Origin of the sequence: Petrimonas sp. (genome assembly GCF_963921705.1) — a bacterium.
GTDB classification, from domain to species: domain Bacteria; phylum Bacteroidota; class Bacteroidia; order Bacteroidales; family Dysgonomonadaceae; genus Petrimonas; species Petrimonas sulfuriphila.
In genome coordinates, this window is the sequence record NZ_OY997410.1 from 2,710,346 (window position 1) to 2,825,688 (window position 115,343).

Annotated in this window: 107 protein-coding genes and 2 pseudogenes (2 of these 109 running past the window's edge); 63 read left to right on the plus strand and 46 right to left on the minus strand. The window is 42.9% G+C overall.

The genetic code is table 11. The annotated features are described in order from the left end of the window. From AACM02_RS11335 to AACM02_RS11430, 20 genes are all read left to right on the plus strand, one after another. Window positions 1–500, plus strand: the final stretch of a protein-coding gene (locus AACM02_RS11335; RefSeq protein ID WP_339117043.1) for an ATP-binding protein. It extends 1,627 nt beyond the left edge of the window; the window shows 500 of its 2,127 coding nt (coding positions 1,628–2,127); the start codon falls outside the window, past its left edge; the stop codon is at window positions 498–500. Window positions 501–928: 428 nt separating this feature from the next. Further along, on the plus strand, window positions 929–3,376 hold the full coding sequence (locus AACM02_RS11340) for a class I SAM-dependent DNA methyltransferase (protein WP_339117044.1): 2,448 nt from the start codon (window positions 929–931) through the stop codon (window positions 3,374–3,376). Beyond that, window positions 3,367–4,230 carry an ORF6N domain-containing protein gene (locus AACM02_RS11345; RefSeq protein ID WP_339117045.1) on the plus strand — a complete coding sequence of 288 codons (864 nt, stop codon included), beginning with the start codon at window positions 3,367–3,369 and terminating at the stop codon, window positions 4,228–4,230. The genes AACM02_RS11340 and AACM02_RS11345 overlap by 10 nt, the downstream gene beginning before the upstream one ends. After that, on the plus strand, window positions 4,227–4,790 hold the full coding sequence (locus AACM02_RS11350; protein ID WP_339117046.1) for a restriction endonuclease subunit S: 564 nt from the start codon (window positions 4,227–4,229) through the stop codon (window positions 4,788–4,790). The genes AACM02_RS11345 and AACM02_RS11350 overlap by 4 nt, the downstream gene beginning before the upstream one ends. 6 nt (window positions 4,791–4,796) lie before the next feature. Next, a complete protein-coding gene (locus tag AACM02_RS11355; RefSeq protein ID WP_339117047.1) occupies window positions 4,797–5,348 on the plus strand; it encodes a restriction endonuclease subunit S in 552 nt (183 codons plus the stop codon). Next, window positions 5,345–7,198, plus strand: a complete 1,854-nt coding sequence (locus AACM02_RS11360; protein ID WP_339117048.1) for a DUF262 domain-containing protein — start codon at window positions 5,345–5,347, stop codon at window positions 7,196–7,198. Before AACM02_RS11355 ends, AACM02_RS11360 begins: the two co-directional genes overlap by 4 nt. Beyond that, entirely contained in the window at window positions 7,185–9,659 is a 2,475-nt protein-coding gene (locus AACM02_RS11365) for a DUF262 domain-containing protein (protein WP_339117049.1), read from the plus strand. The genes AACM02_RS11360 and AACM02_RS11365 overlap by 14 nt, the downstream gene beginning before the upstream one ends. Next, complete coding sequence (locus tag AACM02_RS11370) at window positions 9,656–12,781, plus strand: HsdR family type I site-specific deoxyribonuclease (RefSeq protein WP_339117050.1); 3,126 nt, start codon at window positions 9,656–9,658, stop codon at window positions 12,779–12,781. Before AACM02_RS11365 ends, AACM02_RS11370 begins: the two co-directional genes overlap by 4 nt. 1 nt (window position 12,782) lies before the next feature. Then, a complete protein-coding gene (locus tag AACM02_RS11375; protein ID WP_339117051.1) occupies window positions 12,783–13,511 on the plus strand; it encodes a SprT family zinc-dependent metalloprotease in 729 nt (242 codons plus the stop codon). A 399-nt stretch (window positions 13,512–13,910) separates the two neighbouring features. Continuing rightward, window positions 13,911–14,801: a hypothetical protein gene (locus tag AACM02_RS11380; RefSeq protein WP_339117052.1), complete on the plus strand. Its 891-nt coding sequence runs from the start codon at window positions 13,911–13,913 to the stop codon at window positions 14,799–14,801. A 4-nt stretch (window positions 14,802–14,805) separates the two neighbouring features. Continuing rightward, window positions 14,806–15,267: a phage tail protein gene (locus AACM02_RS11385; RefSeq protein WP_339117053.1), complete on the plus strand. Its 462-nt coding sequence runs from the start codon at window positions 14,806–14,808 to the stop codon at window positions 15,265–15,267. A gap of 88 nt (window positions 15,268–15,355) precedes the next feature. Next, on the plus strand, window positions 15,356–15,859 hold the full coding sequence (locus AACM02_RS11390) for a serine hydrolase domain-containing protein (protein WP_339117054.1): 504 nt from the start codon (window positions 15,356–15,358) through the stop codon (window positions 15,857–15,859). A gap of 157 nt (window positions 15,860–16,016) precedes the next feature. Further along, complete coding sequence (locus AACM02_RS11395; RefSeq protein ID WP_339117055.1) at window positions 16,017–16,268, plus strand: hypothetical protein; 252 nt, start codon at window positions 16,017–16,019, stop codon at window positions 16,266–16,268. An 80-nt stretch (window positions 16,269–16,348) separates the two neighbouring features. After that, window positions 16,349–17,314, plus strand: a complete 966-nt coding sequence (locus AACM02_RS11400; protein ID WP_339117056.1) for an NAD(P)-dependent alcohol dehydrogenase — start codon at window positions 16,349–16,351, stop codon at window positions 17,312–17,314. A 74-nt stretch (window positions 17,315–17,388) separates the two neighbouring features. Next, window positions 17,389–18,531, plus strand: coding sequence for a subclass B1 metallo-beta-lactamase (bla, locus tag AACM02_RS11405; RefSeq protein ID WP_339117057.1), 1,143 nt, complete (start codon window positions 17,389–17,391; stop codon window positions 18,529–18,531). Window positions 18,532–18,649: 118 nt separating this feature from the next. Continuing rightward, window positions 18,650–19,342, plus strand: coding sequence for a DUF4386 family protein (locus tag AACM02_RS11410; protein ID WP_339117058.1), 693 nt, complete (start codon window positions 18,650–18,652; stop codon window positions 19,340–19,342). A 43-nt stretch (window positions 19,343–19,385) separates the two neighbouring features. After that, the gene (locus AACM02_RS11415; RefSeq protein ID WP_339117059.1) at window positions 19,386–19,631 is read left to right on the plus strand and encodes a hypothetical protein; all 246 of its coding nucleotides are present in this window, start codon (window positions 19,386–19,388) and stop codon (window positions 19,629–19,631) included. Between the two features lie 14 nt (window positions 19,632–19,645). After that, complete coding sequence (locus AACM02_RS11420) at window positions 19,646–21,184, plus strand: helicase HerA-like domain-containing protein (RefSeq protein ID WP_339117060.1); 1,539 nt, start codon at window positions 19,646–19,648, stop codon at window positions 21,182–21,184. Between the two features lie 20 nt (window positions 21,185–21,204). Next, window positions 21,205–22,686 carry a DUF5687 family protein gene (locus tag AACM02_RS11425; RefSeq protein WP_339117061.1) on the plus strand — a complete coding sequence of 494 codons (1,482 nt, stop codon included), beginning with the start codon at window positions 21,205–21,207 and terminating at the stop codon, window positions 22,684–22,686. A 33-nt stretch (window positions 22,687–22,719) separates the two neighbouring features. Next, window positions 22,720–23,493, plus strand: coding sequence for an ABC transporter ATP-binding protein (locus tag AACM02_RS11430; protein WP_339117062.1), 774 nt, complete (start codon window positions 22,720–22,722; stop codon window positions 23,491–23,493). 5 nt (window positions 23,494–23,498) lie between these two features. On the opposite strand, the gene AACM02_RS11435 is transcribed toward AACM02_RS11430, so the two are convergent. The 7 genes from AACM02_RS11435 to AACM02_RS11465 all read right to left on the minus strand — a co-directional run bounded on the left by AACM02_RS11435 (window position 23,499) and on the right by AACM02_RS11465 (window position 30,601). Continuing rightward, window positions 23,499–24,371, minus strand: a complete 873-nt coding sequence (locus AACM02_RS11435) for a neutral zinc metallopeptidase (RefSeq protein ID WP_332455718.1) — start codon at window positions 24,369–24,371, stop codon at window positions 23,499–23,501. A 108-nt stretch (window positions 24,372–24,479) separates the two neighbouring features. After that, window positions 24,480–25,214, minus strand: a complete 735-nt coding sequence (locus AACM02_RS11440; protein WP_339117063.1) for a DUF1080 domain-containing protein — start codon at window positions 25,212–25,214, stop codon at window positions 24,480–24,482. Window positions 25,215–25,233: 19 nt separating this feature from the next. Next, the gene (locus AACM02_RS11445; RefSeq protein ID WP_339117064.1) at window positions 25,234–26,259 is read right to left on the minus strand and encodes a hypothetical protein; all 1,026 of its coding nucleotides are present in this window, start codon (window positions 26,257–26,259) and stop codon (window positions 25,234–25,236) included. A 98-nt stretch (window positions 26,260–26,357) separates the two neighbouring features. Then, entirely contained in the window at window positions 26,358–26,864 is a 507-nt protein-coding gene (locus AACM02_RS11450; RefSeq protein WP_339117065.1) for a DUF4625 domain-containing protein, read from the minus strand. A 12-nt stretch (window positions 26,865–26,876) separates the two neighbouring features. After that, window positions 26,877–29,252 carry a TonB-dependent receptor gene (locus AACM02_RS11455; RefSeq protein WP_339117066.1) on the minus strand — a complete coding sequence of 792 codons (2,376 nt, stop codon included), beginning with the start codon at window positions 29,250–29,252 and terminating at the stop codon, window positions 26,877–26,879. Window positions 29,253–29,271: 19 nt separating this feature from the next. Then, window positions 29,272–29,673: a transcriptional repressor gene (locus tag AACM02_RS11460; RefSeq protein ID WP_339117067.1), complete on the minus strand. Its 402-nt coding sequence runs from the start codon at window positions 29,671–29,673 to the stop codon at window positions 29,272–29,274. Window positions 29,674–29,770: 97 nt separating this feature from the next. Beyond that, window positions 29,771–30,601, minus strand: a complete 831-nt coding sequence (locus tag AACM02_RS11465; RefSeq protein ID WP_339117068.1) for a tetratricopeptide repeat protein — start codon at window positions 30,599–30,601, stop codon at window positions 29,771–29,773. A gap of 83 nt (window positions 30,602–30,684) precedes the next feature. On the opposite strand from AACM02_RS11465, the gene AACM02_RS11470 reads away from it, so the two are divergent. Both AACM02_RS11470 and AACM02_RS11475 read left to right on the plus strand, forming a co-directional pair. Beyond that, window positions 30,685–31,593 carry a mechanosensitive ion channel domain-containing protein gene (locus tag AACM02_RS11470; RefSeq protein WP_339117069.1) on the plus strand — a complete coding sequence of 303 codons (909 nt, stop codon included), beginning with the start codon at window positions 30,685–30,687 and terminating at the stop codon, window positions 31,591–31,593. Beyond that, the gene (locus AACM02_RS11475) at window positions 31,593–33,392 is read left to right on the plus strand and encodes a MutS-related protein (RefSeq protein WP_339117070.1); all 1,800 of its coding nucleotides are present in this window, start codon (window positions 31,593–31,595) and stop codon (window positions 33,390–33,392) included. Before AACM02_RS11470 ends, AACM02_RS11475 begins: the two co-directional genes overlap by 1 nt. A 23-nt stretch (window positions 33,393–33,415) precedes the next feature. Here AACM02_RS11475 and AACM02_RS11480 read toward each other — a convergent pair whose 3' ends face one another. Together AACM02_RS11480 and rfbD are read right to left on the minus strand one after the other, a co-directional pair. After that, window positions 33,416–34,990 (minus strand): peptide chain release factor 3, encoded by a 1,575-nt coding sequence (locus AACM02_RS11480; protein ID WP_339117071.1) that lies wholly within the window; start codon window positions 34,988–34,990, stop codon window positions 33,416–33,418. Continuing rightward, on the minus strand, window positions 34,987–35,925 hold the full coding sequence (gene rfbD / locus AACM02_RS11485) for a dTDP-4-dehydrorhamnose reductase (RefSeq protein WP_339117072.1): 939 nt from the start codon (window positions 35,923–35,925) through the stop codon (window positions 34,987–34,989). Before rfbD ends, AACM02_RS11480 begins: the two co-directional genes overlap by 4 nt. Before the next feature lie 40 nt (window positions 35,926–35,965). Here rfbD and AACM02_RS11490 point away from each other — a divergent pair, with 40 nt between their 5' ends. After that, window positions 35,966–36,775, plus strand: coding sequence for an MBL fold metallo-hydrolase (locus AACM02_RS11490; RefSeq protein WP_339117073.1), 810 nt, complete (start codon window positions 35,966–35,968; stop codon window positions 36,773–36,775). Here the strand turns inward: AACM02_RS11490 and AACM02_RS11495 are convergent. Next, window positions 36,705–37,568, minus strand: coding sequence for an alpha/beta hydrolase family protein (locus tag AACM02_RS11495; RefSeq protein WP_339117074.1), 864 nt, complete (start codon window positions 37,566–37,568; stop codon window positions 36,705–36,707). The two genes, AACM02_RS11490 and AACM02_RS11495, sit on opposite strands and share 71 nt — an antisense overlap. Before the next feature lie 113 nt (window positions 37,569–37,681). On the opposite strand from AACM02_RS11495, the gene AACM02_RS11500 reads away from it, so the two are divergent. Genes AACM02_RS11500 through AACM02_RS11510 form a run of 3 tightly spaced genes read left to right on the plus strand, consistent with a single transcriptional unit; the run spans window position 37,682 to window position 39,280 of the window. After that, window positions 37,682–38,020, plus strand: a complete 339-nt coding sequence (locus tag AACM02_RS11500; protein WP_339117075.1) for a GNAT family N-acetyltransferase — start codon at window positions 37,682–37,684, stop codon at window positions 38,018–38,020. Between the two features lie 57 nt (window positions 38,021–38,077). Then, window positions 38,078–38,674 (plus strand): DUF4126 domain-containing protein, encoded by a 597-nt coding sequence (locus AACM02_RS11505; protein ID WP_214063278.1) that lies wholly within the window; start codon window positions 38,078–38,080, stop codon window positions 38,672–38,674. Between the two features lie 45 nt (window positions 38,675–38,719). Next, window positions 38,720–39,280 carry a hypothetical protein gene (locus AACM02_RS11510; protein WP_214063277.1) on the plus strand — a complete coding sequence of 187 codons (561 nt, stop codon included), beginning with the start codon at window positions 38,720–38,722 and terminating at the stop codon, window positions 39,278–39,280. A 16-nt stretch (window positions 39,281–39,296) separates the two neighbouring features. On the opposite strand, the gene AACM02_RS11515 is transcribed toward AACM02_RS11510, so the two are convergent. The 5 genes from AACM02_RS11515 to AACM02_RS11535 all read right to left on the minus strand — a co-directional run bounded on the left by AACM02_RS11515 (window position 39,297) and on the right by AACM02_RS11535 (window position 44,433). Beyond that, on the minus strand, window positions 39,297–40,442 hold the full coding sequence (locus AACM02_RS11515) for an alkaline phosphatase (RefSeq protein WP_214063276.1): 1,146 nt from the start codon (window positions 40,440–40,442) through the stop codon (window positions 39,297–39,299). A gap of 11 nt (window positions 40,443–40,453) precedes the next feature. After that, window positions 40,454–41,263: a glucosamine-6-phosphate deaminase gene (gene nagB, locus AACM02_RS11520; RefSeq protein ID WP_214063275.1), complete on the minus strand. Its 810-nt coding sequence runs from the start codon at window positions 41,261–41,263 to the stop codon at window positions 40,454–40,456. A gap of 44 nt (window positions 41,264–41,307) precedes the next feature. Beyond that, window positions 41,308–42,540, minus strand: a complete 1,233-nt coding sequence (locus AACM02_RS11525) for an FprA family A-type flavoprotein (RefSeq protein ID WP_214063274.1) — start codon at window positions 42,538–42,540, stop codon at window positions 41,308–41,310. 65 nt (window positions 42,541–42,605) lie between these two features. Next, window positions 42,606–43,505: a prolipoprotein diacylglyceryl transferase gene (gene lgt, locus AACM02_RS11530; RefSeq protein WP_214063273.1), complete on the minus strand. Its 900-nt coding sequence runs from the start codon at window positions 43,503–43,505 to the stop codon at window positions 42,606–42,608. A 31-nt stretch (window positions 43,506–43,536) separates the two neighbouring features. After that, entirely contained in the window at window positions 43,537–44,433 is an 897-nt protein-coding gene (locus tag AACM02_RS11535; RefSeq protein WP_339117076.1) for a diaminopimelate dehydrogenase, read from the minus strand. A gap of 254 nt (window positions 44,434–44,687) precedes the next feature. Between AACM02_RS11535 and AACM02_RS11540 the strand changes: the two genes are divergently transcribed. Further along, the gene (locus AACM02_RS11540) at window positions 44,688–45,689 is read left to right on the plus strand and encodes a nucleoside hydrolase (RefSeq protein WP_332455734.1); all 1,002 of its coding nucleotides are present in this window, start codon (window positions 44,688–44,690) and stop codon (window positions 45,687–45,689) included. Window positions 45,690–45,696: 7 nt separating this feature from the next. On the opposite strand, the gene AACM02_RS11545 is transcribed toward AACM02_RS11540, so the two are convergent. Further along, window positions 45,697–46,365 (minus strand): rhomboid family intramembrane serine protease, encoded by a 669-nt coding sequence (locus tag AACM02_RS11545; protein WP_332455735.1) that lies wholly within the window; start codon window positions 46,363–46,365, stop codon window positions 45,697–45,699. Window positions 46,366–46,531: 166 nt separating this feature from the next. Between AACM02_RS11545 and AACM02_RS11550 the strand changes: the two genes are divergently transcribed. From AACM02_RS11550 to AACM02_RS11585, 8 genes are all read left to right on the plus strand, one after another. Continuing rightward, a complete protein-coding gene (locus tag AACM02_RS11550) occupies window positions 46,532–48,472 on the plus strand; it encodes a glycogen debranching enzyme N-terminal domain-containing protein (protein WP_332455736.1) in 1,941 nt (646 codons plus the stop codon). Between the two features lie 69 nt (window positions 48,473–48,541). Next, window positions 48,542–49,798, plus strand: coding sequence for a glycosyltransferase (locus AACM02_RS11555; RefSeq protein WP_214063447.1), 1,257 nt, complete (start codon window positions 48,542–48,544; stop codon window positions 49,796–49,798). A gap of 39 nt (window positions 49,799–49,837) precedes the next feature. Next, on the plus strand, window positions 49,838–51,166 hold the full coding sequence (locus AACM02_RS11560) for a glycoside hydrolase family 57 protein (RefSeq protein WP_332455737.1): 1,329 nt from the start codon (window positions 49,838–49,840) through the stop codon (window positions 51,164–51,166). 134 nt (window positions 51,167–51,300) lie between these two features. Then, window positions 51,301–52,731, plus strand: coding sequence for a sodium:proton antiporter NhaD (gene nhaD / locus AACM02_RS11565; protein WP_339117077.1), 1,431 nt, complete (start codon window positions 51,301–51,303; stop codon window positions 52,729–52,731). A gap of 156 nt (window positions 52,732–52,887) precedes the next feature. After that, window positions 52,888–53,319 (plus strand): Rrf2 family transcriptional regulator, encoded by a 432-nt coding sequence (locus tag AACM02_RS11570; RefSeq protein ID WP_332455739.1) that lies wholly within the window; start codon window positions 52,888–52,890, stop codon window positions 53,317–53,319. A 266-nt stretch (window positions 53,320–53,585) separates the two neighbouring features. Continuing rightward, a complete protein-coding gene (locus AACM02_RS11575; protein WP_339117078.1) occupies window positions 53,586–54,176 on the plus strand; it encodes a YceI family protein in 591 nt (196 codons plus the stop codon). A gap of 50 nt (window positions 54,177–54,226) precedes the next feature. Then, on the plus strand, window positions 54,227–55,567 hold the full coding sequence (locus tag AACM02_RS11580; RefSeq protein ID WP_332455741.1) for a hypothetical protein: 1,341 nt from the start codon (window positions 54,227–54,229) through the stop codon (window positions 55,565–55,567). 62 nt (window positions 55,568–55,629) lie between these two features. Next, complete coding sequence (locus AACM02_RS11585; RefSeq protein ID WP_339117079.1) at window positions 55,630–56,268, plus strand: YceI family protein; 639 nt, start codon at window positions 55,630–55,632, stop codon at window positions 56,266–56,268. A 9-nt stretch (window positions 56,269–56,277) separates the two neighbouring features. On the opposite strand, the gene AACM02_RS11590 is transcribed toward AACM02_RS11585, so the two are convergent. From AACM02_RS11590 to AACM02_RS11600, 3 genes and pseudogenes are all read right to left on the minus strand, one after another. Then, the gene (locus tag AACM02_RS11590) at window positions 56,278–56,742 is read right to left on the minus strand and encodes a gliding motility lipoprotein GldH (RefSeq protein ID WP_332455743.1); all 465 of its coding nucleotides are present in this window, start codon (window positions 56,740–56,742) and stop codon (window positions 56,278–56,280) included. 91 nt (window positions 56,743–56,833) lie between these two features. Then, window positions 56,834–57,886 (minus strand): annotated as a pseudogene (gene ricT / locus AACM02_RS11595) (regulatory iron-sulfur-containing complex subunit RicT); the annotation flags it as partial. 156 nt (window positions 57,887–58,042) lie between these two features. After that, window positions 58,043–59,155 (minus strand): DNA polymerase III subunit, encoded by a 1,113-nt coding sequence (locus AACM02_RS11600; RefSeq protein ID WP_332455744.1) that lies wholly within the window; start codon window positions 59,153–59,155, stop codon window positions 58,043–58,045. Between the two features lie 397 nt (window positions 59,156–59,552). Between AACM02_RS11600 and AACM02_RS11605 the strand changes: the two genes are divergently transcribed. Both AACM02_RS11605 and AACM02_RS11610 read left to right on the plus strand, forming a co-directional pair. Further along, window positions 59,553–60,200 carry a DUF47 domain-containing protein gene (locus AACM02_RS11605; protein ID WP_286846888.1) on the plus strand — a complete coding sequence of 216 codons (648 nt, stop codon included), beginning with the start codon at window positions 59,553–59,555 and terminating at the stop codon, window positions 60,198–60,200. Window positions 60,201–60,257: 57 nt separating this feature from the next. Continuing rightward, window positions 60,258–61,289, plus strand: coding sequence for an inorganic phosphate transporter (locus tag AACM02_RS11610; protein WP_332455745.1), 1,032 nt, complete (start codon window positions 60,258–60,260; stop codon window positions 61,287–61,289). Window positions 61,290–61,293: 4 nt separating this feature from the next. Here the strand turns inward: AACM02_RS11610 and AACM02_RS11615 are convergent, their stop codons facing one another. The 6 genes from AACM02_RS11615 to AACM02_RS11640 all read right to left on the minus strand — a co-directional run bounded on the left by AACM02_RS11615 (window position 61,294) and on the right by AACM02_RS11640 (window position 67,111). Further along, entirely contained in the window at window positions 61,294–62,244 is a 951-nt protein-coding gene (locus AACM02_RS11615; RefSeq protein ID WP_339117080.1) for a methylenetetrahydrofolate reductase, read from the minus strand. Between the two features lie 70 nt (window positions 62,245–62,314). After that, a complete protein-coding gene (gene rseP / locus AACM02_RS11620; RefSeq protein ID WP_214062599.1) occupies window positions 62,315–63,637 on the minus strand; it encodes an RIP metalloprotease RseP in 1,323 nt (440 codons plus the stop codon). A gap of 47 nt (window positions 63,638–63,684) precedes the next feature. Further along, complete coding sequence (locus AACM02_RS11625; protein WP_339117081.1) at window positions 63,685–64,875, minus strand: 1-deoxy-D-xylulose-5-phosphate reductoisomerase; 1,191 nt, start codon at window positions 64,873–64,875, stop codon at window positions 63,685–63,687. Between the two features lie 70 nt (window positions 64,876–64,945). Beyond that, window positions 64,946–65,479 (minus strand): ribosome maturation factor RimM, encoded by a 534-nt coding sequence (rimM, locus tag AACM02_RS11630; RefSeq protein WP_339117082.1) that lies wholly within the window; start codon window positions 65,477–65,479, stop codon window positions 64,946–64,948. Window positions 65,480–65,482: 3 nt separating this feature from the next. Further along, a complete protein-coding gene (locus AACM02_RS11635; protein WP_332455749.1) occupies window positions 65,483–66,076 on the minus strand; it encodes a DUF4290 domain-containing protein in 594 nt (197 codons plus the stop codon). A 72-nt stretch (window positions 66,077–66,148) separates the two neighbouring features. Then, the gene (locus tag AACM02_RS11640) at window positions 66,149–67,111 is read right to left on the minus strand and encodes a glucosaminidase domain-containing protein (protein WP_332455750.1); all 963 of its coding nucleotides are present in this window, start codon (window positions 67,109–67,111) and stop codon (window positions 66,149–66,151) included. Window positions 67,112–67,127: 16 nt separating this feature from the next. Between AACM02_RS11640 and cdd the strand changes: the two genes are divergently transcribed. After that, window positions 67,128–67,607, plus strand: a complete 480-nt coding sequence (gene cdd / locus AACM02_RS11645) for a cytidine deaminase (protein ID WP_339117083.1) — start codon at window positions 67,128–67,130, stop codon at window positions 67,605–67,607. An 18-nt stretch (window positions 67,608–67,625) separates the two neighbouring features. On the opposite strand, the gene AACM02_RS11650 is transcribed toward cdd, so the two are convergent. The 4 genes from AACM02_RS11650 to prmA all read right to left on the minus strand — a co-directional run bounded on the left by AACM02_RS11650 (window position 67,626) and on the right by prmA (window position 73,647). Continuing rightward, window positions 67,626–68,096, minus strand: coding sequence for a DUF4348 domain-containing protein (locus AACM02_RS11650; protein WP_339117084.1), 471 nt, complete (start codon window positions 68,094–68,096; stop codon window positions 67,626–67,628). A gap of 77 nt (window positions 68,097–68,173) precedes the next feature. After that, on the minus strand, window positions 68,174–70,840 hold the full coding sequence (locus tag AACM02_RS11655) for a 4-alpha-glucanotransferase (RefSeq protein WP_339117085.1): 2,667 nt from the start codon (window positions 70,838–70,840) through the stop codon (window positions 68,174–68,176). Between the two features lie 202 nt (window positions 70,841–71,042). Then, a complete protein-coding gene (locus AACM02_RS11660; protein WP_332455754.1) occupies window positions 71,043–72,713 on the minus strand; it encodes a putative transporter in 1,671 nt (556 codons plus the stop codon). A 97-nt stretch (window positions 72,714–72,810) separates the two neighbouring features. Beyond that, entirely contained in the window at window positions 72,811–73,647 is an 837-nt protein-coding gene (gene prmA / locus AACM02_RS11665; protein ID WP_332455755.1) for a 50S ribosomal protein L11 methyltransferase, read from the minus strand. A gap of 336 nt (window positions 73,648–73,983) precedes the next feature. On the opposite strand from prmA, the gene AACM02_RS11670 reads away from it, so the two are divergent. From AACM02_RS11670 to AACM02_RS11685, 4 genes are all read left to right on the plus strand, one after another. After that, a complete protein-coding gene (locus tag AACM02_RS11670; protein WP_339117086.1) occupies window positions 73,984–75,072 on the plus strand; it encodes a tetratricopeptide repeat protein in 1,089 nt (362 codons plus the stop codon). A gap of 39 nt (window positions 75,073–75,111) precedes the next feature. Continuing rightward, the gene (locus AACM02_RS11675) at window positions 75,112–75,663 is read left to right on the plus strand and encodes an RNA polymerase sigma factor (RefSeq protein WP_332455757.1); all 552 of its coding nucleotides are present in this window, start codon (window positions 75,112–75,114) and stop codon (window positions 75,661–75,663) included. Window positions 75,664–75,718: 55 nt separating this feature from the next. Then, entirely contained in the window at window positions 75,719–76,102 is a 384-nt protein-coding gene (locus tag AACM02_RS11680; protein ID WP_339117087.1) for a hypothetical protein, read from the plus strand. 72 nt (window positions 76,103–76,174) lie between these two features. Continuing rightward, on the plus strand, window positions 76,175–76,621 hold the full coding sequence (locus AACM02_RS11685; protein WP_332455759.1) for a hypothetical protein: 447 nt from the start codon (window positions 76,175–76,177) through the stop codon (window positions 76,619–76,621). Window positions 76,622–76,672: 51 nt separating this feature from the next. On the opposite strand, the gene AACM02_RS11690 is transcribed toward AACM02_RS11685, so the two are convergent. After that, the gene (locus AACM02_RS11690; protein ID WP_332455760.1) at window positions 76,673–76,810 is read right to left on the minus strand and encodes a 5-keto-4-deoxyuronate isomerase; all 138 of its coding nucleotides are present in this window, start codon (window positions 76,808–76,810) and stop codon (window positions 76,673–76,675) included. A 289-nt stretch (window positions 76,811–77,099) separates the two neighbouring features. On the opposite strand from AACM02_RS11690, the gene AACM02_RS11695 reads away from it, so the two are divergent. Both AACM02_RS11695 and AACM02_RS11700 read left to right on the plus strand, forming a co-directional pair. Continuing rightward, window positions 77,100–78,296, plus strand: a complete 1,197-nt coding sequence (locus AACM02_RS11695; protein WP_214062461.1) for a pyridoxal phosphate-dependent aminotransferase — start codon at window positions 77,100–77,102, stop codon at window positions 78,294–78,296. 22 nt (window positions 78,297–78,318) lie between these two features. Beyond that, entirely contained in the window at window positions 78,319–79,566 is a 1,248-nt protein-coding gene (locus AACM02_RS11700; RefSeq protein WP_339117088.1) for an FtsX-like permease family protein, read from the plus strand. Between the two features lie 1,152 nt (window positions 79,567–80,718). On the opposite strand, the gene AACM02_RS11705 is transcribed toward AACM02_RS11700, so the two are convergent. The 5 genes from AACM02_RS11705 to AACM02_RS11725 all read right to left on the minus strand — a co-directional run bounded on the left by AACM02_RS11705 (window position 80,719) and on the right by AACM02_RS11725 (window position 85,360). After that, the gene (locus tag AACM02_RS11705) at window positions 80,719–81,312 is read right to left on the minus strand and encodes a sigma-70 family RNA polymerase sigma factor (RefSeq protein WP_214062459.1); all 594 of its coding nucleotides are present in this window, start codon (window positions 81,310–81,312) and stop codon (window positions 80,719–80,721) included. A 197-nt stretch (window positions 81,313–81,509) separates the two neighbouring features. Continuing rightward, the gene (locus AACM02_RS11710) at window positions 81,510–83,228 is read right to left on the minus strand and encodes an acyl-CoA dehydrogenase family protein (RefSeq protein WP_332455762.1); all 1,719 of its coding nucleotides are present in this window, start codon (window positions 83,226–83,228) and stop codon (window positions 81,510–81,512) included. Between the two features lie 6 nt (window positions 83,229–83,234). After that, on the minus strand, window positions 83,235–84,254 hold the full coding sequence (locus tag AACM02_RS11715; RefSeq protein WP_214063053.1) for an electron transfer flavoprotein subunit alpha/FixB family protein: 1,020 nt from the start codon (window positions 84,252–84,254) through the stop codon (window positions 83,235–83,237). 4 nt (window positions 84,255–84,258) lie between these two features. Then, window positions 84,259–85,131, minus strand: a complete 873-nt coding sequence (locus AACM02_RS11720) for an electron transfer flavoprotein subunit beta/FixA family protein (RefSeq protein WP_339117089.1) — start codon at window positions 85,129–85,131, stop codon at window positions 84,259–84,261. Window positions 85,132–85,171: 40 nt separating this feature from the next. Further along, on the minus strand, window positions 85,172–85,360 hold the full coding sequence (locus AACM02_RS11725; RefSeq protein ID WP_332455764.1) for a hypothetical protein: 189 nt from the start codon (window positions 85,358–85,360) through the stop codon (window positions 85,172–85,174). 206 nt (window positions 85,361–85,566) lie between these two features. On the opposite strand from AACM02_RS11725, the gene AACM02_RS11730 reads away from it, so the two are divergent. From AACM02_RS11730 to AACM02_RS11780, 11 genes are all read left to right on the plus strand, one after another. Then, window positions 85,567–86,616 (plus strand): DUF6340 family protein, encoded by a 1,050-nt coding sequence (locus tag AACM02_RS11730; RefSeq protein ID WP_214063056.1) that lies wholly within the window; start codon window positions 85,567–85,569, stop codon window positions 86,614–86,616. 277 nt (window positions 86,617–86,893) lie between these two features. After that, window positions 86,894–88,876 (plus strand): transcription termination factor Rho, encoded by a 1,983-nt coding sequence (gene rho / locus AACM02_RS11735; RefSeq protein ID WP_332456036.1) that lies wholly within the window; start codon window positions 86,894–86,896, stop codon window positions 88,874–88,876. Between the two features lie 169 nt (window positions 88,877–89,045). Continuing rightward, on the plus strand, window positions 89,046–89,627 hold the full coding sequence (locus tag AACM02_RS11740; protein ID WP_214063057.1) for a metalloprotease family protein: 582 nt from the start codon (window positions 89,046–89,048) through the stop codon (window positions 89,625–89,627). A gap of 69 nt (window positions 89,628–89,696) precedes the next feature. Then, window positions 89,697–90,731 carry a hypothetical protein gene (locus AACM02_RS11745; RefSeq protein ID WP_214063058.1) on the plus strand — a complete coding sequence of 345 codons (1,035 nt, stop codon included), beginning with the start codon at window positions 89,697–89,699 and terminating at the stop codon, window positions 90,729–90,731. A gap of 107 nt (window positions 90,732–90,838) precedes the next feature. Beyond that, complete coding sequence (locus AACM02_RS11750; protein ID WP_332456037.1) at window positions 90,839–91,753, plus strand: glutaminase; 915 nt, start codon at window positions 90,839–90,841, stop codon at window positions 91,751–91,753. A 232-nt stretch (window positions 91,754–91,985) separates the two neighbouring features. Beyond that, window positions 91,986–92,876, plus strand: a complete 891-nt coding sequence (locus AACM02_RS11755; RefSeq protein WP_332456038.1) for a hypothetical protein — start codon at window positions 91,986–91,988, stop codon at window positions 92,874–92,876. A 197-nt stretch (window positions 92,877–93,073) separates the two neighbouring features. Next, the gene (locus tag AACM02_RS11760) at window positions 93,074–93,634 is read left to right on the plus strand and encodes a hypothetical protein (RefSeq protein WP_339117090.1); all 561 of its coding nucleotides are present in this window, start codon (window positions 93,074–93,076) and stop codon (window positions 93,632–93,634) included. Window positions 93,635–93,746: 112 nt separating this feature from the next. Next, window positions 93,747–95,153, plus strand: a complete 1,407-nt coding sequence (gene uxaC, locus AACM02_RS11765; protein ID WP_339117091.1) for a glucuronate isomerase — start codon at window positions 93,747–93,749, stop codon at window positions 95,151–95,153. Window positions 95,154–95,176: 23 nt separating this feature from the next. Further along, window positions 95,177–96,424, plus strand: a complete 1,248-nt coding sequence (locus AACM02_RS11770; protein WP_214062588.1) for a tagaturonate epimerase family protein — start codon at window positions 95,177–95,179, stop codon at window positions 96,422–96,424. A gap of 65 nt (window positions 96,425–96,489) precedes the next feature. Further along, window positions 96,490–96,684, plus strand: coding sequence for a hypothetical protein (locus AACM02_RS11775; protein ID WP_214062589.1), 195 nt, complete (start codon window positions 96,490–96,492; stop codon window positions 96,682–96,684). Window positions 96,685–96,715: 31 nt separating this feature from the next. Beyond that, window positions 96,716–98,173 carry an MFS transporter gene (locus AACM02_RS11780; RefSeq protein ID WP_339117092.1) on the plus strand — a complete coding sequence of 486 codons (1,458 nt, stop codon included), beginning with the start codon at window positions 96,716–96,718 and terminating at the stop codon, window positions 98,171–98,173. A 9-nt stretch (window positions 98,174–98,182) separates the two neighbouring features. On the opposite strand, the gene AACM02_RS11785 is transcribed toward AACM02_RS11780, so the two are convergent. The 3 genes from AACM02_RS11785 to AACM02_RS11795 form a co-directional block, all read right to left on the minus strand. Next, window positions 98,183–99,562, minus strand: coding sequence for an MFS transporter (locus AACM02_RS11785; protein WP_339117093.1), 1,380 nt, complete (start codon window positions 99,560–99,562; stop codon window positions 98,183–98,185). A 4-nt stretch (window positions 99,563–99,566) separates the two neighbouring features. Next, the gene (locus AACM02_RS11790) at window positions 99,567–100,085 is read right to left on the minus strand and encodes a gamma carbonic anhydrase family protein (protein ID WP_214062592.1); all 519 of its coding nucleotides are present in this window, start codon (window positions 100,083–100,085) and stop codon (window positions 99,567–99,569) included. A 63-nt stretch (window positions 100,086–100,148) separates the two neighbouring features. Beyond that, window positions 100,149–101,939: an aminopeptidase P family protein gene (locus AACM02_RS11795; protein WP_339117456.1), complete on the minus strand. Its 1,791-nt coding sequence runs from the start codon at window positions 101,937–101,939 to the stop codon at window positions 100,149–100,151. Window positions 101,940–102,021: 82 nt separating this feature from the next. On the opposite strand from AACM02_RS11795, the gene folB reads away from it, so the two are divergent. From folB to def, 4 genes are all read left to right on the plus strand, one after another. Further along, complete coding sequence (gene folB / locus AACM02_RS11800) at window positions 102,022–102,381, plus strand: dihydroneopterin aldolase (RefSeq protein ID WP_214063784.1); 360 nt, start codon at window positions 102,022–102,024, stop codon at window positions 102,379–102,381. Window positions 102,382–102,469: 88 nt separating this feature from the next. Beyond that, window positions 102,470–103,258 carry an LPS export ABC transporter ATP-binding protein gene (gene lptB, locus AACM02_RS11805; RefSeq protein WP_214063785.1) on the plus strand — a complete coding sequence of 263 codons (789 nt, stop codon included), beginning with the start codon at window positions 102,470–102,472 and terminating at the stop codon, window positions 103,256–103,258. After that, window positions 103,255–103,689, plus strand: a complete 435-nt coding sequence (gene ruvX / locus AACM02_RS11810) for a Holliday junction resolvase RuvX (RefSeq protein WP_214063786.1) — start codon at window positions 103,255–103,257, stop codon at window positions 103,687–103,689. The genes lptB and ruvX overlap by 4 nt, the downstream gene beginning before the upstream one ends. A gap of 16 nt (window positions 103,690–103,705) precedes the next feature. After that, complete coding sequence (gene def, locus AACM02_RS11815) at window positions 103,706–104,263, plus strand: peptide deformylase (protein ID WP_214063787.1); 558 nt, start codon at window positions 103,706–103,708, stop codon at window positions 104,261–104,263. 5 nt (window positions 104,264–104,268) lie between these two features. Here def and pgl read toward each other — a convergent pair whose 3' ends face one another. The 4 genes from pgl to AACM02_RS11835 form a co-directional block, all read right to left on the minus strand. After that, complete coding sequence (gene pgl, locus AACM02_RS11820) at window positions 104,269–104,988, minus strand: 6-phosphogluconolactonase (protein WP_339117094.1); 720 nt, start codon at window positions 104,986–104,988, stop codon at window positions 104,269–104,271. A gap of 29 nt (window positions 104,989–105,017) precedes the next feature. Further along, window positions 105,018–106,535: a glucose-6-phosphate dehydrogenase gene (zwf, locus tag AACM02_RS11825; protein WP_332456192.1), complete on the minus strand. Its 1,518-nt coding sequence runs from the start codon at window positions 106,533–106,535 to the stop codon at window positions 105,018–105,020. 82 nt (window positions 106,536–106,617) lie between these two features. Beyond that, on the minus strand, window positions 106,618–107,391 hold the full coding sequence (locus AACM02_RS11830) for a prolyl oligopeptidase family serine peptidase (RefSeq protein WP_339117095.1): 774 nt from the start codon (window positions 107,389–107,391) through the stop codon (window positions 106,618–106,620). A gap of 17 nt (window positions 107,392–107,408) precedes the next feature. Continuing rightward, the gene (locus tag AACM02_RS11835; RefSeq protein ID WP_332456045.1) at window positions 107,409–108,023 is read right to left on the minus strand and encodes a Crp/Fnr family transcriptional regulator; all 615 of its coding nucleotides are present in this window, start codon (window positions 108,021–108,023) and stop codon (window positions 107,409–107,411) included. 193 nt (window positions 108,024–108,216) lie between these two features. On the opposite strand from AACM02_RS11835, the gene nrfH reads away from it, so the two are divergent. Genes nrfH through ccsA form a run of 4 tightly spaced genes read left to right on the plus strand, consistent with a single transcriptional unit; the run spans window position 108,217 to window position 112,444 of the window. Beyond that, the gene (gene nrfH / locus AACM02_RS11840) at window positions 108,217–108,822 is read left to right on the plus strand and encodes a cytochrome c nitrite reductase small subunit (protein WP_286848712.1); all 606 of its coding nucleotides are present in this window, start codon (window positions 108,217–108,219) and stop codon (window positions 108,820–108,822) included. 26 nt (window positions 108,823–108,848) lie between these two features. Beyond that, on the plus strand, window positions 108,849–110,345 hold the full coding sequence (nrfA, locus tag AACM02_RS11845; protein ID WP_286848709.1) for an ammonia-forming cytochrome c nitrite reductase: 1,497 nt from the start codon (window positions 108,849–108,851) through the stop codon (window positions 110,343–110,345). Between the two features lie 22 nt (window positions 110,346–110,367). Continuing rightward, window positions 110,368–111,642 (plus strand): cytochrome c biogenesis protein ResB, encoded by a 1,275-nt coding sequence (locus AACM02_RS11850; RefSeq protein ID WP_286848707.1) that lies wholly within the window; start codon window positions 110,368–110,370, stop codon window positions 111,640–111,642. Window positions 111,643–111,649: 7 nt separating this feature from the next. Further along, a complete protein-coding gene (ccsA, locus tag AACM02_RS11855; protein ID WP_339117096.1) occupies window positions 111,650–112,444 on the plus strand; it encodes a cytochrome c biogenesis protein CcsA in 795 nt (264 codons plus the stop codon). Between the two features lie 7 nt (window positions 112,445–112,451). On the opposite strand, the gene AACM02_RS11860 is transcribed toward ccsA, so the two are convergent. The 4 genes and pseudogenes from AACM02_RS11860 to AACM02_RS11875 all read right to left on the minus strand — a co-directional run. After that, entirely contained in the window at window positions 112,452–113,048 is a 597-nt protein-coding gene (locus AACM02_RS11860) for a rhodanese-related sulfurtransferase (protein WP_339117097.1), read from the minus strand. 294 nt (window positions 113,049–113,342) lie between these two features. Beyond that, a complete protein-coding gene (locus tag AACM02_RS11865) occupies window positions 113,343–114,236 on the minus strand; it encodes an IS3 family transposase (protein ID WP_339116238.1) in 894 nt (297 codons plus the stop codon). Then, window positions 114,233–114,532, minus strand: coding sequence for a transposase (locus AACM02_RS11870; RefSeq protein ID WP_071135911.1), 300 nt, complete (start codon window positions 114,530–114,532; stop codon window positions 114,233–114,235). Before AACM02_RS11870 ends, AACM02_RS11865 begins: the two co-directional genes overlap by 4 nt. Window positions 114,533–114,579: 47 nt before the next feature. Further along, window positions 114,580–115,343: pseudogene (locus AACM02_RS11875) on the minus strand (M12 family metallopeptidase); it runs 46 nt beyond the window's last position.

Below are 115,343 nucleotides of genomic sequence, written 5' to 3' on the forward strand. Positions count from 1 at the left end.
TGGAATACACAAAATACTTTTTCAAATTACTATTTCATATCGCGAAAAAGGACAAGTCATTTGGCAATAGAGTTTGCTTAGTTCTTGAAGAAGCACATACAGTCATTCCCGAATGGAACTTTGCAGGTATAGCAGACAAAGCATCACAATCTCTTCTGAACACAATTGCACAAATCGCATTGCAAGGAAGAAAATTTAATGTTGGACTTCTGGTTATTGCGCAACGGACAGCGAATGTTTCTAAAACAGTCTTAACCCAATGTAATACAATTATTTCTTTTCAAGAGTTTGATAAAACAAGTAGCGATTTTCTGGCAAACTATTTTGGACAAGGCATAGCAGACACCTTGCCAAATTTGAAATTTAGACAGGCAATTGCGGCAGGGAAAGGACTTAAATCAAATGTGCCTATGATTTTTGAAGTACCTCACATAGATGAACCAGAACCTGTGATAGCAGAAGTAGTCGAAGAAGTAATTGATGAAACGGAAGACAAATGAAAAAAACGCCCTATAACAATTTGTATATGGCAGGCGGGGGTTTTAGCGGTCTGACAAGTCAGACCTTGCGCCCACTTTCCTGCGGGTCTAACAGGATTTCTCTTCGAAATCCCGCCCGACCACATACAAGTGACCGTTGGCAACAAGTGTAAAAAGACAGACGAGCAGACAGATACAACAGTGACAAAATTAAAATAAGAAAGGATTTAGCTTTTTGATAGGACAGTGCAAATTTGATGGAAATTTATTTTGTTTTTTTCTCCTCCCCGCAAAAGAAGAAGGAAACCCGACCCACATTGCACACATTGCCAAAGCCCCACGAGCCAACGCTGAAACCAAAGCTTTGTCAAAGAGTGCAATCTTGCCGACACACCCGTGCAAATTTGTTACATTTGAGCTTTAAATTAAAATGGATTGGAAATTAAAATATGGCAATTAAGAAATCAGAATTATACAGCTCCATTTGGGCAAGTTGCGACGAGCTAAGAGGCGGAATGGATGCCAGTCAGTACAAGGATTATGTATTGACTTTGTTGTTTGTAAAATACGTTTCAGACAAATACGAGAACGACCCCGATGGTTTAATTGATATCCCCGAAGGCGGCAGTTTCAAAGATATGATTGCTTTGAAACACAATAAAGAGATTGGCGACAAAATGAACACCATTATAGGGGCATTGGCAAAAGCCAACGACCTTGTGGGGGTGATTGATGTAGCCGACTTCAACGATGATGAAAAACTTGGAAAAGGTCAGGAAATGGTTGATCGCCTGACCAAGCTGATTGCCATTTTTGAAAAGCCAGCTCTTGATTTTAGTAAAAACCGTGCCGGTGGCGATGATATTCTGGGCGATGCCTTTGAATACCTTATGAAGAACTTTGCCACCGAAAGCGGTAAGAGCAAAGGACAATTCTATACTCCAAGTGAAGTAAGCCGTGTATTGGCAAAAGTTCTGGGAATTACCGACCCGAAAAACTCCACTACCTTTTATGACCCCACTTGTGGTTCGGGTTCACTGCTTTTAAAAGTGATTGACGAAGCTGATGGCAAAGGTTCTATTTACGGACAGGAAAAAGATGTGGCAACCGCCGCATTGGCTCGTATGAACATGATTCTGCACGGTATTGAGGGACACGAAATACACCGTGGACAAAGTACCCTTTCAGACCCATTCTTCAAAAACAAAGACGGTTATCTCAGAACCTTTGACTATGTGGTAGCCAATCCGCCTTTTTCATCAAAAAACTGGATAAATGGTTTCGACCCGCAGAATGATATATACGGACGCTTTGAAAAAGACGAAGAAGAAAGTGCAAAAACAGGTAAAACCATTTATAAAACGCCGCCCGAAAAAAACGGTGATTATGCTTTTTTACTGCATATACTTAAATCGCTTAAAAGCACAGGCAAAGGGGCTTGTATTTTGCCTCATGGCGTTTTGTTCAGGGGCAATGCCGAAGCCGAAATCCGTAAAAGCTTAATTCAGCGTGGATATATCAAAGGAATTATCGGACTCCCTGCAAACCTCTTTTTCGGCACGGGTATTCCTGCCTGTGTGATTGTGCTCGACAAGGAAGGTGCCGATGAACGTAAACACATATTCATGGTTGATGCCAGCAAAGGTTTTATAAAAGACGGCAATAAAAACCGCTTGCGTGAGCAGGACATCCATAAAATTGTAGATGTTTTCACCAAACAAACCGATGTACCCAAATACAGCCGTTTGGTAAGCATTGAAGAAATAAGCGACCCAAAAAACGATTACAACCTGAACATTCCCCGATATATTGACAGTCAGGAAACCGAAGATATTCAGGATATTGAAGCCCATTTATTGGGTGGAATACCAAACGCCGACATTGATGCCTTAAATGAATATTGGGAAGTGTATCCTTCGCTGAAAGCGGAACTTTTTAAAGCAAACTGTCGTGAGAAATACAGCGATTTAAAAATAGATAAAGAATTGGTGAAACAAACCATTTTCAACCATCCCGAATTTACTACTTTCTCTAAAGAAATGGACGAAGTGTTTGAAGCATGGAAAACCAAAAATACCCAGATTCTCAAAGCCCTCGTAAAAGGCTTTAAACCAAAAGAACTTGTTTTTAGAATTTCGGAAGATATTCTGGCAACCTACACAGGCAAAGCCCTGATGAACAAATACGATGTGTACCAGCACCTGATGAACTACTGGAACGACATCATGCAGGACGATTGCTACTACCTTTCGGTTGAAGGCTGGAAAGCAGAACTGACCATTACCAAGCAAACCAAATCGGTAACCGAATGGGATTGCGACCTGGTGCCAAAATCGTTGGTAATTGACCGCTATTTCGGCGTAGAGGCGCAATACATTGCGACTCTCGAAGCCGAAAAAGAAACCATTGCAGCTGAAATTTCCGAACTGGAAGAAGAACATAATACCGAAGAAGGTTTACTTGCCGATGTTCCCGATAAGGTAAATAAAGGAAACGTTCAAAAGCGATTGAAAGCAATTGATACTCCCAAATTGAAAACTGAAAATGCCGAAGAAATTAAAGTATTGAAAGCATATTTAAAACTGATTGATGATCAAAGCGCTATTAACAAAAAAATAAAAGAAGCCCTTGCCGAACTCGATAAAAAGGTAATTGAACGCTATAAGACCCTAACCGAGGACGAAATAAAGCAACTGGTGGTAGACGACAAATGGATGACCGTTTTGGAGCGTGATGTAAAAACCGAAATGGAACGCATTAGCCAACGCCTTACCCAACGCATAAAAGAACTGGCCGAACGCTACGAAACAACGTTGCCACAGCAAACCACAGAAGTTGCCGAACTAGAAAGCAAAGTGAATACTCACCTACAAAAAATGGGGTTTGTATGGAAATAGTTAAGCAGCAGCATATTGAGTCAAAAATAGTGATGCTACGTGATGTGCAGGTAATATTGGACAAAGATTTAGCTTCATTTTATGAAGTAAAACCTATAAGGCTAAGGGAGCAAGTTAAAAGAAACCCAAATCGATTTCCTCCAGATTTTGTATTTCAATTAACGGAAAACGAGGTTGATAGTTTGGTATCGCAAAATGCGATACCTTCTAAACAAAGCCTGGGCGGACATCTTCCGTATGTATTTACCGAACAGGGGGTAGCTGCTGTTGCCGGTGTGCTTAAAAGCGAAAAAGCAGCAGAGGTGAGTATTACCATTGCAAGGGCTTTTGTGGCCATGCGTAAGTTTTTATTTCAAAATGCTTCTGTATTTCAACGACTTGACCGCATTGAATTGAAACAAATTCAAACGGATGAGAAATTTGAAAGAATATTCAAAGCACTGGAAAGCGGACAAGCCACGCCTGATATGGGAATTTTCTTCGACGGGCAGGTGTTTGATGCCTATACCTTTGCTGTCAACTTGATAAAATCAGCAACCCAAAGCATTGTTCTTATTGATAATTACATTGATGAATCGGTTCTTACGCTGTTGAGCAAGCGAAATATAGGAGTATCTGCAAGCATTTATACAAAAGAGATTAATAAAGCATTGCAATTGGATGTAAAAAAGCACAATGCACAGTATCCAAGCATTGAGATTAAGACATTCGCCAATAGCCACGACAGGTTTTTAATTATCGACCACAAGGAACTCTACCATATAGGCGCCTCGCTCAAAGATTTGGGCAAAAAATGGTTTGCCTTTTCGCGAATGGATTCTTTGGTTAATGAACTTTTAAAAAGGATTAAATGATGGATAATGAACAATTGCCAAAGGGCTATAAAAATACGGAGGTGGGTTTAATTCCTGAGGATTGGGAGGTTAAACCAATTGGAACATTTACCGCAATATCTGTTGGTAGAGATTTGAAAGAATCAAATTTTTCGACATATCAGGATTCAAAGTATCAATATCCTGTATTCTCAAACACTGTTTCTGACTTTGGTTTATATGGTTATTATGATGTTGCTGAATATTTTGGTGAAAGTTTAACAATAGTAGGAAGAGGTGTTGGATTAGGTACTGCATTTGCTCGTAAAGGAGGATTCGGGGCAATTGGAAGGTTATTAGTATTATTTCCTGAAAACAATATTGATGTAAATTTTCTAACTGAATATATCAATCACAGAGTTAAAATATTTTCTGAAAGTGGAGGAATCCCTCAATTAACAGGTGTTTCGATTTCAAAATATAGAATTCCCCTTCCCCCCACCAAAGCCGAACAAACCGCCATAGCCACCGCCCTAAGCGATGCCGATGCCCTGATAAACAGCCTCTCAACACTCATTGCCAAAAAACGCAACATCAAATAAGGGGCAATGCAGCAATTGCTGAAACCGAAAGAGGGTTGGGAAGTGAAAAAGTTGGGGGAGATTTGTGATATTAAAAAAGGTGAACAATTAAATCGTTCTACATTAAATGAAAATGACCATTATCCAGTATTTAATGGTGGCGTTTTACCTTCAGGATATACAGGTGAATGGAATCAAAATGAGAACACTATCATTATAAGTGAAGGTGGTAATTCTTGTGGTTTTGTAAATTTTATAAAAACGAAATTTTGGCAAGGTGGCCATTGTTATTCCTTAAATACAAAATTGGACAAAGAATATTTTTATCAAATGCTAAAAGCAAGAGAAAAAGAAATAATGGCATTGAGAGTTGGTTCTGGTTTACCAAATATTCAGAGGAATAGACTTTTTGATTTCTTGATAATTATGCCAGGTGAAGAAGAGCAAAACGAAATAGCCACCATCCTTTCAGATATGGATGCAGAAATACAGGCCTTGGAAACCAAACTGGAGAAATACCGCAAAATAAAACTGGGTATGATGCAAAATTTATTAACTGGTAAAATAAGGTTGATATGAACGAGAACGAATTAGTTTTAAAATCGATAAACCAGTTAATGGATTACAGCTTTTTTATTCCCTCGTACCAGCGTGGTTACCGATGGACTGAAAAACAGGTAGAAGAATTATTGGAAGATATTTGGGCATTTGCTATCAATCCGCCAAAGCAGGAAGAAGGCAAAATGCGTCCGTTTTATTGCTTGCAGCCCATCGTGGTAAAACAGAAAAACGGCAAAGCAGATGAGTGGGAAGTAATTGACGGTCAGCAACGCTTAACAACCGTTTTCCTGATATTGAAAAATCTTGAATCACAGATTGAAAAAGACCAGAAGAACATAAATCGTGTATTTTATGAAACAAGGGAAGAAAGCGAAAAATTCTTAACTGAAATTAAAGAAGATGATTCTGAAAAAAACATTGATTTTTACCACATTTCACAGGCAAATAAAGCCATTCAGCAATGGTTTAAGAACAAAGCCAATAATACAGAGTTTGCCACGCCAAAAGCCAAGTTTGCCACGACTTTCCTAACCGATACAAAAGTTATCTGGTATGTGATAAACGATGGCTCCGATTCCTATGATATTTTCACCCGCTTAAACATCGGCAAGATTCAGTTAACCAATGCTGAGCTGATAAAAGCCCTGTTCCTGAAAAAATGGAACAATGCCGAAGCGGTGGATAAGCTCAGGTTAAAACAACTGCAAATAGCTACCGAATGGGATAGGATTGAAAATACCCTGCAAGACAATTCATTTTGGTATTTTATTTACAACAAGCCCGATTCGAAAAATCCCAAATACGCCAATCGCATTGAATACATTTTCGACCTGATGAAAAACAAACCCGATGGCGAAGATGAAAAATATACCTTTTACAAGTTTTACGAAGATTTTGAAATAAGCAAAAACAAGAACAAATACAAAATTCCCGACACCGATACCCTTTGGCTAAGCGTAAAAAAGTACTTCTTAACCTTCGAAGAATGGTACAAAGACAGGGAACTGTATCATTTAATCGGTTTTCTGATATCGATAAACTACAGGTTGCAGGATATACTTGAGCCAAAAAAGAACAATGTAAAAATCACTATCACATCCAAAACCGATTTCAAAGCATTTTTAAAAGATGAAATCAGGCAAAAGGTGAAATTCGATATCAGCAACCTGAATTATGGCGATGATAGAATTAAAACCGTTCTGTTGCTTTTTAATATACAAACCATTCTTTCCAACGATAAATCGAATATGCGATTCCCTTTCAATCTATACAAGAATGAAGATTGGGATATAGAACATGTGCGTTCGCAAACCGATAAAAACATAACAGGCACCGACCGTAAAGAATGGGCAAAAGATATGCTCGAATATTTTACAGGTTTTGCTGAAGAATCGGAACAAAAACAATACATCGATACTATTGAAAATAACGACATTGAAGTTTTTAGAACCATATCAGAAAAAGAGCAAAGCAAAAATACTTTGACAGACCTGTATCATGTTGCCTATGCCGATAAAATTGACGATGCCCGATTTAGCTCCGTTTACAATACAATAAGAATCGAGTTTAAAGAAGATAACGAACCAAGCAAATGTGCCATATCAAACTTAGCCCTATTGGATTCTGCCACCAACAGAAGTTATAAAAACGCATTCTTTCCAATAAAACGGAAAATAATTTTACAGAACGATAAGCGGGGAACTTTTATACCTATCTGCACAAAAAATGTGTTTATGAAAGCCTACAGTAAAAAGTTTGATGAAGTAATGTATTGGAATAAACACGATGCAGATTTTTACTTAAAAGCTATTGAGGGAACACTCGTTGATTATTTACCCCAAAAACAAGTGAGCAATGACAATGAATAGTAACGAACATATTTCGGGTAAACGATTAACTTTTTTCCAGTTAATACAGGAATATCATATCCAGATTCCAATAATCCAAAGAGATTACGCTCAAGGGAGAATTACAGCCCACGAAATTCGTGATTCCTTTTTAGATGCCCTATTGGCATACCTTGAAGAGAACAAAAAGCACAGGGATTTGGATTTTGTGTATGGAAACCAGTCGAATGAAGCCATTGACGACGAAACAAAGTTCATCCCTTTAGACGGACAGCAACGATTAACAACTTTGTTTTTGTTGCATTGGTATCTTGCCATAAAAAATGGTACTGCCGCAATTAATGAACTCAGAAAGCATTTGGTGTTTAGCAAGCAGGGAGAAAGCCAAAAATCAAAGTTTTCTTATGAAACGCGCACCAGTTCAAGGGAATTTTGCGATTCATTGCTATTAGCGGATGTGGATTTACAAAAGCTTTTAGAACCCGATAAAGACAAAAGCAACAGCCTATCAAAAACCATTAAAGACAGCAGTTGGTATTTTCTATCTTGGGAAACCGACCCCACAATTCAATCCATGCTGATAATGCTCGATGATATTCACGCTAAGTTCAAAAATACAGATGGATACTTTCAAAGACTGATAAGTCTCGACAATCCGGTTATTACCTTTCAGTTTCTTGATTTGAAGGAATTTAATCTTACCGATGATTTGTATATAAAAATGAATGCAAGGGGCATTCCGCTTTCTCCTTACGAAAACTTTAAAGCAAAATTTGAACAACACTTAAGAAAATCCGACTTTAATGCAAAACACACTTACACACTAACCTTTGACGGTAAACCGAATCGGGTTGATGTCAAAACTTATTTTTCTCATAAAATTGATACAGATTGGGCAAACTTGTTTTGGAACCATACCCTGGCAGACAAAAAGAAATTTGATAAACTGATAATGAATTTTATCAGGGCTATTGTGGTGAACAATTATGCAGCAGATTCTGGCAATGCCGAGTTTATCAAATATTTAATAGATAAACGAAACGAAGATATTTCGTTTCAGCAGTATTTAAAAAATGCTTGTTTAAACGAGAAAACGGTAATTGACCTCATAACCATTCTTGATTTAATAAAGAACGGTAACCAAAAAGTAAAGAGTTATTTGTCCGATTCATTTCATTATAATGAAGCAGAACAGTTTGATATTGTTGTTAACAATGCTTTTGTTCAGGCTGGCTATGTTGAAAGGATTAAACTTCATGCCTATTGTCAATACTTAATTCAATGGAAAACCGATAAGGGTTTTGAAGATATTGAAGGTTTGCAAAACTGGATGCGTGTTATTTACAACCTAACCGAGAATACAGCACCTTATAACAATGAAAAGGAATATTCAAATTCCATTCAAGGTATAAACCTGCTTATTCCGCAAAGTAATGACATTTTAAAAAACATTTCAACACTGGATAAAATAAGCGGTTTCGATGAAATACAATTCAAAGAAGAAAAGATAAAAGCTCATTTAATTTTAAAACAAAACAAGTGGGATGAACTGCTTTATTCTGTTGAAAAGCATGGATATTTTAAAGGTCAAATCGGGTTTATTCTGTTTTTAAGCGGTATCGAAGAATATTTCAACACAAATAGTCATTGTGATTGGAGCGAACAAGAAGATATTGACTTCAAGGAACAGTTTATAAAATACAGGGATATTGCAATTAAGTTATTCAGTGATAAAGGAATAAATCTTTTCCCTGATTTTGTTTGGGAAAGAGCCTTATTAGCAAAAGGCGATTACTTAATTACAGAAGGCAGCAACCAAAGTTTCTTAATTAATTTCGACCGTGATATTAGCTGGAAGCGATTTTTGAAAAGAGACAAAAACCACGTATTACATAGCGACATCATCAAGCAAATATTTAATCAGCTTGATGCAAACAATCTAACATCATCTCTTGAAACAATTAAAAACAGTTATACAGGCACAGACTGGCGTCACAGGTTTATTCAAACTCCACGTTTGTTTAATTATTTAGGGGCAAAACGCTATGTGAGAAAAAATTCCAATCATGGTTTTGTCTTGTTCAGCGGTGAGCGAATGAGCGGAGCGCACGCTGAATTGCATTCATATTCATTTTTTCTTGATAATTTGGAAGGAAAAGAATTTGCCCCATTTGATTCAAAAGCAAATTACTACTTTGCCGCTGGTGATGACAGAGAAGAACGCCCTTGTGCTTATATTGATAATTGGCAATTTGAAAACACTAAATATGCAATAGACATTTTATACTCCTATAATCAGAATAAATTTAAGCTTCGCTTTTTCTACAGGGATATTGGTAATTACAGAAATGATTTAGTTGCTATTTTAACAAACCAGGGTTTTTCGGCTTTAAATGAATCCTATGTGCTTTATTTAGAAGAAACCGAAGTACTGAAAACAATCAATGATTTAGGGGCATCATTAAAAGGATTACCATTATGAGCAAAGTCGGCGATAAAGAGCGAATAGCCCAAAACCGGGTGGTAAAACTGTTTCAAAACGAACTGAAATACCGCTATTTGGGAAACCTTGAAAAAGAAGAAAACAACAGCAATGTAGATGAAGCTTTGCTTACTGCTTTTCTTACCAAAAAAGGCTATACCAAAAACCAAATCAGTAAAGCCCTGTATGAGTTATACAAAGCGGTAAACATCAATACACACGACGACCTTTATCAGGCCAACAAAGAGGTGTATTCACAGCTTCGTTATGGTATAAAAGTAAAAGAAGAAGCGGGCGAAAACAAAGAAACGGTTTATTTGATTGACTGGAAGAATCCGCTTGAAAACGACTTTGCCATTGCCGAAGAAGTTACCATAAAAGGTGTTCACAACAAACGCCCCGACATTGTTATTTATGTAAACGGAATTGCTTTAGGTGCACTGGAATTAAAACGCAGCACGGTTTCAGTTTCCGAAGGGATCCGCCAAAGCAACGACAACCAAAAGCATATTTTCATCAAGCCGTTTTTCACCACCATTCAATTGGTTATGGCTGGTCAGGATGTGGAAGGTTTGCGTTATGCAGGTATCGACACATCAGAAAAGTATTATCAAAAATGGAAAGAAGTTAGCGAAGAGTTCAATCCAAACGATTCGTATTTACTCGAACTCACAAAATCTTTACGGGAACAGGCTGCCAAAGCCGAAAACCTCTTGGATAAAAACATCATTGAAATGCTCAACAAAGAGCGTTTGATTGAAATTATCCACGATTTTGTGGTCTTCGACCGGGGACAAAAGAAATTTTGCCGACCAAACCAGTATTTCGGAATTAAAGCTGCTCAGGAAACACTTCGCAACAAAGAGGGCGGTATTATCTGGCACACGCAGGGAAGCGGAAAAAGTTTAACCATGGTTTGGCTTACCAAATGGATTAAAGAATACAACCCCAATGCCCGTGTTTTAATTGTAACCGACCGTGACGAACTCGACAAACAGATTGAGAAAGTTTACAAAGGTGTAAGCGAAGATATTTACCGATGCAAACCCCGAAACGGCAAAAGCGGTGGTGCAATTCTCATCGATAAACTCAACGACACAGAACCATGGCTTTTATGTTCACTCATCCATAAATTCGGCAACAAAGAAGAAGCCGACTACGATAGTTACCTCACCGAACTAAAAAACAGCCTGCCAAAGGATTTTTCACCCAAAGGCGATTTTTATGTATTTGTAGATGAGTGCCACCGTTCTCAGAGTGGCGACTTGCACAAGGCAATGAAACAGATATTGGGCGAAAAGGCCATTTTTATCGGTTTCACAGGTACGCCTTTAATGAAAAAGGACAAGCAAAAAAGCATTGAAGTTTTCGGTAATTACATTCACACATACAAATTTGATGAAGCGGTTAAGGACGGCGTTGTACTCGATTTACGCTACGAAGCTCGGGATATTGAACAGAAAATTACATCGCTCGATAAAATTGATACATGGTTTGAAACAAAAACAAAAGGCTTAACTGACTTTGCCAAAACCGAATTAAAGCAAAAATGGGGAACCCTGAAAAAGGTATTCAGTTCGGTTGGGCGTTTACAAAAGATTGTTGCCGACATTTTACTCGATATGGAAACCCGTGAGCGTTTACAAAATGGCAGGGGAAATGCACTTTTAGTTTCGGACAGTATTTACAATGCTTGTCGTTATTACCAATTGTTTCAGGAATCGGGCTTTACCCGTTGTGCCATTGTAACATCGTTTGCCCCAACATATGCAGATATAAAAGGTGAAGGCGAAAACTATACCGAGAAAATCATGCAATACGAGATTTACCAAAAGATGCTCAATGGTAAATCACCCGAAGATTTTGAAGATGAAGTTAAGAAACGCTTCATTGACGAACCTGCACAAATGAAACTTTTGATTGTTGTAGATAAACTGCTTACAGGTTTTGATGCCCCAAGTGCAACCTATTTGTACATCGACAAAAGCATGCGCGACCACGGCTTATTTCAGGCAATTTGTCGTGTAAACCGTTTGGATGGTGAAGATAAGGAATACGGTTACATCATTGACTACAAAGACCTTTTCGGAAGCCTCGAAACAGCATATAATGACTTTACCTCAAAAGCCTTTGAAGATTACGACAAAGAAGATGTGGAAGGTTTGCTATCCGACCGTTTGAACAAAGGAAAAGAACGATTAGACGATGCACTTGAAACAATTCGGGCATTATGCGAGCCAGTTGTTCCACCAAAAGGCACAAAAGAATACATTCAGTATTTCTGTGGTAACCCTCAAATTGAAGCCGACTTAAAAGATACTGAACCTCGCAGACATGCACTTTACAAAGCAGTAATTTCTGTGATACGAGCCTACGCAAATATTGCAGACGAATTAGAAGAAGCAGGTTATAAACCAAATGAGATTGAGAAGATAAAAACGGAAATCAAGCATTACGAGAATGTCCGCAAAGAAATACAATTGGCAAGTGGCGATTATGTTGATTTGAAACAATACGAACCAGCCATGCGCCATTTAATTGATAGTTACATTGGTGCAGAGGAAAGCCAAAAGATATCAGCATTTGATGATTTTAGTCTGGTGGAACTGCTTGTAAAAGATGGTGAAGAAGCATTGGATAAAATCCCTGAGAATATTAGTAAGAATAAGGATGCAATGGCAGAAACCATCGAGAATAATATGCGAAAAGTGATTATTGAAGAAAGTCCAACCAATCCGATTTATTATGAGAAAATGAGTGTCTTGCTCGATGAACTGATAAAAATGCGTAATGAAGAAGCAGAACGCTACGAAGAATATTTAAAGAAAATTGTTGAACTGGCTGTAAAAATTAAAAAACCTGAAACGAGTAGCGAATATCCATCAAGTATAAACACTCAGGCAAAAAGGGCTTTGTATGATAATTTAGAAAAGGACGAACCTTTAACTGTTGCTTTGGATAGTGCAGTAACTTATGGCAAATACGATAATTGGGAGGGTAATTTTGCCAAAGAAAGACATCTTAAAAATAAAGTTGTAAAGCCTGTTTTAGAAGATTACAACAAAGTAAAAGTTTTAGACCCCATTTTTGAGGTTATTAAACAACAACGGGAATATAAATAACATGGAAGAAGTAAAAGTTTTACATATTACTTCAAATTTATCCATTGATGTAGTTCGAAAAGACATCAAGAATATGCATTTGGCTGTTTATCCGCCAACTGGCAGAGTTCGTATTGCAACACCTTTAAATGTAAACGACGAAGCTGTAAGACTTTTTGCTATTTCAAAAATTGCGTGGATTCGTAAACATCAGAGACATTTTAAAGCTCAGGACAGACAATCGCCCAGAGAATTTAAACAACGAGAAAGTCATTATTTTCAAGGCAAACGGTTTTTACTGAGAATAACAGAACATGAAGCCCCCGCCAGAGTTGAGATAAAAACAAAAACGTATATTGATTTATTTATCAGACCAAACAGTACCATTGAACAAAAGCAAATTGCTATCAATGAATGGTATCGTGTAGAGCTAAAAAAGCTTATTCCAGAAATCATTCAAAAGTGGGAACAGAAAATTGGTGTGCAGGTTTCTGAATGGCAAGTAAAACAAATGAAAACCAAATGGGGAACTTGCAATATTGAGAAAAAACGGATTTGGATAAACCTTGAATTAGCGAAAAAACCAATTCATTGTTTGGAATACATCATAGTTCACGAAATGATTCATTTCATTGAAAGGCATCACAACGATAGATTTATGGCTTTAATGGATAAATATATTCCGCAATGGAAATTTTTTAAAGAAGAACTAAATAGATTACCAGTAAGTCACGGAGAATGGGATTATTAGAAACATATAGCCAACCCACAGTCGTAAGCACATTTGCAAGCCCACACAAGCCAACGCTTAAACCAAAGGCTTGCAAAAGAGCTTCCGACTCTCCAGCCCGAGTAACCGCCTTTCAGGACGGTTTTAGGATTGCCCACGCTCAAAAAAACAAAATAAATTTGTGCTTCGTGGATAGGTTGGTGCAGTTTGACAATGACAAGAATATAAAAGCTAAATAAATGAATAACAGACGGATATGAATGAACACCAGTTGCCAACACGCGGTATAGTTAATTGCCGGTGCAGTGGGTATTCGAGCGGCACAGCTCGTATCAAAAGTAGTTGTAACTTGATAGGAAAGTGCTTCGAAATCGGCAACTAACCATACCGCCAAACGTTATGCCATATACGAAGAGACCAATGCTAACAGACAGATTTACCGAAAATATTGATAAACAAATAGGATTTAATCAAGGTAAAAACATTTTTCTTGATAATCTGGAGATATTTCAATTTGCCAATGAAACAGTAAAAGCTATTTCGAATATTGACAAACTAACCCCTCATTCTAAAGAGTATTTAATTGATTATGCAAAAGACAAAGCCATCGAAGAGTTTTGCAGAGTAAATCAATACTATTCGTTTGACTTAAAAGCTAAAAACAACTTAAGACAAATATATTCTAATTTATTCGAAGCCCTTCAGACAAGAGCATATTCAATTGACAACATTTCAAAAGAACATTACGAAAAGCTAAAATTCTGGCTTAAAGAAAATAATCCTTTCGCAGAAAAATTATATGAAAATGACAACGAGAATATAAGTCCAGTTGTTTGCTCTGAATATACCCCTAAATTGCAACTTAAAATTTTACAGGTTGATATTAAACATTTATTACAACCGGTTTTGGATATAGGTTGCGGAATCAATGGATATCTGGTAGATTATTTTAGAAATCAAAAAATTGAAGCTTATGGGATTGACAGATTTAAGTTTTCAACCTCAAATTTAATAACATCAGATTGGCTGGAATACGATTACGGAACAGACAAATGGGGAACCGTAGTCAGTAACCTGGGATTTTCCAATCATTTTAATCATCATAATTTGAGAGAAGACGGCAACTATATCGAATATGCCAAAACTTATATGAATATTCTGAACTCATTGAAAATCGGTGGCAGCTTTCACTATGCACCGGATTTACCGTTTATTGAGAAATATCTTGACAATAAACAGTATGACTTAAAAAAACACGAGATTGAAGGATATGATTTTAAAACGACGATAATAAAAAAATCAAATCTATAATATTATGACAGGAGAAACTCAAGATAATAATGTATGGCCATTACCCAAGTTTTACTTTACAGTTAAATTCGGTTCACAAGACAAGACAATATCGTTTCAAGAAATTTCCGGATTAGGAACAGATACACAACCCATGGAATACAGACATGGAGATGGCAAACAATTCTCAACGATTAAAATGCCTGGATTAACTAAAGGAGGAAACATTATTCTTAAGAAAGGCGTTTTAGTGAAAGACAATAATTTCTTTAATTGGTATGATGCCATTAAAATGAATACCATTAAAAGAGAAACAGTAACAATCCAGTTGTTGGATGAAGGTGGAAAACCTATTATGACTTGGAGGTTGACAAATGCTTGGCCTACTAAAATTTCAAGTCCGGATTTAAAATCGGATGCAAATGAAGTTGCAATAGAGACGTTAGAGTTAGCGCATGAAGGATTAACGACAGAGCTTGAAACTTGACAGAAATAAAATCCTTAATCAGTTACTATCCATACACTAAACGTTATTCAAAGGCGACCCGTAAACGACAACATTAACAAGACAAAAAATGACAAAAACAATCTTAACAACAGCTCTAGTTCTGACATTAGGTCAAATAGGAATTGCTCAAACCGGTTTTGACAAAACTAAATTAGATAACTATTTCAACGCACTTGAACAAAACAATAAGTTTATGGGAAGCGTCGCCGTTTCAAAAAACGGAGAAATAATTTATTCAAAAACCGTTGGTCTCGCAGACGTTGAAAACAACACCAAAGCAACTGAAAATTCTAAATACAGAATTGGCTCCATTTCTAAATCGTTCACAGCCGTTTTGGTTTTAAAAGCGGTTGAAGAAAAAAAGGTATGCCTGAACCAAACTATTGACAAATGGTTTCCAACAATCATAAATGCAGATGAAATTACCGTAAAGCATTTGCTATGTCATAGAAGCGGAATACACAATTTCACAAGCGACAAAGATTACTTGACCTGGAACACGCAACCAAAGACAGAAAAAGAAATGGTGGAAATCATTTCAAAAGGCGGTAGCGACTTCAAGCCAGACTGATGGGTTCAGTTCGGTTTACTCGCATTTTACCGACGACAAGATTTCGTACGCTTTAACTTCAAACGGAACAAACTTCAATAACAATGACATTTCTATTGCGGTTTTAAGTGCGGTTTACGACAAGCCATACGAAATTCCGGTATTCGCAACTTACAACTTGACTCCGGAAGAATTGGACGGGTATCTGGGTGTTTATGCTTCCAAGCAAATCGCTTTGAAAATTACAATTACAAAAGACGGAAATACGTTAATCGCACAAGCAACAGGACAATCAGCGTTTCCACTTGAAGCAACCGAAAAAGATAAATTTAAGTTTGACCGGGCGGGAGTTGTGTTGGAGTTCAGTCCGGCAGACAACACAATGATCCTAAAACAAGGCGGTGGACAATTTACATTCACGAGAGAATAAAAAAGGACGCACTCCGCGATCCGGCATGTTAGTGGTAAGTGTGGGACAAGACGATCAAGAATCAACAAATCAAATAGAAAATGAAAGCAATTATATACTCAAAATACGGCCCACCGGAAGTTGCCAGATTAACGGAAGTCGCCAGGCCTTCACCGAGGGACAATGAAATATTGCTTAAGGTATATTCGTCAACAGTTAACCGCACCGATTCGGGATTCCGTAGTGCTGAATATTTTATTTCAAGATTTTGGAGCGGACTATTTCGACCAAAACACAAAATACTGGGTTGTGAGTTTTCGGGTGTTGTTGAAGAAGTTGGGAAATATGTAACTGCATTCAGGAATGGAGATAAAGTTTTTGGCTTCAATGATAAAACCTTTGGTGGACACGGAGAATATCTGACAATCGCTGAAAACGATGCGGTTATAAACATGCCGGAGAATATGAGTTTTGATGAAGCGGCAGCTATTACGGAAGGATCTCATTATGCCTTAGTAAATATTCGGGCAGCAAAAGTAGAGCGTGGACAAAAAGTTCTAGTCTACGGAGCAACGGGGGCTATCGGTTCTGCAGCCGTACAATTATTAAAACACTTTGGAGCAATAGTAACTGCTGTCTGTAATACAAAAAACGTAGATCTGGTGAGATCTCTCGGTGCAGACACAGTCATTGATTATCAGACACAGGATTTTACAAAGACAGAAGATAAGTTTGCTTTCATCTTTGACGCAGTGGGAAAAAGTTCATTTGGTAAGTGCAAACCTTTATTAACTGAAAAAGGAATATACATCTCAACGGAATTTGGGAAAAACGCAGAAAATATATTATTTGCATTGACCACACCACTTTGGGGAGGTAAAAGACTTTTGTTTTCAATTCCGTCTATCACCAAGCAAGATATAATATTTTTGAAAGAGCTTGTTGAAAAAGGTGAATTCAAGCCTGTAATAGACAGATTTTATACGTTAGGCCAAATTGTGGATGCTTACAGATACGTTGAATCGGGGCAAAAAACAGGTAATGTTATTTTAAAGATACATGAATGATAAGAACACCAGCCACTAACAACCGTTACTAGTCATTGTAGGACGATTCACAAAACAGACTGACAAAAAAAATTATGAAAAAAGTAATTGCAGCAATCAATATGACGCTTGACGGGTTTTGTGACCATACCTCAGGTATCCCTGACGATGAAATACATCAGCATTACGCTGACCTCTTGAGAAGTGCTGACACAGCGTTATACGGAAGGATAACCTACCAGCTTATGGAGTTTTGGCGAACCGTGCTGGAAAAGTGCAAAATTAGCAAGTCAAGGCCTAGAGGAAGAAATATGAAAATTTTATTGATGATTTGTTGTATTGTATTTGTGACAGATGTGGTAGGACAGACAGTTGTAGTAAATCCGGACGGAACGCATTCTACTGTTCATGGCAACGTAATTGTAAATCCGGACGGGACTCACTCTACAGTTCATGGCAATGTAATTGTAAATCCAAACGGAACGCACTCTACCGTTCATGGCAACATAATTGTAAATCCGGATGGAACTCACTCTATAGCTCATGGCAATGTCAACATAGATCGAACAACGGAGAACAGGGCATACAGGTCAGCGTCTTTGATGATCAATCAGGTTTCGGAGCATGTATATCAGCATATTTCATTTCTTGATTTTGGGAACTTCGAGAAAATTTCGTGCAACGGAATGATTATTGTGAACAACAATGAAGCTGTTGTTTTCGATACACCGACAGACAATGAAACATCTCGCGAGCTGATTGACTGGTTAACACAATCGTTGAAATGCAAAATTATAGCGGTTATTCCAACGCATTATCATATCGACAACTTGGGAGGCCTGGAGGAATTTCACAGACAGGACATTATTTCTTACGCCTACAACAGAACGATACAAGTACTGAAAGAAAATGGTTCTACTATGCCGAAGCACGGGTTTGATGAACATTTTGAATTGAAAGTCGGCAACGAAGAAGTGTATGTTGATTTTCTGGGAGAAGGTCATTCCTGCGATAACATTATTGCTTATTTCCCCCTGGAAGATATTATGTTTGGGGGTTGTTTAATAAAAGAAGCAGGAGCGGGGAAAGGTAATCTTGCGGAAGCAAATGTAGAAGAGTGGCCGAATACAGTAAGAAAAGTAAAGATGAAGTATCCAGAAGTAAAAAAAATTATAGTCGGACACGGGAAATCCGGCGGAATCGAGCTTTTGGATTATACGATTAAGCTGTTTGAATGAAAAAGTTGCCGCTGATATAGCCTACACTGTTCCGCGCAAGAATAAGACGACATAAGAAACCATATGATTCTTTGGATAAATAGCGGCCTTTGTAAACGGAACAAACAAAATAACAAAAATGGAAGAAACAGAATACAAGTCCAACGAAGAGTTAAATTGGAATAATTTGTACAAGGTTGGCGGAGTCGCAGCTATAGTAATCGTTTTAATAATACCGATACAACTGGTTATATTCACCCTCTTTCCTCCCCCTGAAACCACAATGGGATTTTTTGAACTGTTCCGTAAAAATTGGCTCATTGGATTATTGAGCCTTGATCTCTTGTACTATATAAATAACGGGGTTTTAATCCTGGTGTACCTTGGATTATTTGCAGCATTAAGGAAAGTAAATTTCACCAATATGCTTATCGCCACGATAATCGGATTAACAGGAATTGCAGTTTATTATGTATCTGCCGTTGGATTTGAAATGTTATCAATCAGCAAACAATATTTCTCCGCGGAATCAATGGAGTATAAACAGCAGTTGCTGGCGGTAGGGCAAGGCTTGATAGCAAGATATAAAGGAACGGCATTTGATGTATATTATGTGTTTAATGCCATTACGCTCATTTTGATTTCCATGACAATGTATAAATCAAGGGATTTTAAAAGATCTTCAGCCACGTGGGGCCTGATTGCAGGGATTTTTATGATAATTCCTTCGACAGCAGGGACCCTGGGCTTGATTTGTTCATTACTCTCTCTTGTCCCCTGGATTGTCTTTTCTGTCTTAATAGGGAGAAGACTCATACAAATGAAAGCCTGATTCAGTATATAAAAACAGAATAACATGAAAAAGCGTACCATTAGTGAGACAATTATTGATTTGGAGAGAGCCGCTCTCGAAGCATGGCATGATGGTAATCCCTCACCCTATTTCGACCCTGCCCACGAAAAACGGATCGACCGAAACGATGGCTGTCCTGACCTATAACCTGCTCTCATATTCAGGTGAGGCAATCTGGAAAGAGAATTATCGGAAAACCGCCATTCTTCACGGAACTTCACACGTCTTTTCCAAATATTTCCTTAACTTTGTCCATTATACCTGCTAAAACTTTACAAACCTATGTTCGACAACAGCAAACGCGCTTTTATAGCCATCAACAACGAGGCTGAAGTTTGCCTTATCCCCAAAATGGCAAACCGCCACGGACTAATAACAGGTGCCACAGGAACAGGAAAAACCGTCACCTTGCAAACACTTTCTGAAACATTCAGCGAAATGGGAGTACCCGTCTTTGCCGCCGACATGAAAGGCGACCTCTCCGGCGTGGCCAAAACAGGCGGAAACAAGGAGAGCGTTTCCAAACGCGTGGACGGTTATAAGTTAGGTGAAAAAGGATTTGAGTTTAAAGGCTTCCCGGTGAGGTTCTGGGACGTTTTCGGCGAACAGGGGCATCCGGTGCGGACAACCGTTACCGAAATGGGGCCGATGTTGCTCGAACGACTGCTGCAACTGAACGAAACTCAGGGAGCGGTACTGACTATGGTTTTCAAAATTGCCGACGATAACAACCTGCTGCTCCTCGACTTGAAAGACTTGCAAAAGATGATCCAGTTCGTAGGAGACAACCGGGCAAAATACACCACCGAATACGGGAACATCTCTCCGGCAAGCATCGGCGCCATACAACGCGCGCTGCTACGCCTGGAAAGCGAAGGCGCCGACAAATTCTTCGGTGAGCCCGAACTGGTGATTACCGATTTTATGCAAACGGAGCAAGGAAGAGGAGTAATCAACATTTTGGCCGCCGACAAACTGATGAACTCCCCACGGGTGTATACCACTTTCCTACTTTGGCTGCTCGACGACCTGTTTAACAACTTGCCCGAAGTGGGCGATATGGACAAGCCTAAACTGGTTTTTTTCTTTGATGAAGCACACATGCTGTTTAACGACATGCCCAAGCCGTTGCTCGAAAAGGTGGAACAGATTGTTCGCCTCATCCGCTCCAAAGGGGTAGGTATCTATTTCTGCACGCAAAATCCCGCCGATATCCCGCCCGTAATTCTCGGACAACTCGGCAACCGTGTGCAACACGCGCTCCGAGCCTACACGCCCAACGATCAGAAAGCGGTAAAGGTGGCGGCCAACACGTTCCGGTCCAATCCGAAGTTCGACACGGAAGAGGCTATCACACAACTGAACACCGGCGAAGCGCTGGTGTCGTTCCTCGATGAAAAAGGTGCGCCCCAAATGGTGCAACGCGCCAATATCCTGCCGCCGCAGGGCCAGATCGGACCGATTACGGCAGGAGAAAGGGACCAGATAATGAAGCAATCACTCATTTATGGAGTGTATGAAAAACTGGTCGACCGGGAATCCGCTTTCGAAATTCTTTCCCAAAAACAGGAACTGCTCGCCGAAGAACGTGAGCAGGCAGAAGCCGAGAAAGAGCGTATCCGTCTGGAAAAAGAGGAACGGAGGTTACAGGCGGAAGCCGAACGTGAAAGACGCGCCGAAGCCCGCAGGAAAAAAGAAGAGCGGGGCATCGTGGGCGATTTGCTGGAGCAAGTGGGCAGAAGTGCCACACGGCAAATAAGTTCGCAACTCGGCAGAACCATCACCCGAAGCATTTTCGGCGCATTTTTCGGAAAAAAATAAAAGCATCAGACTAAAACTTCATGTATTCAACATTTTTCAAACACTATTGGCTGAAAAGTGTACGCGCACCCGGATATTATAAAAACCTGATCGTTAATATATTCGTCGGGCTGAGCGCTGTATACTTCCTGGTAATATTCGTACTTCTGGGTTTTATGATGCCGAAAATCCTGGCAGAAGCTGCTCCGAAACTCGATCCCGCACTCACGTTTAACGGTATCCTGATTTACGTAACTGTCCTGGCATTGCTTTTCCGGTTTCTGTTTCAGCCGTTGAGCACCATTAACCTGCAAAGCTATCAGGTGTTGCCGGTGAAAAGAAGCAAGCTGGTTAATTATCTATTGATCAAACCCTTGCTTAACCCGGCAAACTACCTCACACTTTGTTTTGCCATACCTTTTTCCGTCACGGGTATTCATCCGGCATACGGTTTGGGCGGAGCGTTCCGGTTTGTTCTGATCGTCATTTTCCTGATCTGGTTCAACACGCTTTTTGCTTCTTTCCTGAAACGTAAATTCGGGTCATCCATTACGGGAATCGCCTCTTTTCTCCTGATCGTCGCCGGACTGGCAGCATTGGAATATTTCAACATCTACTCCCTTTTCGCGTTATCGCAGCAGGTGTTCGGCTTCCTTATCGAAAATCCGATTGGATGGATAATTGTTTTGGTATTCAGCGGATCAGCTTTCCTGCTGAACAAAGGGTTCTTCGCTCAGAATTATTATCCCGAGAACTTCGACAGAAAAACAATCCGGAAGCAGGCCGAAACCCAAAACTTCACGTTCATGGAACGTTTCGGGAAAATAGGAGAGATCATTTCCCTGGAGATGAAACTCGTGTTAAGGCATAAACGGACCAAGAACGTGCTCTACACAGCTGTACTTTTCCTGCTCTACGGGTTGCTGTTTTACCCCAGCGACATGTACAAGGAAAACGATGCCATGCTGATGTTCGTCGCTATCTTCGTTACCGGCATAGGCATGATCCTGTTCGGACAATGGATCATCAACTGGGAAGGTTCCTATTTCGATTTCCTGATGACAAGAGACATCGATACCCAGTCGTACATCAAGGCCAATTATTTTCTACTGTTGTCGCTCAGCATCATCTCCTTCATACTTACCACGCCCTATTTCCTGTTTGGAAGGGATATTCTGATCAATCACTCGGTCGCTTTCCTGTATAACGCAGGGGTGAACATCCACGTCTACCTCTTTGGGGCCACGTTCAATACCAAACGGTTGGAACTCTCAAAAGGCTCTGCCATGAACATGCAGGGAGTGAGCTACAAAAACTTCATCATCATGATTCCCCTGCTGGTTGTTCCGATGGGATTAATCGGTATTTTCTCGTTGTTTTCCGCTAAACACATCGCACTCATCATCTTGTCCGTCCTGGGGCTGGCCGGCATTGTTTTCTGGAAACAACTGCTCGAAGTTACCGAAAAGCAGTTCTTGAGGCGGAAATACGCGCTTTGCGAAGGATTCAGAAAGAAGGAATGAACTTACTCCCAACAAATAATTAAAATTAACGATATGAACGCTGAAGAAATTCAACCAACCCTGGATACCGCAATTTCAATGCCGCCACCCGTACCCATTGCAGTAAATACTGTGATTAAAGTAACCGATCTCAAGAAAATATACAACGGCGTAGCTGTTTTAAATATTCCGGAAATAACTGTTAAGAACGGCGAAAGCTTCGGACTGGTTGGAAACAACGGCGCAGGAAAAACCACTTTTTTCCGGCTGATACTCGACCTGATTGAAGCGAGCTCGGGCGAAGTACGTATTGACGGAGAAAGAGTTGCCCGTCGCGACGACTGGAAATCGAAAGTGGGGTCGTTCCTCGACGAGAGTTTCCTGATCGACTTTCTTACTCCCGAGGAATATTTTGCTTTCACGGGAAAAGTCTACGGAAAATCGGAAGGCGATATTACCGCCTTTTTAGAGTCGATGAAGGAGTTCTTTAACGGCGAGATCTTGGGTTCGAAGAAGCTGATCCGCGACCTCTCGAAAGGGAACCAGAAAAAGACCGGGATAGCCGCCGCACTTCTCAGCGATCCGCAGATACTTGTTCTCGATGAGCCGTTCACCGCGCTCGACCCCACTTCGCAAATCCGCCTGAAACGGATGCTCAATGAACTGAAAAGTACCAGGAGCATGACGATGCTTATTTCGAGCCACGACCTCAACCACGTTACGGAAGTCTGTGACCGCATTGTTGTTCTCGAGAAAGGGCTGGTGGTGAGGGATACCCAAACCACCCAGGACACCCTGAAAGAATTGGAAAGTTATTTTGCCGTGTAACGGATCTATCTGAGGCTCGGATCGTTGAACGTGTCACCTTGCCGGATATCGCCGGTCTGGTAACCTTTGCGGAACCAGTATGTCCGTTGGGCAGCCGTTCCGTGTGTGAATGAATCAGGGACGGTGTAACCCATCGCCTCCTTTTGCAGGGTATCATCACCAACGGCGGTCGTGGCGCTGATGGCCGACTCCAAGTCTCCCGGCTCGAGTTGAATTATTCCCAGTTTGCTGGCCTGATTGGCCCACAACCCGGCGAAAAAATCGGCCTGCAGTTCCATCTTGACCATGATCTTGTTGTATTCAGCTTCACTGATACGGCCCCGGTATTGGTTTACCTGATCGACAATACCCAGCAGTTTCTGCACGTGATGCCCCACTTCATGAGCCGTAACGTAAGCCATTGCCATGTCGCCCCTAGCACCGTAATCGCGTGTCAACTGGTGAAAGAAGTTGAGGTCGATATAGACTTTTTCATCGCCGGGACAGTAAAAAGGCCCCACCTGAGCCGTTGCGCCGCCGCAGGCAGAGGTGGTCTGATCGGTAAAATTCACAAGAACCGGGTTACGGTAACTTTCACCCATCTGAGTCCTGAAAATTTCCGTCCACACATCGTTGGCGCTGTTAAAAACACCAAGCGTGAATACTTTCAGGTCTTCGTTTTCGTTCATGCGCGAAGGATCCACCACCTCTTCCGATGTTTGTCCGGGCACCACACTGTTTACCATATCGATGGCCTGAAAAGGGTTCTTCCCCAACAACAGGGCGATTATGGCAACAATGATCATCCCAACACCGCCGAATGCAGCTCCCCGCTTCACTCCTCTACCCCGACGATCTTCGTAGTTGGATTCGCTATCGTTTCTGTTTATCCATTTCATACGATAATTCTTTTTACGTGTCGGTTTGCTCCGAACGTATTTTTGGTTTTGATTATACTTTTAATTCAAACGCAAATCTACATTTTTTGTTCGGGATAAAGTACTAAATCACAACTCCCTGATTTTCACGTTACGGAACCAGATGGCATATCCGTGATCTTGCAACCCGATATAACCTTCCCGGGAAACACCTTCCTGGAATCCGGGAAAACTTTTGAACTTGCTGTTTTCCACCATTCTGTCCCAATCTTTTGTCCACAAGGTGTATTCAACTACTTTCACCCCGTTTTGCGTATGGGTAACCTTGCCGTTGTCCACCCGAATAACAATCGTGTTCCATTCCCCGTAAGGGTTCACGGTCTTTGGATCCGCAGGCAGCATATCGTAAAGCGATCCGGCGAGGTGACTGTCTATTTTGTTGTCGCTAGCATTCTCGTTATCCAGAATTTGGACTTCGGGCGCCGAGCTGTAAATGGCCCTCCCTTTTTCTTCGCGGACGTTGTAGAAAATACCGGAATTGGCTTCTTTTTCGGCTTTCCAGTCAATGGAGAGCTCAAAGTTTTTGAATTTTTTGGCGAAGAAAATCAGATCGCCCCCTACCCCTTGTCCCGGCCGTGCATTCGGGGCCGTAAACACTTTCATGGTACCGTCTTCAATGGTCCAGTTTCCGGGCACACTGTTCCCGTTGTACTGACGCCATCCGGTAAAATCTTTTCCGTTGAACAAAAGTGTCCATCCTTGTTTTTCTTCTTTGTTGGTCAATTCGTTCACTTTTGTCGGACGCGTTGCTCCGCAGGAAACAAGGAAAAGAATTGATAACAGGTAGATCCATGTAGTTTTCATTGCTTAAAATTTTTAATAATTAGTTATTCGTGTTTTTTCTGACCTTTATTTCGAAAGCTTTCACGGGATTTGTCTCCAGCAAAAGCCGCACTTCTTCACGGGTAAAACCGTTGTTCAACAAGGCAGGGACAAGTTCACGGAAAAGAGCCGTATATCCCCGGACTTCGCCACCGCCGGGCTTCGCCGGATCGTACCAGCCGGCATCGTGCGACAGAAGTACTTTATGCAACAGATTTTCATTCTTCATCCCGGTTATCATCTTGATGTAATCCGGAATGTTGTCCTCGTTCAGCCCGTCCAAGCTTATCCAGGCACCCAGACGGGCTGCTTCCGCACGTTTTACGGAATCCTTTTCCGCTTGCGCATGTACCCAAATAAAAGCATCGGGCAACACCCCTTCTTCTTGCAGAACGGAAAGTTGCTCAAATGCCAGAGACGACGGGCCCGTGTGGGATGCGATAACCAATCCGGTTTTAAGGTGGGTTTTGGCGGCAGCCGATATCAATTTGGTATTCATTCCCGATAAGTTTGTACTATTGACCCCGATTTTGATAAACCCCGGTTTAACGGTTGTGCCGCCTATTCCGTGTTCCCATTCGTTTATCCATCTTTCGGCCAACTGGCCGGCACTTTCATCGAAAGCAAACCGGGGGACGAACTTGTTGTCCACGGCTCCGTAAAATCCGGTGTTGGTAAGAATATTAACGCCCGATAATTTCGACAGTTCCTGCAACAGAAGGACATCACGCCCCAAATAATCGGGAGTGCAATCCACAAAGGTCTGGCAACCCGACTCCTTCGCTTCCAGCAAAAAAGGCAACATTTTTTGAACGACCTCTTCTCTCTTCCACCTGTCGGCGGATAGGGAGTCAGCACCGATAAAATCAACCAGAAGATGCTCGTGCGTGAGAAATACTCCCGCTGAGCCGGATGGGATTATCCCGTTCACCGTCATCACCTGCCCGCTCTCTCCTGAAAAATTGCAAGACGAAAAGAAAAACAGGACGAAAAGAATAACTGTTTCTCCCGGATTAAATTTCAACACCCTTATATGAATTTGATATTCGATGATTGATTCTACAAATATAAAACAAAAAAAGTGGGAATTGATCCCACTTCCTTACTTTTTTAAAAAACCGCTTATTAATGGTACATATGCTCTTCGGCACTGGAGGATATTTCAATTTCCCGAGCGATAAAAGACTCATTTCCTGCCTCATCCGTGCAATAGATTGTAAAATGATAATGTCCTTCCCGGATGGGCTTCCCGTCAATTTCTGCGGGGATCACCATGTGGTGGTGATGAAGCCGGGCTTCTTTTTTTCCCGCAATCGGCTCGTCTCCGAGTTGAATAAAATCGGCTTCCAGCCAGGTTTTTTCAAAAGCAACAACATCACCGGCCGCACGTGTTGCCGCACTGTGGCTGTGCCCGTCAAATGCTCCGTGTATATTGATTTTATACGACTTTAAGGCAACATTGTCCGTTAAGACCGCATCGAAGTGAATATCGGATCCGGGCTTGATGCCTTCCTCTTCTTCAGGGGCAATTAATTTAATTACAGGCCTTTCGGCGTCAATCGACTCTTTTTCACACGATAAGAAAACAAAGGCGCTTATCGCTAAAACTGTTGTAAAAAATACTTTTTTCATTGTTTGATTAATTTAAAAGGGTATTTTCAAAATAAACTGGATGTTTCGTCCCGGCTCGGGGATATTTAACTTCCGGTAATAACTCAAGTGATTATAAAAAGGGGTGTCGAAAATATTCTGCACCTGAAAATCGGTAAAAAAACGGAAATCACCCACCTTCCAGTTCATGCTGCAAAGCAAGTTGATCAACGACGTTCCCGGCGTTTTTTCCTCGTTGTTGGCAATACGGTTCTGTGCAAACACGGTTTGGTTCTCCAGGCTGGCCGAATACTGGATCAACGGGCCCTTTCCGTGATTGGAATAAATCAGTGCCAACAACATATCCACAGGTGGTGAAAAAGGCAACGGATAACCGTTGTCGATATTCCGGTTGTAAACATATTCCCAATTGGCTGACAACAAAAGGTTCTCGGTAAAACGATAGGCCGCTTCCAGCTCTCCACCTGCCAGAAACACACGGGACTGGGTATATTCGTAAATCTGTCCGGCATGTGGCAAAACCGACCATTGCCCCGTAGGGTTCAGGTAAATATAATTGGAGAAGTAGGATGCAAAATGATTGATGGAGAGGTTTAATCGCCGGTTCTTGAGGGAATAACCAAGGTCATATTGCCAACCGGTTTCGGGTTTCAAACTGTTGTTTCCTTTCTCGTGACGGAAAGCTCCGTGATGCACCCCGTTGGATGCCAACTCATTAGCAGTAGGAAAACGGAAGCTTCGTCCAATGTTTATCTTTAGTGAACTCAGTCGGTTTGGGTCATAGACCGCCCCCAGCGCCCCGGAGAACGAATGAAAATTCTTTCTTAAGGCATCGGCACGCCGGGCGTAATACCGGACATCATCAGCATCATATCCGCCAAGTTGCAGGAAATCGGCCAAAGTGTCGTCATAGAAACCGCGAATATTCAATTTCCCGGAATCGAAACGCACCCCTCCGATAAGCATCAGTTTCGGGGATACCTTATACGAGGTTGCCGCATATGCTCCGGCGGTATATCTTTCAAAGTCAGGCATCAGAAAAGAATACCCTCCCACCCTGTTTCGCTGGATTTCCACCGACATGCCTGCTGTTTTTGTCCAGAACGAATCTTTGCCGAAAGACAGCCGGGAGTTGACGGACAATGTTTGCAACGAGAAACTTAATTCCAGGTCGGGGCTGACTTGTGGGGGAGCTTGGTTGCCGTAATGCGTATGGAACTTCGACCATTCGGCACGGTTATTTTGCTGAAAACCGATATCGAAGTGTAAAGATGAATTGTCCCGGTCGATTTCTGTCCCGTTGGAGATTTTAAAATGATTGGAGGTACTGTATGGATACCCGATATTAAAAGAATTTCCGTCGGGGGTCAGCCTTTTCAGATCAGGGATACCGTGTGAACCGGGGAAAAAGCCGTTTTTGGAGAAAACATTGGAAATATGGGTCCACGAGCTGATGTTTTCCCGGCTGTAGTTGGCCGACAAAGCAGTGTTTAGTTCCCGTCCGGCGGTGTTTTTCATTCTTCGGCCATAAAGGGGCAGTTTCCACGTCAGGTAGGTAACCGTATCGGCCGGAACGCGATAATCGGCGAAGCGTTGTGCCGTCAGGCGTCCGCGAAAAAACCACCTTCCCCTTTTTACGCTTGTCATTGCCGTTACTCCCGACAGATTATTGTTCGTTTTGGCAATCAGGGACACATCCCCCCAAGCCATGTTTTCCGAAGGGAGATCCACCGGAAGGATCTCAATAACACCGCCAATGGCATCGGAACCGTAAAAAAGCGACATAGGCCCTTTGTGAATAAACACCTTATCCACGTCGTACTGGTCAATGTCAAGCCCGTGATCGGCTCCCCATTGCTGATTTTGCTGAACAACCCCCTTGTCTGCTACTGCTATGCGGTTGAAACCCAATCCGCGGATAACCGGCTTCGCCACGTTTGCCCCTATATCCATCGATGAAACGCCGGCAACTTTCGATAAGGATTTTGAAAAGCTGGCCGAATTGTTTTTCATGAAAAAGGACCTGTCAATTTCTTTTGCAGTGATGGCAGACAACAAGCGGCCATGACCGTTTTTCCCGTGCACGACTACTTCGTTCAACGAATAGGAGGTTGTTTCCAGGTGGAAGTGCAACACAGTGTCGGAAGTCAGGATGATGCTCGTCGTCAGCAACTCGTATCCGGTAAAACGAACCTCCAGGGTATGTGGGGTTTTTCCGGGCAGATCAACGGAAAAAGCCCCGTCCCTGCCGGAAACTGCGTAAATTTCATTCGGCCCCAGCACTACTATCGCTCCGGGAAGCGGCTCCTTGGACAAGGCATCGCAAACATACCCTTTCAGGGAGTAAGTCTGAGAAAACGACAACAAAAAACTTAAGGCGAAAGTCATCGCCAGAACAATTTTTTTCATTCAGGAGGAAGTTGTTACATCAGTTACAGGCAGCACAGACACCTTCTACAATCATCGAAACACGGTGTTGAACAAACCCTTGCGGCAATTCTATGTTTATTTGGCTTTTGTTTTGAATACAAAAGACCTCGTTGCAAACGCAGCAATGAAAATGGGAATGAATATCTTGTTCGTGGAAAGGTTTCTTGGAAACGGCATACCTGGTTGTGTTGTCCTGCAAAACAATCTTGTGGATAACACCGGCGTCCTCCAACGTTTTGAGCGTTCGATAAAACGTAACACGGTCAAAAAGATCGGGAAACGAAGTTTTTATTTCGTGTTCAGTCAGAGCCGTCTGGCTTCGAAGCAACTCATTGAGAATGAACTTCCGACAGGTTGTACTTTTTAAATGGTAATCGCGTAAAATATTCTCGACTGTCATAATGCTATAATCTTACAAATGCAACATTGTTGCAAATGTAACACTATTTCATTAAAATGAGGTATCCGGGTAATTTAAAAAATATTAAAATGATGGATTACCTGGCCCTCTCAATCCATTTATCGGCCAGTTCCGCATCGTATCCCAACTCTTTTGCCTTTTCGAAATCAACTCTGGCGGCAAACTTGTCAAACTGATCCAACCGAAGCCGGCCGCGTAAAACATAAAAATAGGGATTTGCCTTTTCGTCGCTTTCGACAGCGTGAAGGTCCGCGGCGGCTTTCGAGAACCGGTCGGTGTTCACGTAACATTCGGCCCTGTTAAGGTAATATGCCGAGCTGGGTTTTACAGTTGTGTTGATGATATCGGTATAAATTTTCTCGGCTTCGGTCCAGTTATCATCAAGTTTGAAGATCAACGCCTTGCTGAGCTTGGTGAACAAGCTGCCGGGGTCCGTGCTTTCACAGGTTCTGAAATCGGCTTCGGCACCTTTCCGGTCGTTCTTTTCCAGGAACAGCAATCCCCGGCGGTAATAGGCCTCCACGTCTGCCGGTTGTTTATCAATAATAGAGTTGTAATCCTCCATCGCCTCATCAAAACGGCCCAAGTCGCACAAAAGGGAAGCCCGGTTATGAAGCACCAACACCGGATCGGGGTTGTTCCCAAGGGATGCCGTGAATGAAATATAAGCGTCATCGGTCTGTCTGAGCTGACGTTGCAGGATTCCCAGATTCAACAGGAGCACAGCATTATTTTCGTTAGCCGGATCCAGCCTCATGGCTTTTTGCAAGGCAACAGCAGCACTGTCGAGCCGGTTATTTTCGATAAACTTTGCCGATTTGTCGATCCATCCGTTATAGGTATCGGTCTGGGCCGATATTGAAAAACTGCAAAACAGCAGCAAGAGAAAATTCAAAATATATTTCATTGTACTACCCGATCAAATGAACGACAAAATTAGCTCATTTTTTGTAACTTTGCGCCCTCAATTGCATTTAAAAGAAATAAACTATGTTATTAAATACTTTTGTATCTGCCGATTCCGCAGCAGTAAAAACCGGAGGAAAAGTTGCCGAGATGATCAAAGATGGCCGCTTTGAGGAGTTAGGACAACAATCCCTCACGTGGGGAATTGATTTCCTGGGCAAACTTGCGGTAGCTCTCCTCATCTTTTTTGTAGGGAAATGGATAATCGGTAAAATCCGAAAACTGGCAGACAAGATCATGTCGAGACGGCAAATGGATATCGCCCTGAAAGGTTTTCTAAAGAACCTGCTCGATATCTTTCTCTTCGTACTGCTCGTTATGTTGATCATAAACGTAGTCGGAACACAAACCGTCTCTCTGGCGGCATTGATTGCTTCGGCCGGGCTGGCGGTTGGCTTGGCTGTAAAAGACAACCTGGCCAACTTTGCCGGAGGCGTGATGTTGCTCTTCAACAAGCCTTTCAAAGGCGGCGACTACATTGAAGCGCAGAACCTGGCGGGAACCGTTCAGAGCATCGGTATTCTCTATACAACGCTAACCACAGCCGACAACAAAACCATTTACATACCCAACGGGCCGCTGTCGACCGGAAACATCATCAATTACAACACACAAACCACCCGGCGGGTAGAAATTACAGCGAGCATTGAATACGGAACCGATGTGGATATAGTAAAAAAAATGCTGCTGGATATTGCCAACAGGCATCCGTTGGTGTTGAAAGATCCCGAGCCGTTTGCCCGGATGACCAAAATGAACGAAGATTCTATCGATTTCTCCCTGAGGGCCTGGGTGAATTTAAACGACTTCTGGAATGTTACCCACGACCTGAATGAGGAGGTATACAAAGAGATCAATGCGCGCGGCCTGGTGATCCCTTTCCGTCAAATGACCGTCCATCTGGCCAACTCAACCGAACAAAACGCCAATTAATGCCTGTTACCGAAAGAATAGCCAAGTACCGGGAGCTTGCCGAAAATCAGCTCAATGCTGCTGCCAGGTACAAGAAAGAACTCAATGCGAACAGTCTTTTACGATTCTTCGTCTTTTTGACCGGTTCAGCGCTTACCTATTTTTTTCATCAAAATACTTTACTGGCTGTTCTCTTTGCCGCGGTAACCGGAGTTTGTTTCTTGGCCCTGCTGGCCAGGCATAAGAATTTACTGTTTAAAAAAGCCAAATCAGAAGCGCTGGCCCGGATAGCCGGGAACGAACTCCAGGCCTTTGTATACGATTTCTCGCCTTTCGACGGCGCACCGGAGCATGTGGATCCCGCTCACAGCTTCAGCTTTGATTTAGATATTTTTGGGGAAAGGTCTGTTTTTCAAATGCTCAACCGAACCAGCCTTGCCATGGGGAAAGAAGCTCTTGCCGGGATAGTAGGAAGTCCGCTTAAGGACAGCGAAGAAATCCGCATAAGGCAGCTTGCTGTAAAAGAGCTTTCGGAGAAAGAAGATTTCTGCCTCAGCTTCAGGACAATTGGGATGTTATCGGACGATAAATTATTCGATAATCGTTCCATCAAACAGCTTTGTAGGAAACAGGAACTGTTTCCCCGGCCTTCATTATGGAAAATTGCCACCTGGGTTGTTCCTGCTTTATACGTACTGGCCATTGCACTGGCGCTGGCCGGACTGACAAGCGGAGCGGCAATCACCTTGTTGTATTTTACAACATTGTTGGTTTCGGTTATCCCCATGAAGAAGGTGAAGCAGATCCGGTCTTTATTCGATAACAAGGCAAAAGTGCTGGAATCGTATGCCGACCTGTTAAAATTGATGGAAACGACCAGCTTCGAAAGTGTACAGTTACAGTCGCTGCAACAGTCGATAAAAAACGAACGGCAAAGTGCGTCAGCTGCCATTAAGCAACTGGCACAATACAGCCGGAACCTTGATCTGGCTTTTGCCGTACCCGTTTTTCTTCTCCTGAATCCTCTTTTTTTGTGGAATGTTGTTTACGCGCTGAAGATAGAACAATGGATGCAACGCCATGCTGTGGAAATCGAAAAATGGTTCTCTACACTGGCACAGGTTGATGCGCTGGTATCCATGGGCACGTTTGCCGCAAACAACCCCGATTATGTGTTTCCCACGTTTGAGGAATCACTCCCTTTCCGGGCAAGAAAAATGGGGCATCCGCTCCTTCCGCGCCGTAAATGCGTAAAGAACGATATCAACGTTTTCCGGAAACCGTTTTTCATGATTGTTACCGGAGCCAATATGGCCGGGAAAAGTACTTATTTGCGTACTGTCGGTGTAAATTACATGCTGGCAGGGGCCGGCCTGCCCGTTTGTGCCGAATCCATGAGTTATCGTCCGGGCCAGTTATTGACAAACCTGCGCACAGCCGATTCTCTGGTAAACAACGAATCCTATTTTTTCGCCGAGCTCAAACGGCTGAAAATGATTATCGAACGGTTGGAGTCGGGAGAACACGACCTGTTCATTATCCTGGACGAGATACTGAAAGGCACGAACTCTCACGACAAGCAAAAGGGTTCTTCCCAACTCATGAAACGGCTGGTGAAGTTAGGCGGAAACGGCATCATTGCCACACACGATTTAACGTTGGGAGAACTGGAGAATGAATACCCGCAAGAGATCGCAAACTTTCACTTCGACGCAAAAATTGAAAACGACCTCCTCTCTTTCGATTACAAGCTTCAGCAGGGAATTGCCCGGACCATGAATGCCTCTTTTCTGATGAAAAGCATGGGCATTACGGAATAGCGGATGAATCCTGGAAATGTTCGTCAGAACTCGGAATTGAAATGGAAGGCAATGTTTTTAAAGTCTTGCTGCGCCATCATTAACAGATAGTTTGATTCGGCCAGAAACACATCCCTACCCTCTTTATCTTTAGCCATGTACTGATATTTACGCTTTTTGAAATCTTCCAGTTGCGCCGCATCGTCACTTTCTATCCAGCACGCTTTATAAAGGTTAATGGGTTCCCAACGGCATTGCGCACCGTATTCGTGCAAAAGGCGGTATTGGATTACTTCAAACTGAAGCTGTCCGACGGTTCCGATGATTTTGCGGCCGTTAAACTGGTTGGTGAAAAGCTGTGCCACCCCTTCGTCCATCAGTTGCTCCACCCCTTTCTGCAGTTGTTTCGACTTCATCGGGTCGGCATTTTCGATGTACTTGAACATCTCCGGCGAGAAGCTGGGTAATCCCTTAAAATGAAGGTCCTCTCCAGCAGTGAGGGTGTCGCCAATTTTAAAGTTTCCGTTGTCGGGCAAGCCCACGATATCTCCTGCAAAAGCTTCGTCCAGAATCTCTTTTTTCTGAGCCATGAAGGCCGTGGGCGAAGAAAACTTCATTAACCGGCTATACCGCACATGCTTGTAATTGACGTTGCGTTCGAACCTGCCCGAACAGACCTTCACAAAAGCTATGCACGACCGGTGATTGGGATCCATATTGGCATGTATCTTAAAGACAAATCCGGAAAAGGACTCTTCGTAGGGGTCCACCACACGCTCTTCGGTCTGTACGGCCCGCGGTGACGGAGCAATCTCCACAAAACAATCGAGCAACTCTTTTACCCCGAAATTGTTGAGTGCCGAACCAAAGAAGACAGGTGCCAGTTTCCCGGCAAGGTACTCTTCCCGGTTAAATCCGGGATACACTTCCGAAATAAGTTCCACATCGTTTCGCAACTTCTCCGACAGCTTTTTCCCTATACGCTTCTCTACTTCAGGCGATTGAATATCCAGGTGCACCGATTCCGTAACAATTTGCTTACTCGGCTGATACAAATCGAGGCTGTTCCGGTAGAGGTTATACACTCCTTTGAAACGTTCACCCATATCGATCGGCCAGCTCAATGGCCGTACCGCCACCTGGAGCTCTTCTTCCAGTTCATCCAGGATCTCGAACGGATCTTTTCCCTCACGGTCAAGCTTGTTCACAAAGATCATCACCGGCGTATGACGCATACGGCACACCTCCATCAGCTTGCGGGTTTGTGTTTCCACGCCCTTGGCAATATCTACCACCACAATTACGCTGTCCACAGCCGTCAGTGTACGATAGGTGTCTTCTGCGAAATCCTGGTGCCCGGGTGTGTCGAGAATATTGATTTTATAATTGCCGTACTCAAACCCCATCACGGAAGTGGCCACGGAAATCCCGCGTTGCCTTTCGATCTCCATCCAGTCGGATGTGGCGGTTTTTTTTATCTTGTTTGATTTCACGGCTCCCGCCACGTGTATGGCCCCGCCAAAAAGCAACAGTTTCTCCGTTAATGTGGTTTTTCCCGCGTCGGGATGGCTGATGATGGCAAACGTTCGCCGGCGTTGAATCTCTTGTTCTAATGTCATCTGTTTGTAAGCTTTTCAATGCATCTCTCCAGCCCGTTCTCCCATTGCGGAATGACGACACGGAAAGCCGATTGAATTTTTGATTTATCCAATACGCTGTACATTGGCCGTACAGCGGCTGTTTTGTATTCGCGGGCAGGAACGGGATTTAACCGGCAACGGCCTACGGCAGCCAACTCTTTTATTTTTTCTGCAAATTTGAACCAGGTGGTTTCCCCCAGGTTGGAAAAATGATAAACGCCCGATTTCCACTCCTCACATTCCAGGATGACCAGAATCATCTCTGCCAGGTCGGCGGCGTAGGTAGGTGTTCCGTATTGGTCGGCAACGACGTTTAGCTTATCGCGCTCATTCATGAGGCGGAGCATTGTCTTCACGAAATTGTTTCCAAATTCGGAATAGAGCCACGAAGTACGGATAATTATCCACTCTTCGGCAAACTCCCGAATCGCCTCTTCGCCCTTCAGTTTCGATTTTCCGTAAACCGACAACGGATTCGTGGAGGCATCCTCTTTATAGGGAGTACTGGCCGTGCCGTCGAACACATAATCAGTAGAGATATGAATTATTTTTGCACCCGACCTGGCCAGGTTTTCCGCACCGGTGCAATTGATCCTGTACGCCACTTCCTCATCGGCTTCAGCCTTATCCACAGCCGTATAGGCTGCACAGTTAATGACGTACTCAATGGAGTATTCCGATACAAAGTGCTGTACTTGCCCCGCATCGGTAATATCCAGCACATCTGCGTCGGTATAGATAAACCGGAAGGGGGAATTTGTTTTTTCCGCCAGTTGTTTCAGTTCTTGTCCCAGTTGTCCGTTTGCTCCGGTGACCAAAACGTTTTTTTGAACCAGTCCGTAAAAAACGGTCTGTTTCCGGGTGACGGTTTCCGTTCCCCCAAGATGTTTATTTGATCCTGTGTAGATAGCCATTACACTTTTCTTTTTACTTTTGCACAAAAGTACTACGAAAATGGCAAATTTCCACATAATTGAGACAGGTTATTTCTGGGCAGATGGCGGAGCCATGTTTGGGCCCATACCCAAAAAATACTGGCACAAACGGTATCCAAGCAACCACAACAACATGTGCCTGATGGCAATGCGATGCCTCTTCATTGAAACCGACCGACATAAAATACTGGTAGATTGTGGGGCGGGCGACAAGCAATTGAATAAGCTGAAGTTCTACCAGCCGCACAATTTGAAAGACCTGAGGGCCGAAATCGGAAAAATCGGCTATTCGCCTGACGAAGTAACCGATGTTATACTTACCCACCTCCACTTTGATCACTGTGGCGGAGGAACGGTTTTTAACGGGAAACAGGAGGTTGTCCCTGCTTTTCCCCGGGCCACTTACTGGCTGAGTCGGGCGCAATGGGATAATTACAGAAAACCGATGCTTTACGAAGCGGCTTCGTTTTTCCAGGAAAACATTGAACCTGTCTTCGAGGCAGGACAACTCCGGCTGATAGAATCGGAACAACCGCTCTGTGAAAACGTAACCCTCAAGCTCTACGATGGACATACACCCGGACAGATAGTCCTCTTTTTCGAAAATGAGGGAGAAAAAATCGTTTTCCCCGCAGATGTTGTCCCTACTTCGGCACATCTGCCGCTCGGCTGGTTATCGGCCTACGACAATAACGCCGCACTGGCCATGGAAGAGAAAAAACGTTTTCTGGACGAGGCCAAGACGCAAAATGCGACGCTCATCTTCTTCCACGATGCGTATTCGCAGATGGAGAAGATGATGCCTTCCCCGCATCAAAATAATCGTTGAAAAACAACGCCTGGTATTTAATGGCGTTTGCCCAATATTCCCAGTTGTGCACACCGGGGCGCGAGATAAAATCGTGGGGTATATTCCGGTAAAGAAGTTCCTGATGTAACCTGACGTTTACTTCGTAAAAGAAATCACCGGAACCGCAATCGATTATTATTCTAGTGGAGTTGGGCGTAAGCAAATGCAACTGATTCATTACAGTGTTCTTCTCCCAGTTATCGGGGTTTTCACGTTGCGTGCCCAACCGTTTTGCCAGATCCCAGTTGTTGGGAAAAGGACGAATATCTACTCCACCACTCATACTTCCGCAAGCACCGTAGACATCCTGATGGCGAAATCCCAGGTACAATCCGCCGTGGCCACCCATGCTTAATCCGGTAATGGCGCGTCCTTCGCGTTTTCGGACGGTCTTGTAGTTCTTGTCCACCCAATCCACCAATTCTTTCGATACAAAAGTTTCAAACTTAAATGCAGGATCCACGGGACTGTCGAAATACCAGCTCCCGTAAGCTCCATCGGGACAAACGATAATCATATTGTGCCAATCGGCCAACTCTTTCACCGCAGGCACTTTGTTAACCCACCCACCGTAATTGTCACTGTAACCGTGTAACAAATAAAGAACCGGAAATTCCGTTTCTTGCAAATAAGCATCGGGAATGATTACCACCGTTTTGATTTCTTTTTGCATAGAGGGGCTGAAGACATTGACCGTATCTACTTTTGAAGCGTAAAGCACTGCTGATAACCCTATTAAAAACAGGCTGCTGAATGAAAGACGTTTTATCATGATCGTGTGTGAATAAATTTTTTCCAAAGATAACCATTTGACCGCAATTGACATGAATTTTTTGAACCCATTGACGAAGCAATTGTTATACCTGAAATTAATGATTTAAAGAAATGGATATACAATTTAAAAGCAACAGCAACGGCACAGGAAGCTTTTTCATCGAGAAAGAAGGCAGGCAGGTTGCCGAACTCGATTTTGAAGTGAAAAACAATCTTTTAAACGCTTATCACACCGGCGTCCGTCCCGAACTGGAAGGGCAGGGAATTGCCGGCAAATTGTTTGATGAGCTGGTAAAGTATGCCCGCAAAAACGGATATAAAGTCATTCCGTCGTGTTCGTATATCCTGGCAAAATTCCGGCGAAACCCCGAAGGGTTCAAGGATATCTGGCACCGCACAGATGATGAGCCCACGGGAGACGCATGTGGTGTTAAACCAAAAGGTTTTTAGTAAGTCAAAAAAACGTTTTAAGCATACGGAAAACTTTTAAAAACACCTCCTTTAACTATGGAATTAAACGTAGAAACCATCAGTGCCGTGGCGCTCGGCATCGGATTGAGTGCCAGTACCGGGTTCCGGGTGTTCATACCGCTTCTGGTTGCCGGATTGGCTTCGCATTTTGGGATTTTGCCGTTGGGTGAGAGCTTTTCGTGGATGAGTTCTGTTCCGGCATTGTTAAGCTTTGGCGTTGCGGCTGTCGTTGAAGTATTGGCGTATTATATTCCTTTTGTTGACAACTTGCTGGACAGTATAGCCACGCCTTTATCAGTGGCAGCAGGCACGCTGTTGATGACATCGGTTTTCCCTTCCGACAGTGAGTGGATGAAATGGATAGTAGGGTTTGTCGTGGGCGGGGGAGCAGCTGCCACCATTCAAAGCGGAAGTGCCGTAACCCGCCTTCTATCGACTAAATTCACTGCCGGGGCAGGAAATCCCGTCGTTTCAACCGGAGAAGGCGTCGCCGCCACCGGTTTTTCAATCCTGTCGCTGTTCACGCCCATCCTGGTTGCCGTTATCCTGGTCATTTTTGTGGTGGTTGTATTGCGGCTGGTATATAAAAATTTGCTCAAAAAAAGAAAATTAACATCACATCAGGGAGACTGAGTTTCTTGTGTCCCGGATGACATACAATTACAACATCAGAACCGCATGAAAATATCATTTAAACTACTGATTATACTATTATTGCCGTTATTCTGCGCTCAAGCAAATGCACAACAGACAGCATACACCCGGGACGGCACTAAAGTATTTCTATACGACGACGGGACATGGGAATATGCCCACCAAACTGAAAATCCCGCGGATATAGAAATTAATGAATCCGGAAGCGGAATGTCGGCTGAAATAATCATCAACGATGATTTACTGTTCAGCATACATAACGGCATGTTGGATAATTTCGAGGTCTTGAGAAGAAATGGAGTCCGACTGTATGACAATATGAGTGGAAAGTTAAGAAAGATAGGTCCTTATGACCTGGAATACGAGTTTTCCACGGATAGGTTGAAACAGGTGGGACCGCACAGGATTGAATATGATTTCAGTTCAGGAAGAATTATCCGGATCGGGAATTACCGCATAGAATATGACTTCCGTACAAACAAAATATCACGCGTAGGAGACACCTTGTTTGAATACAGTTTCTTTAACGGTAAACTTACCGATATAAAGGGGCATACCCCTGGTGTAAGGATAACTATTTTCTGAAATTATCCCGAAGCTTTTATTTCAACAAAAAATTCCGGATTTTGGCATGAATATCGGTATTTTCCATAATTCCGATAAACTCCGATGCTCCCGGGCCGTAAGCAAAGATGGGAACCATGACTCCCGTATGTCCGCCCGTTGCATAGCCACCCTTTACCATTCCCGTTTCAACGGAACCATCAAGAATAGCCATCCCTCCGGTCTCGTGGTCAGCAGTAACGATAACTAACGTTTCCCCGTTACCGGCAGCAAATTCAAGCGCTTTACCTACGGCCTGGTCAAAGTCCAACACCTCTTCAACCACTTGAACGGTGTTATTTCCGTGGCCGCCAGAATCGATAAATGAACCTTCCACCATCAGAAAAAAACCTTTTTCATTCTGCTGCAAAACACGAATAGCTGTTTGTGTGGAAACCGGGAGCATATTCCCGCGTTCCGATACGCGCGGATTCCCTTTTGGCGCCGTTAGGCCGGCTAATTTTTTCCCTTTGAAATTTTCAATTCCGCTTAACTCCCTTTCTACGGCATAGCCTTTACGGACAAGGTCATGCAACAGGTTACGCCCGTCCGCTCTGTTAGCGAAGAAATCATACCCTCCACCGATAAAAACATCAATATCGGTTTTGAGAAAGTCGGTAGCAATATCTTCCTCCTGGCTTCTGCTCGGCTGATGTGCTATGAAGGATGCCGGTGTTGCGTGGGTAATGGAAGAGGTGGATACCAGTCCGGTCGCTTTTCCCTGTTCCGACGCTTCTTCAAGAATTGTTTTTATCGGGTTCTTATCGGGCCCCACACCTATAGCTCCATTGTAGGTTTTGGTTCCCGTGGAAATGGCAGTGGCTCCTGCTGCCGAGTCGGTTACGTACCGGTCGGCCGACGAAGTTTTTGAGAACCCGATATATTTACAATTTTCGATAAACAAACTTCCCCTATTTGCGGTGAGCCCCGCAAAAAGTTGCGAAACTCCCATCCCATCCCCAATAAAAAGAATAACGTTCTTCGGTGTTTTGTTTACGAATGACGAGGGGAAGGATTTAACGGCATACGCTTCCCCACCCTGATACAACGTAACGTCTTTGGTTTTTTCCTGTGCAAAAGAGCTGAAGCTGCAAAGCAACATCACTCCCGCAGCCAATGCGATTGTTACCTGTCGTTGTTTCATAATCTACTTTGTTATAACAATGATTCGGGATCTAAATTGTCGTGTTCAATATCCAGAAAATACTTATAAGTGCCTACTCTCAGTTCGGCACAGGCATCGTAATCGCAGACGATAATCCCTTTTTGATGCAACTGCAGCGCGCTGATCGTCCACATCTGGTTGATGGGGCCCTCAACAGCATGATACAGTGCACGCGCTTTGTGATGGCCGTTCACCAGAATCAACACCTCTTTAGCATCGAGAACCGTCCCCACTCCCACTGTGAGAGCCGTCTTAGGCACCTTGTTCACATCGTTATCGAAAAAGCGTGAATTGGCGATGACGGTATCGGTTGTGAGCGTTTTGATTCGTGTACGTGAGGAAAGTGACGACCCCGGCTCATTAAAGGCGATGTGTCCGTCGGGGCCTATCCCACCGAGGAACAAGTCTACGCCACCGGCATCTTTCATGGCATCTTCGTACGCCCTGCATTCGGCTTCCGGATCCTCCGCCATACCGTTGAGGATATGCACATTTTCCTTCTTGATATCGATATGGTTGAAAAAGTTTTGCCACATGAACGTGTAATAGCTCTGCGGATGGTCTTTGGGTAAACCTATGTATTCATCCATATTGAAAGTTATCACGTTCTCAAACGACACCACGCCTGACTCGTACAGCTTAATCAACGCTTTGTATGTCAAAAGCGGTGAAGAACCGGTAGGAAGCCCCAATACAAAGGGTTTTTCCGAAGTTGGATTCGCCTTGTTAATTTTTGCAGCGATGTAGTTTGCTGCCCACTGTGCCATTTGGTTGGCATCGGATTGAATAATTAGTCGCATATATTTTTAAAAAATAATAAGTTATAATTGCAAATCGTTAATGGTCAATGACAGGTAGTCTTATGCGGTATGACGGCATCGCCCGAATGAAGCCTCTCAGCCATAGCCTTACCTAACGCATACGCATTTTCCATCACGTTTCTGTTCAGTGACTGCTTCATCTCCACCGACTCACAAATCGTTTCGAACTCCATGCCTTCAGCAAATGCTTTCAACTCTCTTTTGGCTCCATCTGCCCAGGTATGTCCACTGAAAAAACTGAAAAATTTATTTTTCACGTTCCGGTTTTGTAAAGCCGACAACAAGCTTTCCACAGCCGGGTAAAGTTTATTGTTGTACGTGGGTGAGCCGATTATGAGCCCTCGATATTTAAAGATATCCCTCAACACTTCCGACTCGTGGCTCTTGGAAACGTTGTGCATAATGATGTTCCTGGCGCCGTTTTCGGCTGCCGCTGCGGCAATGATTTCTGCCAATTGTTCCGTGTTTCCGTACATGCTTCCGTATGCAATGACCAATCCGTTTTCAGACTCGTACCGGCTTAACCGGTCGTAAAGCGACACCACTTTCCCAAGGGTATCGGGTTGCGTCCATACGGGGCCGTGAGTAGAACAAATTGTCTCGATCCCCATCCCGCTCAGTTTTTTCAGAGCAGCCTGTACAGGAGATCCGAATTTCCCTACGATGTTGGAATAATACCGGATCATTTCATCCCAGTATCGCTCCGGATTGAGTTGTATATCCGTTACCCCTCCGTCTAGAGTGCCAAATGTACCGAAAGCATCTGCAGAGAACAATGTTTTTGATTCTTTTACGTAAGTCATCATTGTCTCCGGCCAATGGACCATGGGGGTCAGGTAAAACTGAAGGTTGTTTTTTCCCAGGTTCAGTTCTTCTTTATCTTCTATGACAACTACATTATCAGTAATACCGTAATACCCTTTCAGCATTTCCGCTGTACGGCTGTTTCCCACTATTTTTATCTGGGGATAACGGGTCTTAAGCAGTTCCACGGAACCGGAATGATCAGGCTCCATATGATTGACGATAAGATAATCGATTTGCTTGTCCCCTAAAACGGAACGGATTTTATTGAAAAAAACATCTGCATAACAGATATCCACGGTATCTATCAACGCAATTTTTTCGTCGTTAATGATGTACGAATTATAAGATACTCCTTTTGGTAAGGGCCAAAGATTTTCGAAAAGATGTTTTGTCCGATCGTTTACTCCGACGTAAAACAGGTTCTCTTTGATTTCAAATGGTTTGTACATTACAGTCTAAAGTATAAAGTTTACAGTTTAAAAGTTTAACGTCTTCATTTCCTTCGCTCTTAACCCTATTTCTTCGGTTTAACGTTTTGGCTGTAATCTGCATTGATCTTCTCTTTCTGAACCGGAAGTTCAGCTTTCCTTTTCATTGACCGCCAAATCAGCCACAATCCCCAGATAATAAACGGTATGCTGAGCCATTGCCCGAGGATTAATCCTGTATTTTCACGCATGGCAATTTCGGAATCCACTTGTACATTTTTAACAAATTCAATAAAAAACCTGGCTATAAAAATCAATGCAATGCCTACACCAAGAATCAATCCCTGTCGATTTTTGGCGTTCGTTTTCCAGTACATATACATGGTAATTCCGAAAACGAGAAGGTATATCAAGGCTTCGTAAATTTGCGTTGGATGAGAAGGTTCTGTATAGACCGGTTCTGCGCCGCGCATCCATAATCCCACATTATCAATAAAACGGAATCCCCAGGGCAGATCGGTGGGGCCGCCGTAAATTTCGTGATTCATCAGGTTCCCAAAACGAATCATCGCAGCGGTGAACCCTGTGGGGACCATTACCCGGTCGAAAGTCCAAAGCATGCTCTTTTTGGTGACCCTTTTTGAATACAGCCAAACGGCAATAATAATGCCGATGACCCCTCCGTGACTTGCCAACCCTCCTTCCCAGATTTTCAACATCTCCACGGGGTTTGCCAGGTAATATTCCGGTTCGTAAAACAAACAGTGTCCCAACCGGGCACCAAGAATGATCCCAAGCATCATGTAGACAAAAAGTGAATCGAACCACTTTTCGGGAAGTTTTTCACTCTTGTAGATTCTCTGTACAATGTACACGGCCACAATTAACCCGATAACCCAAAGTAATCCGTACCAACGGATTTCACGGCTTAAAACAGTAAAAATTGTAGGATCTACATTCCATGTTACGGTTAATAATGTATTCATCTGTGTTGAATTTGGAGCAAAGATAAGAAAATTAAACCAATTTCTTAATCCATTTTTCCCTGTCGCCTGGAAGAAGGTCTACAACAGGTATTTCTATTAATGTATAGGCACCCGGCTTTTGTTTTACAGCAGCCCTGGCACACCCGACCATTACCTGTGCGGTCAACGCGGGGTTGTTTATGCGCATATCGAACCTGAAAAGCTGGTTCTGTGTATTTCCGGATACCCCTTTACGTTCCATCAACACGCCGTGTCCCATATCTTTTAATGCTTCCACGTTCTCTACCCGAAAAACGTGTGTTTCATCGTGTGCGAAGTAATCATCGGATTGAATGGCTTTAGCTACCTGGTCAAAATCATAACCATCATTCAGCTCGATGTAAACCATCCGGCGATGAACTCCCGTTCCGGTTGGGATAGTCATTGAAAGTGCCGCTTTAACACCCTCAATCGCTTTTACAGCTACCGTATGTCCCATGCTCATTCCCGGGCCGAAATTGGTATAAGTTATTCCCTTGGGCGCCATGGCCTCCATCAACGTGCGGACAACGGAATCGCTTCCAGGATCCCATCCGGCGGAAACGATAGAAACGGCATTGTGTTGTTTCGCAACGTCGTTTAACGAATGGCGTAAATCTACAATGCCTCCGTGAATATCATAACTGTCCACCGTGTTAATTCCCAACGCCAGACATTCTTTGGCAAATTTCTCCACGCTTCGCGTAGGGGTACAGAGTAACGCAACATCCGTATTTTTCAATTGCGATATCGAGTTTACGACTTCAAATCCTTTCAACTCGGCAGGCACATTCGTTGCATCACGACGCACAATTCCCGTAATTTCAAAATCCGGGGCATCGATCAACGATTCCATTACGTATTTCCCAATATTGCCGTAACCGATAACGGCAGCTCTGATTTTTTTCATTTTCTTATAATTTTGATGCACAAAAATAGTAAAAAATGCGGATTCTTGCCGGCTCATAATCCCGGATATTTCTGCTCAATCACAAATCAGTATGTAAAAGTCTACAGTGTTGCATTTTTTTCTGTACTTTTACTTTTCGAAATACGGACAACCTTTGTGTCTTCTATTCTCACTAAATATAAAGTGTTTTATTTCCGGGGAGGTTTTTCTCGAAAGGAAAGTGGTATTGAATCTAACTTTTAAATGATAATAATATGAAAGCATTACTTGTTTATCTACTGATACCCTTGTTGGTTTTCTTTTCCTGCAATTCAAATCCCCAAGAAGGAGCTGTTGCCTCACCTGAAAAAATAATTTTCGATACGGACATGGGGCCCGATTATGATGATGTGGGAGCAATAGCCATCCTGCATGCCTTGGCAGATTTGGGGGAATGCGAAATTTTAGCCACACTGGCAAGTGACGGTCATCCCAGTATAGCACCTACCATCGAAATGTTTAACCGTTACTACGGAAAAGGGGGCATTCCTGTTGGAATTCCCGATAACGGTGTAGCAAATTTCACGGCATCCAACAATTGGAACGACTCCCTGCTGGTAAGATTTGCTCCCGATTTAAAATCTAAAACGGATTATCCGAAAGCGAGCGAGATTTATAGGAAGGTACTGGCTTCACAGCCGGATAAAAGCGTGACCATCGTAACCGTTGGATTTACAACCAACCTGGCAGAATTACTAAAAACCGGGAATGATGATTATTCTCCGTTATCGGGTGTAGAACTGGTTAAAAAGAAAGTAAAAAAATGGGTTGCCATGGCCGGACGGTTTCCCGAGGGCCGGGAATTCAATGTATTTATAGATTCGGTCTCTTCTTCTTATGTATTGGAGCGCTGGCCAACACCCATTCTTTTCAGCGGTTTTGAAATAGGAGAGCGTATTTTTACCGGAAGCAAGGTGGCAGAAAAAAATGATCAAAACAATCCGGTTTCCTGGGCGTACAAGTATAATTTAGCCACATACGAAAATAAACCCGTAAAAAACAGGATGTCCTGGGACCAGACAGCAGTTCTTTGCGCCATTCGCGACCCCGAAAGATATTTTTATGTATGTGGCCCCGGAAAAATTATCGTCAATCCCTCCGGGTATAACAACTGGGATCCGGACTCAACTAAGGATCACTATTTTTTAGTCCACAAATATCCTTATCAGGACATCTCCGATACGTTAGAGGGGTTAATGATGTACCAGCCTAAATGATATAAAATCACCCTGTTATCACTGTCTCATCATTATCATCTTCACCGTCTTCTTCCCAAAGGACTTCCGGTTTTTGCGGGCCCCTGCTTCTGAAAACAAAAGCAACGATGAGCCCTGCTGCCGCCCCCGACAAATGGGCTTCCCACGAAAGGTTTACATCGATATATTCGGTAATCGGGAAAATACTCCAGACGGTACTTCCATAAACAAAAGCCACCACCATGGATACGGCAACAAGCGGAATATATTTTCGGAACAACCCGCTGAAGAACAAAAAGAAAACCAGTGCAAAGATTAAACCGCTTGCGCCCACGTGGTATGAGTTCCGACCTATCAGCCACGTAAAAAAGCCGCTCAATAGCCAAAGTAAAGTGAGTGACTTAAAGGCTATCTGATTGTAAAAATAGAATAACAACGAAAACAAAACCAGCATCGGAAATGTATTTGAGACAAGGTGTGAAAGCGATCCATGTATAAAAGGCGAGAAAACTATACCGGCCAAACCGTTCAGTTGACGGGGGTAAATTCCCAGAAGTGAGAAATTAAAACGAAAAATGCGGGCATAATCAATCAGAAAAGTCAACCAGACCAGCACACATATTACCAGTGCGGGAATCGTTGCCAGACGAATCCTTTTTTTCTGCCACCTTTCTGTATGTATTGTTGCATTATCCATAGGTGCAAAACTAAATAAAAAGAACCGTTTTTCGCCGGAAATTACCCAAAAAACAAAAAAGAAGCAGGAAGAAAAAAAAGAGTTTATTATTTGCCGAATCAACGGCAATTAACTATCTTTCGAACATCAAAACTAAAGTGGTATATTTCTAATTCCTCTATCAACTATGAGTTATCTTAAATTCGATAAGGACCTGATGATTAACCTGGAGTACTCCCTGTATCGCAACATACTGAGGACTAACAGAAAAGGGGCTTATCAAAACACATCGATCTCGGGTTGCAATACATCGAAATATCAGGGACTTCTGGTGATGCCGGTACCCTTTCTGGACGACGACAATCACCTGATCCTCTCTTCTATTGATGAAACCGTTATACAGCACGGTGCACAATTCAATTTAGGAATCCACAAATACAACGACGACAACTACAGCCCGAAAGGGCACAAATACATCCGTGAATATAATATCGATAGTGTTCCAAAAACTATTTACCGTGTAGGAGGCGTTATTCTTTCTAAAGAGATTATGTTTTCATCGAAAGAAAACCGGCTCATGATCCGGTACAAGTTGATGGATGCCCATTCGCCGACCACCATGCGGTTCAAACCCTGTATGGCATTTCGGAACATTTCACAGTTAACCAGGCAAAACGATCAGGTGGACCGTTCATACCGCGAAGTGGAGAATGGAATCAGCACCAGTATGTATTATGGTTATCCCGAATTTTTCATGCAATTCAACAAGAGAGTCGACTTTATGTACCAACCCTACTGGAATCAGGGCGTGGAGTACATTCAAGATATGCAAAACGGAGATACGTTCAAGGAGGACCTGTATGTTCCCGGGTATTTTGAGATGCCAATTGCAAAAGGCGAGGAGGTAATTTTTTCTGCTGGTGACATTCTGGTAAACACCTCTGCCCTTACCGATGAATTTAACGCTGAACTTAAAAAACGCACGCCAAGGTCTAGTTTTTACAATTGCCTGAAAAACTCCGCCCATCAGTTTTATTACATTCCCAAAACGGATGAGATGTACCTGCTGGCCGGCTATCCCTGGTTCAAGGTACGCGCCCGGGATCAGTTTGTGTCGTTGCCCGGTTGCACCCTGTCGGTGGGCAGGCCCGATGACTTTACAAAAATCATGGATTCGGCCATACCCCATATTCAGGATTTTTTGAACGACAAACCGCGGAAAAACATTATAAAACAGATAGACGACCCTGATGTCTTGTTGTGGGTAACCTGGGCACTGCAACAATACTGGAAAGAAAACAAGCCCGTTTTTAAAGAAAAATATGTCGACTTTCTTTTTTCCATAATCAATTTTATTTTGTCAAACAAGCATCCCAACTTAACTGTTGACCCTGAGAACGGATTAGTCTCAACGTACGGACGTGATGTTGCCGTGAGCTGGATGAATGCGGTGCAAAACGGCAAGCCTGTCACTCCAAGATCGGGATACCTGGTTGAATTCAATGCTTTGTGGCACAATGCACTTAAATTTGCGGAAGAGGTGGCCGCTGCGACAAATAAAGAAGTTCTGGCTACAACATACGAAGAGAAAGCCTTGAAGGCGCAACAGTCGTTTATCGAAACATTTCTCAACGATGCCGGCTATTTATATGATTATGTGGATGGCACTTATGCAGACAGGAATGTTCGTCCCAATATGATTTTTGCTGTTTCTATGGACTATTCGCCGCTGGACAGGCGTCAGAAAAAATTGGTGATCGATTTCGTCACCAAAGAGTTGCTTACCCCGGTGGGCATACGTTCTTTAAGCCCGAAAGGCTATAACTACCGCCCTCGTTATGCAGGAACATCTGAAGAAAAAGAATATGCCTATTTCAACGGGTGTGCTTTTCCCTGGCTTATAGGAGCTTACATTGAAGCGTACCTGAAAGTGTTCAGCATGAGCGGACTCTCCCTGGCAGACCGGGTAATGATTGAGCTGGAAGATCAGATGCAAAACGATTGCATTGGAACCTTGTCTGAATTTTACGATTCCAGCCCCCCGTTTTATGCCCACGGAGGATATTCTTTTGCCATGAGTGTTTCAGAAACTTTACGTGCAAAGAGACTCATCAGATCATTTGGGTAAACCTTGCGGAAAACGATGAATCGTAAATGAAGAACTATTGAACTACAAAAGAATATAAAACACGATAGAATGAAAGCGTTGATGTTAGGGTGGGAATTTCCGCCTCATATACTGGGTGGGCTTGGAACCGCAAGTTATGGATTAACCAAGGGTATGGCTAAGCAGGAAGATATGGAAATCCTGTTTGTCATTCCCAAGCCCTGGGGTGACGAAGACCAAAGTTTTCTGAAAATAATTGGCTGTAACAATACTCCCGTCGTATGGCGCGACGTGAGCTGGGAAACTGCCAAGGCCAGGCTCGAGAAATATATGAACCCCGAGGAATATTTTTGGATGCGTGATAACATTTACGCTAACTTCAACTATATGAACACCAACGACCTGGGATGTCTGGAATTCTCAGGAAGGTACCCAAACAATATCCTGGAGGAGACCAACAATTACTCCATCGTTACGGGTGTTATTGCCCGGACGTATGAATACGACATTATCCATGCGCACGATTGGCTCACCTATTCCTCAGGCCTCCACGCAAAAAGCGTAAGTGGAAAACCGCTGGTCATTCATGTGCACGCAACGGAGTTCGACCGCAGCCGCGGCAAGCCTAATCCTACTGTTTACGGAATCGAGAAGAACGGAATGGATCACTGCGACCACATTATCTGTGTAAGCAACCTTACCCGCAAAACCGTCATTGAGAACTATCATCAACCCGAATGGAAAGTATCCACCGTCCACAACGCCGTTGAGCCGTTGAGCCCGGAGATTGAAGCGATCGAACGGATATCGGGAGTGAAGGAAAAAGTCATTACCTTCCTGGGACGGATTACCATGCAAAAAGGCCCGGAGTTTTTTGTAGACGCGGCCACTCAGGTACTAAGAAGGACCAAGCACATCCGGTTCGTGATGGCGGGGAGCGGCGACATGATGAACCAGATGATACGTTTGGTTGCCGATCGGGGAATTGCTGACAGATTCCACTTTACCGGGTTCCTTCGAGGCGAACAGGTCTATGAAATGCTGAAATCGAGCGATGTATATGTTATGCCTTCGGTATCAGAACCTTTTGGTATTTCACCGCTTGAAGCTATGCAGTGCGGTGTGCCAAGTATAATCTCCTACCAGTCGGGTTGTGCAGAGATACTGAATAACGTCATTAAAACCGACTACTGGGATGTTGACGCCATGGCGGACGCCATGTATTCGATTTGTACGTACCCGGGTATGGCGGAATTTCTCAAAGAGGAGGGAAAACGAGAGGTGGACAGTATCGTTTGGGAGGATGCCGGGAAAAAAATCCGGGCCATCTACGACAGCCTGGTGTGAAGACAAGAAGACAGTAAAAATCTAACAGTCTAAAAAAATATGAAAACAATTTGCTTTTATTTTCAAATCCATCAACCGTACCGGTTAAAAAGATACCGTTTCTTCAATATCGGAAGGGACCACTATTATTACGATGATTATTCAAACGAAGACATCATGCAGCAGATAGCTGCCCGGTCTTTCATCCCGGCAAACCGCATGCTGCTCGATTTAATAAACACCTATAAGGGGAAGTTTAAATTTGCCATATCGGTTTCAGGAGTAGCTCTTGACCAGATGGAAGTGTATGCTCCGGAAGTAATCGACGGACTGAAGGAATTAAGCAGAACCGGCGCTGTTGAGTTTTTAGCCGAAACATACTCACACTCCCTTTCAAGCCTGATCGATCCTGTAGAATTTCAAAGCCAGGTGCAGCAACAAACGCAGAAGATCAAATTACTTTTCGATCAGAAACCAAAAGTTCTGCGAAATACGGAAATGATCTTTTCAGACGATATCGCTGAAATGGCTTACAACATGGGCTACACTAAAATGGTTTCTGAAGGAGCTAAACTCATCCTCTCCTGGAGAAGCCCCAACTATGTGTACAAATCCGAAAATCAACCCAACATGAAACTATTGCTGCGCAACTCACAGTTCAGCGACGACATTTCGCTCCGATTTTCAGATTATACGTGGAAAGAATATCCGTTAACGGCGGAAAAATACATATCGTGGATTGCTGCAACTTCACCGCAGGAAGAGGTATTCAATATTTTCATGAATTATGAAACGTTCGGGAACCTCCAACCGGCTCATTCGGGAATATTTGAATTTATGAAAGCACTGCCTAAATTTGCTTTCGACAAAGGCATTGAGTTTTCCACTCCCAGTCAAATTATGGACACCCATAAACCGGTGGGTACCGTATCGGTTCCCCTGGCTATTTCCTGGTCGGACGAAGAACGCGATTTAAGCCGGTGGCTGGGAAACAAGCTTCAAAAAAGTGCATTCAACACCCTCTACGAGATCAGTGAAAGAATTCGCTTGGCCAACGACAGGCGCTTGAAGAAAGACTGGCAATACCTGCAATCGAGCGATCATTTTTATTACATGTCTACCAAGCATTTTTACGACGGTTCAATGCACAGTAAATTCAGCCCTTACCAATCGCCCTACGACGCGTTTAACAATTACATGAATGTCTTAAGCGATTTTATTGACCGGGTCAAAGCACAATTCCCGGATTCGGTAGACAATGAAGAATTAAATTCGCTTCTCACCACTATTCACAACCAGGAGCGTGAAATTAAGAAACTCCAATCCGAACTGAAGAAAGTACTGACAGAGAATGAAGAAAAATTAGTGGAAAAAACTCCGGTAAAATAAATCGGACCAGGCTATTCTCTACCGGATAAAGCACAAAGTTAAGGTTTAAAGATTAGAAACCGTTTTGAATTTTATATTTCTATTTTTTTCGATTTAATAGTTAACTTTGCACGATTTTTTTAAAAGACTGCAACATGATTTATGCAATGATCCTCCTTTTCATCGCAGGTTATTTTTTTATCGCGATGGAACATACCATAAAGGTTAACAAAGCCAGCGTTGCTTTACTAATCGGTACGCTTTTATGGGTAATTTACGTGTATCTGGCACCAAGCACAGTCCTCAGTGTCTCTCCCGATGCTTTCAACCATTATATCCATTCGCATCCTGAACTCCAACACCACGCTTTTGGAATTCAGGTACGCCACTTTGTAATTGATCATCAGATTCTGGAAAGTATTGGGGACATCAGTGAAATGTTATTCTTTTTGCTTGCCGCTATGACCATTGTGGAGCTCATTGACGTTCACGGCGGATTCACGTATATTACTGAAAAAATTACGACACGAAAAAAACGTCGGTTACTCTGGTTAATCAGCTTTATCACGTTTTTTATGTCTGCCGTTCTCGACAACCTGACTACAACCATTGTAATGATTATGCTTACCCGTCGTATTATCCGTGAACCCCGTGAACGATGGCTTTTCGGCAGTATCATTGTTATTGCGGCTAACAGCGGCGGGGCCTGGTCTCCGATCGGTGACGTTACGACCATCATGTTATGGGTTAAGGGAAACATCACTGCATCCATTATACCTCAGTTGTTCTTTCCAAGCCTTGTATCCATGATAGCCCCGGTTTTTGTAGCACAGTTTTTATTAAAAGGCAATATCCAGGAAGAAGAAATTTCCCAAACAGAAGAAAAAGAAAACTCCGAATTATTGCTTCATATGCAAAAAAAAGACCGGCTGGGGATACTGATTTTCGGGGTTTCCATCCTTGTTTTATCTCCCGTGTTCAAGGGAGTTACCCACCTGCCGCCTTTCATAGGTTTATTACTGGGTGTAAGCTTATTATGGATTTATACCGAGATTCTGTACAACCAAAAAAACCAGCTCAACGAAAACCTGAAGCTTCGTGTTTCAAAAGTATTGGGACGAATCGATTTTTCTACCTTAATGTTTTTTCTGGGAATATTGCTGGCTGTTGACGCCCTTCAAAGCGCAGGAATTCTTCAGCAATCATCTGCCTTTATGGCGCAACATCTTCCCAACGTGTATGCTCAGGCCTATGCCATTGGATTATTGTCTGCCATTGTTGATAACGTCCCTTTGGTTGCAGCAGCTATCGGTATGTACCCGGTGCTGGATCCGGCCGCTTTAAGTACGATGGCCGATCCGGTGTTTATGCAAAATTTCGTGGAAGACGGTGTTTTTTGGCATTTTCTCGCCTATTGCGCAGGGGTTGGCGGAAGCATCCTTATCATTGGTTCTGCGGCAGGTGTGGTTTTTATGGGACTGGAAAAAGTACCGTTTGGCTGGTACCTGAAACGTATTTCACTCATCGCACTTATCGGATACACGTTCGGGGCAGGGGCTTATATTTTGCAACAGGCCATATTCTGAAAATGGACCTGAGTAACAGTTACATTCGTGTTAGCAGTCATCTTTTCAACTGTTGGATGAGGCAACCACACGAGGAAAACAAATTTTTCTAAAAATCCCCGGGAAAACACTCCAGTACAATAAATTGCATTATATTTGTACAGTTTTTCATAGAGAATGAAAATCAATTCAAAAATACGGTACGGACTTAGAACAATGATCGAAATTGCCTGTTGTAAAGAACCAACAGGCATATTGCAAAAAGATATTGCCAAAAATCAAAATATTTCTGTGAAATATTTGGATTACATCATAAGTGCACTCAAACTGAAAGGATTGATTTCAAATACAAAAGGACGAGGAAGTGGTTATATGCTGGCCCGGCCAGCCGATAAAATAACAATGTTGGACATTTACACGGCTTTTGAGCAAATAGTGATAATAGAATGTGTGAAAAACAGGAGTTTTTGCGAAAGAGCCACACACCAATGTACAGCCAATAATTACTGGAAACAATTTCATCATCAGATAATTGAAATTCTTTCAGCTAAAACACTTGAGCAGATTATAAAAGAAACTAAATACGATTGTCCTGAAATTTGTGAATAATTTTTTAAAAATGAATCCCACTAAACCTATAGGATAGATTGATATTGCATTTTTTTCACGCATTATCCTACTAATCCTATAGGATTAGTTTATCCAAACAAGAAAGAGTAAGTAAACAGGCTTGTCTTAAAAAATTCGGACCGACTTCTCAGCTATTTAAAGTTAAATGTCTGAATGAGATGAATTGATAAATGCATTCCTACTAAAACTATAGTATAACTAAACATTAACGATTTACAAACTTTTTAATAATAAATACAGAAACAATGAAGAGTAATTTTTTATTCAAATTTCCAACTGTGTTGATCGCATTTATTTTTGTTTTAACAGGAACAACGGTTAAAGCTCAAACATTGAAAATCAAATCATCAACTATTACTATTTCCGGAACAACAAATGTTCACCCTTACACAACCACGTCGACTCAGGCATCGGGGGAATTAACTGTTTCAAACAACAAAGCCACAGTTCTTAACGTGAATGTTCCCGTAAAGTCAATAATCAACGGGGAGAAATTGATGGACAAAAAAACGCATGAAACATTTAACGAACCCAAAAACCCATTTATCAACTTTAAAATGTCTGAAGTAAAATCCATTACAACAAACGGGTCTGACATTAGTGTGGTTATAGGTGGAACGCTTGCAATGGCCGGCACATCTAAAACAGTTACTCTTGAGGCTAATGGCAAAGAAATAAAACCGGGAACGTATACTTTTGAAGGTAGTTTGCCCCTTAAAATGAGCGACTACAATATGAAAGCTCCAACGGCAATGTTAGGAGTGATGAAAGTCGGTGATCAGGTTACGGTCAAATACAACGTAACTTTTGAAGGGCCTGCCGTTCAATTCAACTAAAACAAACCAAATTATTTACTTACTATTTAAACTAACGAAAACTAATGAAAATGAAACAGAGAGGTTTACTTCTGGCAGCTACCTTGTTAGCTTCGGGCATGATGTTCGCTCAATTGCGTCCTACAAACAAAGACGGAATCAACGTTTTTGAAACACCAAAAACCGAAACCGAATTTGAAGGTTTCAATGTACAATTAGGCGGTGCTTTGACACTTCCGTTCTCCATGCTCGACCACAGCAATACTGTGACAAGAGAAAGTGGCTATAGTTACGATTACGCAAACCCGGCAGCTAACTCTCTGGTTCCCTTGACCAGTGGCTTTGGCTTACCTCAGGCCAATCTTTACATCAAGTCAAATTTATCCGATGGCATTTACTTGAATTTTGAACTCTATCTGGCTTCAAGGCATCACAACGAAACGTGGGTAAAGGGAGGTTTTCTTCAATTTGAAAAAATGGAGTTCCTACCTTGGGATTTTGTGGATGAAATCATGAAATACACCACCATTAAAGTGGGTCAATTTGATGTAAACTACGGTGACGCCCACTTTCGTCGTTCTGATGGCGGGTTGACATTTTACAACCCCTTTATGGAAAACCACATCATGGATGAATTTGCCACCGAAATTGGCGCTGAGGTTGATGTTCACGTCGGAGATTTTATCCTTGTAGGAGCTGTAACCAACGGCAAACTCAACAACGATCTGACAAAAATTGACACTACGCGTGCTCAAACCAAATATTCAAACGGTGTACATAATCCTGCCTGGATTGGAAAACTGGCTTACGACAAACAAATCAACAGCCAGTTCAGGCTACGCGCCAGCGCATCGGGATATTACACGGCCGGATCCGTAAGAAACACGTTGTTTGGAGGTGATCGTACGGGTTCAAACTACTACGGAGTAATGTACAATGCCCCTATATCCAACGCCAATTTTACAAACGGACGTTTCAACCCCGGTTTTGGGGACAAGGTAGCTGCTGTAATGGGTAACTTGTTTTTGAAGTTTTCTCCTGTTCAGGGATTTTCACTCGAATCATTTACAACACTGGAGAATGCAGGCGGGAGAGGTGCTAACGAGCCTGATGTGAGAAAGTCCAATCAATTTGTTACAGACTTAGTGGTTCGCTTCGGAGCTGATGAAGATTTTTATGTAGGTGCCCGTTATAACACAATGAAAGCCGACATGGGAGCTGCACAGGGTGAACCCAATCATTACGAAGTGGATATAAATCGCGTAGCCATTGCAGCCGGTTGGTATATGACAAAAAACGTTATGGCTAAAATTGAATATGTAAACCAAAAATACAACGGATTTCCAGCCAGATCCATACAAGATGGTGCAGAGTTCAACGGATTGACTTTGCAGGGATCCATAGCATTTTAAGAACAATAAAAACCAAGCCGGTAAATTGATACCGGTTTGGTTCTTTCTTTAAAAAATTGACAATGAAAGCTTTATTTGCCCTCTTACTTATAGGTATCCTGACTACAGGAGCTGTTGTCGCGCAAACATCTTCAGCTGTAGTTGCTGTAGACGTGAATAAAAACAGCAGTTTATCGATAAACGGCAGCTCGAATATTGTTAATTTCACACTTACCCAAAGCAGTGAAAACTTCATACAAAGGAACATGATCATCACTGCATCACAAAACGATAAAAAACTTTACCTGAGCGAAAACCGGCTTATTGTACCGGTGAAAAGATTTACTTCAAGCAATAAGATGGCTCTCAGGGATTTTTATAAACTATTGAAATCCGACGAATACCCAACGATGGATATTCAGCTGAATCACATAGACTTACCCGAAAATCCAAAGCTCGCGACAGGCGTGGCCGTTGTAGATGTTACCATTACGGGAGTTACAAAAAAATACCAATTCCCCATTAAAACCGAAAAAAACGGTACGAGATACATTTTTGACATTGAAAAACATATAAATATTCGTGACTTCGGACTGGAGCCTCCCGTACAAATGATGGGTATGCTAAAGGTAGACGAAATGATCAATATTAACTTGAAAATGATATGCAACATCCAGCCGGCGGAAAGTGCACAATTAAATTTATCCGGCAGTTCAGAATAAGCCATACACTTATTTTACCAACACCCCCACTTTCTCAATACCCTTAATGGGATTGTCTTTCATCACCTGACGGATGCGGATAAGATAAGCACGTGCGGAATCCAGAGCTACGGATGTTTTGTAGGGAACAGACAGCTGATAAAGCCCCGCAGTACCTTTTCCCAGCCATTTTCCTTGAGGATCAGCCAGTGTTATCTCGACAGTGTCGCCAACAAATGTAGTATCTGTTATGTTCTGTTGAACGAGCAACCAGATGTTCTGGTAAGGATACCGGTTGTTGTTAACGATCTCCAACACGATATCGTATCGTTTATCCGGATCAACGGAAAGCGAGTCGATTAAAAAATTAGCTGTGGCCTGCTTGCTCCAGCTGCTGTTTTTGATCGGATGAAAACGATAATAAACCTCTCCTTCGTCACACGAAGATAAGCAAGCAAAAACAACTAAAAAACCAACAAACAGCTTACTCCTCATTTTGTTTAGGCGGTTTTCCTTTCCTGTTTCTGTTGTCCTGTCTACCCCTCCTTGGTTTTCTCCTTTTAGAAGTACTTCCATCATCCTTTTTATCAAAACGGGTAATACTCTGATCTCCCAGTAAATCGTTCTGGATAGTTTCTTCTTTTGTTTCACCGGACTCAGTTTCAGACACTAACTTTGAAGGTTTTTTCCCTTTTTTATTCCACTCAATAATTTGAAATACTCTCTCTTTTGATATTGTCTCCAAGTTTATCGGATTATTCTTATCCGTGGAATACGTGATCTGACCCGATAAAATATCGGTCTTGAAGTGAAAATAATCACTGTCTTTGGTCTGCAGCACAATCTCACGCGACGGTAACCTTCTGCTGGCTTCCACGTATGCATCCACTTCATAATTCATACAGCATTTCAATTTTCCACATTGTCCCGCGAGTTTTTGTGGGTTAAAGGAGATATCCTGGTACCGGGCAGCTGAAGTAGATACCGATACAAAACTTGACATCCAACTGCTACAACATAACTCGCGTCCACAAGGTCCAACTCCCCCTATCCTTCCGGCTTCCTGGCGCGCGCCAATTTGCTTCATCTCAATCTTTACCCTGAATTCCGCAGCAAAATCTTTGATTAATTGGCGAAAGTCCACGCGTTCATCAGCAATATAGTAAAAAATGGCCTTACTTCCATCCCCCTGATATTCAACGTCTCCAATTTTCATATTCAAGCCAAGACTCTCAGCCAGCTCTCTGGAACGAATCATGGTAGGTTGTTCTTTAGCTTTAGCCAGCTCATACTTTTCCATATCTGCCGGACGCACTAACCGGTAAACCCGTCTCGGGCCACTATTGCCATCTTCTCGATAGTTGTTTTTACGCATCTGTGCCTCCACCAGCTTTCCGGTAAGTGTTACCGTTCCGATATCGTGACCGGGAGAAGCTTCAACGGCCACAACATCGCCCTTTTTCAAATCGATATTGTTGCTGTTTATGTAATATCCTTTCCGGGTATTTTTAAACTGAACTTCTACCATATTGGTCAGTTCCTGCATTTCGGGGAAATCGTGCAACCAATCATAAACATGAAGTTTAGTGGAATGTTTGGGACATCCCTTGCAAGAACCACTGTTTCGTACAGTCGTTATTCTTTCAGGGACAATGTCCGCTAATCTATCTGATAATTTTTCTCTGTCCATAATATATACATTGATATTGTCTAAGGGCAAACGTTATTTAACTGCGTGTAATTCAATTGTTGCCCGCTCACTTCGTTCGCGTTACTCGCTCCGTGGAATATTGAATTACTTATTTTTTAAAAGCATTGTACCTTTTAAACATAAATCTAAAAAAATAATTTTGGCATTTCCGTTTTGCTCTATTTGCCGGTAGGCAAGCTGAAACTCATCGTTAAACGATTGGATGTTTCCTTCGTTGATAAAAGGCGCAAAACGTTCACCAAATTCTTTTTCTTCCTCGCTGAGATAAATCATGTCGGGTTCATTGAAGTTACTTATGAAGAACTCCCGAAACAGACGCAGGCTGTACAGCAAATAGCTTTTCTGCATTTCCCTGCCCATAGAAGCCATTTCACCCGCAACCGATTTTATCGCTTTAATGTTCCTCGATACCGAAGAGCGCATCATCTCCTTAAACAATGAAAAAAAATATTTATTGTCGTCAGCAGACTGAATAATACTCACGGCTTTTGAAAAACTCCCGTTGGCGATATGCGTCACATACTTTGCCTCTTCTTCCTGTAAACCATAAACCGACCGGATAGAGGCCACCATCTCATCCGGCTCTACTGCCCGGATGTTCAACGGTTGGCAACGCGACTGAATAGTGGGCAGTACATGGTCCAAGTCTTCTGAAACCAGCAGGAAAACAGTTTTTTCGGGTGGTTCTTCAATCATTTTCAGCAACTTGTTGGCACATGCATCGTGCATCTTTTCAGGCAACCATACAATCATTATCTTATATAGGGCCTCGTAAACCTTCAGGCTCAGTTTGCGTATAATCTCATCGCTCTCCTTTGAGTAAATAATGCCCTGTGCATTCTCGGCATTTATGAAGTTGAGCCAATCGTTCAGGTTGAAATAAGTCTGTCCACTCAAAAACTCACGCCACTCGGGCAAATATTCATCGCTAACTTTCGATTTTACCACCGGAAACACGAAGTGCAGATCGGGGTGCATCAGTTTATCGAATTTGTGACACGATGCACATTTACCACAGGAATCTTCCAACGTTCTGTCTTCGCAGTTCAGGTATCTGGCATAAGCAATGGCCAACGGCAGTTTTCCCACACCTTCCGGACCGTGAAACAACCGGGCATGCGGAATAAAGCCGCGCTGCACGGAATCGGTCAGGTGTTTTTTAACATCGTGAAGCCCTATGATGTTACGAAAATACATGTATCCTCCGTTCTTGATTATACAAAAGTAATGAAAAAGAGCGAAACTGAAAAACGTGTCAAAAAAACGTTTTGTACCCCTTTCTGCAAGCCTTTTAATTGTCCGTTAACGGATTGTTGTATTTTTATCCTCATCGTATAAACTGTTTTAATTTTTGTCATGCCATGCTTTATACTTATTTTTTGTTTCATGCGTACTTTTTGATGGATTTGGATTTTCAATTCGCACATAGTAGCGGGTTATTTTGAAGAAATTTAAAATCCAAAACAATTTCTTAACTCAAAATTAAAAAAATGAAGTAATTTTGCGTGATTTTTTGCTTGTAGGCTCGCGTTGATCAGAAAAATCTGCGCCTGTTCCGCGACCGTTTTCTGAAATTTATAGATACAAAAGGACAATGAATAATTCATTTTTTAGTAAGTTCACCCCAAAGGAGCCCAAGTTCTTTCCGCTTTTGAAGGGGATAGTAGAAGTGATAAAATCAGCATCTTATTTAATGTTGGAGTTTGTGGAAAAAGGCAATCACGCTAATGCTGCAGATTACTACAAAAAAATAAAAGAGGAGGAACGCAAAGGGGACACCCTCTCCAACAAAATTTTTGATGAACTGAATGCTACTTTCATCACACCCTTTGATCGTGAAGATATTCATAACCTGGCAACCAAAATGGACGATGTCACAGATTATATCAACAGCGCTGCCAAAAAAGTTTTTTTGTATAATCCCAAAGAGATGCCGGCTGCAGCCAAAGATATGGTCGAACTGATTATAGAAGCATCTGCCCAGATAGAAAAAGCCGTAAATGAATTGGATGTCCTGAAGAAAAGTAGAAAAAGAGTATCGGATTATTGCCGGGAACTACATCTTATTGAAAACAGGGCTGATGATGTTTATGAACACTTCCTAATCGACTTATTTGAAAATCAAAAAGAGAGCATCGAGTTGATAAAAAAGAAAGAAATCATGTTTGAGCTTGAAAAAGCCACCGATGCAGCTGAAGGCGTAGGGAAGATTATAAAAACGATTATCGTAAAATACGCGTAAAAGAGTTATTACCTGGCTGTTTTTCATTCTATTTTATCTTAACTTATAATAATCCGTATGACGTTATTGATCGTTATTATTTCCTTAGCGCTTATTTTTGATTTTATAAATGGCTTTCACGATGCGGCCAACTCCATTGCCACCATCGTTTCCACCAAGGTGCTGACTCCCTTTCAAGCCGTTCTGTGGGCAGCCATGTTTAACTTTGTCGCTTTCTTCATTGCCAAATACCTCATCGGTGGCTTCGGGATTGCCGACACCGTTTCAAAAACCGTGATTGCCGAATTCATCACTCTTCCCATTATTTTTTCCGGGTTAGTGGCAGCCATTACGTGGAATTTGCTGACCTGGTGGCTTGGGATTCCTTCGTCCTCTTCGCATACATTGATTGGAGGGTTTGCCGGCGCGGCCATTGCAAAATGGGCCAGTTTTTCGGTCATCAAGGTTTCCGTGATTGTGAAGATTGCTTCCTTTATTTTCATTGCGCCCCTGGTAGGGATGCTGGTAGCCATGATTCTTACCATCGTCTTGCAATGGTCTGTAAAGCGTGCGAATCCGCACAAGGCGAATACCTGGTTTAAGCATTTCCAGCTCGTATCATCTGCCCTGTTCAGTATCGGCCACGGGCTGAACGACTCTCAAAAAGTAATGGGCATCATCGCCGCCGCATTAATCGCCACCCACATCCAGCACCCTGAAATAGGATTCGGAATTGAGTCCATCAGCGATTTACCCAACTGGGTAGCATTCTCCTGCTTCTTTGCCATCTCGTTGGGCACAATGTCCGGTGGTTGGAAGATTGTCAAGACTATGGGAACACGCATCACCAAAGTAACTCCTTTTGAAGGAGTTGTTGCGGAAACTGCCGGGGCATTCACACTGTACCTCACCGAGTTCCTAAAAATTCCCGTAAGTACTACCCACACCATCACAGGTGCAATCATTGGTGTTGGTTCGGTAAAACGCCTATCAGCTGTCCGCTGGGGGGTTACCCGGAAACTACTTGTTGCATGGATATTAACTATTCCCGTCAGCGCACTGATTGCCGCCACAGTTTATTTTACAGCAGGAAAGTTTCTCTATTTCTAGTACATCAATACAACTCCCGGGCTACCCGGTAAATACTTTCTGTTGCCCCCAAAGCATAAAAGTGGATTCCGGGCACACCCCGCTGCACCAACTCCCTGCTTTGCAAAAGGCACCACTCCACTCCTACCTCTACGGCATCGGCATCGGTCTTGCATTTGCGCAGTTCATGCTCCAGGTCTTCGGGAATTTCTGTCCTGAATATCTTGGGAAGGACATTCAGCTGATTTTTTAAATGAATGGGCTTTATACCCGGAACGATGGGAATAGTAATTCCTTCGGCGCGGCAACGATCGACAAAATCAAAGTACTTTTGATTATCGAAAAACATCTGCGTCACAAGATAGTCAGCGCCATTCTGAGCTTTCATTTTAGTATAATAGATCTCCGACTCCATGTTGGGTGACTCTTCGTGTTTCTCGGGATAACATGCCATCCCATAGGTAAACGGAGTTTCGGGCGCCGGGAACGTAGAGCCGTCCAAGGCAATCCCGTTGTTAAAATTATTCACCTGCTCCTGTAATCCTGTTGCGTAAGAGTGACAATCCATTTTTCGCTGGTCGGCATCCAATTTTTTGGTGTCACCGCGCAACAGCAACAGGTCAGTAACGCCCAAGAATGAAAGGTCAATCAACGCATACTCCGTTTCTTCTTTTGAAAAGCCCTGTGAGATAATGTGCGGTACCGCCCGAATACCGTATTTATTCTGAATGGCCGCGGCAATGGCAACTGAGCCCGGACGCTTTCTTACATTCACTTTCCGGATAATGCCGTTTTCGTCTTCCTTGTAAGTATTTTCGCTGTGGTGAGTAGTTATGTTGATGTACTTCGGCCCAAACTCTTTCAACCGGTCAATCGTATTAAAAACCTGTTTGATGCTGTTTCCTTTCAACGGCGGGAGCAGTTCAAAAGAAAACACCGGTTTCGAAGTCTGATGTATAAGATCTGAAATTTTCATTTTTTCGGGTTATGAGTTACGGGTTACGGGTTAAAAAGCCCGAACAACTTCTCCCATTGTACGTTATAAATTATTTAAATATCGCCCTCACAATATCCATCCCGTTGGCATACAAGACCAGCCCTATAAGCAGGAACATACCGGCAATCTGTGCATACTCCAGGAATTTATCACTTGGTTTTCTTCCAGAAATAGCTTCAACGAGTAGAAAGAGGACGTGCCCTCCATCCAACCCGGGAATCGGAAGAATGTTCATAAACGCCAAAATTACCGAAAGAAAGGCCGTCATCATCCAAAACGAATACCAGTTCCATTTTGCAGGAAAAAGATTTCCGATAGTGCCGAAACCGCCCAGTGACGATGCTCCTTCTTTAGTGAATATATGCTTGAATTGGGAGACGTATCCCTTTAATGTGCGTATGCCATACTTCACCCCTGCCGGGAATGAAGCAAAAAAGGTATAGTGATCCGTTACCAGATAAGATGCAATATTAAATCCCAACACAGCTGTTGTATCCAACTGGGCCGAAGCGGTTTGAAGCACACCCTCGCGATAGAAATCAATTGAGATCCGGAGGCCTTTATTTTTTTGGAGTTCACTTCTGAAATCCTGAAAAGTAGGTGTTAATACACTGTTCACCCCCACCAAGCTGTCGCCTTTCATAAGCCCGATCTTTTCTGCCTCGGAACCTTTCTGCACCTTCTCCACTACGGTCGGCACATCATCTTTGTATCCTGCAAAACCTTTCTTGTCGCGCATAAGCTGTTGAACAAAATCAGCCGGCATCGGTATATTTATTTCCTGGCCGCTTCTCAGGACCGTGACGGTTTGGGCATCGATGACCTGAGCAGCAAAATTATCAACGATTCCTGCCCGGTCGATGATTTCCTTTCCGTCAGCATACAAAAGGACATCACCGTCTCTAAAGCCGGCTCTTTCGGCAGTTTCACTAAACTCCATTCCCGATTTAACCTTACTCATCGGGATGTATGAATCTCCCCACCTGAAAACGATCATCGAGTAAATGAAAAACGCCAGGATAATATTGAACAAAACACCGCCAATCATCACCAAAAGCCTCTGCCAGGTTGATTTTGCACGAAATTCCCACGGTTGAACGGGTTGAGCCATTTGTTCCTTATCCATAGACTCGTCTATCATTCCCGAAATTTTCACATAGCCACCCAATGGCAACCATCCTACACCGTATTCCGTTTCGCTGTTTCTGGGTTTATACCTGAACAGGGCAAACCACGGATCAAAGAAAAGATAGAATTTCTCTACGCGAATTTTGAAAACTCGTGCAAAAATAAAATGTCCAAATTCGTGAATAACAACGAGAATAGACAAGCTCAGTATCAGTTGTAACGCTTTAATTAAAAAAGTCTCCATTAAATTATCTCAGCTAAAATATAGTTTATATTCTTGTAAATTAAAAATCAGAACCCGAAAATTTTGCCACCTAATAGTCTTTTAGCCGTTTCAAGCGCAATCTCCCGGGCCTCGGTATCGGTCTGTATGTAATCTTCCAACGAAGGATTCTGGATAAAAACAGTTTTTGTCAGTGTTTGTTCAATAAGCTCACTCATTTGCAGAAAACCAATTTTCTCCTGCAGAAACAATTCCACCGCTATCTCGTTTGCGGCATTCATGATGCAAGGCATATTGCCTCCCTTTTCAATAGATTCGTAAGCGAGGCCCAAGTTGCGGAATCTCTTTGTATCGGGCTTTTCGAAAGTCAGCGTGGAAAGTTCAAAGAAATTAACCGGCTTTACGTCCGATGGAATTCTTTCGGGATAAGAGAAAGCATATTGGATAGGCATCCGCATATCGGGCAAACTGAGTTGTGCCATGATCGATCTGTCCTTGAACTGGACCATGGAATGGATGATGGATTGCGGGTGGACTATAATCTCTATCTGGGAAGGGTTTACATCAAAAAGCCACCTGGCTTCAATCATTTCCAACCCCTTGTTCATCAGCGTGGAGGAGTCGATAGTTACTTTTGCGCCCATGTTCCAGTTAGGATGATGAAGGGCCTGTTCTCTGGTCACCTGCTGCAGCTGACTCATCGAAAAGTTCCGGAAAGGGCCACCCGACGCTGTCAGCAAGATTTTTTCTATTTCGTTGCTTCCTTCTCCATTCAGGCATTGAAAGATAGCCGAATGTTCCGAATCGACGGGTAAAATGGCTGCTCTGTTTTCCAGAGCCAGTCTTGTTATCAGTTCACCGGCGATAACCAGTGTCTCCTTGTTTGCCAGTGCGATAGTTTTTCGTGCCTTTAGGGCAGAAATTGTGGGTTTCAACCCGGAGAAACCAACCATGGCCGTCAACACGATATCGATTTCAGTATTCTGAACCACTTGTTCAATTGCCTCGGCTCCGGCCCAGACTTTTACCGGCAGGTCGGAAAGCGCCTCCTTCAACCCGGCATACTTGCTTTCATTGGCAATTACCACCACTTCGGGCTTGAATCGTCGAACCTGTTCCAACAGGCGGTCTACCTGATTATTGGCTACCAATGCATAAGCTTCAAAACGGTCAGGATACCGTGAAATAACATCCAACGCTTGAGTACCGATGGAGCCTGTGGAGCCTAAAACAGCTATTTTTCGCTTTTGATCATTCATTAAGTGCAGCAGTTGCAAAGAGATGTGCAAAGATAAAAAAAAACAGGGACCCTTACAATCAATTTGGAATTTACAGGTTACTCCCAGTATCTATCAATCCTTCGGGTAGATTCATACAGATTATCTTTTGTTCGTCGTTTACCCGGGTGATAAAATCGTCTGTGGCGGGGATAAGGTATTCTTCGTTTGCTTGCTTCACAATAAAAAGAACATTCAGGGTTGCCGCATACACGCCTTCAATGGTACCAAGATCACGGTTATGCTGGTCAATAACCCGGTAACCGATAAAAAAGTCCCACTCCGGGTTCTCTTCATCCAGATTCTCAGGCACCTGTTTGCGAAGCAAGAAAACGTGCAGGTTAGCAAACCTGGCAGCGCCGGTTTCATCGTTCACGTCCTCAAATTTTACCCGGGCGCCTGTGTCGGTTATAAACGTGATTTCCTCGATAAGAAAAGGAACAAAAATACGGTCAATATCCAGGAAATAAAATTCGGCATCGATACCGGTGTACGCCGGTTTATCGAAAACGAGTGAGATTTCACCTTTTATTCCGTAAGGTTTTTGCAGCTTTCCTATTTTGAGGACCTCATCCTTGGTTATCATTTGTTATTTTCGCCGCTGCGACTTAATTGTTTTCAACCTGCGCTTGGAAGCGGTACTTTTAACATCAGCAATGGAGTAACTTTCATTGTCCAACTGAATTTTTCCACCCGAAAGTTCAAGCAGGTCAGCAATTATTTTCTCATCGTCGACCTCTTTATTCCATTGAGAATATGATTTTTTCATCTGGGTGGTCAACTGGGCAATAAGCAAATCCTTCTTCTCCCCATCCTCCATATCGGCAGCAATGGTAATCATCTTTTCCAATAATTTCCCGTAATGCCTGAATTTCATTGTAGGGCGGCTGTAGTTTAATTTGTCAGGTGCTGTGTTCAAGTCCTCTTTTGTTACCACTTCATAGGGGTAGTCGATATCAAGCTTAAAGTCGGACATTATGGCCAGATGGTCCCACAAAATATGCTTAAAATCATTCACATCACGCAAATGCGGGAACATACTTCCCATAATATCGACTACGGCATAAGCACATTTCCTCCGCTCATCCTTGTCCTTAAGCATTACGCAGTGATCCACCATATTCTGTATGTTTCTCCCGTATTCGGGCATAATCAGTTTTTTCTTCTGAGTGTTGTATATCATATTTTATTTATTTTTTGATTTTATCTGTTGTTTATAATTATAGAACCAAGATTTTTCACGTCGAATTTTCCGCTACCTGAGCCTAAGCACATCCCCTTCTTCGGGGACATATTCATAACTTTTTTTGTTCAGCCGGTATAAGTTTCTTAGCTGAATACCGTATTTCTGCGAAATGCTGTACATCGACTCCCCTATTTGCACCGTGTGCTCAAAATAGGGTTTATCAGCTCTCGGTTTCTTCTTTTGGAAATAAACGATATCGCCTTCGCTCAGCGGAAAACCTTCGGGTACTTCATTGAATTTGAGCAAATCATTCTCCTTGAAACCGAATTCGTGAGCAATTCCGGCAAAGGAATCGCCATTCACAGCTATAACATAAACCAATCCGTGTGTTTTATAAGGCTGATGCGTCCAATTAGCCCGTGCCACTTCCTGCTCTAAGTTTTCTTCTCGCTGTCTCCGGGTGATCCCTTTGCGATAATTTTTGTTGTCGAATCGATATAATTCGTAATCTTCAATCAACTTAATAAGCTTGTTGGCATAAGCCCTGTCGGTTGCATATCCCGTTTTTTGCAATCCTCGCGCCCATCCTTTGTAATCGGTGGCCGATAATTCAAAAAGTTCCCGATAACGGCCTCCAACGGTAAGAAATTGCGCATGGTCTTCGTAAGAATCTTCCACTTTACGGTATTTTCTGAAACAGTCGTTGGGAGTGTCGTCTGCAGCATATACTGATTCTCCACGCCAACCGCGGTGACATTTAATACCAAAATGATTGTTTGACCGTCTCGCCAAGTCGCTCATACCCGCTCCCGACTCCAGCAGTCCCTGTGCCAGTGTGATGGAGGCCGGTATGTTATAATCGTTCATGTGACGCACGGCAATATCGGAGTAATTATCAATATATTCTTCGTAAACCCTTAACCGGCTTTGTCCCCAAACCCAACCGGGAGCAAATAAACAAATCAAAAAGAGAGAAAGAACTGAAATATATCTATATTTGTAATGAAAACTCATTAAAAAAATAATTTTCATATTTCAATCAAACAGAATGAAAGAAATAAATTTAACCACAAAGATAAGCGTTTATCTTTTAGAAGAATGTACCGAAACGGAAAAAAAACTGATCGAAGCAGCAAAACAAGCCACAAAAAATGCATATGCACGTTATTCCAACTTCAAGGTCGGGGCGGCACTGCTACTTGAAAACGGAGAAGTCATAACGGGCAACAATCAGGAAAACGCGGCATACCCGTCGGGGACATGTGCCGAACGGACAGCTGTTTTCTTTGCCAACGCCAATTATCCCGATCAGACAATCATAGCCATAGCCGTTGCTGCACACCACAACGGAGGATTCACCAAAGATGTTGTAACTCCTTGCGGAGCCTGCAGGCAGGTGCTGCTGGAAACAGAAACCCGGTACAAAGCGCCTATAAAAATATTGATGTACAGTGATGATGGGATTTATGTGGTCAACAGCATAAAGAGTTTGCTGCCGTTGAGTTTTGGGGATGAAATGTTGAAATAATTTTGAGTTTACGCTTTTTTACTCCACCAAGGTAACCAAAAACCACTCTCCGTCGATCAGCTTAAAATAATAATCAGCATATATGCCGTTGTCGATTCCGCGAAGAGCAACGTGAGCGGTATCTTTTCTAAAATTTACCGTTTGCGTGTATTTGTCAAAATCGCGGGTGGTATAGGTACTGTCGTAACTTAAGTCGAGCAGCTCCCAATCCCTTTTTTCAATCTTCTCCTCAGTAGGTTCTAACGCTATCCGATTAGCATCAGGAGCCAATACCGTTATAGGGAAAATAATTCTTTCCAGCTGAAAAATCCTTTTTGAATTAAATTTATCAAGAAATTGATAAAAGTCCTCCTGTCTCGTTTGTTTCCGATTTTTCTGAGCAAATGCTGTGTCTTTACCTTCCTGTTCACGATTACCTTTGCCATTACCGGAACAGTTTACAAACAAGAAAACAAAAAAAAGAAAGACAACAACAGGGTTTATTTTCATCTTGAGCGGTAAATTATGCGTTTGATGGTGCAAAGGTACTATAATTATGGGTTTTACACCATTAATCCTGCATAATTTTATCTTTCCACCATCAATTTTATGGTTGCATTAAATTCACTTTTCTTCAACAAGTCATCCAACGAAATATGCATCCTGTACCGCCAGTAATGCTCGGGATTAGCTGGCACATTTATACGTTCTTCTGCAGGATCCTTCCGCGAAAGCTCTCCGGAAAGCGATATCCAGTCCTGCCAGGGTAAAATCACCCACATGGCCGACGAATTCAAGTGTTGTTGTATAATCTGCCGGCACAATTCGGGAGAACATTCGTCTGGAGCCTCCCCTTCGTGGTTAAGAATCTCGTTGTAATATTTTTGGGTAATCTCCTTGTTCTCCTTCCACCACAACCTTATCGGTGACATATCGTGGGTTGACGTTGTGGCAACCGAAAGATAAGGCAATGAATGGAGATCGGAAAACGATACGTTCGGGTCTTTCGGCATCCGTTGAATTTCCAGACTGAGTATTTGGAGTTCGTTCATTACCGAATGCACACTATCGGGCACCATCCCCAAGTCTTCTCCGCAAACCAACATAGGGGTTGAAGAAATGAGTTGTGGCAATTTCCTCATGGCCTGTTCGCGCCAGAAATAGTTGTGACGCCGGTAATAAAAATCATCATAAAGCCGGTTAAAAGCACTTTTCACATTATCGTCGAGATACCTATAAGAATAACTATGTTGCGCCGTAATACGCGGGTGGAACAGGTTATGATTCATCCGGTCTCTTACAAACAATACTTCGTTGCACAATGCATACAACCCATCACGGATTTTCAGATTTTTAAGGTCTGCTTTACCCTCAAAAAAATGCTGAATTTTCCGTTGTGTATCGTATTCTTTTTTAAGGTTGAAGCGCTGCCATCCGGAAACCTCGAGGTACTCCGCCGTCACTTCGGGAGTATATTCACCAAATATTTCAGGCAAAAATGCTTCGTGTATAAATGGCTTTGTCATCCGTTCTTCATCGAAAGGAATGCCTGCCAGATTCAACTCTTCGGGCCAATAAGGCAAGGCCGGACTAAAATACCCCAATAATCCCTGGACAGAGTGCATGGGAATCTCCCAAATGCGGAAAAAGCCCAAAATATGGTCGATGCGGTAAGCATCAAAATAATCTGCCATTTTACAGAACCGGTTTTTCCACCATGCATAACCTTCCTGTTCCATCGCGCACCAGTTGTAAGTAGGAAATCCCCAATTTTGCCCGAAAAAGGAAAAATCATCGGGCGGTGCTCCTGTTTGCGTATCCATATTGAAAAGATAGCCCGTTGTCCAGGCATCAATGCTATCGCGATTTATTCCAATAGGTATGTCTCCCTTTAAAGCGACCCCTTTCCCGTGAGCATACACCTGAACTTCACCCAACTGTTTGTCCAGCAAATACTGAGTAAAAGCATAAAAATCGGTCACAATTTTTGCCTCGGGGTCCTCCTCGATAAGTTGTTGCAACTTTTGTTCATTATAAACTGCAAACTCTCCCCAATCGGTAAACCGCGCCGTGCCTAACTTATCCCTCAAATAGCAATATGCCGCGTACGAAAAAAGCCAGAACCGGTTTTTTTCATAAAACACTTGATACGCCGCGGATGATAAAATTTCATCCTTTTCCTGTTCAAAAAGGTGTTCTGTATATCTTTTCTTCAAACTCAACACCTTTTCATAATCAAGATCAGCCAATTTATTCAATTTCCGGGCTTCTTCCAGGAAAGCATTCATCTTTGACTGATCCTTTAGCGGGAAAGCCGAAAGTCCCAAATAAATGGGATGCAATGCATAGCACGAAATAGCACTGTAAGGATAAGAGTCTCTCCACGTTTGGGTAGTGATAGTATCGTTAATGGGCAGCATCTGGATAAGTTGCTGATGGGTCAGCGCAGCCCAGTCGATCATTTTTTTCAGATCGAGAAAATCCCCAATTCCGAAACTACTTTCACTTCGAAGCGAAAATACAGGAATAGCCGTTCCCGTACCTTTAAACAAAAAGTAGTTGTAATGAAATTGCAACCCCATTTCAACCCATACACTGTTTTGGTTTTTTGCTTTTTGCGTTGACAAAATCCTGTTTCCGCCATCTTCCCAATGTATGGACTGGCGGGTATCCTCATCTACGATAACAAACTTATAATAAAACTCATTGGGAAGGCTTTTAGCGTTCAGGAGTATTTGCCATTCTCCGTTTCCGACATAATCAAGTGGTTTGGCTTTATTTAAAGCCCAGTTTCCCAATTGGTCAATTTCACCGGAAACAACCAACTTCTGCCCTTTTTTCACAAAAGGGCATATCACATTCAATAAAATACTGTTGGGAAAATAGGATAAAGTTGAGTTGGCTTTTTCGTGGAAAAAGATACTTTCAGTAAAAGCCGATGAATACAGGTAACCGTGACAGGGTTTATTTTTCCACAAATCTTGAACAAAAAACATCTTCGATTTCTCAACCTGTAATCTACGATGGCTCCCCCACTCTTTTCGAATAGTTTTACCCTGCTCTTTCAAGAAATAATAATATTCGATTTGTCCGGTTGTTTTACTCTCTGTTTCGGCAGACCACACCTCCCCTTCGCAGGTTAATTTTAATGCACCGGTCTCATCAAGGTTGCCCAACTCGGGAATTGAACCACAAACATAGATTTCTTGACCAAAATTTGTGTGATAACTTATTTGGAATTTTATAAGGCTCATTCTAACTTATTTTCTTTAAACGTAACCGACCTTATCGCCCCTGCCGATTGAAAACAAAACTACAACTATTTCAAACGGATAGATAACCAGAATAAGTTTTTTTTAAACATTATCACGTGCAAACGATTGCAGACATCACACTTAGCTGAAGACCCTGTTCCCTGTTCGTCTGTTCCTGTTCTAGAAATCGATCAGACGGAGTTTATAGAAACAGCAGAATCATCAATTGCGCCGTAATAACCCGCAGGAACATGGTAAGCGGATAGACAGTCGCATAGCTTACTGCTGGGAAATCGTTTCCTGCAGTCGCATTAGCGTATGAAAGAGCCGGGGGATCGGTCATACTTCCCGCAATCAATCCCATCAGCGTAAAGTAATTGATTTTATAAACTTTTCTTCCGATAGTACCCACAATTAAAAGTGGAACAACCGTGATAATGGCACCGTATGCGATCCATTTGTATCCGCCATTTACCACGGTTTCAACAAAGCCTTCTCCTGCGCTTAATCCTACGCATGCAAGGAATAACGCTATACCTATTTCCCGAAGCATCAGGTTTGCGCTCATCGTTGTGTAGGTTACCAATCCGTATTTAGGTCCGAATTTACTGATAAGAATTGCAACAATAAGAGGGCCACCCGCCAGTCCTAGTTTTACGGGTTGGGGGATTCCAGGAAACATAAAAGGGATGCTTCCGATTAAAACTCCCAGGGCGATCCCGATAAAAATAGATATAAGGTTGGGTTCACGCAGCCTTTTCAACGAGTTTCCAAGGAATTTTTCAACATTAGCGATGGATGCTTCGGAACCCACAACGGTTACCCGGTCACCCAGCTGCAACTGTAGTCTCGGATCAGCAACCAGATCAACGCCGGCGCGGTTAACCCGGGTAATATTTACTCCGTACAAATTTCTTAACCGCAATTGTCCGATAGATTTTCCATTAATTCCCGCCTTGGTTACATTTATTCTTCGCGAAATCAATTGATTGTCAAGCTTATTCCACTCGTTTCTATCCATATCGATTTTTTGACCGATCAAAGCTTCAATAAGTTCAATATTTTGTAGGTTTGTAACCACCAGTATTTTATCGTTCTCATTCAACACGGTGTGCGGCAGAGGCACCGTTAATATTCCGGAATCGTTGTGCAGGACTCTGGAAATGACAAATTCCTTATCCATGAGGCTTTTTATCTCGTGGATGGTTTTGCCAAAAACAGCCGGATTATGTACCTGAAGTGAAAACATTTGTGCTTCGGTCATTTTAGAAGCATTTGTTATACTGATTGCTTCGTTCTCCCTGGCAAAATTTATCCTGAACAGCGACTTAAAGAGTATAAGACTAAGAATAATACCTACAACACCAAGGGGATAGGCTACTGCATATCCCATGGCTATAGAAGGATCCTGGGAGCCGGTTACGTCAAAGTAAGTTTGTTGCGCCGCACCCAGTCCCGGGGTATTGGTTACCGCTCCAGATAATATTCCCACCATGGTAGAAATGGGTAATCCGGTTATAACATGAATTACGTAAGTGGTGATAACGCCCAGAAATACTACCGATGAGGCCAATAAATTCAGGGTGATCCCGCCTTGCTTGAAGGAAGAAAAAAAACTGGGACCTACTTGCATCCCAATAGAATAGATAAAAAGGATGAGCCCAAATTCTTTTATAAAATGAAGAATATGTTCATCAATCCCTAAACCCAGATGACCCAAAAATATACCTACAAACAGAATCCACGTTATTCCGAGAGAAACACCGAAGACTTTAATTTTTCCCAGCAGGATTCCGGAAGAAATTACCAGCGCAAGTACAAAAATGGCGTGCGCAACACCCGATCCGAAGATCAAATCATTAATCCATTCCATAAAAAAAATAACCTAAACAAAAAATGTGAATACACGAAATAAGGTGCAAAGTTACAACTTATTTGGGGGTAAAACAAAAGATAATTCGCAGGAAAGCTCATTTTTCACATACAACAGCCACCCAGTTTTCCATTTCAGAGAAATCACGATACGTTAATCCATACTGCACACATTTTTCATGAATCACCGGAATATCTTCCCTGTAAAAACCACTCATGACAAGCTTTCCACCAGGATTTAGAACTTTCGTGTAAGCCGGAATGTCCTGCAACAAAATATTCCGGTTAATGTTGGCGAAAATCACATCAAACATATCGTTTCCTAACAGTCCGGAATCACCGCATAACACGCTGATATTATTAATACGGTTTAAGTGAACGTTTTCCAAAGCATTTTGGTATGCCCATTCATCAATATCAATTGCAATGATGGGATCAGCACCACACATTGAAGCCAGAATGGCAAGAACAGCTGTTCCGCAACCCATATCCAAAACAGACTTGTTTTGCAGGTCCATCGATAAAATTTCTTTCAATATCAACCCTGTGGTTTGATGATGGCCCGTTCCAAATGCCATTTTAGGATCGATAAGGATACGATAATTATAATCCCCGCCGGGTTGATGGAATGAACTGTGAATAATGCATTTGTTTTCAAATACAATGGGTTGAAAATAATGCTTTTCCCACTCCTCGTTCCAGTTTCTATCTTCAATCGTTTTAAACGAATAGCCAATCTCTGCATCTAAGAAGAAATTCTGGAGCAAGGTGTCAATCTTCTCTGTGGAGAACGTTGGCTCGGGAACATAGGCCAGCAGCCCCGTATTTGATTTAACAAAACTCTCAAAACCGATATCGGAGAGTTGAGCTGCCAACACATCGGTAATTATCTCAGAATCGGGATTACAAATAAAATTTACCTCAACGTATTTCATATGATTAAAACTAGTTATTTTAAAAGTGCCGTACTGAATTGAATGAAGCGAGATCGCCAACTTCCAGTGAGAACACCAACAAGTGGCAGTAGACTCCCATCCGGTTGTCGAATGTCGTTTCGCCTTTAACCCTGTTCTTGTTTGAAAACAGCTATCATGCTCGTTTAACAGGAATTTCAGGATACAAACATACAACATTATTCGACACACTGACTTCTAAAAAAATATTTAAATACAAGACAAATTGTTTACGATTGTTAGAATAAACCGCTTTTTTTAATGAAAAATTTAAATATCTCTTTTTTTGTCTTACATTTACCCCGCAAAAAGTAATTTATGAAGAAAATTCTCATCATACTCTTTTTAATTTCCATCGTAATTTTAAATACAAACGGGCAAGGTAATAATGTGCAAACCCTTATTCATGAAGGAGTTGCGCTACACGATTCAGCAGAATACAAGAAGGCCATCGAAAAGTTTGAACAGGCATTGAAAATAAATCCAAAATCGACATTGGCGTTATACGAAATTTCACTTTCGTACCTTGAACTGAAAGATTATGAAAACGCTTCAAAATACAGCACACGTGTTATTAATTCAAACGATAAAAACCTTTCCATTGGAGCTTATGCTGTTAAAAGTGAAGCAATGGCCGAGATGAAACAAATCGATAACGCAATTGCTATTCTGCAGGAGGGTTTGATAAAGAATGGCGATTCCTATTTATTGCATTTCAATATGGCATTGAATTATTACAAAAAAGGGGATATAGATAAGACCCTTGAACACGTAAGCCGTGCCATCGAGTTGGATAAAACCAACAGCGGTGCCTTTCTTTTGAATGCTTATGCACAAAGAGACAAGGGGCTTTGGGTAAGAAGCATTTATTCTTTTCAGTTGTTTTTATTATTGGAACCCGACAGTAAAAGGTCCAAGAATGCTTTCGAAGAGATGCTCCAGACAATGCTTGTGAAACCGGTGACGGAAAAACCGGTAGAGCGGTCATTTATTCAGCAACAATTGTTACGAAACATGCCTGAGAACAGTGTTCAGCAAGAAATGCCTCCTCTCTCAACCGAAGAAGGATTGAATCGAAAAATTATTTACAACGCCATAAAATTTTCGATGGACTCCCTAAAAGCAGCAAAAAAGGACACAGATGTCTATTTTGTTTTTACAGAAGTAAACAAAGCCATCCTCAGCGCACTCGAAAAAGAATCGGGAGCTCTAAAAAGCGGGAGTTTCTGGACCTTCCATTATCCTTTTTTTAAAAGCATCCTCAACTCCAATCATTACGATACTTTTTGCCGTTACATAAGCGTTTCTTACTTTCCGGAATCACTGGAATGGTGGGAAAACAACAAAACCGATGCTGAAAATTTCATCAACTGGTTCGAAAATGGAGAGGACAACGGGAAAAATTGAAAAAAAACGTTACCTTTGTGACTCAGCTTCAACCCTTTTATGGACAAATATAGCGAAGAACAGTTATTAGAAAAGTTACGCGACCCCAGAACCCAACGACAGGGCTTCGCCATACTTGTTTCAGAATACAGCGAAAGATTATACTGGCAAATTCGAAAAATGGTATTGTCGCACGAAGATACCAACGATATTCTACAAGACGTTTTCATTAAGGCCTGGATCAATATTGATAATTTTCGTGGAGAATCAAAATTAACGACGTGGCTTTACCGGATTGCCATTAACGAAAGCATCACATTCCTGAATAAAAAAAGGAACCAGAACAACGTATCGGTCGATGATGAGAATTCCTTCCTGTTAAACACACTCGAGGGAGATAAGTATTTTGATGGGGATGAAGCACAAAAACTGCTTCAACAAGCTATTTTAACTTTACCGGATAAGCAACGGCTAGTGTTTCAAATGAAGTATTTCGATGAGATGAAATACGAAGATATGTCAGAGATACTTGGCACATCGGTGGGTGCACTAAAAGCATCGTATCATCATGCCGTTAAAAAGATCGAAAATTTTTTAACAGATTCCAATTAAACCTTTATATAGAGAGAAAGTCTACTCAACGTAGTACAGCGCAAAGAAAAATGGTATGGAAACAAAAATAAATAAATTGAGCGAGATCGAAAAAAGAAATCCATTTACTGTACCCGAGGATTATTTTTCGAGGTTTAACGAACACATAATGGCTCGTTTACCCGAGAAAGAGATAGTAGAACCAAAAAAGGTTTCCATGTGGGACAAAGCCAAACCCTGGGTTTATATGGCTGCTATGTTTATGGGTATCTTTTTTACTATCCAATTGCTAACAAGAAACACCACAAATCAGGTCGCTACAATATCATCTACGCAGTTTACCGATGATTACTGGTCGACCGTGCAGATAACAGAAGAGGAATTTTATCAATATTTAGAAGAACAATTGGTGAATGACGGTTACTACGATTATATGTACAACCAGGTTTATATGAACTAAGCAATGAGAGCGGGCAATTTCGCTTCGCTCAATTGCCATACGGCTACAAAGAAAAAAATAAATAACAATTGTATGAGAAAGAGCATCACACTTCTTTGTTTTACCCTCATAGTCAGCGCCTTCACGTTCGCATCCTTTGCCCAGGTCCGTAAAATGAATATGGCCGATTACGAAAAAAGGAAAATGGAATACATTCAGAAAGAAGCGGGATTAACCAAAGAGGAAGCTAACCGATATTTTCCGCTGTATAACGATTTGTCCAAGAAAAAATTCGAACTTCACAAACAACACCGGGATAAAGTGGAGAAGATGAAACAACGCAATAAAAACATGTCTAACGAAGAATACCGGCAGCTTCTGGAAAACGATGTAGATGTAAAACTAAAAGAAGCCGAGCTGGACAAGCAATATTCCGAAAAACTGGAAAAAATCCTCTCTCCCGAAAAACTCTATCGGGCACAACAAGCCGAGCGGAAATTTATGCAAAGGGAAGTGATGAAATTTAGAGGAAGCGAGTAAAAATTCAACGAGATTAATAACACCTGCAATGATGAAGCCACTTAAGCTCCATTACTTAGGCATATAGGCTTTGGTAACTCTCCCATTAAAAATTTTACCATTTAAAAAATCGCTTCTGATCCTTTCCATCGTGTAATGTTTTGCAACTTCCGGATACAATGCATAACGCAGTTCCTGGTGCGTTTTCATTTCTTCCTCTTTTTTGGTTAACAAACGATAAATACACCTATTTCCCAGGGATTGTACAGGCACACATCGACTGGACTATCCGTACCTGTAGGGGTTTCCCCGTAAAGCACTTGAACGAATTTTGTTGACACCGTATTAGAAAATTAGGACTGATGAGTCATAACATAGTTAATTTGTAAAAAAAACGGGATTAACCGTTACAAAATAAAAGGAATCCATCCAATTTTATTAACTTTGCACCTTGTTTAGCGGAAATCATTAGATTTTTTCCGTAATTAGTTGTAAGAATATGCCTCAGATTTCAGAGCGGGGCTTACAGATGCCCGCCTCTCCCATTAGAAAATTAGCTCCACTATCGGATGCAGCAAAAGCTCGCGGAGTAAAAGTATATCACCTGAATATCGGTCAGCCCGATTTGCCATCGCCTCAGGTAGCCCTGGACGCTATTCGAAGTATCGACAGGACCACGTTGGAATATAGTCCCAGTGACGGATTTCGTTTTTTTCGCGAAAATCTGGTGAACTATTATGCAAAATTCAACATCCATCTTTTACCTGAAGAAATTATCGTTACCGCAGGTGGTTCGGAAGCCGTGCTGTATGCCTTTATGGCTTGTCTAAATCCGGGCGATGAAATCATTGTCCCTGAGCCGGCATATGCCAATTACATGGCTTTTGCCGTATCTGCAGGTGCTATTATCAAAACCATTCCAACGAGTATCGATACCGGATTTAAGCTCCCGGAAATAGAAAAATTCGAAGCGCTCATCCATTCGAAAACTAAGGGTATCCTTATCTGCAACCCGAACAATCCCACCGGATATGTTTATACAGCAGAGGAGATGGAGCAAATCAGGCTGTTGGTAAAAAAACACAACCTTTACCTGTTTTCCGACGAAGTATACCGAGAGTTTATTTATAGCGACGCGCCTTACATCTCGGCTTGCCACTTGAAGGATATTGAAGAGAATGTCGTTCTTATCGATTCTGTATCGAAACGATACAGTGAGTGTGGAATTCGTATAGGATGCTTGATTACCAAAAATAAAAAACTGCACGACACGGTGATGAAGTTCTGTCAGGCACGGTTGAGCCCTCCGTTGATTGGACAAATTGCCGCAAATGCTTCGTTACAGGAAAACGGAGCGTACATGCAGCAAAATTTTGATGAATACAAAAGTCGCCGTGATTTCCTGATCGAACGGCTCAACAAAATTCCCGGTGTTTATTCGCCTCAGCCCGAAGGCGCCTTCTATACATTAGCGAGCCTTCCCGTGGACGATACGGATGCATTTTGCGCATGGTGCCTTTCGGATTTCCGATACGAAAACCAAACCATCTTTATGGCTCCGGCATCGGGATTCTACGTCACTCCCGGATTAGGGAAAAACGAAGTCCGCATAGCTTATGTACTCAACAAAGAAGATTTAAACAACGCGTTGATTGTGTTGGAAAAAGCATTGGAAGCCTATAATAACAAACAGTAGTGCTCAACGCTCAAAACAAAAAATGAACACAGAGCTTTTTATCGCCAAACGGATCTACAGAGGTGACAAGAAAAACGAGAAACGTGTTTCATCGCCTGCTATAAAAATTGCTATCTCCGGCTTAGCGTTAGGCTTAGCAATAATGTTAGCAGCTGTGTGCATTATTATTGGTTTTAAAAAAGAAATTCGTGAAAAGGTGATCGGTTTTGGTTCTCATATCCAGATTACCAGTTTTGACAGCAACAGTTCTTACGAACATCATCCTATCTCTTTTTCCGATACATTAAAAAACAGACTGTTAAGCAATCCAAAAATTGCCCGGGTACAAAAGTTCATAACTAAACCCGGTATTATCAAAACCGATGAAGATTTTTTAGGTATCGTGCTGAAAGGGATATCCGATGATTACGATTGGCAATTTTTTAAAAAAAACCTGATCGAAGGAGCCATTATAAACCCAAACGACACATCGGGTATCAACCGGGCCATAATTTCTCAAAACATTGCCAACAAACTTCACCTTAAATTAGGCGATCATTTTACTACTTACTTTGTTCAAGAGCCTGTTCGTGCCAGACGATTTACCGTTTCGGGGATTTACGAAACCAATTTCGAGGACTACGACAAACTGTACGTCCTGACCGAAGCAAAAATCCTGTCCGGATTAAACGACTGGGAAGACGACATGGTAAGCGGTGTGGAAGTATTGGTAAAAGAGTATAATCAACTTGATCAAACGGCTCAGGATCTGTTTTTCGAAATGTCAAACTACCAAGACCGGTTTGGCAACAGGCTTTACACTCGCTCCATAAAAGACATCAATCCCATGATCTTTAATTGGTTGAACCTTCTGGATATGAATGTTTGGGTAATCCTGATATTGATGATTCTGGTGTCTGGTTTTACGATGATCTCGGGACTTCTCATCATCATCCTGGAGCGGACAAATATGATCGGCATGCTCAAATCGATGGGGGCACGTGATTTCAGTATCCGGAAAGTATTTCTTTACCTTTCGGCTTTTCTCATCGGACAAGGAATGCTCTGGGGTAACGTTATGGGACTAACCTTCTGTATTTTACAAAAAGAATTCAATATCCTAAGACTCGATCCTGCCACTTACTATCTCTCTGCCGTACCCATCGATCTGAACCCTTGGTATGTGATCTTGCTAAATGTGGGGACACTGATTGTTTCCTTGATAATGATGATTGCTCCCTCCTATCTTGTGGCAAAAATTACGCCCGCAAAATCAATCCGGTTCGAATAAATAACCTTACTGGCTGATTATAAACAATCAAACTACTGTTAACAACTTGTTGAAAACCTGTTTAGAAGTTGTTTATAATTATGAAGAAAAAAATTTGCACCGTATTTATGTAATATTGTATATTTGCGATACTCAACATTCAGGAAAATTTTAGTACGAAAATCGTACAAAAAAATATGAGGAGTTCTTTGGCATTTTGTACACAATAAAAAGATTAGGATCGGCAGGATGTGTAGCACCACAATTCGACGCAACTTGTAACATTTCCTTGATAAAGGCCTTCCAAAAGAATGCTTTTGCAACGAAATCCGGTCGTAATTCTCGTATTCCAACCCATTTACCGGGCTTTCTGCAGAGCATCCCGAAAGATTCACATCGAATCTGGACAGAATGTAAAGTAGAGCACAAGCGCGATAAATGATTTTGTAGAATTTTACGGACGATGCTCGGGATGAACTTCCCGGGTTTGCAATGTCAAGACGAGAAATGAACGTGTTTAACGAATCGGGAAAAATGATTTGAAAGAAATTTTGAAAAATTTGTTCCGGATTGGATGAGCATATTCTGTGGGTTTTTACCCATTCAACCGTTAAGTGTCTCCCACAAGATGGTTGTTAAAGAATTGAAGCATTCAGGCTACAACACAGGTTTGGAAACAAACCACTTCACCCTCGTTTGTTCCCGTTTCAAACCTTATGGATATTTACTTCCGTGAGGCAGAAAACAGAAAAAGTTGCACACAGGCATCGACGTGTTTTTCAGATCTTTCGGAATTACCGTTTTGAAAAAGACGGATCAAGAGATCGGTTTTTTGGTAATACCATTCCAAACTGACCGGTTTTCTTTTTGTGCTTCGAAGTTTGAAGACGCTATTTGTTGACTTTTGATACAACAATTTCAAAAAGAGGCTAATCAACAACTTAGGGTTGCATTTATGGTTTCACACTGTTTCTGACGCTTTAGGTTGTATTCATGTTTTGAAGTATAATCTACATTCCGAAATTAAACTTCCCGTTTGGACAGTCTGAATACAGATTCTACAGGATAAGTTGAAGTACAGTTGTGTATAGGATACTTAGAACTCCTTCCTAAACAAAAAAGGCCGGCTTAAATACCGGTCTTTTTTTGTTTGTATACGTTTGTCCTGAAGACCTAGCTCATCGATAATATCATTCGGTTATCGTCTGCTATTTTACGCATATTCAAAATAGCATATCGCATTCTCCCCAATGCGGTGTTGATGCTCACACCGGTTTTATCGGCAATCTCTTTAAAACTAAGTTCCTGATAATAACGCATATTCAATACTTCACGTTGCGTGTCCGGCAGGTATTCAACCAGCCTCCTCACATCATCAAACACCTGCGCTTTTACCATAGTTACCTCAATGTTATCCTCACAGAGCCTGAAATTGTTGAACAGGTCAAACTCGTATTCATCGTTTGAGACCGTATTCTCGTTCCGTTCCTGACGAAAACAATCGACAATCAAGTTGTGTGCAATGCGTGTTATCCAGGCACGAAATTTACCGTTCTCGGTATACCTGCCCTGCTTTATCGTGAGAATAGCCTTGATGAACGTGTCCTGAAAAATATCGTCAGCCAGATCACGATTGCGAACCCTATAGAGGATGTAACTGAAAAGGGATTGTTTGTGACGGGAGAGAAGAATCTCAAATGCACAATTGTTACCTTCGGCGTAAGAAACGACCAACTCCTCGTCGGTCATCGACAAAAGAACCTCCATTACTAAAACTATTAAACGATTTATTTTTAAATTAGTTGAGTAATGTCACTCCGATAGGCAGATAATTTTAAAAAAAGAATTTGTTAATATGAGTTGAACAAAGAAAATTACAATTTTCATAATAAACAAAAATTGAATGTTAAAAAAAACGGAAAGGTTCAATTCTTTCCGTTTCGCAATTACCTGAAAAGTAACTTTTATTCGCTTAAAGCCGGTTTATAATAACCCAGGTCTTCGATTCGAGATTTGGTAACAAAGTTATAGTTCTTCACTACTTCAATTTGTCCGTAATGGATATAAACCTCGGCACTGCGACGGAACATTTCGGGTTCTTTGTTGGCATCCTGCAAGAGGAGGTGTCCCATAATCACGTGTCCGGCACTTTCAACCAAACGGCGCGCATGAAAATCGAGGTATTCTTCGTCCTTGGGTGCGGTAACAATTTCAACCAATTTTTCGTACATCTGCGCCATTTTCGATAATGTACGCTTTAACGGCTCCAATTCCGGCAATACGGGCATAGCCTCATATTCCCTGATCCGGTTCAGGTAAGTTCCTGTGGTGACGTGTCGAATGGCGGCAACGACCTGCAATTGCGTAGTACCCTCGTAAATATTGGTAATACGGGCATCACGATATAGCCGTTCACACTTATAGTCTTTCATGTACCCGGATCCACCGTGTATCTGAATGGCATCATAGGCATTCTGGTTCGCATATTCACTGGTCATTCCTTTTCCAAGCGGCGTGAAAGCATCCGCCAGCCGCGAATAGTACTTCATTTCGTCACGTTCTTCAGGAGTAAGTTTGCGCTCTCTGGAAATATCTTCCAATATCTTATACATATCCACAAAACGACAGGTTTCGTAAAGTATGGTACGTGACGCATCGGTTTTAGCGCGCATGTTGGCTAGCATCTCGAAAACAGGTGGCATCTCGATAATGGCTTTCCCAAACTGACGGCGTTCCAGTGCGTAGTTGTACGCTTCGCGACAAGCAGCTTCGGATATTCCTACCGATTGAGCCATGATACCCAGGCGGGCACCGTTCATCAACGACATGACGTACTTGATCAGTCCCATCCGGCGCGAACCCACTAACTCGGCTTTGGCATTTTTAAAAACCAGCTCGCAGGTTGGCGCCCCTTTTATACCCATTTTATTTTCAATACGGCGTACGGTTACGCCTCCGCTGTTTTTGTCGTAAACATACATCGATAAACCGCGTGCATCTTTTGTTCCCTCTTCCGAACGGGCCAGCACCAGATGAATATCGGCATCCCCGTTGGTAATAAATCGTTTCACTCCGTTCAGGTACCACTGCCCTTCCTTTTCGTTATACGATGCTTTCAGCATCACGGCTTGCAAATCCGAACCGGCATCGGGTTCGGTCAGGTCCATCGACATGGTCTCCCCTTTGGCAACCCTCGGCAGGTATTCGTTTTTTTGCTCGTCCGAAGCAAACTCGTAAATTGTTTCGCCACAGTCTTGCAACATCCAGATATTTTGGAAACTGGCATCCGCCCTGCTCACGATATCGGCTGAAATCATGTAAGGCACCATAGGAAAATTCAATCCTCCAAAACGTCTTGGAAAAGCCATCCCCATCAGTTCGGCCTTGTTCAGGGCCTCCAGGTTCTCTTGGGTAGGTGTAGCATACGTTACTCGTCCGTCGGCCACTGTTGGTCCGCTGTGGTCTACCGTTTCGGCATTCGGTTCGATAATATCACCGCAAATCTCGCCCACTACTTCCAGAATTTTGTCGTAGCTGTCCATAGCGTCTTCAAAATCCATCGGAGCGTAATCGTAAGTATATTTATCTGCGTAATTTCTTTCTTTGAGTTCCACAATTCGTTTCATCAGTGGATGGTTCAGATAGTGTCTGAATTGCGGCGTGTCGGTATAAAAGTTTGCCATTTCTTCTTATTTTGAATTTTTCTTATAATACTTGATCAATTTCGGAATTACCTTTTCGATATCGCCGGTAATGACGTAATCAGCAATAGCATTAATGGGGGCACTAGGGTCGTTATTGATGGAAATGATCAGCGAACTCTCTTGCATTCCGGCAATGTGTTGAATCTGTCCCGAAATACCGCAAGCGATATACAGTTTAGGGCGTACGGTAACACCGGTCTGTCCGATTTGACGTTCGTGTTCGGCATATCCGGCATCAACGGCGGCACGTGATGCCCCTACTTCAGCTCCCAAAACATTTGCCAAATCATACAACAACTGAAAATTTTCTTTCGAACCTACACCGTATCCCCCGGATATAATGATGGGCGAATTTTTGATATTGACTTTCGATTTTTCCACGTGACGGTCGATGATGGAAACCACAAAATCATCCGGAGAAACATAGTCTTTCACATCGTGCTCTACCACCGTCCCTTTGTAATTCGGATCGGCAATTTCCTTTTTCATCACACCTTCGCGAACAGTCGCCATTTGCGGACGATGGTCGGGATTGATGATCCACGCTACAATATTTCCACCGAAAGCTGGACGAATCTGATAAAGCAGGTTTTCGTAAACTTTGCCCACTTTTTTCTCTTCGTGATCGCCAATTTCAAGCGATGTGCAATCGGCCGTTAAGCCGCTTCCTAATGCCGATGATACGCGCGGGCCCAAATCACGCCCGATGATGGTAGCCCCCATCAGGCAAATTTGCGGTTTTTCTTTTTTGAACAGATTCACCAGGATGGATGTGTGCGGCAAGGTAGTATATGGCGACAAGCGTTTGTCTTTAAAAATATGGAGAACATCTGCACCGTATGGAAAAACCTGTTTCTCAATGGTGTCGAGCTTGTCTCCTGCGGCAATAGCTTCGAGTCTGCAACCCAGCTGGCTGGCCAGAGTGCGTCCCTTGGTAAGTAGTTCCAGGCTCACTTCTGCAACCGTGCCGTCTTCTATTTCGAGGTATACGAATACGTTATTCATTGTTTTAACCAATTGTGTGATTAGCTATTAATTCTTTTATCAAGTCTTCCAGTTCGGTATCGTCATCGGTCAGTCGTTTGCTTTCCTTTGCCTGAAATACAACGTTCTCTATTTTCTTTACTTTGGTTGGAGAACCCGATAATCCGCATTGAACCGGATCAGCATTTACATCAGCGACACTCCATTCCGTTAAATTGAGGTATGGGCGTGCATTGTACAAATCGATATAATCGATATTTTCAGTTTGACGTTCGGTAACGGTTTTAGCGTGTTTGTATTTTTGCAGAAATTTTGCGTTACGCGGACGGCAAATCCTGGCCGATCCGTTTACAGTGATCAATAACGGCAGGGGGGCTTCCACTACCTCTACCCCATTTTCGAGACGACGTTTCACGCGGATTTTCTTCTTATCGATGCTCTCGATTGCCTCAGCATACGTAATTTGAGGAATGCCCAGCTTTTCTGCCACCTGTGGCCCAACCTGCGCAGTATCGCCATCTATAGCTTGCCGGCCGGAGATAATCATATCAAAATTACCCATCTGCTTAACGGCCATCGACAAGGCATAAGATGTAGCCAAAGTGTCAGCGCCGGCAAAAGCACGATCCGTTAGAAGCACACCGTCGTCAGCACCTCTGAATAATCCTTCCCGAAGGATTTCTGCAGCGCGGGCAGGCCCCATGGTTAGTACGGTAATCTTTGTCCCGGGATATTGATCTTTGATTCCAAGAGCTTGCTCCAACGCATTCAAATCTTCCGGATTAAAAATAGCCGGCAGCGCTCCTCTGTTAACTGTTCCGTCGGCTTTCATCGCATCTTTCCCAACGTTGCGCGTATCGGGAACCTGCTTTGCCAACACAATAATGTTAAATGCCATTTCCTATATGTTTATTTATGTTCTTTTGGAGACGGCAAATTTACAGAAAGAATTCAGCTTCACCAACAAAATTTGAAACAACTATCGAAAAAATTGCACAAAAAAGTGTTTTTTGTGTAAAAATTAAATCCAATACAAACATCATTAAACCTATTTCTTTCTTTTGTATCCAATAATCGCAGCCGTTGAATTCTTGAATCGGTTTAAAATAAGCTATTTGATCTTTCATGTCATTTTTTTAATGGTGTTTAATTTTTATTTCGCATCGTAATGGAAAGTGGTTTAAAAAAAATGAAAGTTCAGCGGTATAAAAAAGTAAAAAACAACATAAAAGAATAAAACAAAATCATATCATTCGTAAAATACAAAACAATTTCTAAATAAATTTGTAATTTTGACTCATAAAATCTCAACCTATTCAGACCAAATTTGTCTATGAAACATTTAGTTTTCTCTGGTATATTGTTTTTTTCCATCCTGTTTTTCAGTAATTGTGCCGGTATTCAGTACATGTCTATCGAGACGCGCGAACCGGCGCAGGTTACTCTTCCAACGGAAGTGAAGTCGGTATTGGTGGTAAACAACGTGGTTCAGCAGCCTGATGAAATTGGACATAACATCAAAAGACTGGGAAAAAAGCAATCCGACAGAATAAAAGTATCTGCGGACAGTGTGGCTATTTTTTATACGGAAGCATTGTCTCAATTTTTGGGTGAAGAAGAGTATTTTAATGCTGTTAAATATTACCAGAAACCGCTGAGAAGTGATAATGATTTCTGGCAGGAAGTTCCCATAACGCCCGAAACGATGCATGAACTGCGGAATGCAACTACCACTGACGCAATCATATCGCTGGACAAACTGATTTTACAAACCGACAGAACCGACTTTTTCCGACAGGAAGGGTACAATTATGCTGGTTTAACCGGGAGAATACAATCGGTAATTCGTGTGTATCTCCCATCGATGGAAGGTAAAATCCCGGTGGTTCAGTTTACCGACAGCATGAAATGGGAAGGATATGATATTCATGACGGCCGTGCTTACGCCGACTTGATTGTCCCTTCACAAGAAGAAGCAATGAAACAGCTTGCCGTGTTTGCAGCGGAAAAAATGACGAAAGTATTTTCGCCGCACTGGGAGAATCAAGACCGCTGGTACTACACACAAATGAGTTCCAAGATGCGTGAAGGAGAAGTCTTTGCCAAGAATAATCAGTGGTTCAATGCCATTGAAAAATGGAACGAATTTTACACAAAGGAAAAAAACAAGCTAAACCAGGCAAAAGCTGCACACAATATAGCACTGGGTTACGAAATGCTTGATGATATGGACAGCGCGTATAAGTGGGCCGTCTTAGCAGTCGACCTCTTTCTGCAATCAACCACAAGCGGTTCGTTGGAAAGACGGCGGTCGCTCCTGTTTAAAAATGAAATAGAACGTCGAAGAAACACATCCAATAAGTTGAACATGCAGATAAAATGAAAAAAATTCCTGTTGGCGAACTGCTTAATGGGAATTTTTAGTAAAAATATATCTTCCTTTTTCCTTTGTTTTCAAAAAAAACATTACCTTTGCACCAGAATCTTCAAAGATAAGTGAATATATTCTACGGATATTCACTCAACAATTCAAAATAAAACCATATTGAGTTTTTTAATCATTGTTCGGAATAGCCTTGTTTCCTTCAAACATTATATATAAAAACTCAGTTTCAATCATTAAAATATAAAACCTAAACGTTTTTTTAACAAATAATTAAATGGCTTATAACATTATTGAGCTTAACGAAAAGCTAACCACAGAATTACGAGCTCTTGCCAAAGAAATGGGTATACGAAGACCCGATGCGTATAAAAAAGAAGAGTTAATCTACAAAATCCTTGATGAGCAAGCTATCGCCGGAACAAAAAATCTGAGCCCAGCCCCGCATCCCAGACCAAATAACGGGAGAAAAACAATTGAGAACAAAAACAACACGCAGAAGCAAGAAGTCAAAGCAGAGACAGGCCGCCCAGCAGAGAAAGATAGAAAGCCTGTAACAGAAGTAGAAGTAAAGGAAAAGGAAAAGGAAAAGGAAAAGGAGAAGGAGAAGGAGAAGGAGAAGGAACAAGAAAAGCCAAAACCGGAGGTAAAAACTCTAACCCGGGTTCCAAAAGAAAACCCTGTCCAAAACAACAAGCAAGTTCAAAGTACAAACAAACCGCATGAAGTTAAAAAACAGGAACCAAAACAGCACGCTGTCGTAGTTTCCGCACATCCTGCAATCATTCCGGATGCGGTTGTAACGGATAGTGCTCCGGTGGATCAGCCAAAAGCTGAAGCGACACCTACTCCTCCCGTAAAACCGACACAGCTTGTCTTTCGTTCATCCAAACACCGTGAAAGAGAACGAATCTCACAGGTTCCACCGGTAACTTTACCACCGGTCGTTCCTGAGGAACCCATAGAAGATGCTCTCAAAACAGAAGTGATGGAAAAACCGGTTGTTATTGAAAAGAAAGCATCTCTTTTGCAAGAACTTATTACTCCAGCACCTATCCAGCCCCGCCAGCAGCAACCGCAACAAAGCAAGAATATAAATCAGCAACAAACCGTTGTACAGCAAAAGGAACCTGCTTACGAATTCGAAGGAATTTTGAATGCATCGGGTGTATTGGAGATCATGAGTGACGGCTATGGCTTCTTGCGTTCTTCGGACTATAACTACATGTCTTCACCGGACGACATTTATGTTTCCCAATCTCAGATCCGCCTGTTTGGCCTGAAGACAGGGGATGTGGTAGAGGGTCCGATCCGTCCGCCAAAAGAAGGAGAAAAATTCTTTCCTCTGGTAAAAGTAGACAAGATAAACGGAAGAAAGCCTGAGGAAGTACGCGACCGTGTACCTTTCGACCACCTGAAACCGTTGTTTCCGGATCAGAAATTCAACCTCACCAAGGGGTATAATGATAATCTGTCGTGCAGGGTAGTCGACATGTTTTCGCCCATCGGCAAGGGACAACGAGGCCTGATTGTCGCTCAGCCCAAAACGGGTAAGACCATGTTGCTCAAGGATATTGCTAATGCTATTGCAGCCAATCATCCCGAAGTATATATGATTATTCTGCTCATTGACGAGCGCCCCGAAGAAGTTACCGATATGGAGCGCAGCGTTAACGCAGAAGTAATTGCGTCTACATTTGATGAACCGGCAGAACGACATGTAAAAATTGCCGACATTGTTCTCAACAAAGCACGCCGCTTAGTAGAATGCGGACACGATGTTGTTATTCTGCTCGATTCTATCACACGCCTCGCACGGGCATATAACACGGTTCAGCCGGCATCAGGGAAAGTGTTGTCGGGAGGAGTGGATGCCAACGCATTACAAAAGCCCAAACGTTTTTTTGGAGCGGCAAGAAACATTGAGAATGGCGGATCACTGACCATCATCGCTACTGCTCTTACCGAAACCGGTTCAAAAATGGACGATGTTATTTTTGAGGAATTTAAGGGTACGGGCAATATGGAACTCCAACTCGATAGAAAACTATCCAACAAACGAGTTTTCCCGGCGGTGGACATCATTGCATCCAGCACCCGTCGTGACGACCTGTTACTTTCCGAAGAAACGCTTAACCGGATGTGGGTATTGCGCAATTTCTTGTCGGACATGAACTCGACAGAAGCAATGGAATTCCTGCTCAACCGGCTGAAAAGAACATCAAACAACGAAGAATTCCTGATTTCGATGAACGATTAATACAAGAAATAAACCAATCTCAAGAGGGTGTATCACAATGTGGTTTCACCCTCTTTCTATTCGGATACCTATCTGGGAACAAATTCAGATATTCATTTCTTGGGAGATTGATGTTTATTTTGAGACGATCTCTTTGTTTTATGGGTTAAATTTGCAAAAAAAGGATTACGTGACATTCACTGAAAAAGATTACGAAAAAGTTCTGAGAACCATCAGCATTGAAAAAGCCAATAAATTGGGAATTATAGTCCTGATTCCCGTTTTTGTTGTCTTCACAGGCATTCATTCTTTTTTTTGGGGAAACCATTTGCTGGATTATTTCCGTACGGATTTTTCTCCGATAAAAATTCTACGGGACGGATCCCTGTTTTTCATCGCTTGCCTTATTGGAATAGTCCTTCACGAACTCATCCACGGCATTTCGTTCGCTCTGTTTGCCAAGCGGGGATTTCGCGCCATCCGTTTCGGCATAATGGCGCCATTTCTTACCCCCTATTGCCATTGCACAGAGCCGCTTAAAATAAGGCACTACCTTTTCGGAGCGCTCACTCCCGCTGTTATTCTTGGATTGGGCCCTGCCATCACAGGCTTATTTATTGGTAAATATTTAGTAACATTTTTGGGCATTGTTTTTATCGTATCTGCTATTGGTGATCTTATGATTGCCCACCTGCTGTGGGAAGAAAAGCCTACCGATTATGCCCAAGACCATCCGTCAGAAGCAGGATGTTTCGTTTTCAGAAAAAGATAATACCCTACAAAAAAATCAATTTACGATTGAATTTTGAATATATAAACCTATGCATTAAATTATTACTGAATGAGAAAATTAATCTTCCCTCTTGTATTAATCCTATTATTTGGTTTTATTGCCTGCAAAGGCAGATCGGATTCATCCGCTAAAAGTGCTGATACCCCTCCGTTTTCTACTTTGGAAAACATCGAAAAAGAAGATATAAAAAATCAAAAGCCGGTGGATCAAGCCGAATACAATGATTTACTTAACTACATCGCCAACGGCGACACAACCGGCTTATGGCCTGTACAAAACCAACCGTTGCCTCTTGAAGGAGCTGTTTTACCTTATCACCGGGTAGTGGCTTACTACGGAAACCTCTATTCGAAAAATATGGGTGTTTTGGGAGAATATCCTCCTGAAGAAATGTGGAGTCGACTGCTTAAGGAAACGGAAGCATGGGAACAAGCTGATCCGAAAACACCTGTCGTACCTGCCATTCATTACATTGCCGTAGTTGCACAAGGAACACCCTGGAGTGACGGAAAATACCGTTACCGGATGCCGCAACAGCAGATCGATTCTGCGCTTGCTATTGCCAAAATGCACGATGCGCTGGTTTTTCTCGATGTCCAGGTGGGATTAAGCACGGTGGAGCTGGAAATTCCGCAATTGGAAAAGTATCTGCTGATGCCGCACGTACATTTGGGAATTGATCCCGAATTTTCGATGAAAGACGGCACGCCTCCCGGCAAAAAAATTGGCACTTTAGATGCCGAAGACATTAATTTTTGCTCTGCATACCTGGCTGAACTTGTTCAGGACTACAACCTTCCACCTAAAATATTGATCGTCCATCGCTTCACGAAAGGGATGGTAACCCATTACAAAAACATCAAGCTTAGTCCCGAAGTACAGATCGTAATCAATATGGACGGGTTCGGCCGCCCCGAACTTAAATACAGTACGTATAACCGGTTTATCCACCCTGAACCTATACAGTTCACCGGTTTTAAACTTTTCTATAAAAACGACACCAAAGAATCACCGAATCACCTGCTAACACCGGAGGAATTGATGAAGTTACAACCAAGGCCGGTATATCTCCAGTTTCAGTAAAGTGATTTACGACATGTATGTTTCATGTCCTGTTGAACAACCTCTTGTTGCTATTGTCAAACGCAATAATGAACATTGAACGTTAAACCCTAAAATTAACCGTTAATATGAATTACTCAAAAACATTCCAGGAAATCTACAACGAACTTCAACGTGTTGAAGACATTGGCCAGGTGGCTAATTACATTCCCGAACTGGCTCACGTTAACCCAAATCAATTTGGTGTACACCTGATTACGGTCAATGGTGAATATTTCGCTTTCGGTGATGCCGATGTCAAGTTTTCCATTCAGAGCATTGCCAAAGTATTCTCATTCGTACTTGCCTACTCCCGGGTGAAAAGCAATATCTGGGAACGGATGGACCTGGAACCTGCAGGAACACCTTTCAACTCACTCGTACAACTGGAATACGACAAAGGAATTCCGCGAAACCCGTTCATTAATGCAGGAGCCATTGTGGTGTGTGATATTTTAGTCGACGAGCTTGCTTCTCCTCGGGAGAATGTGCTTTCATTTATCCGTAGCCTAACAAAAAGCAGCACCATCGATTACAACCCCCTTGTTGCACATTCCGAAAAAAAATCCGGATTTCGCAACTACGCACTCGTTAACCTGATGAAAGCTTTTGGAAACATCAAAAACGACATAGAAAAAGTGATGGATCTCTATTTCAGCATCTGCTCCCTCGAAATGAACTGTAAAGAGTTATCGGAATCTTTTCTGTTTCTTGCCAATAATGGCATTGTGCCGCACACGGGAGAAAAAATTTTGTCGCCCAGTCGTACCAAACGTACCAATGCACTCATGCAAACCTGCGGCTTCTACGACGAAGCCGGCCAGTTTACTTTCAAAGTAGGACTGCCCGGAAAAAGCGGCGTTGGAGGTGGCATCGTAGCCGTGCATCCCGAAAAATATGCAATCGCCGTTTGGAGTCCGCGCCTCAACAAAAAAGGAAACTCCTACAAAGGAATGCTTTTTCTGGAAGAATTTACAACAAAAACTAAACTGTCAATTTTTTAATAACACAAAGAAGCCTAAAGGGCAACAGCCAACAATAAATCTTAAATTTATAAAAATCATCTTTTAACAATTGTCTTTTTATATGAAAAACCTTATTTTTGTGCACAAATACAGAATTTTCATTTTTTTATGAAGCAAGCATGTAAATTGAACATCTCCCGTATAAATGGATCCACGCTTATCGGGATGCGAGGCACACACGACTTTCATGAAAAAATAAAAGAACAAGTGCATGAAAATAGATTTTAAAGAACGTACCCCGCAATTAATTGCCATCATCGGGGTCTTATCACTGATATTAGCCATTGCCGTTATCTACATTGTCAGTAAAAACAGGCAGATAAATACAATGGAACAACAATTCACCGTTGACAAACAGGAACTTGAAGATGAGTACGAAGCTATTTCCATGCAATACGAAGGATTCAAGTTCAGTGTTCAAAACGATTCACTGCTTTACAAGCTGGAAAATGAACAGGCTAAAGTACAACGGCTACAGGAACAACTGCGCATGACCGATGCAGCCAACAAAGCCGAGATAAAACGACTGAAAGACGAACTGGCAACCTTGCGCAAAGTGCTCAAGTCCTATGTCCAGCAAATTGATTCACTACACAGGTTAAATACTGAACTGCAGGCCAAAAACGAACAAATCACAAAACAATATCAGCAAACCAGCCGCACCTTGAATCAAGTGTCGCAAGAAAAAGAACAATTAAGTGAAAAAGTCACCCTCGCTTCCAAGCTCGATGCTACGGGAGTAAGCGTAAAAGCAGTGAATGACCGCGGCAGGGAGCAAAAACGGTTGAGCCGCAGCTCGCAGTTCGTTGTTTCGTTTCTTATTACCAAAAATATTACTGCCGAGCCCGGCGAAAGGATCATCTATGTTCGCATAATGTCGCCCGATGGCGGTGTGTTGACAAAAAACCCGGGCAGTACCTTCCCTTACGAAAACGGCAACCTCCAGTACTCCATGAAACGGATCGTGGAATATGGCGGTGAAGAGATTCCCGTTTCCATGTATTGGGATATCGAAGAGTTCCTCATGCCCGGAACTTACAAAGCCGATATCTTTGCTGACGGTAGCCTCATCGGTTCCCGGAGCTTTTCTATGGAGGAATAATTACAACAGAAAAGTCCTGAGGAACAGGAGGATAAGCAAGACAACGGATCGGAACTTTGTGAAACTTAACTTTTTACGGCAAATATTTAACAATCTTTTGTGCAGCGTTTTTCGCTAAAATGCGTCTTACTGTTGTGTAGAACCGTAATTAACGCTTTAGCATCGGGCAAACGACAAAAATAACGTTCCTCTTTTCTTTGTGCATTATTGCCGCGACAGCAGCATCAAAACTCAACGCGCAGGAATTTAACGACGAAATGAAGAAAAAACTTCGTCAATCGCTAACTGTGCCCGAACAGAAACCGATACAATATCAACCCAAGCGCGCGAACATTCAGGTATTGCCGCAAGATAACCAGGAAGTACTAAAAGTTTCTCCTGCCACAAAATTACCCACCAAATACGATAAGATTCAAGTACTGCATCCGCCGGAAGAATACGAAGTTCATCTCAACTTGAATGTTACAAACATCGGTACCCGTCAATTAAACCGTGCAAAAATTGATTATTCCAATGGGAAATTCAATGCCGTTCCAGATGCGCGCAGCATTACGCAATGGGTACAATATACCCGTGGAGATTACGGTACCGGAATTTCTATCGGCGAAGGTTCTGCCGAATGGCTGTATAAACTCAGAAAAATCATTCCTCCCTACTCCGGGTTCGATGCTGATCCCATACGCACCATCCAGAACTATAAAGCCCGAAAACGAAAAGAGAAAGTGGACAGAATAAAGAAAGCGTACGGGCAGGAATGATCCATTTTTTATTATCCTCCTCCTTGCCACCTTAAAATAAATGATTAATTTTGGAAAATTAAATCTCTTTTATGAGATTGACTGTGTACGTAAACAAATAATATATCGCCGTATGAAAAGATTTATCCATAAAAATTTTCTCCTGCAAACGGATACTGCCAGGGAATTGTACCACGAACACGCAAAAAAGCAACCGATCATCGATTATCACTGTCACCTGGATCCCGCGCACATTGCCGCTGACCGGAAATTCGACAACCTAGGGCAAATCTGGCTTGAGGGCGATCATTATAAATGGCGTGCCATGAGGACCAACGGAATTGACGAACGCTATTGTACAGGTAAAGACACGTCGGATTGGGAAAAATTTGAAAAATGGGCTGAAACCGTACCCTACACCATGCGCAACCCACTCTATCACTGGACCCACTTGGAGTTGAAAACGGCTTTTGGTGTGGAAGAATTACTTAACCCGGAATCGGCAAGAAGAATCTACGATACGTGTACGGAAAAACTCAGAACCCCTGAATTCTCTGCTCGAGGGCTAATGAAAAGATACGACGTCGAGGTGGTTTGCACAACCGATGACCCCGCCGATACGCTGGAACATCACATAGCTTTAAAGAACGAGGGTTTTGAAATTAAGGTCCTGCCTACCTGGCGACCGGACAAAGCCATGGCCGTAGAAAAGCCGACTGAATACAGGGCTTATGTTGAAAAATTATCCGAAATATCGGGGATCAACATTATCAATTTCAACGACTTAATTGAAGCACTAAGAAATCGTCACGATTTCTTTGCTTCTGCCGGCTGTAAGTTATCCGACCACGGAGTAGAGGAGTTTTATGCCGAGCCTTACACGACGGCAGAAATAGAAAACATTTTCGATAAAGTGTATGGAGGAAGTGAATTATCAAAGGAAGAAGTTCTTAAATTCAAATCGGCTATGCTCTACGAAGGGGCTGTTATGGATTGGGAAAAAGGCTGGACACAGCAGTTCCATTATGGAGCTATCCGCAACAATAACACCCGATTATTTAATCAATTAGGACCTGACACAGGATTCGACTCCATTGGTGATTTCAATGTAGCAAAAGCCATGAGTCGCTTTTTTGACCAGCTGGATAAAAACAATAAATTGGCCAAAACCATTATTTACAATCTCAACCCGAAGGATAACGACATGCTGGCGACCATGATAGGGAATTTCCAGGACGGCTCCGTGGCAGGAAAGATGCAGTTTGGCTCAGGGTGGTGGTTCCTGGACCAAAAAACGGGCATGGAAGCACAAATAAATTCATTATCCAACTTGGGGCTGTTAAGCAGGTTTGTAGGGATGCTTACCGATTCGCGCAGTTTCCTCTCCTATCCCCGGCACGAATATTTCCGCCGTATATTGTGCAACCTTATCGGAAATGACATCGAAAACGGTTTATTGCCCAGATCAGAAATGGATCTTTTTGGACAAATGGTAGAAAACATCTCTTATTACAACGCAAAAAAATTCTTTGACTTTTAATAAAAACATGAACATATAACCGCATGAAACTAGAAAAATTCAGTATCGGAACCGGTGACCGGTTTTCACATCAGGGAGAAGCACAGTTGAGAGCCATAATAAAGGCAAACAGCAAAGGAGTTAACATTAGTCCCGTATGGAATAAATCGAACAGGGAGCACATTTACGTACATTCAAAGCCGGAAGACGTTAGAAAAGAAGCCGATTCCGCCGCGCAAAACCTTAATTTTACAGGTAAATACTTTGTCGATGCCGATCATATTAACCTCAACACAGTAGGGCCTTTTGTTGCATCTGCTGATTTTTTCACACTGGATGTCGCATCGTTTATCGGTAAACAAAGTTCTGAAGAAGAAGTGAACCGATTTTTATCTTCCTGCAAAAAATACCTGGGGAAATTAAGCATACCGGGTATGAGTATGCCCCTTCAGATAACCGAAGATTTACTGAGAAATATTGCCTGTAAATTTTTAGCTGCCACTCAGCAGGCAGCCGACATTTACACTTTCCTGAAAAACGAAAAGGGTGCAAACAATTTTATCACGGAAGTATCGATGGATGAAGTGGAATCGCCACAAACCCCTGTCGAAATGCTTTTTATTCTTAAGATGCTGGCAGACAAGGGTGTTCCTGCTCAGACCATTGCGCCAAAATTTACCGGACGTTTCAATAAAGGTGTTGATTATGTGGGAGATTTGACTCAATTTGAAAAGGAATTCGAAGAAGATGTGCTGGTAATTGATTTTGCAGTAAAAGAATTCGGGCTTCCCGAAGAACTGAAATTGAGCGTTCACTCCGGCAGTGATAAATTCTCCATTTATCCGATAATGGCAAAAATAATACGCAAGTACGATAAGGGATTACACCTGAAGACGGCCGGGACCACGTGGCTCGAAGAAGTCATAGGCCTGGCAGTGGCTGGAGGTGAAGCATTGGCGCTGGCCAAAAAGATTTATGCCGGTTCATACAACCGGAAAGACGAACTGTGTGCGCCTTACGCTGATGTCATTGATATAGACTCCACTAAACTTCCTTCTGTGGAGGAAGTTAACCGATGGTCGAGTGAAAAATTCGCGAACACATTGCGCCATATCCCTGGACATCCCGACTACAATTCCAACTTCCGACAACTCATTCACGTAGCTTATAAAGTAGCTGCAGAATTGGAAAATGAATACACCGATGCACTTAAACAATATGCAGACATAATCGGATCCTGCGTGGAAGAAAACATTTATGACAGGCACCTGAAAAGGCTTTTCAATTTATAAACGTAATTAACGTCACATAAATACTTAAAATTTCATGCAAAAAGTCGTAACCTCCGGGGAAGATCATGTTGCGGTTAGCCACCCCCGGATACCGGCGATTTATTCAATCGAATAACCTCATCGTCTGGTCCAAGGCCAGTGTCACCGCCGTAGGAATGGGTTCCAACCTCTTCCCGGAAGAAGTGATCGAAGCAGGCGAGTGGGGAAAAATCTCCGTATTATGCCGCCAGGGACTGGCCATCATTCGGAACAACAGATAATCATTCATTAACTTAATAACAGAAATAAATCATGAGTAATCTACAAACAGGAAAGATGACCAATCACCGGTGGACCATCGTTGTAATGCTGTTTATGGCCACCACAGTGAACTACCTCGACAGGCAGGTACTGTCACTGACTTGGGCCGACTTTATCGCACCGGAGTTCCACTGGACCAACAGTGACTACGGTACCATCACGGGGCTCTTCTCCATTTTTTATGCCGTATCGATGCTCTTCGCCGGTAAATTTATCGACTGGATGGATACCAAGAAGGGTTTTCTCTGGGCCATCGGTGTATGGTCGTTCGGTGCGGTGATGCACGCTTTCTGCGGCCTCTTGACTGCCAGTATTACTGCAGGCGAGTGGACCATGAGCTTCCACGGTGCACGTCAGGCTATCGGCACAGTAGGAGACGTATCGCTGGTGGTTTCCGTGAGTGTCACCCTCTTCGTGTTTGCGCGACTGGTACTGGCCATCGGCGAGGCAGGCAACTTCCCCGCCGCCATCAAGGCCACCGCCGAGTACTTCCCCAAGAAAGACAGGGCTTATGCCACCAGTATCTTCAACTCGGGTGCACAGATAGGTGCTCTGTTGGCCCCCCTCACCATTCCTTTCATTGCAAAAGCATGGGGCTGGGAAATGGCCTTCATCGTGATCGGTGCCCTTGGCTTCATATGGATGGGCTTCTGGGTATTTATTTACCACAAACCGGAAAAGAGTAAAAAAGTGAATACCCTCGAGTTGGCCTATATCAACCAGGATGATGCGACCGACGCTACAGAAGGAAGGGTGAAGGCCGATGAGAATGCCGGCAAGAAAGTCTCCTTCAACAAAGCATTCAAATACAAACAAACCTGGTCGTTCGCTGTGGGTAAATTCCTTACTGATGGAGTATGGTGGTTCCTGCTGTTCTGGATACCGGCATACCTCAGTTCAGTTTACGGTCTTGACTCCACTCAGAGCGCACCCCACGTATTTGTGGTGTATGCCATCTCCATGATATCGGTTTTTGCAGCCGGCTATTTCCCGGCCTATTTCATGGAAAAGAAAAAGCTGGACCCTTATCAGGGGCGCATGCGTGCCATGTTGCTCTTCGCCTTTTTCCCCCTGCTGATCCTGCTGGCACAGCCACTGGGAGGTTTCTCGGTCTGGCTGCCGGTAATCATTATCGGTATCGCTGCTGCCGCACACCAGTCCTGGTCGGCCAACATCTTCACCACCGTGAGTGACATGTTTCCGAAACATGCGGTGGGAACCATCACCGGTATCGGTGGTATGGCAGGAGGTGTGGGTTCCTTCTTCATCAACAAGAGCTCCGGCGTACTGTTCGATCATGCAGCCAACACCAACTTGAAATTCTTGGGTTATGAAGGAATTGAATCGGGATATTTCATCATCTTCATCTTCTGTGCCGTAGCCTATCTCTTAGGATGGACCATCATGAAGTCATTGGTTCCGAAGTATCAACTGATCACAGATATGTAACAAAAGGGGTTATTGTCTCTCCACATTGCCTCGTGTAAATGAAAAATAAATTCCCACCAGGCTGATCAGAGTAAAGGTTATGAAACCCCATTTCATGGCAGTAAGAAAAACAGTGTCGGTAACCTCTGTCACGGTGTTGCTTCCAAAATAGAAAGCAAAAAAGAACGTGACGATAGTCATTCCTGCAATTTGTCCAAAAATACGCATCGAAGATGCTGTCCCTGATGCCTGACCGTAACGGCTCTTATCCACTGAACTCATAATGGTATTCATATTGGGCGATGAGAAAAAGGCAAAGCCAAGCCCTTCCCAAATCAATATCGAAACAATTAACCATAACGGAGTTGCAGCAGTGAAAAAAGACATGGCGAATAATCCAGCCGAACACATTGCCATCCCTAGCGTTGCAAAGTAACGCGGCTGGATTTTGTCGGAAAGGCGGCCCACTACGGGCGAGAACAGTGCCATCATAACCGGTTGGGCTATAATGACCGCACCCGCATCACGGGGTGACAGCCCCTGGATTTTTTGCAGATAGAGGCTCAGGAAAAACACAATGGCAGAGGTAGCCGTATAATTGATTAGAGCCGCCAGGTTAGAAAAGCCAAAAAGCTTATTGTGCGTAAAAAGACGTGTCTCAAACATAGGGTAAACCACCCGGCTCTCAATTATCCAGAACAGGGCCAACAGGATGATACCAAAAGCCATAAGAGCCCAACCGGAACTGGAGGGGATATGCGTTGAACCGTAAACTAACGCTATTAAACCCGGCATAAACACAAACGTCCCCCGTAAATCAATTTTCTTTTCGCCTCCATGAACAGCCACATCTTTTTCCAGAAAAGAAAAAGCTATGGCCGTAGACAATATTCCCAGAACAGCTGCCACATAGAACAACGAATGCCAGCCCAAGGCCTGTGTTAAAAATCCTCCGATAAACGGACCTGTTGCCAACCCGGTGTAAACCGACGCCACTGAAATACCTATCACCTGTCCACGGTTACGAGCAGGGAAATTAGCTACCAGGATAGCCTGTCCGGTGGTACTGGTAAAAGCCGACCCTACACCTTGTACAAAACGGGCAGCGATAAGCCAGATGCCTGAAGGCGAAATTGCGCATAACATCGACGCAAGCGTAAAAACGATCAGTCCCAACTTAAAGAGTCGTACATTGCCCGAAATATCGCCCAGCTTACCTACTGGCAGAAGAAACATACCGGTGGCCACTAAAAAGCCGGTAATGATCCAGCTGAGTGAAACGGCATTAAGCGCGAAACTTTTTTCAATAGCAGGCAAGGCAATATTAATGGATGATATCAGAAACGTTCCCATAAACGAGGTAATGGAAACGGTAATCAACGTGGACAATTGTTTTTTTGACCAGGACATGTGTTTATAACTCTTTATACCACCCCGAATACATCAAGTAATTAGCTGCTATTTTTTGATTCATCTCTTTCGATTGTCCGGGATCTACTTTCTTTACAAATTTTGCCGGGACACCCGCATAAATGCTTCCGGGCTCCACTTGCGTGCCGCTCAAGACAAGTGCGCCGGCTGCTATAATGGCACCCTCACCCACCACGGCATGATCAAGGATAATAGCTCCCATCCCGATTAGTGCACCGTTTTCGATTGTTGCGCCGTGAATGATAGCGTTATGTCCAACCGACACATCGCTGCCAAGGATAGAAACCGATTTTTCATAAAGCGTATGAATAACCGCTCCATCCTGTACATTCACACGATCCCCCAGGCGAATGGAATTGACATCGCCCCGTAACACGGCTCCGTACCAGATACTACAATCCTTGCCCATCACAACGTCACCGATAACAACCGCCGTTTCTGCTAAAAAAGTATTATCGCCAATTTCCGGGGTGAGTCCGCGAACTGATTTTATTATTGCCATATTAAATGTATGGGTTATTAACTTTCAACTTCCGACCTTAACTTTCAAACCACCAACCCCAATTTAAATAGGCCGTGTCTTTTCCTTCAACCACTCTTTTTCTGTTTTATTCAAGTGTTTCTTTAACTTACTGTACACCATTTCGTGGTATGAGTTGAGCCACTTGATCTCTTTTTTTGTCAGTAATTTCTTCACTATGGGTTTGGTGTCAATCGGGCAAAGCGTGATGGTTTCAAAATTATAGAATGTACCGAAATCTTCTGTTTTATTATATTCTTGTGTAACAATAAGGTTCTCGATCCGGATCCCGTATTCGTTGGTGCGATAAATGCCCGGTTCATTGGAGGTGACCATACCCACCTTCAAAACCGTTGGGTTTTCCTCGAGACGAATGTTCTGGGGCCCTTCGTGCACATTGAGAAAATGTCCGATGCCATGTCCTGTTCCGTGCCAGTAGGTCTGGCAATTATCCCACAACGCTTTACGAGCGAGAACGTCGAGTTGCGAACCCCGCGTTCCTTCGGGGTAAACTACCGTTGCAATACCGATATGTCCTTTCAGTACGTTGGTGTAATCCTCCCTCATTTGTTTAGTAAGTTTACCCACGGCTACCGTACGGGTGATATCGGTGGTACCGTCCTTGTATTGGCCACCGGAATCGATCAGCAACAAACCTTTTGGCTCTATTTTAAGGCAAGTGTCGGGTTGGGCGCGATAATGGATAACGGCTCCGTTCCGGGCATATCCCGCTATGGTTGAAAAGCTCTCACCCACAAACAATTCCTGTTGTGAACGAAATTCACGTAACTTTTCATCTACCGTAATTTCCGTTACGCTTCCTTCGGGCACCGCTTTTTCGAGCCACATAAAGAACTTCACCAAAGCCACCCCGTCTTTAACCATGGCATGGCGGAATCCGTTGAGTTCAGTTTCATTCTTAACGGCTTTCATCAAGTCCACCGGCGAGGGAACGTCGATGATCCTGCACGTTGCCGAAAGGGTCTGGTACAACTTGTAATTGATTTTATGGCCAGTAAGGCAAACGGCAGTGTTTTCGGGTAAATTGGCGACATAGCTGAAAACCCGGTCGTAATCGTCAATTTTCACTCCTTGTTTCAAGAGAGTATTTTTGGTAAGGTCGTCCAGTTTTTCTTCATCTACAAAAAGTACGCTTTCTTTTTTTGATACGTAGCCATAGGCAACAGCCACCGGATTAAAATCAACATCGCTGCCGCGCATATTAAAAATCCAGGCTACGGCATCCAGGGTAACAGCAATTAACCCGTCGGCACCCAATCTGTCGAGTTCGTCATGGATTCTCTCGATCTTGCTTTTAGTGGATTCTCCGGTGATCTCTTCAGACAAAAGAAAAACCTTGTTCCCGGGAATTTCCGGACGGTCTTTCCACACTTCAGCGAACGGGTCGAGTGTGGTCTCCAGCCGTATATCTTTAGCTTCCAACGCGGATCTCAATGCTTTGGCATCGGATGCGGCATAAACAAGCCCATCGATTCCTACTGTTCCACCCTTACCTACCTGTTCAACGATCCATGCGGTCATTTCAGGTGTGCCGGGTTGTCCCATTTTAAACAAGTCAAAACCCGTCCCCTCCAACTCGTCAGCTGCCTGAAGAAAATACCTCGAATCTGTCCAGACACCGGCTCTTTTCTTGGTCACAACAGCTGTTCCGGCAGAACCGGTAAATCCGCTTATCCACTTGCGTGACTCCCACCTTTTCGGCGGGTACTCGCTCAAATGCGCATCGGTACTGGGAATTATAAATGCATCCAGCTTGGCTGCTTCCATAAAATTTCTTATGGCGATTAATCGTTCAGAAATGGTTGATGTACTCATGTTGGGTATTTTTTTCATTTTATAAACCACAAATTTAACAAATTGTTCTTACATTTGACGCTATTAACAAGATGAATCATTTATGCAAACCTCCTTCAACCTAAAAAACATGCGGTTTTACGCCTACCATGGCGTACTCCCGCAAGAGAAAATTATCGGGAATAATTTTGTGGTTAACGTAACGTTCACTGCCGAGGTTTCCAGGTCTTTTGAGACCGATAACGTGGCTGATACGGTCAATTATGCGGCGGTTTATGATCTGGTGAAAGCAGAAATGGCTGTGCCCAGTAAATTGCTGGAACATGTTGCCGGACGAATATTCTCGGAAATAAAAAGATCATTTCCCCGAATTAACTCCCTCGAAGTACGCCTGGCCAAACTAAATCCGCCCGTAAGCGGAGAGATGGAAGCTTCGGAAATAATTATCACGGACAACGAATAGGCTATAGATGTAAAAAAGGCATAAATCCCCCATCCGAAATTCCAAATCGTAAATGATTTATTATCTTTGCATAAATTTACGATAAGTAATGAACGACGAGACGAGACAAGCCGAAGTGCCTGACGGGCAGTTAGTGCTACGTACCGAAAACCTGGTAAAAAAATACGGTAAAAGGACAGTAGTAAGCCACGTTTCCATCCATTTGAAACAAGGCGAAATTGTCGGCTTGCTGGGTCCTAACGGGGCCGGAAAAACCACCACGTTTTACATGACTGTGGGACTGATTGTTCCTAACGAAGGAAGCATATACCTGGGTGATCAGAACATTACCAAATATCCGGTTTACAAACGGGCACAGTACGGGATAGGTTACTTGGCCCAGGAAGCCTCTATTTTCAGGAAAATGACGGTGGAAGACAACATCAAGTCGGTGTTGGAATTTACCAACAAAACCCCTGAAGAAAGAAAGAAAAAACTGGAAGAGTTGATTACCGAATTCGGATTGGAAAAAGTACGGAAAAACCTGGGCGACCGTTTGTCGGGAGGAGAACGCCGTCGTTCTGAAATTGCCCGGTGCCTGGCTATTGATCCCAAGTTCATTATGCTCGACGAGCCTTTTGCAGGGGTCGATCCAATTGCCGTTCAAGACATTCAGTCGATTGTGGCACAACTTAAATACAGAAACATCGGCATCCTGATCACCGACCACAACGTCGATGAAACGCTGAGCATAACCGACCGGGCTTACCTGCTTTTCGAGGGCAGGGTGTTGTTTCAGGGGACGGCGGAAGAACTGGCGGAGAACCCGGTCGTAAGGGAGAAATACCTGGGTCGGGATTTTGAATTGCGCCGCAAAAATTTTGAAATGTTGCCATGAGCAGGCTCCTCGCTATCGATTACGGGAAAAAAAGAACAGGTATTGCGGTCAGTGACCCGTTACAACTCATAGCCAACGGACTGACAACGGTGGATACCGCCGGTATTTTCGACTTTCTGCGGTCTTATTTTGAAAAAGAGAAAGTTGAAAAAGTAATTATTGGATTACCCCGGCAAATGAACTACGAAGCGTCGGAAAACCTGCCGAAAATAGAGCAGTTTGCCGATCAGCTCAGAAAATTATACCCTCATCTGGATGTTGTCTGCTTTGATGAACGGTTTACATCGAAAATGGCTCAACAAACAATGATTGACGGCGGTTTAAAGAAAAAAGACAGAAGAAACAAAGCTTTGATCGATGAAATCAGTGCCACCATAATCCTGCAGGGATATATGGAAAGCTTGATTTATAAAAAAGAAAGAAGGCAATAACTCATAAACTCAAACAATGATTTTACCCATATACGTGTACGGACACCCCCTTTTAAGAAAAACAGCCAAAGAGATTGATGCGGCAACGTATCCCAACCTGAAGGAGTTGATTGACAATATGTATGAAACAATGTACAGTGCCGACGGCGTTGGGCTTGCCGCCCCCCAGGTAGGCTTGGAAGACCGTATTTTTGTCGTTGACCTGGAGCCGCTGGCAGATAATGAACATCCTGAATTCAAAAGTTTCAAGAAGGTGTTTATCAATGCAGAGATAACCGAAAAAACCGGTGAGTTGGAATGGGTGGAAGAAGGGTGCCTGAGCATTCCGGGTATCCATGAAAAAGTGCCGCGTGAAGAAAGAATCCGCATTCAATATCTCGATGAAGATCTGCAGCCGCACGATGAAGAATACACCGGTTATATGGCTCGTGTTATCCAGCACGAATACGATCATCTCGACGGAATCATGTTTACCGACCGTATTTCCCCGTTGCGCAAACGAATGATAAAAAGCAAGTTATCAAACATGGAGAAAGGAAAGGTAAGCTGCCACTACCGAGTAAAAACGGTGTAATAACGTTACTTTCCCAACAACCTTGCCGCTTCTTTGTCCAAAAACCATACCAGGTTGATGGTCAGGGGTTTTACCTTGGCAGCCGGATAAGCTGCGGCTACTTCTTTTCCCGATTCAATGATCTGTTTCACTTTTTCAGCTTTGCCATCTCCCGTAACTAAAAACGCCACTCGCTGAGCATGATTAATTACTTTTCCCGACAAACTTATCCGTTTTTGTCCGCTGTCGGGATGTGTTCCCACCACACATAAATCTGCACTTTCCCATAAGTCGATTTCGTGCGGAAAAATGGAAGCCGTGTGTCCATCATCGCCTAACCCCAGAATAACCAGGTCAAACGAAGGAACGGTATCCACCGTTTCTACTTCCATTTGCAGTAAGGTAGAATATCTTTGTGCTTCGGCAGCAGGGTCATTTTCCCCCTTGATACGAAAAATATTTCTTTCCGGGATGGCCACATGATCGAGTAAATGATCCCGGGTCATCCTGTAATTGCTTTGCTCATCGGTGGGCGGCACGCAACGTTCGTCTCCCCAAAACAGGAAAACACTTTTCCAGTCGATATCGGTTGCATGGCGTTGAGCCCAGTAATCAAACAGTGATTTCGGAGTGGAGCCTCCCGATAATGCTACTGTAACCCTTTCCCGGTCTTTTAGTATCTCCTTCAGGTAATCCGTAAACGCACGGTTCAGTTCTTCTTTTGTATTGAATATTTTTGTTTGCATATATTTGACGTTTGAAGTGGAATTACGATTTACAATTCACAATAAACCCCATCATCCGCCAGGTTTTTACACGGATAGCGCCAGGTCTGCGCACCTTCGATCAGCTTATCCGCGCTATCCGGGCCCCAAGACCCGGAAGGATAACCGTACAAAGGTGCATCCGGATCACTTTCCCAATAATCGAGAATGGGTTGCACAAATCTCCACGTCAATTCGGCCCCTTCCCCCGACATATACAGGGTGTTGTCACCCGTCATGCAATCCAGGATCAACCGTTCGTATGCTTCAGGGATATAATGGTCTTTCAGGTCGGAATAATGAAAATCCACATTTACCGATTTCACCTCGTAACCGTTTCCCGGGACCTTCATACCTGTTTTTAATAAAATTCCCTCATCGGGCTGAATACGCAGGATCAGCTGGTTGCCTGCTTCAATAGCTCCGTCAACCGATTTAAAAAGTTGTGTGGGCGACGGTTTGAAATGGATTACAATTTCTGAAACTCTTGTAGGTAAACGCTTTCCCGACCGGATATAAAACGGCACCCCGCTCCAACGCCAATTATCGATAAAAAACTTCATCGCAAAATAAGTTTCCGTCCGCGAATTTTTATCTACACCTTCTTCGTCGCGGTATCCGGTAAGGTATTTTCCTTTCACATGCGACTCGGTATATTGTCCCCGGATTACATTGTTTCGCAAATCCTCTTCGTTCAACGGACGCAACGAACGGAAAACTTTTAGTTTCTCGTGCCGGATCTCTTCAGAAGTCACTTTTGCCGGCGGCTCCATGGCTACCAGTGATGCCACCTGAAGCAAGTGATTCTGAACCATATCACGCATAGCGCCAGCAGTTTCGTAATATCCACCGCGCCCCTCCACTCCGATGCTTTCGGAAGCCGTAATTTCCACGTGCTGCACATAGTTTCTGTTCCACAACGGTTCAAAAATCCCGTTTGAAAAACGAGTAACCAGCAGGTTTTGAACGGTTTCCTTTCCCAGATAATGATCAATACGATAAATTTGTTCCTCGCTGAAAAAATCGGTCAGCGACTTATTCAACTCCATAGCTGACTTTAAATCGTGTCCGAAAGGTTTTTCAATAATAATCCGTCGGAATCCCTTTTGTTGTAACGTAAGCCCTTGCCCGTAAAGATATTTTGGAATAACCGGATAAAGTTGCGGAGGTGTGGAAAGGTAAAAAATATAGTTGTGGCGGAGATCCAATTTCTTATTCAACTCCCTCAGTTTACTTTTCACCAGTTCATAATCTTCACTCTTTTGTGTGTCGATGCTGATGTAAAAAACTTTCTTTAAAAAGTGGTTTATCTTCTCCGCACCTGCATTTTTGAAGTGTGAAAACTCCTTGATCCCCTCCTTCATTTTTTTTCGAAACTCGGAATCGGTAAATTTTGAGCGACTAACGCCCAAAACGGCATAACCATCTGGAAGTGAATTATTCATATACAGATCGAAAACCGAAGGCATCAGTTTCCGATAGGTAAGATCGCCGGAGGCACCAAAAATAACCAGTGCCTGATTGTCCATCTTTTTCATTGTTAAATACTATTTTCTACAGAGTGTAAACAAACGACCGGCGGAAAAGTTGCTTTTTCAAAAGAGTCAATCTTCACTTTCTTTTACTGAAAAGCCATGCCATGAAATCATCTTCGTTGAATGCAGGAGTCCAACTGTCATGATTTACACCCGGATATTCATTATATTCAACGCTAGCCCTGTTCTGCTTGAGAGTCTTATATGCCTCACGGGAATAGGTAACCGGGACAACTGTATCGGCATCACCGTGAAAAATTCGAATATTTGTTTTGGTTTTAATTTTCCTCAGCCTTTCGGTGCTTACTCCCCCGCAGATAGGGATTGCGGCAGCAAAAAGATCAGGGTATCGGCACAACATATCAAATGTTCCCATCCCGCCCATCGAAAGTCCGGCTACGTAAATTCTGTTTCTATCCACAGGATATTTCTCAATCGCTTCATCCAGAATTTTTTTTACCAGGCTCAACGCCTTAGACACAGGAGGATTCTGATTAAAAGGGTTTTCTCCTGCGGCCGCCGAACGGTTTCTTGGTGCCCAAAAGTCTTCTTGGGGACATTGAGGAAAGATCACAAAAGCGGGATATTTTTCCCGATTCACCGGATTTGTAAACATATTTCCACCGTGACGCAGTTGTGCTTCGTTATCGTTTCCACGTTCTCCCGCACCATGAAGAAAAATCACCAAAGGATAGCTTTGGTTCAGTATCAATTTTTCAGGCACTAACTCCCTGTAGAGCAACGTATCGTTTTCGGAAGAAACATACGTCTTCTTCTGATACTCTTCTTGCTGCGCAAAAGCAGCGGAAGAGACCAATGTAAATACGAGAATAATAAGTAATTGTTTCATATTGACATTTAAATAATTTAAAACAAGCGCTGCAAGGCTATCCTGTCTTTTATCAGGATTTTTCGTCTATCCACGCCGATGAGCCCTTCATCCGCCATCTGCATCATAACATTTACCAATGCCGGCCGTGAAACACCCAACAAGCGCGACAACTCTTCTTTCGACATCTTCAATTGAAACTCCTGTTCACCCCTCGATTCTTTCAAAAGGTAATACCCCAGCTTGGCACGTATAGTCCGCAACGATGCAAGCCTTAACTTTTCCGATAAAAAAGCTACCTTGTTCGAAATATACGCTAAAAACGCTTTCATAAAATCCCGGTACTTGCTCATCAAAAGAAACACATTATCTTTGGGAATAAGAATTACCACACAATCGGTTTTCGCCAATGCTGTAACCGGTGAAATATTGTCGGTAGCAAACAAAAAACCGGTTGCCAGGGGATTGGGGGCCCTGATCAGTTCCATTTTTACGAACTCCCCTTTCTCATCAGACATCTCTGTGACGACTTCACCTTTTACAACGATGTAAAGCATCTCATAAACTGATCCTTGCGCTACCAGCATATCTCCTTTCCCGTATCGTTTTATGCTATAACGTACGTCGCGTAAAAAGTCGGCTCTTTCTTCCACAGGAATAGAATTGCACAGCGGGCATTGAAAAATAGTTTGAAAAAACTCTGAATGTTGAGGGTTCATAGGATTAATTGTAATTAGCGAATATAACTATTTTTTCTCAATTCGTAATAAATATTACATTCTTTTACAGTTAAATTCGCTTTTTTTGTATTGAAGTGGAGAAACTCTAGTTTCAAGCTAAATTATCATGGGAAAACTAACGCACATTTGGAACGAGATAAAACCCAGAGGAGGCTGGAAATACCCGGCAATCATCATCGTGGGAGCGTTTGCAGGGTTGTTTATCTATACTTTTTTCACCTCTCGCGCCTACAGTTATTTATCCGACAACCCCAGAACCTGTGTTAACTGCCACGTGATGAGTCCTTATTACGCCACTTGGACCCACAGTTCACACGCCCGGAACACCACCTGTAACGACTGCCATGTTCCGCACAACAATATCGTGAATAAGTATTTTTTTAAAGCCAAGGATGGGCTTCGTCACTCCGCCGTTTTTACACTGAGAGGCGAGAAGACAGCCCTGCAAACCATAGAAGCCAGTTCTGAGGTCATCATGGACAATTGCATCCGTTGTCACACACAGCTTAATCAGGAGTTTGTAAATACCGGAAGAATGGGCTATAAAGAGATGAAGGAAATGGGAGGAAATGCCTGCTGGGATTGCCACAGGGATGTTCCTCACACGAGAAGCCGCTCGGAAGTGTCCACTCCCCATTCACATGTACCGATGCCAGACACCCATGTGCCAGACTGGCTAAGTACAGCCATGAAAAGAAATCAGATAAAATAAAATAAATAACCCGCAAATTTATCCCTATGAGTAGTAATGATAACAGAAAGATGAAACCTTGGGTAGCCTGGCTTTTATTCTTCGTTACGGTTGGAATAGTCTTTTTATTGGGAATGCTTGCCGCATCCATCACTCAACGCAGGGCTGAAGTGGTAAGTATCCTAAACAACAAAAAAGTGAATATCACCGGCATTGAGTCGAGAAACGAAATTTTCGCAGAAAACTACCCGCGTGAATACGAATCCTGGATAAAAACCGCTGACACCACCTTTCAAAGTGAATTTAACGGAAGCAGCGTGGTGGACGTACTGGCGCAACGTCCCGAAATGGTGATTCTTTGGGCGGGGTATGCTTTCTCGAAAGACTACGGAACTCCCAGGGGACACATGCATGCGGTAGAAGATATCCACCACACGTTACGGACAGGTGCACCCATGTCTTCCGATGAAGGTCCGCAGCCGGCAACCTGCTGGACCTGTAAAAGTCCCGATGTTCCCCGCCTGATGGATTCGCTAGGAATTGCCGAATATTACAAAGGCACGTGGGCCTCGTTGGGACAAGAAGTGGTAAACCCCATCGGTTGTGCCGATTGTCACGAGGCTGAAACCATGAACCTTAAAATCAGCCGTCCGGGACTGATCGAAGGATTCAGAAACAGTGGCCAGGACATCCACAAGGTTTCGCAACAGGAAATGCGTTCGCTGGCTTGCGCCCAATGCCACGTGGAGTATTATTTCTCTCCCGAAGGGAAATACCTTATTTTCCCCTGGCACAATGGGTTGACCGTGGAAGGTGGTGAACAATATTACGACAGCATCCGGTTTGCCGACTATACCCATAAGCTCAGCCGCGCCCCCATCATTAAAGCACAACATCCCGATTACGAAATATACAAAACCGGCATTCATGCCCAACGGGGTGTTTCGTGTGCCGATTGCCACATGCCTTACGTATCGGAAGGCGGCGTTAAATACACCAGTCACCACGTAAGAAGTCCGTTGGCAAGCATCAACAACACTTGCCAGGTTTGCCACCGTGAAAGCGAAGAGACCTTACGTACCGCAGTCTTCGAGCGTCAGCGCAGCGCTAACGAAATCCGAAACCGGGTTGAAAAGGAACTGGCAACCGCCCACATCGAAGCAAAATTTGCCTGGGAGAAAGGGGCTACAGAAGCACAAATGGAAGAGGTGCTGCAACTTCTTCGTCAATCGCAATGGCGTTGGGATTATGCCGTAGCCTCGCATGGCGGTTCTTTTCACTCTCCGGTTGAATTCCAGCGGATTCTCTCCATGAGTCTCGACCGTGCCCACAAAGCCCGTTTCGTCCTCTCTAAAGTATTGGCGCAACTCGGCTACATCGGCGATGTCCCCATGCCCGACATCTCCACCAAAGAAAAAGCACAAGCTTATATCGGTCTGGACATGCGGCAGGAAAGAGAAGCAAAAAAGCAATTCATGGAAACGGTTGTCCCCAAATGGCTGGAAACAGCTAAAGCCAATAACCGGTTGGTGAGCAGAAGATAAAACGGCATCGTCACGGGTAATTATGAACAAAGACGCTCGAAGAATATGGGAGAAACCGTGGAGCTACACCGAAGGATTTATAGTTGCCGGAGGCATTGCACTGACAGGACTCCTGCTGCAGCTCCTGCTCGGCAATATTCGCCCCGCTGATTTCCGTTCCCCTGTAAATACCACCGTCGGGGCCCTGCTGGTTGCAGGGCTTCTTTGTTGCCACTTTCTGCTGAGAGACAATCACGTTGTCCGCTGGTTGTCGGGCGCAAGGTCAACCGTTCCGGCTATGCTTGTGGTGCTGTTGTCTATCGTCATTCTGGGGCTGACACCTCAGTTCACTATACACGAACCGCAGGAACATCTGCCGAACAACATTTTCAGCCGGATGGGATGGTACCGGATGACAACTTCATGGGCATTCGTGCTTCTCTGTTTTTACATCCTGGTAATTCTAGGACTCACAGTGCTGAGAAAAACCCGCAAATCTCAATCGTGGAGGCTGATCGGATTCTACCTCAACCACCTAGGATTGTTTTTTGCTCTGGGGGGCGGCCTGTTGGGAAGCGGCGACATGCAACGGTACACCATGACGGTTGTGGAAGGGAACACAGAATGGCGTGCACACGATGCTCTGGGTAACCTCAAGGAGCTTCCTGTAGCTATTGAACTGGATACGTTTATAATAGAAGAATATCCACCAAAACTGGTTGTCATTGATAATCGCACGGGAAAAATCCTGCCCGTAAACCGTCCCGGATCGTACATGTTTGAAGGGTTGGGCAAACCAACTCAACTAAACGGAAATACTATCGAAGTGCTCGAATATATTCCGCAAGCGGCTGTAGTAAGGGACTCTGCCTTTACAAGTGTTGTACCTATGCTTATGGACGGAGCAGCCACTGCCTTGAAAGTACGGGTAACCAACCCGTCTTTAAAAGCACCTGTTGAAGGCTGGGTAAGCAACGGAAGTTATTTGTTTCCCTATCAGGTATTGTACATCGATGAAACCTCCAGTGTGGCAATGCCCGTGCAGGAAGTGAAGAAATACACTTCACAAGTCACTGTTTTCACGGAAGCCGGACACAGGAAAAAAGCGAATATCGAAGTGAACAAACCTTTGTCAATAGAAGACTGGATTATCTACCAGTACAGTTACGACGAAAAAATGGGCAAATATTCCAAAACCAGTGTTTTCGAACTCGTTCGAGACCCCTGGTTACCGGTAGTTTACACCGGTATTTTCATGTTGCTGGCCGGAGCACTGTTCCTGTTTATTGCAGGGCCTAAAAAAAATCGTAAATCATAAATTGAACATGACCTGGGACCATTTTATCTTTTTTGCCATACCATCAGTTTTGCTTTGGACAGTAGCGTCGGCATGGGCACTAAGAAGACCTAAAAAAACGCTACCGGCTTTGTTTACGGTTTTAGGCCTGGGAGTGTTCTTCTCGTTTATCCTCGGTATGTGGATATCCCTGGAACGGCCGCCGTTGCGCACGATGGGTGAAACCCGGTTGTGGTATTCCTTTTTTCTGCCGGTTGCCGGACTGATAACTTACCAGCGTTGGGGATACAAATGGATATTATCGTTCAGCACCATCCTTTCGGCGGTTTTTATCGTTGTGAACATCGCTAAACCCGATATCCACAATAAGGTGTTGATGCCTGCCCTGCAAAGTCCGTGGTTTGCCCCGCACGTTATTATCTATATGTTTTCTTACGCCATTCTGGGAGCGGTAACGCTGGTCGCCCTGTACTACCTGTTCCGGGAGGAAAAACTCCAGGACAAAGAACGTATCATGGATATGACCGACAACCTGGTGTATGTGGGTGTTGCTTTTGTTACGATGGGCATGCTAATGGGGGCGATCTGGGCAAAAGAAGCCTGGGGACATTACTGGAGCTGGGATCCGAAAGAGACGTGGGCAGCCGCTACGTGGCTCGGATACCTGGTCTACATCCATTACCGGCTCCTGAAAACATCGAAAAATAAGACATCGATGACTATTCTCCTTTTGGCCTTTATCCTGCTTCAGGTATGCTGGTACGGAATCAATTACCTGCCATCTGCCCGGGAGAGAAGCGTGCATACCTACTCTGTAAGATAAGTGGGAGTTAATTGACTCTTCCTGCACGACGTGCCCGTTGTTCTTCTTCGGGCAAATGAAACTCTTCCTTACATTCATCACTGCAACAGCCGTCGTACTTGTTTTTACACTCATCGCACTGAATAAACAACAGGTGACATCCGTCGTTGTTACAATTGGTATGGTTGTCGCAAGGCTTACCACATTGATGGCATTGAGCGATAATATCATCGGTAATCCGCTCTCCCAAACGCTCATCAAACACGAAGTTTTTTCCGATAAATTTCAACGGCAAACATTGTTCCCTGGCTTTACGGGCATATTCTATCACACCGCCTTCTACGTGAAATACGTGGGGAAAGCCTTTGTAACGCAGGTAAGCGCTGGCTTTCTCACACCGTATGCCTCCGGTACAGTACATCACGATATTTTTATCCTTGTTTTCTTTCAACATTTCCACAGCCATCGGCAATTGTTCGCGAAAAGTATTGGAAGGGACTTTACACCGTAACACCCAGAATGATTTACCGTCATCGTCAATAGCAATGTTCAAACGAAGGCCATCAAGCTCAGGCGAAAGCTGATAAAGGGTTTCCCTAAAGGCGTTAAAATTACTTTCAGGCACACTTATTTATTATCACCCTCACATTTATTTTAAAACATAATATATAGTTCTATCAATTACATTAGGATTACTCATTATATAGTGTTCAATATTGCGAACAGTGCCCAGATTATATGAAGTTGCACCGGCGGGTACTAATATATTTCTATATGTTCTGGATACATTTATATCATCCCCGTATCTATTGCATGTGTGTCTTTCTTCAATATAAGTTATATTCCGAGGATATACTAATGATGACCGTTGCACGCAATTTATGTCGTTTGGACTTGCAAACTTAATTGAGACAAAAAGTTAAGCGACATTTTTAATTGAATCTTTTTTAATATTATACTGATTCCAAAATTCATCAATGGTTAAGTTTCCCAATGCTGAGAATCTTCTTTTATGATTATACCAGGATTCAATATATTCAAATACATACAAGCGCATTTGCTCTCTTGTTTTGAGTTTGGTACCATAGACCAATTCAGATTTGAAAGTTTTGAAAAAGCTTTCAGCCACGGCATTATCCCAACAATTTCCCTTTCCACTCATACTTTGTTCCAGCTTCAAGGATTTCAACAGATTGACAGTCTGTTTGCAAGCATATTGTATGCCCCGGTCAGAATGAAATATCATTCCTTCTCCAAAAGGTCTGTTCCTATTGGCCATCCTGATGGCCGGAACTACGGTATGGGATGCATTCATATGATCGCTTATGGACCATCCGATCAGTTTGCGGTCAAAAAGATCCAGCACACAGGTCAGATAAAGAAATCCATCCTTACACGGAATATACGTCAGGTCAGAGACACACGCTTTCACAGGCTCATTCTGATTAAATTCGCGATTCAACAGATTTGGAGCAACCTTATAGTTGTGAGAGGCATCCGTCGTCACTTTGAATCGTCTCGAGAGTTTGCTGCGCAAGCCCATTTTCCTCATGTGGCATGCTACAGTGGTTCTCGAGACAGGAGTTCCGGATACCTGCAAATCCTTTGCCAGCCGGGGGCTTCCATTGCGTCCCCTGGCTGCAAAATATGCATCCCTGATCTTTTCGTCCAGCTCCATATATTTGCGCTTACGTTGGCCCTCCGGATCTTTAAGCCAGCGGTAATAACTGCTCCTGGGGACTTTCAGTACTCTGCACATCACCTCGACCGTCCATTGTTTCGAGTTATATTCCTTTATAAAGAGATAGATCAACGATCTCTCTTGGAGATGATGCTCAAAGCTTTTTTTAATATGTCCCGCTCCGTTTCAGCCTCGCCAAGGCGTTTTTCCAGTTCAGCAATCCTTTTGGTATCTTCACTTAATGACTGGACACCGTGTCCGGGGAAACTGGCTTCTCCTTTCTGCTGGTATTCTTTCCGCCAACGATATAAAAGAAAGGGGGCAATACCCAATTCCTGTGCAAGCTCGGAAATATTCTTGCGTTCTAAACTGAGTTTGACCGCATTCTCTTTGAATGCCTTGTCAAAATGGGTTCTTTGTTTTCTCATATTACACAAAAATAAGCGTTTATGCTTAACTCTGTGTCCCGGCTAAGTTAGTAATTCCAGTTATAAAAATAAATTGTGTAATCTACATCGTATTCGCTGTAGTCATCCAAGCCTGATACATATTCATTAATTACAGTAACTGTCTCTTTTTCATTATGAAAAGGAGGTCCATATGCTGACTTTACCCCCTCCACATCCCCTGCTGATAGAAATGCCCGTTGTCCGATAAAGAAAAAACCATCTGTTGTTGTCATTGTTGGATTTCCGTTTTCAGAAAAAGCATCAGAAGAGTATAGCATTACAGAAGAAAAATCAAAGGGTCCTATATCTCTGATTGCTCCGGCAGGATATAAATTAAACTGACTAGTATACTTAGGATCAATATTTTGCCATAATATAGTAACAAAATCATCCCTGTCATTTTTGCACTATTCATGAATAAGTCCAACAGCGTGACCAATTTCATGTATAGCTGTCCCTGTGTTAGAGCCTGTTTCTGAAAGGCTTATTACTTGTTTTCCATCTTTCCGTCCTATTGAATTTGAATAATTTCCATCACCATGAAAAAATTCAATATAATCACCATATCCCGTGCCTTCAATAAATCTTAAACTAGTTTTTGTCTCCCATTCCTGAATAGCATCATATACATTTTGTTTAAGAATAAATCCTGAAGCAAAAGTATAATATACTCTATGGCTATGCCAATACTTTACAGAACTTGTAGAGATACCGGAACGTGTATCAGAACTACTGTTGAATAAAGTATTAACCTGTTCTTCATTCAGGACTATATCTCCCTGATAAATAT

Excerpts from the sequence above, each read along its gene's own strand:
- AACM02_RS11340 (WP_339117044.1), top strand. The coding sequence starts at position 929 with ATGGCAATTAAGAAATCAGAATTATACAGCTCCATTTGGGCAAGTTGC.
- AACM02_RS11345 (WP_339117045.1), top strand. The coding sequence starts at position 3,367 with ATGGAAATAGTTAAGCAGCAGCATATTGAGTCAAAAATAGTGATGCTA.
- AACM02_RS11350 (WP_339117046.1), top strand. The coding sequence starts at position 4,227 with ATGATGGATAATGAACAATTGCCAAAGGGCTATAAAAATACGGAGGTG.
- AACM02_RS11355 (WP_339117047.1), top strand. The coding sequence starts at position 4,797 with ATGCAGCAATTGCTGAAACCGAAAGAGGGTTGGGAAGTGAAAAAGTTG.
- AACM02_RS11360 (WP_339117048.1), top strand. The coding sequence starts at position 5,345 with ATGAACGAGAACGAATTAGTTTTAAAATCGATAAACCAGTTAATGGAT.
- AACM02_RS11365 (WP_339117049.1), top strand. The coding sequence starts at position 7,185 with ATGACAATGAATAGTAACGAACATATTTCGGGTAAACGATTAACTTTT.
- AACM02_RS11370 (WP_339117050.1), top strand. The coding sequence starts at position 9,656 with ATGAGCAAAGTCGGCGATAAAGAGCGAATAGCCCAAAACCGGGTGGTA.
- AACM02_RS11375 (WP_339117051.1), top strand. The coding sequence starts at position 12,783 with ATGGAAGAAGTAAAAGTTTTACATATTACTTCAAATTTATCCATTGAT.
- AACM02_RS11380 (WP_339117052.1), top strand. The coding sequence starts at position 13,911 with ATGCTAACAGACAGATTTACCGAAAATATTGATAAACAAATAGGATTT.
- AACM02_RS11385 (WP_339117053.1), top strand. The coding sequence starts at position 14,806 with ATGACAGGAGAAACTCAAGATAATAATGTATGGCCATTACCCAAGTTT.
- AACM02_RS11390 (WP_339117054.1), top strand. The coding sequence starts at position 15,356 with ATGACAAAAACAATCTTAACAACAGCTCTAGTTCTGACATTAGGTCAA.
- AACM02_RS11400 (WP_339117056.1), top strand. The coding sequence starts at position 16,349 with ATGAAAGCAATTATATACTCAAAATACGGCCCACCGGAAGTTGCCAGA.
- bla (WP_339117057.1), top strand. The coding sequence starts at position 17,389 with ATGAAAAAAGTAATTGCAGCAATCAATATGACGCTTGACGGGTTTTGT.
- AACM02_RS11410 (WP_339117058.1), top strand. The coding sequence starts at position 18,650 with ATGGAAGAAACAGAATACAAGTCCAACGAAGAGTTAAATTGGAATAAT.
- AACM02_RS11420 (WP_339117060.1), top strand. The coding sequence starts at position 19,646 with ATGTTCGACAACAGCAAACGCGCTTTTATAGCCATCAACAACGAGGCT.
- AACM02_RS11425 (WP_339117061.1), top strand. The coding sequence starts at position 21,205 with ATGTATTCAACATTTTTCAAACACTATTGGCTGAAAAGTGTACGCGCA.
- AACM02_RS11430 (WP_339117062.1), top strand. The coding sequence starts at position 22,720 with ATGAACGCTGAAGAAATTCAACCAACCCTGGATACCGCAATTTCAATG.
- AACM02_RS11435 (WP_332455718.1), bottom strand. The coding sequence starts at position 24,371 with ATGAAATGGATAAACAGAAACGATAGCGAATCCAACTACGAAGATCGT.
- AACM02_RS11440 (WP_339117063.1), bottom strand. The coding sequence starts at position 25,214 with ATGAAAACTACATGGATCTACCTGTTATCAATTCTTTTCCTTGTTTCC.
- AACM02_RS11450 (WP_339117065.1), bottom strand. The coding sequence starts at position 26,864 with ATGAAAAAAGTATTTTTTACAACAGTTTTAGCGATAAGCGCCTTTGTT.
- AACM02_RS11455 (WP_339117066.1), bottom strand. The coding sequence starts at position 29,252 with ATGAAAAAAATTGTTCTGGCGATGACTTTCGCCTTAAGTTTTTTGTTG.
- AACM02_RS11460 (WP_339117067.1), bottom strand. The coding sequence starts at position 29,673 with ATGACAGTCGAGAATATTTTACGCGATTACCATTTAAAAAGTACAACC.
- AACM02_RS11465 (WP_339117068.1), bottom strand. The coding sequence starts at position 30,601 with ATGAAATATATTTTGAATTTTCTCTTGCTGCTGTTTTGCAGTTTTTCA.
- AACM02_RS11470 (WP_339117069.1), top strand. The coding sequence starts at position 30,685 with ATGTTATTAAATACTTTTGTATCTGCCGATTCCGCAGCAGTAAAAACC.
- AACM02_RS11475 (WP_339117070.1), top strand. The coding sequence starts at position 31,593 with ATGCCTGTTACCGAAAGAATAGCCAAGTACCGGGAGCTTGCCGAAAAT.
- AACM02_RS11480 (WP_339117071.1), bottom strand. The coding sequence starts at position 34,990 with ATGACATTAGAACAAGAGATTCAACGCCGGCGAACGTTTGCCATCATC.
- rfbD (WP_339117072.1), bottom strand. The coding sequence starts at position 35,925 with ATGGCTATCTACACAGGATCAAATAAACATCTTGGGGGAACGGAAACC.
- AACM02_RS11490 (WP_339117073.1), top strand. The coding sequence starts at position 35,966 with ATGGCAAATTTCCACATAATTGAGACAGGTTATTTCTGGGCAGATGGC.
- AACM02_RS11495 (WP_339117074.1), bottom strand. The coding sequence starts at position 37,568 with ATGATAAAACGTCTTTCATTCAGCAGCCTGTTTTTAATAGGGTTATCA.
- AACM02_RS11500 (WP_339117075.1), top strand. The coding sequence starts at position 37,682 with ATGGATATACAATTTAAAAGCAACAGCAACGGCACAGGAAGCTTTTTC.
- AACM02_RS11505 (WP_214063278.1), top strand. The coding sequence starts at position 38,078 with ATGGAATTAAACGTAGAAACCATCAGTGCCGTGGCGCTCGGCATCGGA.
- AACM02_RS11510 (WP_214063277.1), top strand. The coding sequence starts at position 38,720 with ATGAAAATATCATTTAAACTACTGATTATACTATTATTGCCGTTATTC.
- AACM02_RS11515 (WP_214063276.1), bottom strand. The coding sequence starts at position 40,442 with ATGAAACAACGACAGGTAACAATCGCATTGGCTGCGGGAGTGATGTTG.
- nagB (WP_214063275.1), bottom strand. The coding sequence starts at position 41,263 with ATGCGACTAATTATTCAATCCGATGCCAACCAAATGGCACAGTGGGCA.
- AACM02_RS11525 (WP_214063274.1), bottom strand. The coding sequence starts at position 42,540 with ATGTACAAACCATTTGAAATCAAAGAGAACCTGTTTTACGTCGGAGTA.
- lgt (WP_214063273.1), bottom strand. The coding sequence starts at position 43,505 with ATGAATACATTATTAACCGTAACATGGAATGTAGATCCTACAATTTTT.
- AACM02_RS11535 (WP_339117076.1), bottom strand. The coding sequence starts at position 44,433 with ATGAAAAAAATCAGAGCTGCCGTTATCGGTTACGGCAATATTGGGAAA.
- AACM02_RS11540 (WP_332455734.1), top strand. The coding sequence starts at position 44,688 with ATGAAAGCATTACTTGTTTATCTACTGATACCCTTGTTGGTTTTCTTT.
- AACM02_RS11545 (WP_332455735.1), bottom strand. The coding sequence starts at position 46,365 with ATGGATAATGCAACAATACATACAGAAAGGTGGCAGAAAAAAAGGATT.
- AACM02_RS11550 (WP_332455736.1), top strand. The coding sequence starts at position 46,532 with ATGAGTTATCTTAAATTCGATAAGGACCTGATGATTAACCTGGAGTAC.
- AACM02_RS11555 (WP_214063447.1), top strand. The coding sequence starts at position 48,542 with ATGAAAGCGTTGATGTTAGGGTGGGAATTTCCGCCTCATATACTGGGT.
- AACM02_RS11560 (WP_332455737.1), top strand. The coding sequence starts at position 49,838 with ATGAAAACAATTTGCTTTTATTTTCAAATCCATCAACCGTACCGGTTA.
- nhaD (WP_339117077.1), top strand. The coding sequence starts at position 51,301 with ATGATTTATGCAATGATCCTCCTTTTCATCGCAGGTTATTTTTTTATC.
- AACM02_RS11570 (WP_332455739.1), top strand. The coding sequence starts at position 52,888 with ATGAAAATCAATTCAAAAATACGGTACGGACTTAGAACAATGATCGAA.
- AACM02_RS11575 (WP_339117078.1), top strand. The coding sequence starts at position 53,586 with ATGAAGAGTAATTTTTTATTCAAATTTCCAACTGTGTTGATCGCATTT.
- AACM02_RS11580 (WP_332455741.1), top strand. The coding sequence starts at position 54,227 with ATGAAACAGAGAGGTTTACTTCTGGCAGCTACCTTGTTAGCTTCGGGC.
- AACM02_RS11585 (WP_339117079.1), top strand. The coding sequence starts at position 55,630 with ATGAAAGCTTTATTTGCCCTCTTACTTATAGGTATCCTGACTACAGGA.
- AACM02_RS11590 (WP_332455743.1), bottom strand. The coding sequence starts at position 56,742 with ATGAGGAGTAAGCTGTTTGTTGGTTTTTTAGTTGTTTTTGCTTGCTTA.
- AACM02_RS11600 (WP_332455744.1), bottom strand. The coding sequence starts at position 59,155 with ATGTATTTTCGTAACATCATAGGGCTTCACGATGTTAAAAAACACCTG.
- AACM02_RS11605 (WP_286846888.1), top strand. The coding sequence starts at position 59,553 with ATGAATAATTCATTTTTTAGTAAGTTCACCCCAAAGGAGCCCAAGTTC.
- AACM02_RS11610 (WP_332455745.1), top strand. The coding sequence starts at position 60,258 with ATGACGTTATTGATCGTTATTATTTCCTTAGCGCTTATTTTTGATTTT.
- AACM02_RS11615 (WP_339117080.1), bottom strand. The coding sequence starts at position 62,244 with ATGAAAATTTCAGATCTTATACATCAGACTTCGAAACCGGTGTTTTCT.
- rseP (WP_214062599.1), bottom strand. The coding sequence starts at position 63,637 with ATGGAGACTTTTTTAATTAAAGCGTTACAACTGATACTGAGCTTGTCT.
- AACM02_RS11625 (WP_339117081.1), bottom strand. The coding sequence starts at position 64,875 with ATGAATGATCAAAAGCGAAAAATAGCTGTTTTAGGCTCCACAGGCTCC.
- rimM (WP_339117082.1), bottom strand. The coding sequence starts at position 65,479 with ATGATAACCAAGGATGAGGTCCTCAAAATAGGAAAGCTGCAAAAACCT.
- AACM02_RS11635 (WP_332455749.1), bottom strand. The coding sequence starts at position 66,076 with ATGATATACAACACTCAGAAGAAAAAACTGATTATGCCCGAATACGGG.
- AACM02_RS11640 (WP_332455750.1), bottom strand. The coding sequence starts at position 67,111 with ATGAAAATTATTTTTTTAATGAGTTTTCATTACAAATATAGATATATT.
- cdd (WP_339117083.1), top strand. The coding sequence starts at position 67,128 with ATGAAAGAAATAAATTTAACCACAAAGATAAGCGTTTATCTTTTAGAA.
- AACM02_RS11650 (WP_339117084.1), bottom strand. The coding sequence starts at position 68,096 with ATGAAAATAAACCCTGTTGTTGTCTTTCTTTTTTTTGTTTTCTTGTTT.
- AACM02_RS11655 (WP_339117085.1), bottom strand. The coding sequence starts at position 70,840 with ATGAGCCTTATAAAATTCCAAATAAGTTATCACACAAATTTTGGTCAA.
- AACM02_RS11660 (WP_332455754.1), bottom strand. The coding sequence starts at position 72,713 with ATGGAATGGATTAATGATTTGATCTTCGGATCGGGTGTTGCGCACGCC.
- prmA (WP_332455755.1), bottom strand. The coding sequence starts at position 73,647 with ATGAAATACGTTGAGGTAAATTTTATTTGTAATCCCGATTCTGAGATA.
- AACM02_RS11670 (WP_339117086.1), top strand. The coding sequence starts at position 73,984 with ATGAAGAAAATTCTCATCATACTCTTTTTAATTTCCATCGTAATTTTA.
- AACM02_RS11675 (WP_332455757.1), top strand. The coding sequence starts at position 75,112 with ATGGACAAATATAGCGAAGAACAGTTATTAGAAAAGTTACGCGACCCC.
- AACM02_RS11680 (WP_339117087.1), top strand. The coding sequence starts at position 75,719 with ATGGAAACAAAAATAAATAAATTGAGCGAGATCGAAAAAAGAAATCCA.
- AACM02_RS11685 (WP_332455759.1), top strand. The coding sequence starts at position 76,175 with ATGAGAAAGAGCATCACACTTCTTTGTTTTACCCTCATAGTCAGCGCC.
- AACM02_RS11690 (WP_332455760.1), bottom strand. The coding sequence starts at position 76,810 with ATGAAAACGCACCAGGAACTGCGTTATGCATTGTATCCGGAAGTTGCA.
- AACM02_RS11695 (WP_214062461.1), top strand. The coding sequence starts at position 77,100 with ATGCCTCAGATTTCAGAGCGGGGCTTACAGATGCCCGCCTCTCCCATT.
- AACM02_RS11700 (WP_339117088.1), top strand. The coding sequence starts at position 78,319 with ATGAACACAGAGCTTTTTATCGCCAAACGGATCTACAGAGGTGACAAG.
- AACM02_RS11705 (WP_214062459.1), bottom strand. The coding sequence starts at position 81,312 with ATGGAGGTTCTTTTGTCGATGACCGACGAGGAGTTGGTCGTTTCTTAC.
- AACM02_RS11710 (WP_332455762.1), bottom strand. The coding sequence starts at position 83,228 with ATGGCAAACTTTTATACCGACACGCCGCAATTCAGACACTATCTGAAC.
- AACM02_RS11715 (WP_214063053.1), bottom strand. The coding sequence starts at position 84,254 with ATGAATAACGTATTCGTATACCTCGAAATAGAAGACGGCACGGTTGCA.
- AACM02_RS11720 (WP_339117089.1), bottom strand. The coding sequence starts at position 85,131 with ATGGCATTTAACATTATTGTGTTGGCAAAGCAGGTTCCCGATACGCGC.
- AACM02_RS11725 (WP_332455764.1), bottom strand. The coding sequence starts at position 85,360 with ATGAAAGATCAAATAGCTTATTTTAAACCGATTCAAGAATTCAACGGC.
- AACM02_RS11730 (WP_214063056.1), top strand. The coding sequence starts at position 85,567 with ATGAAACATTTAGTTTTCTCTGGTATATTGTTTTTTTCCATCCTGTTT.
- rho (WP_332456036.1), top strand. The coding sequence starts at position 86,894 with ATGGCTTATAACATTATTGAGCTTAACGAAAAGCTAACCACAGAATTA.
- AACM02_RS11745 (WP_214063058.1), top strand. The coding sequence starts at position 89,697 with ATGAGAAAATTAATCTTCCCTCTTGTATTAATCCTATTATTTGGTTTT.
- AACM02_RS11750 (WP_332456037.1), top strand. The coding sequence starts at position 90,839 with ATGAATTACTCAAAAACATTCCAGGAAATCTACAACGAACTTCAACGT.
- AACM02_RS11755 (WP_332456038.1), top strand. The coding sequence starts at position 91,986 with ATGAAAATAGATTTTAAAGAACGTACCCCGCAATTAATTGCCATCATC.
- uxaC (WP_339117091.1), top strand. The coding sequence starts at position 93,747 with ATGAAAAGATTTATCCATAAAAATTTTCTCCTGCAAACGGATACTGCC.
- AACM02_RS11770 (WP_214062588.1), top strand. The coding sequence starts at position 95,177 with ATGAAACTAGAAAAATTCAGTATCGGAACCGGTGACCGGTTTTCACAT.
- AACM02_RS11775 (WP_214062589.1), top strand. The coding sequence starts at position 96,490 with ATGTTGCGGTTAGCCACCCCCGGATACCGGCGATTTATTCAATCGAAT.
- AACM02_RS11780 (WP_339117092.1), top strand. The coding sequence starts at position 96,716 with ATGAGTAATCTACAAACAGGAAAGATGACCAATCACCGGTGGACCATC.
- AACM02_RS11785 (WP_339117093.1), bottom strand. The coding sequence starts at position 99,562 with ATGTCCTGGTCAAAAAAACAATTGTCCACGTTGATTACCGTTTCCATT.
- AACM02_RS11790 (WP_214062592.1), bottom strand. The coding sequence starts at position 100,085 with ATGGCAATAATAAAATCAGTTCGCGGACTCACCCCGGAAATTGGCGAT.
- AACM02_RS11795 (WP_339117456.1), bottom strand. The coding sequence starts at position 101,939 with ATGAGTACATCAACCATTTCTGAACGATTAATCGCCATAAGAAATTTT.
- folB (WP_214063784.1), top strand. The coding sequence starts at position 102,022 with ATGCAAACCTCCTTCAACCTAAAAAACATGCGGTTTTACGCCTACCAT.
- lptB (WP_214063785.1), top strand. The coding sequence starts at position 102,470 with ATGAACGACGAGACGAGACAAGCCGAAGTGCCTGACGGGCAGTTAGTG.
- ruvX (WP_214063786.1), top strand. The coding sequence starts at position 103,255 with ATGAGCAGGCTCCTCGCTATCGATTACGGGAAAAAAAGAACAGGTATT.
- def (WP_214063787.1), top strand. The coding sequence starts at position 103,706 with ATGATTTTACCCATATACGTGTACGGACACCCCCTTTTAAGAAAAACA.
- pgl (WP_339117094.1), bottom strand. The coding sequence starts at position 104,988 with ATGCAAACAAAAATATTCAATACAAAAGAAGAACTGAACCGTGCGTTT.
- zwf (WP_332456192.1), bottom strand. The coding sequence starts at position 106,535 with ATGGACAATCAGGCACTGGTTATTTTTGGTGCCTCCGGCGATCTTACC.
- AACM02_RS11830 (WP_339117095.1), bottom strand. The coding sequence starts at position 107,391 with ATGAAACAATTACTTATTATTCTCGTATTTACATTGGTCTCTTCCGCT.
- nrfH (WP_286848712.1), top strand. The coding sequence starts at position 108,217 with ATGGGAAAACTAACGCACATTTGGAACGAGATAAAACCCAGAGGAGGC.
- nrfA (WP_286848709.1), top strand. The coding sequence starts at position 108,849 with ATGAGTAGTAATGATAACAGAAAGATGAAACCTTGGGTAGCCTGGCTT.
- AACM02_RS11850 (WP_286848707.1), top strand. The coding sequence starts at position 110,368 with ATGAACAAAGACGCTCGAAGAATATGGGAGAAACCGTGGAGCTACACC.
- ccsA (WP_339117096.1), top strand. The coding sequence starts at position 111,650 with ATGACCTGGGACCATTTTATCTTTTTTGCCATACCATCAGTTTTGCTT.
- AACM02_RS11870 (WP_071135911.1), bottom strand. The coding sequence starts at position 114,532 with ATGAGAAAACAAAGAACCCATTTTGACAAGGCATTCAAAGAGAATGCG.